Consider the following 115,343-nt stretch of genomic DNA (forward strand, 5'->3'; position numbering starts at 1 on the left):
CTCATCGCGGCCGCCCAGGACGAGGGCGAGCTCAACGTCATCGCGCTGCCCCCGGACTGGGCCAACTACGGCGAGATCATCTCGACGTTCGAGGAGAAGTACGACATCGAGGTCAACTCCGACCAGCCCGACGCCGCCTCGCAGGACGAGATCAACGCCGCCAACGACCTGGCCGGCACCGACCGCGCACCCGACGTGTTCGACCTGGGCCAGTCCGTGGCCCTGGCCAACACCGACATGTTCGCGCCCTACCAGGTCGAGACGTGGGACGACATCCCCGACGAGTTCAAGGACCCGGACGGCGCCTGGGTCAACGACTACGGCGGCTACATGTCGATCGGCTACGACTCCGCCGTCGTGCCGGACGTGACGTCGGTGGCCGACCTCCTCGGGCCGGAGTTCAAGGGCAAGGTCGCGCTCAACGGCGACCCGACCCAGGCCGGTGCGGCGTTCAGCGGCGTGATGATGGCGGCGATCGCCAACGGCGGCTCGGCCGACGACATCGCTCCCGGCGTCGACTTCTTCGCCGACCTCAAGGCCGCCGGCAACTTCCTCACCGTCGACCCCGACTCGACCACGATCGAGCAGGGCACCACGCCCGTCGTCATCGACTGGGACTACCTCGGTGCTGCCGCGGCCGCCAACGTCGACACGTGGAAGACCGTCGTGCCCGAGGAGGCGGTCGTCGCGGGCTACTACTTCCAGGCGATCAACGCCGACGCGCCGCACCCGGCCGCCGCACGCCTGTGGCAGGAGTTCCTCTACAGCGACGAGGGCCAGAACCTCTGGCTCAAGGGCGGCGCCCGCCCGGTCCGCGGTGACGCCATGGCGGAGGCCGGAACGATCGACGAGGAGCTGTGGGGGGCCCTCCCCGAGGTCAGCGGCGAGCCGGTCATCCCGACCGACGAGCAGACCGTGACCGCCGGCGAGTACCTCGCCGAGAACTGGTCCAAGGCCATCCGCTGAGCACGACCACGGCGAAGGGGGGCACGGGCCGGCGGTTCGCCGTCGGCCCGTCCCTTCCGCTGCTCCCGTTCCTGCTCTTCGTCCTGGTCTTCCTCGTGGTCCCGACGCTGACGGTCGTCGTCGGCGCCTTCCAGGACGAGGACGGCCGCCCGACGCTGGGCAACCTCGAGGCGCTCACCAGCGAGGCCGCGCTCACCGCGCTCAGGGGCTCGCTGATCCTGTCCGCATCGACGGCACTGATCGGCGCCGTGCTCGGCGCCCTCCTGGCGTACCTCATCGTCTCGATGCCCCCACAGGCCCTCATGCGTCGAGCGACGCTGGCCGTCAGCGGAGTGCTCGCGCAGTTCGGCGGGGTCGTGCTGGCCTTCGCCTGGATCGCGACGATCGGACCCGTCGGCGTGGTCACCAACGCGGTGCTCGAGCTCACCGGCGCCAACCTCTACGGCACGGGGTGGCTCTTCGGCCTGCCGGGCCTCATCGTCGTCTACTCCTACTTCCAGATCCCCCTAATGGTGATCGTCTTCGCCCCGGCCTTCGAGGGCCTCCGGCCGCAGTGGCGCGAGGCTGCGATCAACCTCGGCGCGAGCACCTGGGACTACTGGCGCCACGTCGCCATCCCACTGCTCCGGCCCGCCTTCCTCGGCGCCGTGCTGCTGCTGTTCGCCAACGCGTTCGCGGCGTACGCCACTGCAGCCGTGCTGGTCAGCCAGGGGCAGCCGATCGTGCCGCTCATGATCCGCCAGGCCATCACCAGCGAGGTGCTGCTCGGCCAGGCCAACGTCGGCTTCGCGCTCGCGCTGGAGATGATCGTGGTGGTGACGCTGGTGATGGTGGGCTACAACGTGCTGCTGAAGCGGACGTCGCGGTGGATGCGATGAGGTGGACGAGGTGAGGCACTCCACCGGCTTCAAGGTGTTCCGGGCCGCCGCGATGGTGGCGTTCGCGGCCTACTTCTTCGTCCCGCTGCTCGCGATGTTCGACTTCTCCATCCAGGTGCGGGGGAGCGCCCCCGGCCGCACGTGGGACAACTGGGCGCTGATGATCACCGACGAGGACCTCCGGTCCTCGATCGTCGCCTCGTTGCTGCTGGCGTTGTTCACCGTCGTGCTCATGGTCGCGCTGCTCGTGCCGACGATGGTCTGGGTGCGCCTGCGGGTCCCCAGGGCCAAGCGACTCATCGAGTTCCTGTGCCTCCTGCCCCTCACCATCCCCGCGCTGGTGATCGTGGTGGGCATCAGCAACGTGTACTCGTGGGTGACCTACCTGCTGGGCGACAGTGCGCTGGTGCTGACCTTCGCCTACGTCGTGCTGGTGCTGCCCTACTCCTACCGCGCCATCGACGCCGCGCTCTCCGCGATCGATGCGGCGACGCTCTCGGAGGCGGCCCGCTCGCTGGGAGCGGGGTGGTTCACCGTGATCGTGCGGATCATCATGCCCAACATCACCAGCGGCATCCTGGGCGCCGCCTTCATCTCCGTGGCGCTGGTTCTCGGCGAGTTCGTCTTCGCCTCGCTGCTCCACTTCGACACCCTCCCGGTGGCGATGGCGGCGCTCTACAAGAGCAACGGCCCCGCGGCCATGGCGGCCGCCCTAGCCTCGATGATCCTCGTGGCCGTGCTGCTCGTCGGCCTCACCTTCCTCAGCCGGGACCGGCACAAGCAAGGAGCCTCCTCATGACCGACCTCAGGACCGAGCGCGGTCTCGCCGTCGAGCTGTCCGATCTCACCCGGATCTACGGACCGGTGCGCGCGCTGGACGGCCTCACCCTCCACATCGAGCCCGGCGAGCTCGTCGCCCTGCTCGGGCCGTCGGGGTGCGGCAAGACGACCGCGCTGCGCATCCTGGCCGGCCTCGACACCGCCACGTCAGGGACGGTGTCGGTCGGGGGCAAGGACCTGACCCGGGTCCCGGCCAGCAAGCGCGACATGGGGATGGTCTTCCAGGCCTACAGCCTCTTCCCGCACATGACCGTGATCGACAACGTCGCCTTCGGGCTCAAGATGCGCGGTCGCGACGGCGCGGCCCGGCGTACGCGCGCCGGCGACATGCTCGACCTCGTCGGGCTCGGTGAGCACGCCGACCGCTACGCCCACCAGCTGTCCGGCGGCCAGCAGCAGCGCGTCGCCCTGGCCCGCGCGCTGGCGATCGAGCCGTCGGTCCTGCTCCTCGACGAGCCGCTCTCGGCCCTCGACGCCAAGGTGCGCGTGCAGCTGCGCGACGAGATCCGCCGCGTCCAGATCGAGGTCGGCACCACGACGCTGTTCGTGACCCACGACCAGGAAGAGGCGCTCGCCGTCGCCGACCGGGTCGGGGTGATGAACGCCGGTCGCCTTGAACAGCTCGCGCCGCCGGCCGAGCTCTACTCCGCCCCGGCGTCCCGCTTCGTCGGGGAGTTCGTCGGCCTCAGCAACCGGTTGCCCGCCGAGGTCCGGGGAGACGTCACCGTCGTGCTCGGCCAGCAGGTGCCGGTGCTGCCCGGCTCGGCCACCGGCTCGGGCCACGCCCTCGTCCGTCCCGAGGCAGTCTCCGTCGTGGCGGACGCCGCGGGCCCGGCGACCGTGGCGACAGTGATGTTCCTCGGACCGCTCTCGCGGGTCACCTGCTCGCTCGCCGACGGCACCCACGTCGTCGCCCAGCTCGCGAGCTCGGACGCGCTGCGCCTCGAGCCGGGAGACCCCGTACGCCTCGAGGTCGCGCCCGAGCCGGTGCTGGTCATCGCCTGAATGCCGTACGCCTCCGCCGGCCGGGGCCGCCCGACGCCGTGCGGTAGTCCAGTGAACAGTGGCTGCTGGCGTGTCCGCAGGCGAGCCGGACCTCACTGGACTACCCCGGCGGCGGGTCTCCCGGGGTAGTCCAGTGGACAGTGGTCGGGTTCTCGGTAGTGAAGCAGCCGTTGCCCACTGGACTACCCCGGCCGGCAGCCGTTGCCCACTGGACTACCCCCCGTACGCCTCACCGCCAGGGAGCGACCAGGGCGGCGAGGTCGGGGGCCAGCTCCCTCTGCAGGAGCGGGCCGAAGGTCACCCGGTGCACCCCCATGACCTGGAGGTCCTCCAGCGAGCCGGCGGCCGAGCCCTTGCGCGGGTGGGCGATGACGTTGACCGGTCCGGCGAGCGCGTCGAGGATCCGCTGGAGCGAGGCGGCGTCGGGTGCGCCGACGGGATAGCTGCAGCGGGAGCCGGCCTCCTCGCAGGCCTGCATCCGAGTGATCGCCTCTGCGGTCGGGTCCTCGAACCGGTCCTTCTTGACGAAGGCGTCGGTGCGCGCGTTGATGACCAGGTCGACCCCGGCCGCGTCGGCGGCGCGGCGCAGGCCGCCGATGTAGTCGGCGTGCTCGGCCACCGACCTCATCCGGCCACCCTCGGAGTGCACGGTGTCCTCGATGTTGAGGCCGACGGCCCCGGCCTCGAGCAGTCGCTCGACCAGCTCGGCGGGCTCCGTGCCGTAGCCGGACTCCATGTCGGCGGTGACCGGCACGCCCGGCACTGCGCCGCAGATGCGACGGATGCCGTCGAGAGCGTCGTCGAGGGTCATGTCCTCGTTGTCGCCCTGTCCGCGGGAGTCGGCGAGCGGGTGGCTGCCGATGCTGAGCGCGGGGAAGCCGGCGTCGGCGACGACGCGTGCCGACCAGGCGTCCCAGACGTTGGGCAGGACCAGCGTGGTGCCGGTGTGGTGGAGCTCGAGGAGGCGGGTGGCCAGGGCGGGGAGGCCCGAGGGCGAGGAGGGTTCCATGCGTCGAGGCTGCCACGCCCGGGCGACCGGGCATAGGTCCGGGAGGGCCTGCGTTGCACCCGACGTGAAGGACGACGACCGGGTTCTCGAGTCACTGGTGATCGGCGCTGGGCAGGCGGGGCTCGCGGCGTCGTACTTCCTCCGCACCCGCGGCGTCGACCACCTCGTCCTCGACGCGAACCCACGGCCCGGCGGCGCCTGGCAGCACCGGTGGGCCTCGCTGAGCATGGACGACGTCCACGGGGTCGCCGACCTCCCCGACTCCACCGCCCCCGACGGGTCGCGGCGGGCGGCGAACCTCGTCGTGCCCGACTACTTCGACGGCTACGAGCGCTGGCACCACCTCCCGGTCGTCCGGCCCGTGCGGGTCGACCGCGTCGACAGCGAGGGCGACCTGCTGGTGGTGCACTCCGCGGACCGCACGTGGCGCACCCGGACCCTGGTCAACGCGACCGGCACGTGGACTCGCCCGTTCGTGCCCTACTACCCCGGGATCGCGTCGTTCGCGGGGAAGCAGGTGCACACCGCGCACTACCCCGGCGCGGAGCACTTCCGCGGCAAGCGGGTGCTGGTGGTCGGCGGTGGCGCCTCCGCGGTGCAGCTCCTCGGCGAGATCGCCCAGCTCACCGACACCCTGTGGGTGACCCGCCGGCCCCCGGTGTGGCGCGAGGAGGAGTTCGACCGCGCGGTCGGGCTCGCCGCGGTCACGGCCGTCGAGGAGCGCGTACGGCGGGGGCTGCCGCCCGCGAGCGTGGTCAGCGTGACCGGCCTCGCCCTCCGCCCGCAGGAGCAGGAGGCGGCCCGGCTCGGGGCGTACGAGCGGCTGCCGATGTTCGAGCGGATCGAGCCCGACGGCGTGCGCTGGACCGACCTCGACGGCGGCCGCCACGAGCGGGTCGACGTGATCCTGTGGGCGACGGGCTTCCGGCCGGCCGTGGACCACCTCGCGCCCCTCGGCCTGCGGTCGCCGGAGGGCGGGATCGCACTCGTGCCCGTGCCGGGCAACGTGCAGGGCGCCACGACCGCTGTGCGCGACCCGCGGGTGCAGCTCGTGGGCTACGGGCCGTCCGCCAGCACCCTGGGGGCCTCCCGCGCCGGCCGGCAGGCCGCCCTCGCCGTGTCGCGGCACCTGGCCGCGGCCGCGGCCTGACGTCGAGTCCAAGCAAGGCTGGACAAACCTTCAACCACCCCTGCGGCACAATCGAGGAATGAAGCGACGGGGGCGTCACCGTGCAGCAGTGGTGGCATGCGCGCTCGTCGCCTCCGCCTGCACCTCCGCGCCTGCCGACGCCCCGGGTGACCGTGTCGAGCCCATCGTGCCGCCGGCGAGCAGCAGCGCCACCACCGAGCCGGCTCGCGAGGGCGAGGTCACCCTGGCCTTCGGCGGCGACGTCCACTTCGAGGGAGGGGTGGCTCGGCTCCTCGAGCGTCCCCGTCAGGGCCTTGGCGCGATCGGACGGACGCTTCGGGCCGCCGACGTCGCGATGGTCAACCTCGAGACGCCAGTGACGCGGCGCGGACGTCAGGACCCCAAGGAGCTCGAGAACGCCGGCGACCGCTACTGGTTCCGTACGGGTCCCCGAGCCCTGGACGTGCTCGGCGCGGCCGGCGTCGACGTCGTCAGCGTCGCCAACAACCATGCCGGTGACTACGGCTCCGTCGGCCTCGAGGACACCCTCGCCGCCGGGCGCGAGCGCGGCATCGCCATGGTCGGCGCCGGTCGCGGTGCCGCGGCGTACGCCCCCCACGTCGTCGGGGTGGGCGACCTCGAGGTCGCGTTCCTGGCCGCCGACGCGGTCCAGCGCGAGGGGGCCAGCGACGTGTGGTCGGCCCGGCCGGGCGTCCTCGGAACTGCGTCCGCGCGCGGGAGCAACGCCGCAGGGCTCGTCGCCGCGGTCGAGGCGGCCGCGGCGCGGGACCAGCTCGTCGTGGTCTACCTCCACTGGGGCAAGGAGTACCAGTCGTGCCCCACCCAGTCGCAGCGCCTGCTCGCCCGCGAGCTGGCCGACGCCGGAGCCGACGTGGTGGTGGGCAGCCACTCCCACGTCCTCGGTGGGGCGGGCTGGGCGGGCGACACGCTCGTGGCCTACGGGCTGGGCAACTTCGTCTGGTACCACGACCGGCAGGCGCAGACCGGCGTCCTGTCGGTCACCCTCGACGCCGAGGGCGTCATCGGCAAGTCGTGGACCCCGGCCCGGATCTCGTGGACCGACGGCCGGCCGGTGCCGGTGACGGGCGCCGACCGGACGCGCGCGGTCGCGGACTTCCGTGCACGCCAGCGCTGCACCGGCCTGGCCGCCGAGCCGGGTCGCGCGCAGGCGGACGACCCGGCGTACGAGTCGTCGGTCCGCCGGATCGACGCCGCCCTCGCCGAGCGGATGCGCCGGAGCCACAGGGCCGGCTGCCCGGTGCCGCTCCGCGACCTGCGCTACCTCCGGATGACGCACCGCGACTTCAGCGGCCGTGCCCGCACCGGCGAGATGGTCGTGCACCGACGCTTCACCGGTGAGGTGCGCGAGCTCTTCGGTCGCCTGTACGCCGCGGGCTGGCCGATCGCGCGGATGCAGCTCGTCGACGACTACCGCGCCGACGACGACCTGTCGATGGCCGCCAACAACACCTCCGGGTTCAACTGCCGGCGCGTCGCGGGTCAGACGAGCTGGTCGCAGCACGCCTACGGCGAGGCGATCGACATCAACCCCGTGCAGAACCCCTACGTCCGGGACGGACGGGTGGACCCGCCGGCCCGCCGACCGTTCGCGGCGATCGACCGGAGGCGCGCGGCCCCCTTCCGGCTGGGCGTGATCAGGAACGAGGACCTGGTGGTGAAGGCGTTCGACCGCATCGGCTGGGCCTGGGGCGGCTACTGGGTGTCGTCGAAGGACTACCAGCACTTCGCGGCGCGCAGGCCCTAGGTGTGGTCGCCGGCAGCGGTCCCGGCGATCGCCTCGGAGAGCGGGACGTGCTCGCGCGCGTCGGCCGCGGCCTGTGCGAGAAGCCGCCGGGCCAGCGTTCCTTGGTTGTCGCTGAGCGCGCACTGCGCTGCCCGCCAGCGGCAGTACGCCGCGTCATGTGGGGCCTCTAGCCTGTCCCATGCGGTCGCAGCAGCCGTCCAGGCGGCGACGGACTCCGATCCCGTCAGCGCCGCGGTGTCCGCGACGAGGGCGGCCCGCTGGGCTGCCAGGTTCGGGTCGTCCCCGACGGCCGCCCCCACGAGTCCGCACCGCTTCGCCAGGTCGCGGAGCCGGGCGACGTGTCCAGAGGCGCCGCGGTGTGAGGCGAGCCTGGCAGCAGCGACCAGGGCGGGCGCCACGAGCCGGAGGGGCGCGGTGCCGGCGACGTCGTCGAGCTGGCCGAGCACGTGGTCCAGCGTCGGCTGCTCGGACCCGGTCCACAGTGCGACGTCGGCGGCCCACGTGAGGAACTCCAGGTCCCGCGGCGCGCTCGTCGACGGCTCTGCACAGATCTGGGCGATCCGGCTCGTGGCCGCCCCAGCGAGTCCGAGCCGTGAGTCGATGACCGCCCGCGCCGCGTGCAGCGGCCAGTGGTCGGCGTCCCACGGCGCGTCGGACGGCGTGGCGACGACCTGCTCGGCCTCGGCGACGCGGCCGCCGCGCAGGAGCGAGAAGGCGACGTTGACGCGGACCAGCATCACCTGGGGGTTGTCGAAGTCGTGCTCGCGCGCGACGGCCAGCGCAGCCCGACCGGCGGCGACGACGGCGTCCGGTGGCGCGCCGGTGGTCAGCAGCATGTCCGTGGCGTAGACGCCGAGCCGTACGTCACCGAGCGGGTCGTCCCGCGCGCCGGAGTCGGGCCCGGCGCTCGCGAGCAGCGCCAGGCCCCGCTCGACGTCGCCGGCGATCCCGGTGTGCCAGGCGACGCGCATCAGTGCGTCGCGCAGCAGGACGGGGTCGCCGAGCTCGCGGGCGGCGACGACCTCCTCGTCCGCCACTGCCCGTGACTCGGCCGACCGACCCATCGCGAAGAGCAGGAGCTGCTTCCGGTCGAGAGCCCGCACCTTCCCCTCACGGACGGGCAGGCGGTCGTGGATGGCCAGGGCCTCGTCGAGGAGCGCCAGACCGCTCTCGAAGCCTTCAGGGTCGCCGCGGTAGATCGAACGGCGGAACAGCAGGTCGGCACGGTCCCCTTCATCGGCCTCGGCCAGGCACGCGTCCGCGACCTCGCTCAGTGCTGCTGCCTCGTTGAACCGGAAGGAGGCGCGAAGCGCGTCCATCGCGCCCACGAGGGCCTGCGCCCGGGTGACGGGTGTGTCCGGCCGGAGCGACGCGTCTGCCGGCCAGATCTCGATGACACGGAGCCAGTGCTCGGCCTCCTGCCGTCTGTCGAACCGTTCGGCGGCGCGCCGGGCCGCCGGGACGCGCCACCGGAGCTCCTCGGCCGGCTCCCCGGCGCGCCGCCAGTGCTCGGCGACCTCGGCGGCCTCGGGGTCCGGACGTGCCCCGAGCGCCCGGGCGAGCGCCCGGTGGATCGGTCGGCTCTCTCCTGCGACCAGACGCCTCTGGACGGCCTCGGCCAGCAGTGGGTGCTCCAGCTCGGCGTGCTCGGCCGTGCTGGTCCGGAGCAGCCGCCGCGCGCGGAGCTCGTGCAGGATCGACGTGAGGTCGTCCCCGGCCAGGCCGCACACGGTCGCGAGCGGCGCCGTCGGCAGCGGACGCTCGGCCAGTCCGAGGGCGCGGACCACGGACCACGCACGCCCGGAGAGCCCGACCAGCCGACGGTCCAGCAGGTCGGCGAGGAGGTCCGGAAGTCCGGCCTCGTCGTCGAGGTGGGCGGCGAGCTGCTCGGTGAAGAGGGGTTGTCCCCGGGAACGCGCGTGGATGACGTCGACCTGCGCCGCGTCGGCACCCATCAGCGCGAGCTGGTGAGCGGTCTCGTCGCGGCTCAGTGCTCCCAGGGCGACGACGGTCGTGTCCTGGAGGCGGCGGACGCGTTCGAACCACTCCTGGGTCGAGCCGGGGGTGCCCGGATCTCCGGAGCGCCACGTGCCCACCAGCGGGACGGACGGCGTACGGCCGACCAGGTGCTCGAGCAGGTCCAGGGTCGCCGTGTCGGACCAGTGGAGGTCGTCGAGGAGAAGGACGGTGCGGCCGGTGGACGACAGGGCCTTCAGGAGCGAGGCGATCGCGCTGAAGAGCAGCACACGGTCGTCGTCCCGCACGCGGTCGCCGCTCGTCGCACCCAGCTCGGGCACGAGCGACGACACCGTCGGAGCGACGAAGGGAGGACAGGCGCCCACCACCTGCACGAAGCCCGGGGGATCCGCCTCGTAGGCAGACCCCAGGCAGTCCGCCACCGCCAGCAGCGGGATCTCGGTGGACAGGGGCAGGCACGCGCCTCGGGCGACACAGACGTCGGTCGTGGCTGCTGCGGCTCGGACGAGCGTGGTCTTGCCGATGCCGGCCTCGCCGGTGACGAGGAGCAGGCCGGTTCCGGTCTCGAGGTGGCGGCGTACGGTCTCGAGCTCGGCGCGGCGGCCGGCGATCCGTGGCGCGGGGGCGGGCGCGCCGTCGTCGGTCGGGGCGGAGGCGGCCAGCCAAAGCTCCCGGAAGTCCTGGACCGGGCCGTGCATCGCCTCGACGAGGAGCTCGAGGGTGCCCCACGACGGGAGCGCGGGCTGGGAGAACGTCTTGGAGACGGTGGTGTGCGAGACCCCGGTCTCCTTGGCGAGGGCGCGGAGGGACGGCCAGCCGGCGCGGTGGTGGAGGTCGTGGAGCCGGGCGACGAGGTCGCGGTGCGGACCGGGGGGCAGGTCGGGGCTCGGGAGGGCGCTCATCGGCGGCCTGCTGCGGTCGCGGCGATGGCGCGGGAGAGCGGGACGTGCTCGCGCGCGTCGGCTGCCGCGCGCTTGAGGAGCCGGGCCGCGATGGTGCCCTGTCCCGAGCGCAGCGCGGACTGCGCGGCCCGCCAGCGGCAGTACGCAGCGTCGTGCGGGCGCGCGAGACGGTCCCACTCGAGCGCGGCGCGGACCCACGGAGACTGGTCGACGGCCTCCATGATCCGGCCCAGCTCGCCCTCCCACTGGTGCCGGACGGCACGGTGGGATGCCTCGACGCCGGCAGCGTCGAACGGCTGGCGGCGGGCGCGGGCGCACCACGCGAGCGCGGCTGCGTGGGCGGTACGCCGCCGGTCGACGTCGTCCGTGGCGCCGAGGGCGTCCGCCGTCGCTCGGGCGAAGCAGGTGAGCAGGTCGCCGTGGTAGCGCGTGTCGTCCGCGGCCACCACGACCCCCAGCCCCTCGTCGAGGAGGCGGACGGCCTCGTCGACATCCCCGGCCCACAACCTGGTCTCGGTCTCCAGGCAGAGGCTCTGTGCCCAGAACAGGTCGTGGGCGGCCTCACGTTGGGCAGCGCGGGACCGAGCGAGGCCGAGGTCGACCTGTCCGCGGCGCACCTCGACGACGGCCATCGCCTGGTGCGGGAGCCACGTGATCGCGCTCGGCGGCCGGCGCGTCACGGGCTCGAGCACGGTGGCGGCCGACGAGACGTCACCGGCGCGCAGGCACGACCAGGCGAGGTTCGTGCGTAGGAGTGACACGACCCACGTGTCGTTGAGTCCCCCCTCCTCCGCCGCGAGGAGCGCGCCGCCGGCGGCGTCCATGGCCTGCACGGGTGCGGCCCCGAGGCCGAGCAGGACGTCGGTGGCGTTGACCGCCACGAGCAGCCGGGACGTCAGGTCGTCGGGGTCACTCGCACGTGCCCGTGCCTCGGTGACGGCCAGTGCGCCCTCGAAGTCGCCCTGACGGACGAGGGCGACGAGGTCGTGCGAGAACCGCAGCGAGCCGAGGCGGGCATCGTCCACCCCGGCGAGGTGGGTGAGCGTGGCCTCGGTGTCGCGGAGGGCGCGTGCCGTGCGCCCCGCCTGCACTAGGGTCCAGAACCGGGACACGGCGGCCTCGACGAGACCGGCTGACGGCGGCAGGCGCAGGAGGAGGTCGTGCGCGTCGTCCAGGAGCCGCATCGCGGTCTCGTGCTCACCAACTTCGTACAGCACGTCGCCGGCCTGCTGGAGCAGGTGCACCCGAGCCTCGTCCGCAACCTCGAGCGCGAGTGCCCGGTCGGCAAGGCGCCGCGCGGCCACGAGGTCGGCGACCTCGACCGCGGCGCGCATGGCGTCGCGGAGCATGATCCAGAGGGGCGGCCCGTCGCCGGGGCCAATGGTGTCGTGCAGCTCCAGCGCGCGCAGCCACGACTCCAGCTCGTCACGCAGGGCCAGCCTCTCGTGCGCGTGGCGGGCTGCGGCGACCCGGCAGTCGAGCTCACGGTCGGGCCGGCCCGCGGCCTGCCAGTGGGCGGCCAGCTCGGCCTCGGGCGCGTCGCCGGACTCCGTCAGCGCCTGCGCCAGTGCGCCGTGAAGGGAGCGCGCCTCCCCGGGGAGCAGGCGACGTCGCACGGCCTCGGCGATCAGCGGGTGGGCGAGCGCGACCTCGTCGGTGGGCGACGTGCTCACCAACTGGGCTGCGCTGAGGTCGCGCAGGCCCCGCCGGAAGGCACGTGTCGCGACGCCTGTGACGCGTTCGAGGACCTCGACCGGCAGCCAACGGTCCGCGACACCCATCACGGCGGCGACCGAGCCGGCACGCCCCGACAGCCGGTCCAGGCGATGGCCCAGGTAGGAAGCGAGCTGCTGTGGGAGCTCATCGGTGTCGTCGGGCAGGAGGGCGAGCTGCTCGGAGAAGAGTGGGTGGCCGCGTGAGCGAGCATGGATGCGGGCAGCGCGGTCGTCGTCCGTGCCGGGGACCAGGAGGCGCACCTGCTCGACCGTCTCGTCGGCCGACAGGGTGCTCAGCCCGATGACCCGGACGTCGCTGGTGCGCCGCACCCGGTCGAGCCACTCCAGGCGCCCGGTGCGGACGTCGGGGTCCGCCGTCCGCCAGGTGCCAACGAGCGGCACCTCGGAGCCGTGGGTCAGGTGGTGCTCGAGCCAGTCCAGCGAGGTGAGGTCTGCCCACTGCAGGTCCTCGACCAGCAGGCGGCATGAGGCGGTGGTCGCGAGTGCCTCCGTCATCTCGGAGAGAGCCACGAGCTGCCGCATGCCGGCGAGCTGGTCGTCGACGGGGATCGCCTCGAGCTCGAGGTCGGGGACCAGGCGAGCCAGGGACGTCTGCAGTGACGACGGCAGCAGGGCGAGGGCGTCGTCGAACCGCTCGCGACCGGCGCGCCTCGCGGCCCGGATCGCGTCGATCACGGGCATCAGGGGAACCTCGCCCGACAAGGGCAGGCAGTTGCCCCGCGCGACCAGCACGGCGCTGCTCGCAGCGGCAGCGCGGACCAAGGTGGTCTTGCCGATGCCGGCCTCGCCGGTGACGAGGAGCAGGCCGGTTCCGGTCTCGAGGTGGCGGCGTACGGTCTCGAGCTCGGCGCGGCGGCCGGCGATCCGTGGCGCGGGGGCGGGCGCGCCGTCGTCGGTCGGGGCGGAGGCGGCCAGCCAAAGGTCCCGGAAGTCTTGGACCGGGCCGTGCATCGCCTCGACGAGGAGCTCGAGGGTGCCCCACGACGGGAGCGCGGGCTGCGAGAACGTCTTAGAGACGGTGGTGTGCGAGACCCCGGTCTCCTTGGCGAGGGCGCGGAGCGACGGCCAGCCGGCGCGGTGGTGGAGGTCGTGGAGCCGGGCGACGAGGTCGCGGTGCGGACCGGGGGGCAGGTCGGGGCTCGGGAGGGCGCTCATCGGCGGCCTGCTGCGGTCGCGGCGATGGCGCGGGAGAGCGGGACGTGCTCGCGCGCGTCGGCTGCCGCGCGCTTGAGGAGCCGGGCCGCGATGGTGCCCTGTCCCGAGCGCAGCGCGGACTGCGCGGCCCGCCAGCGCGCGTAGGCCGCGTCGTGCGGTGAGCACAGGTCGTCCCATGCGCTCGCAGGGCGCGTCCAGTGCTCGACGGTGTCGTCTCCGTCGATGCGGAGCACCTCGGCATCCCACGTGGCCGCCGCCGCGTGTCGCGTGATGGGCGCTGCTGCCGGCGCGAGCGGGTCGACGACGGCGCGCCGTCGCAGTCCGGTGAGGGTGGTACGAAGTTCCCGCCGGCGCTCCGGATGCTCGACCGCGAGGTCGGCAGCCGCGCGGGCGAGGAGGGCGAACGAGAGCCCGGTCTCGCGCACCACGACGTCGTCGAGGACTGCCTCGACTGCGGTCGACAGGCTCGACCAGGCCGGCTCGGGCTGTCCCAGCCACAGGTGTGCGACAGCGATCCAGTGAGTCCTGTTCAGCAGGTTCTCCTCGGAGCCCCCGACGATCTCCAGCCCGGTGAAGATCTCCAGCGAGTCGGCCGGCCTCCCCTCCGCGACGGCGATCTGTCCGGACATCCACCCGACCGGCCAGTGGTCGTACGAGCCGGAGGTCGGGATCCCCTCCAGCGTGCGAGCAGCCTCGTCCACACGACCAGCCTTGTAGAGCGCCTCGACGACGTTGGCGCGGGTGATCGTGAGGAGGTGGAAGTCCATGTCCCACTCCCGCCCCACGGCGACAGCGGTCTCGGCCGCGGCCATGACCTCCTCGGGAGGTCTCCGGTGCTTGATCAGCGCGTCGGTGTGCATCATGCCGACGTACGCCTCCGTGCGCGGGTCGACGGCATCGGGCACCCGCTGGCGTGCCTCGCGCAGGATGCGGAGCGCCCCGTCGAGGTCGCCGGTGCAGGCCGTGTGCCATGCCAACGTCGCCGAGGCGACGAGGACGAGCGTGTCGTTGCTCAGCTCCTCGCAGGCGGTGAGCGCGCGGGTGAGGGCGTCGAGCGCCTCGTCGTCGCGCCCGAGGTCCAGGAGGTGGTTCGCCCGGAGGTCGAGGGTCTTGACCAGCCCCTCGCTCGCCCCGTGCGGCTGGAGCAGCGCCAGGGCCCGGTCGGCCAGTGCCAGGCTGCTCCCGACGTCGTCGCCCAACCAGTCCGCTGACATCGACATCCGCCGGAGCACCTCTGCCGCCCGGTAGGGGTCGAGATGGTCGACCGCCGACATGGCGGGCTCGAGCAGCTCCGCGCCCTCGCGGAGCCGCCCGCCGAGCTCCAGCGCGTCGAAGGCCGCCACACGTGCGTCGACCTCGTCGAGGTCCGCGTCCGGCACGGCCGGGAGGAGCTCCAGGGCACGCCTCCACTGCTCCGCCTCGGCGATCGGGGAGGTGCGCGCATGCGCCTGACGGGCGGCTCGTACGCGCCACTCGATCTCCGCGCGGGCGTCCCCGGACTTTCGCCAGTGCTCCGCCACCTCCGCGGGGTCCGCGTCCGGCCGCCTGGCCATCGATGCAGCAAGGGCGCCGTGCCAGAGCGCTTGCTCGCCCGGCATCATGTGCTCCCGAGCAGCCTCGGCGAGCAAGGGGTGTCGGAGCTGTGCGACGTCGCCGCGCCCGATCAGCAGGTGGTGCTCGGCGAGCTCTCGCATCGTGCCGACGAGCGTCGGGCGATCCAGTCGCGCCACCTCGAGGAGCACGTCCGGCGGGAGACCACGATCCGCCACTGCGAGGGCGTTCGCCACGGCGCTGGCGGTGGGGCCAAGTCCGGTCATGCGGCGCTGGAGCACCTCGGCCAGGCGCCGCGGCACCGCCGTGTCCTCGTCGCCCTGGCTGGCCAGCTGCTCGGTGAACAGCGGGTGGCCCTGCGTCCGCGCGAACAGCCGGGCTCCGCGCGACGGGTCGGGTGTGCGGCCCTCCAACAGTCGCAGCTGCTCGAGCGTCTCGTCGCACGAGAGCTCGGCCAGCTCCACGACCCGGGTGGTCAGCCTGTCGACACGGTCCCTCCACGCACGATGCTCGGACGTCGTGCTCGCGTCCGCCACGCGCCACGTGCCGACGACGGGTGGGCCGCCTCCCCGCGACAGCTGGTGCTCGAGCAGGTCGAGCGTGGTCAGGTCGGACCAGTGCAGGTCCTCGATCAGCAGGGCGACCGGTCGCAGGTCCGCGAGAGCTGCGAAGAGGTGCGTGATCGACGCGAGGAGATGTTGACGCGCGAACTCCCGGTCGTCGACCTCGACACTCTCGCGACTCAGAGCAGGCAGGAGTCGGGCGAGGGACCGGACGACGTGGCGCGGGACCCCGTCGATTGCTGCGGAGACCCACTGCCCGTCGTCGACCTGCTGCACGGCACCGAGCAGGTCGACCACCGGCATGAGGGGCACGTCGGTGGACAACGGCAGGCAGTGACCGATGGCGACGAAGGCGTCGCTCGTGTCGGCTGCGGCTCGGACGAGCGTGGTCTTGCCGATGCCGGCCTCGCCGGTGACGAGGAGCAGGCCGGTTCCGGTCTCGAGGTGGCGGCGTACGGCCTCCAGCTCGGCGTGGCGACCCGCGATCCGAGGGGCCGGGGCGGGCGCGCCGTTGGTGGGGGTGGAAGCGGCCAGCCACAGCTGGTGGAAGAGTGTCGTGTCCCCCTCCATCGCCTCGACGAGGAGCTCGAGGGTGCCCCACGACGGGAGCGCGGGCTGCGAGAACGTCTTGGAGACGGTGGTGTGCGAGACCCCGGTCTCCCTGGCCAGGGCGCGGAGCGACGGCCAGCCGGCGCGGTGGTGGAGGTCGTGGAGCCGGGCGACGAGGTCGCGGTGCGGACCGGGGGGCAGGTCGGGACGGGGGAGCGCGCTCATCGGCCGGTCCTGGCGGTCTCGGCGATCGCTCGGGAGAGTGGCACGTGCTCGCCTGCGTCGGCTGCTGCCTTCTTGAGCAGGCGCGCTGCGAGGGTGCCTTGGCCATGACGCAGGGCGGCCTGGGCTGCGCGCCACCAGCAATATGCTGCGTCGTGGGGTCGGTGTAGGCGGTCCCAGCCGCGTGCCGCCGCCATCCACTGGTCGGCGGTGTCGGCCTGGTCACCTCTCGCCAGTTCCGCGTCGGCTGACCGTCGCCAGGGGCTGACGTCGGGGTCCTTGTTGCGAGCCAGCTGGGATCGCGCATAGAGGTCGCGCACGGTCACACGCGACGGGTCGTTCCTACCTGCGGACTCTGCCGCTGCTCGGGTGGCCGCGACGAGCGCCGACGCGACGACCCGGGCCGGGGCTGTGTCCACGACCGCATCGAGGTCTCGCAGCAGCCGGTCCAGCACGACCTCCGAGGTGCCGTTCAAGAAGTGCACGTGGGCGAGGGCGCTGACCTCCTCGAGGTCGACCTCGCCGTCCGCGACGATGTCGGGCAGCAAGGACTCGATGCGTGCGACTGCGAGCGCGGTCTCTCCGGACACCGCCTCCAGCTCGGCTCGGACGCTGTGCACGGGCCACCGGTCGGGATCCGGGGGCTCGTGGCTCTCGACACCGAGGAGTGCCGACGCGCCGCGGACGTCACCGGCCCTGAGGTGCGCGGTGGCGAGGTTCGCCCGCAGGATCAGGGCGAGGTTGTTGTCGATTCCCCAGGCCTCGGCGATCCCGAGACCCCACCGCCCCGCGCGCTCGACGTCGTCGACCGTGCCGCCGTTGAGGAGATGCAGGTCGGTGAGCATCACGCACTGCCGCACGTCGCCCGGGGGATCGGCGCCTTCCGGCACCAGGTCCCGTCCTCGCGCGAGCAGGGCCGTCGCCTGATCGAGGTGACCGTCCGCGCCCTCGTGCCAGGCGAGGGTGCTGAGGGCATATCGAGCGGACCGGGCGTCACCCAGCTGGGTTGCCGCCGCAGCGCCCTCGCGGGCCAGGTCGTGCGCCTGTCGATAGTCTCCCAGCGACATCAGCAGCCACCGCTTGTGACTGATGGCGTGGACCAGACCGCTGCTGGGCGGCAGGCCGCGGTACAGATCGAGCGCCTGCTCGATCAGCGTCATGCCGACTGTCAGCCCGTCACGATCACTGCGGTACTTGGCGGCCCGACGCACGACCTCCGCCCGTGTCGCGGCGTCGAGGCCGGCGAGCATGCCCTCGGTGACCTCGCTCAGCTCGGCAGCTCGGTGCCACTGGAGTGACTCGTCCAACGCGTCGATGGCGGCGAGGTAGGCATGAGCACGCGTCATCGGCGGATCGCCGACCAGCGTGTCGTCGCTCGGCCAGAGGTCGAGTGCGCGGCACCAGTGCTCGGCCTCCTGCGCCCAGTCAAAGGCCAGGGCCGAGCCCGTCGCGGCCCGCAGTCGCCACTCGAGCTCGCGCTCCCGGTCCCCCGCGCCCTTCCAGTGACTGGCGATCTCTGCCGCCCGCGCGTGGACAGCAGCACCGAGAACTGTGGCCAGACGCTCGTGCTGGTCGGCGGCCTCGCCCGGCACCAGGCGTCGACGCACGGCGTGAGCCAGCAGCGGGTGCCGCAGCTGGGCTGATCCACGAGCCGGATCGACGTCGATCAGCAAGCGGTCCCGGAGCGCGTGGAGAGTGCCAGTGAGGGCTTCGCCATCGAGCCCGGTCGAGGCTGCAAGATCCTCGGGGGCCAGTGACCGGTCCGCTACGCCGAGTGCACGCACCACCCGCCACGCGTCCTGGTCAAGTCCGTCGAGACGCGCGTCGAGGACGTCGTCCAGCAGCGCGGGCGCGTGGGAGTCCTGGGTCGCCAGCTGTTCGGTGAAGAACGGGTGTCCGAGGGTGCGGTCGAAGATCCCGTCCATCGCCGCCTCGTCGGAGTGACCCAGCAGGCGGAGCTGCTCGGCGGTCTCCGCCCTCGTCAGCGGGCCGAGAGCCAGCACGGACACCTCCCCGCTGCGCCGCAGCCGTCGGTGCCACTGCCGTGAGCTCTCGGGCACATCCGGGTCGTCGCGCCGCCACGTGAGCACGGCGGGCAGTGGTGGACGTCGCACCAGCAGGGTCTCAATCAGGTCGAGGGTGGCGCCGTCGGCCCAGTGCAGGTCCTCGAGGACGAACGCGATGCGACCCGTTCCCCCAAGTGACAGCAGTGCCAGACCGACGGCGCTGTAGAGGCGCTGACGGGTCCATGGGTCCTCGTGGCCCGAGGGGTCGGAGACGTCCTCCAGCTCAGGCACGAGGCGAGCCAGGGACGTCGTCACGAAGGCCGGGCACGACGCCAGCGCGCTGGTGATCAGTTCTCGGTCGTGCTCGTGGATCGCCCGCAGCAGGTCGGCGATAGGCAGCAAGGGGACCTCCACCGACAGCGGGAGGCAGGCGCCCACGGCGACGAACGGTGTGCTGGCTGCGGCCGCAGCGTCGACGAGCGTGGTCTTGCCGATGCCGGCCTCGCCGGTGACGAGGAGCAGGCCGGTTCCGGTCTCGAGGTGGCGGCGTACGGCCTCCAGCTCGGCGTGGCGGCCGGCGATCCGTGGCGCAGGAGCGGGTGCACCGCCGTCGGTGGGGGTGGAAGCGGCGAGCCACAGCTGGTGGAAGAGTGTCGTGTCCCCCTCCATCGCCTCGACGAGGAGCTCGAGGGTGCCCCACGACGGGAGCGCGGGCTGGGAGAACGTCTTGGAGACGGTGGTGTGCGAGACCCCGGTCTCCTTGGCGAGGGCGCGGAGCGACGGCCAGCCGGCGCGGTGGTGGAGGTCGTGGAGGGCGTCGTTGAGCACTCGGGTCGGTCCCGTCAGAGCGGGTCGTGGCAGTGCACTCATGGGGTCCTCCATCACCCACGTACAGGTCGAGGATCCTCTCGCTGCGGTGCTCGGGCAACCCGATAAGTGGGCAGCTGTCAACCTTCGTCAACCCTCGTCAACCGCCTGTCCGGCGGGCCGACTGTGGAGCTCCTGACAAGGACGGGCGCACCGCCCGCAGACCGAGGAGACCACCATGAACACGAACACCCGCACCAGGATCGCCCGCACCGCCGCGTTCGCCGTCGCCGCGAGCATCACCGCTGTCACCACGACGGCCGTCGCCCCGCCGACGACCGCCTCCGCCCCCGACGAGGGGCGTCCCTGCTTCATCGTCCAGCCGCGGTGGAACACCGCCGTCGACGGTCCCGTCCCGACCTGCGCCACCCCGGCGTGGCAGGGGACCGGTACCCACCGCGAGGAGGCGCCCGCAGTGGCCACCATCGCCGACTGCGTGGACCCCACCCACCGGCCCGTCGTGAAGACCTGTCCGTACCCCATCAAGTCCGGGGACCGGTTCACGGAGTACTTCGAGACCGAGGACGTCGTGGTCGAGGACGGCCGCGTGCGGATCCGGCCCTGACGCTCGTCATGGTCGTGCGGGCGGCGCGATCGCTAGGCTCCTCCCATGGGGGAGATCGAGAACCGCCCGCATGACCCGTCGCAGATGCGCATCTCCGACGCCGACCGGCAGCGCGTCGCCGACGTGCTGCGCGACGCCGCCGGAGAGGGCCGCCTCGACCTCGACGAGCTCGAGGAGCGGCTCGAGCTGACCTTCCGGGCCAAGACCTACGGCGAGCTGGTGCCCATCACGCTCGACCTCCAGGCGACCGGCCCCGTGCCGCACCCGCACCCGGGTGCGGCGCCGGTGCGACATACGCCGTCGTCTGTGCCCGCGGTCGGCCACAACTCGTCGGTCGCGATCATGAGCGAGTGCAAGCGGCAGGGCGTGTGGTCCGTGCCCGAGCACCACAGCGCGTTCGCGATGATGGGCGGGGTGGTCATCGACCTCCGGCAGGCGCAGCTCTCCGCCCACGAGACGCTCATCAACGCCAGCGCGGTCATGGGCGAGGTCAAGGTGATCGTGCCCGCCGACATGCACGTCGTGATGGACGGCACCCCGATCATGGGCGAGTACAGCCAGGCCAAGGACAAGGTCGCCGCCGACATCGGCCCGGGCTCACCCGTCGTGCGGATCCGCGGGATGGCGCTGATGGGCTCCGTGACCGTGCAGCGACAGCCTGCGCCCGGCACCCCGAAGAAGTACCTCGGGACCTACTGACCCGCTACGGGCTCACCGGGTGCGCCGCAGCACCACCGCCTGCCACGGCTCGAGCCGCCCGGTGCGCGGGTCGTCGCTCCCGCCCCGGACGTTGTCGAGCAGCACCTCGGCCTCCGACCATCCGGTGAGGTCGAGGTCCGCACGGATCGGGTCGGCGCCGAAGTTGGCCAGCACCAGCAGCTCCTCGTCGTCGAGCGCTCGGGTGAAGGCATAGACGCGCTCGTCCTGGGGCAGCAGCATCGTGAAGTCACCGAGCGCGACGACCGGCACCTCGTGGCGCAGCCGCACCAGGCGCCGGTAGTGGTGGAGCACCGAGTCCTCGTCGGTGGTCGCCGCCTCGGCGTTGACCTCCACGTGGTTCGGGTTCACCGCCAGCCACGGGCGTCCGGTGGTGAAACCGCCGTGGGGCGACGCGTCCCACTGCATCGGCGTACGGGCGTTGTCCCGGCCGCGTGAGCGGAGCGACGCCAGGACGTCGTCGGGGTCGGCGCCGAGGCCCACGGCCTGCTCGTGGTGGTTGAGCGACTCGATGTCCTGGAAGTCCTCGATGCCGCCGAACGGGTGGTTCGTCATCCCGAGCTCCTCGCCCTGGTAGACGTACGGCGTGCCGCGGTGCAGGTGCAGGACGGTGCCGAGCAGCTTGGCCGAGCGCTCGCGCCACTGCCCGTCGTCGCCGAAGCGGGAGACCGCGCGCGGCTGGTCGTGGTTGTTCCAGTAGAGCGAGTTCCACCCGACGTCGGCCAACCCGGTCTGCCAGCGGCCGAGCACGGTCTTGAGCGCCACCAGGTCGAAGGGCAGCAGGTCCCACTTGGTGCGGGCGTGGTCGACGCCCATGTGCTCGAAGGTGAAGACCATGTCGACCTCTGCGCGGATGGGGTCGGTGAAGAGCAGCGCCTCCTCCACCGTCACGCCGGGCATCTCGCCGACGGTCAGGACCTTCCGGTCGCGTCCGGCCAGGACCTCGCGGTGCATCTCGGCGAGGAACTCGTGGATGCGCGGGCCGTTCATCACGTGGGGCGTGCCGTCACCCAGGACGCCGGCGTGGACGATGCCGTCGGGGAGGGAGGTGTCCTTGGAGATCAGGTTGATGACGTCCATCCGGAACCCGTCGACACCGCGGTCGAGCCACCAGCGCATCATCGCGTACACCGCCTCGCGGACCTCGGGGTTCTCCCAGTTGAGGTCGGGCTGCTTGCGGGAGAAGAGGTGGAGGTAGTACTCACCGCTCGCCGCGTCGAGCTCCCACGTCGACCCGGAGAAGAAGCTCTCCCAGTTGGTCGGCTCGGCGCCCGGGTCGCCGGCCGCCATGCCTGCGCGGGGCGGGCGCCACCAGTACCAGTCGCGCTTCGGGTCGTCGAGGGAGGACCGCGAGGCGACGAACCAGGGGTGCTCGTCGCTGGTGTGGTTGACGACGAGGTCCATCATCAGCCCCATGCCTCGCTCGTGGAGCGCGGCGACGAGCTCGTCGAGGTCGTCGAGGGTGCCGAAGGCGGGGTCGACGTCCTGGTAGTCGCTGATGTCGTAGCCGGCGTCGTCCTGCGGTGAGGGATAGATCGGCGACAGCCACACCACGTCGACGCCCAGCAGCTCGAGGTGGTCGAGGCGGCCAATGAGCCCGCGCAGGTCGCCGATCCCGTCGCCGTCGGAGTCGGCGAAGCTGCGCGGGTAGACCTGGTAGACGACCGCGGTGCGCCACCAGTCCTCGTCCGTGCGAGTCGCGTCGGTGGGTGAGGTCATGTGCGCTCCAGGTGGACGAGGGTCACGGTCTCGGGCCGTCGGCGCGGGATCCAGTAGCCGCGCGTGCCCAGCACAGCACCCCGCACCCCGGTGCCGTCGGTCGGGCCGGGCTGCGGCAGGGCGACGGACCTGCTGACCGCGCGATGGTCGACGGGACCGACCCAGGCCAGGTCGTACGCCGCGTCGGCGACGAGGCCGGGCACCCGCACCACCGTGCCCCGGTTGCTCGCGGACTCGTCGAGCTGGACGTGCGCGAGCAGGGCCTCGCCGCCGTCGACGGCCACCACGCCGTGGAGCAGCACGGCGGGGTCGGCCGACTCCGGGCGCACCACGCGGCCGGAGTGCAGCAGCGGGCGGAAGCGCTTGTGGAGCCCCACCCAGCCTGCCAGCGCGTCGAGCTCGTCCTCGGCCGCGGTGCTGAGGTCCCACTCGACGCCGAAGGCGCCGAACAGCGCCGTCGCCGAGCGGAAGTCGAGGGTGAAGCGTCGCCCGGACTGGTGCGCGACCGGTGCGCTGACGTGGGCGCCGAGATACTCCGGCGCCACCAGCTGCGTCGTCCAGCGCTGGATGTGCTGGCGCGCCAGGGCGTCGGTCATGTCGGAGGTCCACACGCGCTGGGTGCGCTCGATGACGCCGAGGTCGATGCGGCCGCCGCCGGAGGCGCACGACTCCCAGTCGATGCCGGGGTGCAGCTCGCGCAGCGAGTCGAGGAGGCGGTAGAAGGCGAAGGTCTGCGCGCGCACGGCCGCGGCGCCGCTGCGGACGCCCGAGCCGGCTTCGAGGAGCTCGCGGTTGTGGTCCCACTTGACGTAGTCGACGGGCGCCGACGACAGCACCGCGTGCACCCGGTCGTGCACGTGCTGCCAGACCTCCTCGCGCGACAGGTCGAGGACGAGCTGGTGGCGGTGCAGCTGCGGCACCCGGTCGCCCGTCGAGAGGATCCAGTCGGGGTGGGCGCGATAGAGCTCCGAGTCGGGGTTGACCATCTCGGGCTCGAACCACAACCCGAACTGCATCCCGAGCCCGCGCACGTGGTCGGCGATCGGCGTCAGCCCCTCGGGCCAGACGTCGGGGTCGACCCACCAGTCACCGAGTCCGGCGGTGTCGTCGCGCCGGCCGTGGAACCAGCCGTCGTCGAGCACGAAGCGCTCGATCCCGACCCGCGCGGCCCGGTCGGCGATCTCGTGCAGGCGCGCGAGGTCGTGGTCGAACCACACGGCCTCCCAGACGTTGAGCACGACGGGCTGGTGGTCGGGGTGCGCGGGAAGGGACCGCTCGTAGGTGTGGAACGCCGCCGCCAGTCCGTCGAGGCCGTCGTCCGAGGCGCCGAAGACGACCCACGGGGACGTGTACGCCTCGCCCTGCGCCAGCACGACCTCGCCCGGCTGGAGCAGCTCGCCCCCGCCGAGGGTGGTGCCGAGGTCGGGCGAGCGCTCGACCCGGAAGCAGCTGTTGCCGCTCCACGCGACGTGGACCCCGAGCACCGTGCCGGTGCGGGTGTCGAACCCGCGCGAGCCGAGCACGGCGACCGTCGCGCCGCCCAGGCCCGGTCGTCCCTCCCGGCCCTCGCGCAGCCACAGCCCGTCGGTGACCTCGTGGCGCTGCGGCGTGCGCTCGCCCTCGTGGCGCCCGGTGAAGTCGAGCAGCTCGACCAGGTCGTCGGGGGCCGGGAGCACGACCTCGAGCCCCGTCAGCACGTAGCTGCCCGGGCCCGTGCTGCGTACGGTGTGCCGCCCGCGCAGCAGCCCGCCGGGCAGCGCCTCGAGCTCGGTGGTGAGGCCGAGCCCGGCGGCGTCGTCGGCGGCCGTCACGACCAGTCGCTGGTCGGTCTGCTCCACGTCGTCGAGGAGGAAGCGCGTGGACCATGCCGCGTCGGAGCCCGGGGCGGCCGTACGGTGCCCGCGCAGGTGCGGGCGGGTGAAGAGCTCGTGGGCGTGCTCGCCCAGCAGGGGGACCCCGGGCCCGCGGAAGGTGGACGGATAGCCGCTCGGCCCGACCTCGTCGGGCGCGGCGACGCCGGCCCACAGGATCCGGGGCAGCATCTCGCCCCGTGCGTCGGACGGGAGGTCCAGCTCGAGGGTGAGCCGTGGCTCGGTCGAGGGACCGGGGGCAGGGAAGAGCATGGAGGTGCTGCTGCTCCTGTCGGGCACGGGGTCGGTCACGGGTGCACGACCCAGACGGTGGTGTCGGGCTCGACGACCTGGCCGTCACGGCTGGAGAGGACGACGCCCTCGGGCAGGGGCACGGCCGCGTCGCCGAGGTTGGCCAGGCACTCGAAGCGGTCGCCCCGGCGGAAGCGCAGGACGCCGTCGCGCGCCGGCAGCCAGTGCAGCCCGGGGGCGCGCAGGTCGTGGACCTCGCTCCGCAGGCGCAGCGCCGTGCGGTAGAGGTGGAGCATGGAGTCGGGGTCGCGCTGCTGCGCCTCGACGGTCAGGTCGGCCCAGTGCGCCGGCTGCGGCAACCAGGGATCGGCGGGGCCCGGCGAGAAGCCGAAGGGGGAACGGTCGCCGCTCCACGGCAGTGGCACCCGGCACCCGTCGCGGCCGCGGTGGCGGCCGCCGGACCGGACGAAGACCGGGTCCTGCAGGAGCGCCTCGGGGATGTCCTCGACCTCCTCGAGGCCGAGCTCCTCACCCTGGTAGAGGTAGGCGCCACCGGGGAGGGCGAGGGTGAGCAGCACGGCAGCTCGTGCGCGTCGCCGGCCCAGGTCGAGGTCGCCGGCGCCGAAGCGGGTGAGGTGCCGGGTCTCGTCGTGGCTCGACATCGCCCACGTCGCCGGCGCGCCGATGGGCTGCAGGGCGGCGAGCGTACGGTCGATGACGTCGCGCAGGTGCTCGGCGTCCCAGGGGGCGTGGACCCAGTCGAAGTTGAACGCGGTCTGGATCTCGTCGGGTCCGAGGTAGCGCGCGAGGCGCTCCGGCCCGTTGACCACCGCCTCGGCGACCAGCACCTGCTCGCCGGGGTGCGCGTCGACCACGCGACGCCAGCGGCGGAAGATGTCGTGCACCGTGTCGACGTCCCAGTGCGGGTTGCCCTCCCAGGTGGCGGTCTCGAAGCGCGTGGGGTCGGGGTAGTCGAAGGGCGGATAGCCGGGCACCTTGGCCATAGCCGGTGCGGCATCCAGGCGGAAGCCGTCGACGCCGCGCTCGAGCCAGAACCGCAGCACGTCGTCGAAGGCCTCGCGCACGCCCTCGTCGTCCCAGTTGAGGTCGGGCTGCTCGGGCGCGAAGAGGTGCAGGTACCACTGCCGGGGCGTACGGCCGTCCTCGACCGGCGACCACGCCGACCCCCCGAACGCGCTGATCCAGTTGTTGGGTGGTTCCACGCCGCCCGGGCCGCTGCCGTCGGCGAAGTGGTAGCGCGCCCGCGCCGGTGATCCCGGCCCGGAGGCGAGCGCGGCACGGAACCACTCGTGCTCGGAGGACGAGTGGTTGGCGACGAGGTCGACGATCACCTTCAGGCCCAGCCGATGGGCCTCGGCGATCATCATGTCGGCGTCCTGGAGCGTGCCGAACCGCGGGTGGATGTCGCAGTAGTCGCTGACGTCGTAGCCGCCGTCGGCCATCGGGGAGGGGTACCACGGAGCGACCCACACGGCGTCGACGCCCAGGTCCGCCAGGTAGGGGAGGCGGGCCGTGATGCCGGGGATGTCCCCCTCACCGTCGCCGTCGGCGTCGGCGAAGCTGCGGGGATAGATCTCGTAGATGACGGCGTCGCGCCACCAGGGCGCGCGGGCGGGAGCCTCGGTCACGAGGATCCTTTCCAGTCGAAGGGATGTGCCTCGGCCGGTGGGCGGCCGGGGGCGTCCCGGCCGACCCACCCAGTGCGGGTCAGCCCTTGACCGCGCCCGCCGTCATGCCGCGGACGAAGAACCGCTGCATGAAGAGGAACACCACGATCGGCAGGACCATCGACAGGAATCCGCCGGCGGTGATCAGGTGCTGGCCGGATCCGGCCTGTCCCATCAGGTTGTTGCGCAGCGCGACGGTGATGGGCGCGTTGCCGCCCGGGCCGACGAAGATCAGCGCCACGAGCAGGTCGTTCCAGACCCACAGGAACTGGAAGATCGCGAACGCGGCCAGGGCCGGAACCGACATCGGCAGCACCAGCCGGAAGAAGGTCTGGAAATGGCTGGCACCGTCGATCTTCGCCGACTCGATCACGCTCTTGGGCAGCGTCGCCATGTAGTTGCGGAGGATGTAGATCGCCAGCGACATCCCGAAGCCGATGTGCGCCAGCCACACGGCTGGGAAGGTGCCGGCGATCTGCAGGTCGCCGTAGATCCGCAGGATTGGCACGAAGGCGATGTAGTTGGGCACCACCAGCAGGCTCACGACGGCCAGGAACAGGAAGTTGCGGCCGGGGAACTCCATGAACGCGAAGGCGTACGCCGCGAACGCTGCGACCAGGATCGGGATGAAGGTCGCCGGCAGCGTGATCGCCAGGCTGTTGACGAACGCCTGGCCGAGGCCGCCCTGGTCGATGGCGGTCTGGTAGTTGTCGAAGGACATCCGGCCCCAGGCCGACGGCGTCCAGAACAGCGTCCACCAGCCGGTCTCGTTGGCGTCGTCCCGGGGGCGGAAGGAGGTGAGGAAGAGCCCGATCACGGGCACGATCCAGAGGAAGCAAAGGACGAACACCACGATCCGGGCGAACCATCCGGCCTTCTGTGGCTGTCCCTCTCGCGAGGAGACGCGCTTGCGGGTCTTCGGGGTGGGCGTGGCCGCCCCCATCGTGGTCTGTGTCTGGGTCATGCCATCGACTCCTCACGACGGAAGTTGCGCACCTGGTACACCATGATCGGGATGGTGGCGAGCATCAGCAGCACGACGATGGCTGCGGCTGCGCCGTTGTTGAAGTTGGTGAAGAGCTGGTTGAAGAACTCGTTGCCGATGACGTTGGTGTTGGCCTGGCCGTTGGTCATCACGTAGACGATGTCGAAGATCTTCATCACGCCGATCAGGGTCGTGACGTAGACGGTGATGACGGTGCCCCAGATCTGCGGGACGACCACCCGGAAGAAGATGGCCCGCTCGTTGGCGCCGTCGATGCGCGCCGCCTCGAGGGTGTCCTCGGGGACGCCCTTGACCGCGGCGGAGAGCAGCACCATCGAGAAGCCGGTCTGGGCCCACAGCAGCATCACCATCAGGAAGAAGCTGTTGAGCCTGAAGTCGCTGACCTGCAACCACGCCACGGGGTCGAAGCCGAGTGCGGTGATGATGGCGTTCTGCAGGCCGATCTGCTCGCGCCCCTCGGGGCGGTAGTTGTAGATCAGGCCCCACACGGTGCCGGCGCCCACGAAGCTGATGGCCATCGGCAGGAAGATGATCGTCTTGGAGGTGTTCTCCCACGTGGGGTTGAGCCGGTCGGCCAGGACGGCCATCGCTAGTCCGAGCACCACGGTCATCGCCGGGACGACGGCCATCCAGAGCAGCGTGTTGAAGAGGGTGTCCTGGAAGTTGCTGCTCTGCAGCAGCCTCGTGTAGTTGTCGAGTCCGACCCACGCGGTGCTCTGCGCGTTGGCGAAGCTGAAGACGATGGTCTGCACGGCCGGATAGACGAGGTAGAAGACCAGGGCTGCGTAGGCGGGGAGGATGTAGAAGTACGGCTTGAGCCGGTGCTCCCACCGCCCGGGCAGCACCTCGGCCAGCTTGTTGAGCAGCCAGTAGAGGATGACGGCGGCGCCGACACCCACACCGACGGTGATCAGGGCGTTGAGGATCTTCAACAGCATGTGTCCTGCTCCTGGATCGGGGGCACGTCCGGGGAACTGCTGGTCCGTACGGGGCGGGGACGACCGGGCGGCTGCGCCGACCGTCCCCGTCCCGTCGGGGAGGCGATCAGCTGGCGGGCCAGCTCTCGTCGATGTTGGTCAGCGTGGTGTCGAGGTCCTGTCGTTCCTGGATCCACGCCGTCATCTCCTTCCAGAAACTGCCGGCCCCGACCTCGCCCGGCATCAGGTCCGAGCCGTCGAAGAGGAACTGGTCGGACTGGTAGGCGACGTCGGCGATCTGCCGGGTCAGGTCGCTCGGGTAGAGCGAGGTGTCGAACTCCGTGTGGGGCGAGATGAAGGAGCTGTTCGGAGCCGCCTCGGTGCCGAGCTCGACGTCGGCCAGGATCTGCATCATCGCGCGTGAGTCCTCGTTGTCGAGCAGCAGCGTGGCCAGGTCGCCGCCGCCCAGCACGGGGGCGTCGGTGCCGGCCTCGGCCGGCGGGAACCCGAAGACGCCGACCCGCTCGTCGACGTTGTCGACGACGTCCTGCGGCATGAAGTCCGCGGAGACGACGAAGTTGCCCTGCTTGAACATCCAGCAGCCCGGGTCGTCCTGCCACATGGTGTCCTCTGCCTCACCGAAGGCCACGCTCGCGATGGAGCCGCGCCCACCGGGCACGCTGCCATCGGCCAGGACGGTCTGCTCCATGTAGTCGGCAGCCTGCCGAACCACCTCGGAGTCGAACTTGACCTCGTTGGCGACCCACTGGTTGTACTCCTCGGGACCGCCGAAGCGCATGATCAGGTCCTCGAACCAGTCGGTCACCGGCCAGCCGGTGGCCGCGCCCGACTCGATGCCGAAGCACCAGGGCGTCTCGCCGTCGCTCTTCATCTGGTCGGTCAGCTCGGCGAGCTCGTCGAGGCTCTCGGGAGCCTTGAAGCCGGCCTCGTCCCACGCCTGCTTGTTGTAGAACACCAGGCTCTTGACGTTCATGCTGATCATCAGGCCGTACTGGGTGCCGTCGATCTGGCCGGCCTCCAACGTGCCGGGCGTCATGTCGGAGAGCGCGTCGGCCGGGACGATGTCATCGGTCAGCTCGACGGCCTTGCCGCGGTCGACGATCTGCTTGATGACGCCGGGCTGGGGGATGACGGCGATGTCCGGCGGGTCGTTGGCCTGGATGCGGGTCAGGATCAGCTGGTTGATGTTGTCGACGCGCTCGATGTTGACCTCGATCCCGGCGGCCTCGGCCTCCTCCTCGATCTTGGCCTTCAGCCCCTCGAAGACGAGCGGGTCGGTCGTGGCGAGGATGTCGACGACGCCGTCGTCGCCACCAGCGCTACCGCCGCCACCTCCTCCGCCGTCGTCGCCGAGGCAGCCGGTCGTGGTCAGTGCCAGCGCGGCCGCGGTCGCGGCGAACGCCGTGCGGCGCCGGGTCGAAGTCATTCGCATGAGGGTGCCTCCTCGGATGGCGGGACCTCTGTCCCGCGCGTCCTGATTGTCGTAGTGTGACGTCCACCACTGCTGAATCGAATCAGCCGCATCATGTTCGGCCCGCGGTCCCGGTGTCAAGCGACAGGAAGGACACGAACAGGTCACGGGTCCCGATCGACAGCGGCAGGCTCTGCCGCGCGCTTCTGGGGCGCGCAACGACGAGAAGAGGGAACGCAGTGGAGACCCGACGCGTGATGCTGGCCGACGTCGCGGCCGAGGCCGGGGTGTCCACCACCACCGCCTCGTACATCCTCAACGGCCGGGCTGCGCAGATGCGGATCGCTCCGGAGACGGACCAGCGGGTGCGTGCTGCCGCCGCCCGGTTGGGCTATCGGCCGAACCGCAGTGCGCGCAGCCTGCGCACCCGTCGTACGGCCACGATCGGGCTGGTCTCGGACCAGATCGCGGGGGAGCAGTACGGCAGCAGCATGCTGACGGGCGCGAGCCTGGCCGCCCGCGAGCTCGACCACGTGGTCGTGATGGGTGAGAGCGGCGGCGACCCCGAGCTCGAGCGGCTGCTGCTGGAGGAGATGCGCGAGCGCGACGTGGACGGGGTCGTGTACGCCACCCGCACCGCGCGCACGATCCACCTGCCCGACGCGCTGCGCGGCGTCCGGTCGGTGCTGCTCAACTGCGAGGCCCGCGACGAGCGGTACGCGGCGGTGCTGCCCGACGACGAGGGTGGAGGCCGTGCGGCCGCGGCCACGCTCGTCGCCGCGGGCGTCTCGGACGTCTGGGTCGTGGGGGAGGACCCCACGCCCGAGGCGACGGCCGGCCCGCGACGGATGGCGGGGATCCGGGCGGGGCTCGCCCAGGCGGGCCTCGACCTCGCGGGGGTGGTCGCCTGTGACTGGTCGGTCACCGAGGGTTTCGCCGCCACCAGCCGATGGTTGGCACGAGGCGTGCGCGCCGAGGGGCTGGTCTGCATGAACGACCGGGTCGCGATGGGCGTCTACCAGGCCCTCGCCGAGGCGGGGCTGCGGGTGCCCGACGACGTGAGCGTCGTGTCCTTCGACGGCTCGGCGATCGCGGGGTGGCTGCGGCCGGTGCTCACCTCCGTCCAGCTGCCCTTCACCGAGCTCGGCGCGCTCGCCGTACGCCGTCTCCTCGACCCCGACGACCACGGCGGCACCGACTCGGTGCCGATGGCGGTGCGCCACGGGGGCTCGGTGCGCACCGCTCGAGGTGGCACCGCGTGAGACGGCGGGCCCGCACCATTGCCCCGGTGGGAGCCGGGCCCTACTGTGACCTCGGGGTCTGTGACCCCGGTCACTTCACTACGGATCGTCCGGCACGTACCTGCCGGTGAAGGAGCAGACAATGGCAACAGTGACGTTCGAGAAGGCGCAGCGGTGGTATCCCGGCGCCGACGAGCCGGCCGTGCCCGGCATCGACCTCGAGATCAAGGACGGCGAGTTCATGGTGCTCGTCGGGCCCTCGGGCTGCGGCAAGTCCACCACCCTGCGCATGCTCGCAGGGCTCGAGGAGGTCAACGACGGGAAGATCTACATCGGTGACCGCGACGTGACCAACGTCCCGCCCAAGGACCGCGACATCGCGATGGTGTTCCAGAACTACGCGCTCTATCCGCACATGTCGGTCGAGGAGAACATGGCGTTCTCGCTCAAGATGGCCAAGGTGCCCGCGGCCGAGCGCAAGGAGCGCGTCGCCAAGGCGGCGGAGATCCTGCAGCTCACCGAGTACCTCGAGCGCAAGCCCAAGGCGCTCTCGGGCGGCCAGCGCCAGCGCGTCGCCATGGGTCGCGCGATCGTCCGGGCGCCGCAGGTGTTCTGCATGGACGAGCCGCTGTCCAACCTCGACGCCAAGATGCGCGTCGCGACCCGGACCGACATCGCCCGGCTCCAGCAGGACCTCGGCGTCACCACCGTCTACGTCACCCACGACCAGGTCGAGGCGATGACGATGGGCGACCGGGTGGCCGTGATGAAGCTCGGCGTGCTGCAGCAGGTCGACACGCCGTTGAAGCTCTACGACAAGCCCGCCAACCTCTTCGTCGCCGGGTTCATCGGCTCGCCGCAGATGAACCTGCTCGAGGGCGTGGCTGCCGAGGACGGCACCGTCAAGGTCGGGGGCTACAAGGTTCCCGTCGACCCGACCGCCGAGCGCAAGATGTCGGGCAAGATCACCGTCGGCGTACGTCCCGAGAACTGGCGGCTCGTGACCGCCGAGGAGGGTGGCCTCCCGGTGAAGGTGACGGTGGTGGAGGAGCTCGGTGCCGACAGCTTCGTCTACGGCACCTGCGACGTCGAGGGCGTGCCGTCCAACGTCATCGTGCGCATCTCCGGCCGGCACCACCCGCACAAGGGCGAGACGCTCTACGTCACGACCGACCCCGAGCACGTGCACGTGTTCGACACCGAGTCGGGGGAGCGCCTCTCCGAGTGACCGGCTCGTCCTCGGTGGTCGAGCAGCCGAGCCGGGCTGATCGACCACCGCGGGCGACCGGTGGCTCCGCTTCGCCATACTGGGGCCCGTGACCGCGACCGACACCAGCTTCGAGGACCGCCTCGCCGCCCTCGAGCCAGACCTCCTCGACACCCTGAGGCGGGTCTACGGACCCGAGGCGGCGCCCGTGGTCGCACGTACGCTCACCGGGATCGCACGTGCCGCCCACGACGCGCGGCCCGCCGACCTGCGCGAGCTCGACGCGCGGCGGCTGCGCGAGCCGGACTGGTTCCAGCGGCCCTCGATGGTGGGCTACGCGGCGTACGCCGACCGGTTCGCCGGGACGCTGCGTGGCGTCGGCGAGCGGGCGCCGTACCTCCGTGACCTCGGGGTCGGCTACCTGCACCTGATGCCGTTGCTGACGCCGCGCCCGGCACCCAACGACGGCGGCTACGCCGTGATGGACTACCGCTCCGTCCGCCCCGACCTCGGTACGCTCGAGGACCTGCGCGAGCTGACGACGACGTTGCGCGCCGACGGGATCAGCCTGTGCCTCGACCTGGTGCTCAACCACGTCGCGCGCGAGCACGAGTGGGCCGCCGCGGCCCGGGCCGGCGACCCCGACAAGCGGGCGTACTTCCACGTCCACCCCGACCGGGAGGTGCCGGACGCGTACGAGGCGTCGCTGCCGGAGGTGTTCCCCGACTTCGCGCCCGGCAACTTCACCTGGGACGACGACCTGGCCGGCTGGGTGTGGACGACCTTCAACGACTACCAGTGGGACCTCGACTGGTCGAACCCCGCGGTGCTGTGCGAGTTCGCCGACATCATCCTGTCGCTGGCCAACCTGGGCGTGGAGGTGTTCCGGCTCGACGCGATCGCCTTCATCTGGAAGCGCCTCGGCACCAGCTGCCAGAACCAACCGGAGGTGCACGACCTCACCCGCGCCCTGCGCGCCGTCGCGCGCCTCGCCGCGCCGGCGGTGCTGTTCAAGGCGGAGGCGATCGTCGGTCCGGCCGACCTGCCGGCCTACCTCGGGGTGGGGGAGCACGCCGGTCGGGTCAGCGACCTCGCCTACCACAACGGGCTGATGGTGCAGATCTGGTCGATGCTCGCCTCCGGCGACACCCGGCTGGCCACCCACGCCCTCCAGCAGCTGCCGCAGCCCCCGGCCACCACCGCCTGGATCACCTACGTGCGCTGCCACGACGACATCGGCTGGGCCATCGCGGACGAGGACGCCCGGGCGGTCGGCCTCGACCCCTTCGCGCACCGGCGCTTCCTGTCCGACTGGTACTCCGGTGCGTTCCCGGGGTCGTGGGCGCGGGGCCTGGTCTTCCAGCAGAACGAGCAGACCGGCGACCGGCGCATCTCGGGTTCGCTGGCCTCGCTGGCCGGGCTCGAGGCCGGCGACCCCGGTGCCGTCGGACGCATCCTGCTCGCCCACGCGATCGTCCTGGGCTTCGGCGGCCTGCCGGTGATCTGGATGGGCGACGAGCTCGGCCTGCTCAACGACGCCGGCTGGGCCGACGACCCCGCCCACGCCGCCGACAACCGCTGGGTGCACCGGCCGGCGATGCCGTGGGCCGTGGTCGACTCGGAGACCGGCGCCGACCCGCACGGCCTCACCGCCGGCCTGCGCCACCTCCTCGACGTACGCCGGGCGTTGCCGCACCTGCACGCCGCATCGCCGACCGAGATCTGGGACCCGCGCGACAGCGGGGTGCTGCTCGTCGTGCGGCGGCACCCCGACGGCCCGCTCCTCGGGGCCTACAACGTGACGGGGCGGGAGGCGTGGGTGGCCGCCGACGTCCTGCACTGGCTCGGCCTACACGACGACGGCCTCGTCGACGCGCTCACCGGCAGCGCGCCCGACCTGCACGACGGTGCGGTGCGGCTCGAGCCGTACGCCGCGGCCTGGTTGCACCTCGGCTGAGCGGCGCGGACTTCCCCTGTTGGTGCTGGAGTCCCCGCCCGAGCGGGGAGTCCGCCACCTGGAGGGGCGTACAACCCATCAGGCGTCGGACTACCCCTCCCAGCCCACCCGCTGACTGCCCGCCGAGCTGGTCACGCGCTCGCGGTGTCCGCCCCCGGCTGCACGTCGTCCTGCTCCTTGCCGACCTCCTCGGCCTTGGCCATCGCGTTGCCACCGGGGATGATGCCGGCGTTGTCGCTGTCGATGGTGAGGTTCTCACCGGTGGCCGGGTCGAAGAGGTGGATCTTGCGGGCGTCGACCCAGATCGTGGCCTCGTCACCCTCCGCGATCCGGCTCGCCCCGTCGAGGGAGACCACCAGCTGCGTACGCAGGGACTCGCCGTCGAGGTCCTTCTCGAGCTGGGCGAGCTGCTTGCGCACCTCGTCGGGCGCCTCGAACGGGATGTAGGCGTACGCCTCGTTGCCGAGCCACTCCACGACGTCGACGGTGGCCTTGAACGTCGCCTCGTCGCTGACCTTGTCGCCGTCGACGACGGAGGCGTCCTCGAAGTGGTCGGGCCGGATGCCGGCGATCAGCAGCCCCTTGCCCTGGGCCCGGGCGGCCTTGTCCTCCGGGATGGTCAGCGTGCCGAACGGGAGCTCCACCTTGTCGCCCTCGACCTTGGCCGGCAGGAAGTTCATCGGCGGGGAGCCGATGAAGCCGGCGACGAAGAGGTTGGCCGGGTTCTCGTAGAGCTCGCGCGGGGTCGCGTGCTGCTGCAGGACACCCCGCTTGAGCACGGCGACCCGGTCGCCCAGCGTCATCGCCTCGGTCTGGTCGTGGGTGACGTAGACCGTGGTGATGCCCAGCCGCTTCTGCAGGCGCGAGATCTCCGTCCGCATCTGCCCACGCAGCTTGGCGTCGAGGTTGGACAGCGGCTCGTCGAACAGGAACGCCTCGGCGTCGCGCACGATCGCGCGACCCATCGCCACGCGCTGGCGCTGGCCGCCCGACAGGTTGCCGGGCTTGCGCTCGAGGTGCTCGTCGAGCTCGAGGGTCTTCGAGGCCTCGCGCACCTTCTCGTCGACCTCGGAGTCCGGCTTGTTGGCCAGCCGCAGCGGGAACGCGATGTTCTCGTAGACGGTGAGGTGCGGGTAGAGCGCGTAGTTCTGGAAGACCATCGACAGGTTGCGGTCACGCGGGGCGAGGTCGTTGACCTTCTTCCCCCCGATGACCATGTCGCCGTCGGTGATGTCCTCCAGTCCGACGATCATCCGCAGGAGCGTGGACTTGCCGCACCCCGACGGTCCGACGAGGATCAGGAACTCGCCGTCCTCCACGTCGATGCTCACGTCGTTGACGGCCGGGAAGCCGTCGCCGTACTGCTTGACGATGTTCTTCATCTCGATGGCAGCCATGAGCTGATCACCCCTTCACTGCGCCGGAGGTGAGGCCGGCGACGATCTTGCGCTGGAACAGCAGGACGATGACGATGATCGGGACGGTGACCACCACGGAGGCGGCGGCCAGCGTGCCGTACGGCGGGTTGAACGGGTCGGGCCCGACGAAGAACGAGAGCTGGGCCGGCACGGTGCGCGACCCGGTGGTCGACGTCAGCGAGATGGCCAGCACGAACTCGTTCCAGGCGAAGAAGAAGGTCAGGATCGCCGCCGTGAACACGCCGGGTGCGGCGAGCGGGACGATGACCTTGCGGAACGCCTGCCAGGACGTGGCCCCGTCGACCTGGGCCGCCTGCTCCATCTCCCACGGGATCTCGCGGAAGAACGCGGAGAGCGTCCAGATCGCCAGCGGCAGCGTGAACGTCATGTAGGGGATGATCAGGCCCGGCCAGGTGTTGAACAGGCCGACCGTGCGCCACATGTCGAAGAGCGGTCCGACCAGTGCGACCACCGGGAACATCGCGATCGCGAGCGCCATGGTCAGCACCACCCGCTTGCCCTTGAACTCCAGCCGGGCGATCGCGTAGGCCGCGAGCGTGGCGAAGATGACGGCCAGCACGGTGGCGATCAGCGAGATGAAGAAGGAGTTGCGCAGCGCGTCGATGAAGTCGCCCGCGGTCGCCTCCTGTCCCGGCGTGACCGAGCCGATGCCGAGGATGTCGCGGTAGTTCTGGAACGTCGGGTCCTTCGGCAGGAACTGGGCGCTCCCCGCACCGGTCTCGCCGGGGCCCTTGAAGGACAGCGAGATGATCCATGCCACGGGCAGGAGGCACCACACGAGGATCAGCACGAAGCCGACCCAGGTGCCCGCCGTGGTCTTGTTCGTGTTGCCTGCCATCAGCCCTCACCCCTCGCCTGGGCCAGGTCGACCCGGAAGACCTTCACGATTCCCCACGCCAGCAGCAGCACGCTGAGGAACAGCAGCACGCTGAGCGCCGAGCCGAGGCCCAGCTGCACCTGCTCGATGCTCTGGCGATAGGTCAGGAACGACACCGACTCGGTGTCCTGGGCGCCCTTCGTCATCACGAAGATGTTGTCGAAGATGCGGTAGGCGTCGAGCGCCCGGAAGAGCACCGCGACCATGATCGCCGCCCGCATGTTGGGCAGGATCACCTTGGTCAGGCGCTGCCACCACGTCGCCCCGTCGACCTTGGCCGCCTCGAGCATGTCCTCGGAGACCTGCGAGAGGCCGGCCAGGAGCAGCAGGGCCATGAACGGCGTGGTCTTCCAGATCTCGGAGACCATGATCGCGAACATCGCCGGCCAGTGGTCGCCGAACCAGTTGAAGTTGTCCTCGATGAAGGGCACCCAGCTGTTCACGAAGCCGTTGTTGAGGCTGAACGCGAACTGCCACGCGAAGGCGGAGACCACGGTGATGATGCCGTACGGGATCAGGATCGAGGTCCGGACCACTCCCCGCGCGAACACGACCCGGTGCATCACCATCGCGAACGCGAAGCCGATGACCAGCTCGATCGCCACCGTGACCACCATGATGAGCAGGGTGTTCCACGTGTCCTGCCAGAAGAGCCTGTCGGTGAGGACGGTGGCGTAGTTGGAGAACCAGATGAACTCGCGGTCGTCGGGCGCCGTGAGGCGGTAGCGGAACATCGACAAGTAGAGCGCCTGCAGCATGGGGTAGGCGGTGACCAGGAGCATCAGGACCACGGCGGGGGCGACCAGCTTCTGGCCGAGGCGGTTCTCCGCCTTCGACCGGTCGCTGCCGACCGCGCGCGCCTGTCGCGCCGAGTCCTGCTTCGGAGGTGCTTGGGTGGCGGTCACAGCAGGCTCCTTCCCTGGAGCACGTCCTCGATGAACTGCTTGGCCTGCCCCGGCGTCTGCTCGTCCACCCCGGACGGCGGGTGCCACGTGCTCTGGATGCCGCCGGAGATGTCGCTCCAGTACGGGGACGCGGTGCGCGGCGCGGCGGCCTCCAGGCTCTCCTGGAACAGCTCGAGCAGGTCGCCCGGGAACAGCTCCTGCACCTTCTGCTCGTCGTAGCCGGCCTCGCTGGACGGCATGTTGCCGGTCAGCTCGGCGTTGAGCGCCTGGTTCTCGGGACTGGTGAGGCACTCCAGTGCACCCACCGCGAGCTCCTTGTCGTCGGAGAACTCACTGACCCCGATGCCGATCCCGCCGTACGGAGGCCGGGACTCCTCGCCCTCGACCGTCTGGGGGTAGCGGGCCCAGCCGAGGTCGTCGACGACCTCGTCGGAGTAGCCGGCGCCGTTGAGGATGTAGGTCCAGTTGACCATGAACGCGCCACGGTCACCGCCGAACGTGGCGGCTGCCTGTCCCTCCTGGGCGATCGACAGGTCGGCGGGTGCGGCCTCGGAGGAGGCGAGCTCGGCGATCACCTTTGCGGCCTCGCGGCCCGCGTCGGAGTCGATGTCGACCTGGGCGTCGGCCCCGCGCTCGGTCTCGGAGGCGATGTCGCCGCCCGCGCCGGAGATCAGGGCGTTGATCCACACCGAGTAGCCCTCGTACTTGTTCGCCTGGACGGCGACCGTCGCGTCGTTGGCCGACGCGGCCTCGATGATCTGCTGCCAGGTGACCGGCTGCTCCATGTCGAGGTCGGTCTGCTCGACGAGGGACTTGCGGTACCAGAGGACCTGGGTGTTCGACCAGAACGGCGCCACGACGAGCTGGTCCTCCCACGTCGCCGCCGTCGCGGCGCTCTCGAACGCCTGGTCGCGGAAGGTCTGCTGGAGGTCCTCGGGGATCTCGGCGAGGTAGCCGGCCTCTGCGAACTCCGCGGTGAACGGCGGGTCGATGCTCATGATGTCGATCCCGGAGTCACCGGCGGCGAGCCGCCTGGCCAGCTGGATGCGCTGCTGGTTCGCGTCCTGCGGGAGGACCTGGGTGGTGATCGTGTACTCGTCCGTGGAGCATGCCTCGGCGACCGCGGCCTGGCCGCCGCTGTCGGGGTTGATGTACCAGACGAGCTCGGGCGTGCCGCTGTCGCCACCACAGGCGGCCAGCAGAGAGCTCGCGAGGGCGAGCGCGGCCAGCGGTGCCACCCTCCGTCTTCCCCCTGGCCGGCCCCGTTGCCGGATCGACGGTGCTCGTGACATCCGCGCCCTCCTCGTGTCTAGTTGAGCCTCTGGTCTAGTGGCCCTCGACACGGTTTGGCAACATTCATCCCATTCCAACGGGTATACGCGAAAAGGGGTTCGATGACGGTGTGGCGTGCCCCCGGGCGCATCAACCTGGTCGGTGAGCACACCGACTACAACGACGGCTTCGTGCTGCCGTTCGCCCTCGAGGTGGGATGCACCGCCGCCGTGGCGCCCGGTCCGGCGGGCTCGGACGGCTGGTCGGTGCGTTCCGCGCAGCAGCCCGAGCCGGTCGTCGTACGCCGCTCCGGACTGGCCGCGGCACCCGACGTGCCCGAGTGGTCGCGCTACGTCCTCGGCGCGCTGTGGCTGCTGACGGACCGTGGCGTCGAGGTCCCGGCGCTCGACCTCGAGGTCGACTCCGACGTGCCCTCAGGCGCGGGGCTGTCGTCCTCGGCCGCGCTCGTGTGCTCGGTCGCGCGGGCCGTCGACGACCACCTCGGCCTCGACCTCGACGACGCGGCGCTGTTCGCGCTGACCCGCGACGTCGAGAACGACGCGGTCGGGGCGCCGACCGGCGGGATGGACCAGCTCGTCAGCCTGCGGGGCCGGGCCGGCCACGCCCTGTTCTGCGACATGCGCAGCCACGAGACGCGCGCCGTGCCCCTCGACCTCGCCGGTAGCGGCCTTGCCGTGCTCGTCGCCGACACCCGCGCGCCCCACCAGCACTCCGACGGCGAGTACGGCAACCGGCGCAGCGGCTGCGAGGAGGCAGCGCGTCGGCTCGGCGTACCCGCCCTCCGCGACGTGGCGGCCGCCGACCTCGACCACGCGCTGGCCCGGCTCGACGACGACGAGCTGCGGCGCTACGTCCGCCACGTGGTCACCGAGGACGACCGGGTGCTCTCGGTGGTGCGCCTGCTCGACGAGGGCCGGCTGCCCGAGATCGGGCCGCTGCTCACTGCCTCGCACGTCTCGATGCGCGACGACTTCCGGATCACCGTCCCGGAGGTCGACACGGCAGTCAACGCGCTGCACGGGGCCGGCGCGCTGGGGGCGCGGATGACCGGCGGCGGGTTCGGCGGCTGCGTGATCGGGCTGGTGCCGGAGAGCGCGGTCGAGCCGGCGGGCGAGGCGGTACGCGCCGCCTTCGCCGACGCGGGCTTCGGCGAGCCGTCGCTCTTCACCGCGACCCCGGCGGCGGGGGCGCACCCCATCGCTGGTTGAGGAGGTCGCGCAGCGACCGTCACGAAACCCCCTGGGTCTCGTGACAGGACTGCGTCCTTCCTCGACCAGCGGGGGCTACGCCCGGTCGGCCGTGCGCGCGATCGCCTCGACGAACGTGTCGAAGAGCTCGGGTGGCAGGTCGTGGCCCATCCCGTCGACGGTGAGCAGCTCGGCGCCGGGGATCGCGGCCGCCGTCGACCGGCCGCCGCTGAGGTGCACCATCTTGTCGGCCGTCCCGTGCACGACGAGGGCGGGCACGCGCAGGCTGCGCAACCGCTGCGTGCGGTCCGGCTGCTCGAGGACGGCCAGCATGTGCCGCATGGTCCCGTTCGCGCTGTAGCCGCGGTCGAAGGTCTCGCCGGCGCGCTCGGCCAGGCGCTCGGGGGACGCGGGCCAGGCGGGCGACCCGATGACTGCCCAGAACGCCACGCTGGTCGCGACGTACGACTCGCGTCCTGCCTTGCGGGGTGCGAGCAGCGCCGGGATGATCCGGGGGTCCTGCCAGCCGACGGTGCGCCGACCGGTCGTCGACATGATGCTGGTCAACGACCGGACCCGCGTGGGGTGCTCGATGGCGACCGTCTGCACGATCATGCCGCCCATCGAGATGCCGGCGACGTGCGCGGAGTCCCAGCCGAGGTGGTCCATCAGGGCGACCGCGTCGCCGGCCAGGTCCGACATCGAGTACGGCGCACGGGTCCTGCGTCCGCCGAACGCGCGGACCAGCTGACCGCGCGTCACCCGCGCCCGGATCCGCGTCGAGCGGCCGGTGTCGCGGTTGTCGTAGCGGACGACGTGGAAGCCGGCCGAGGCGAGCCTCAGGCAGAGCTCGGTGTCCCACCAGTTCATCGGGCCGCCGAGGCCCATCACGAGCAGCAGGGGCTCGCCGTCGGGGTCGCCGAAGGTCTGGTAGCAGAGCTCCACCTCGTTGCCGACCGGTGCGAAGAGCTCGTCGGAGACGACGGGCGCCTCGGTGGAGGTACGACGTGGGGACATGACCCCAGTGAACACGACGACCGTCCCCACAAGTTGGCAACGTGGGCGACATCCCGCATTCCACGCGGCCTCTGGGCTATGTTCGATGATTGTGACCCAGCGCACAGTGGCGGCATTCCTGACGCCGGAGGGCTTCTCGCAGCCCTCCGTGGCGGCCGTGCTGCGCGAGGGATCGCTGGTCACCGAGGTCGGCCGCTACGCCGCCCACGCCTTCGCCTCGCGCGGCGAGCGCCGACGTACGCCCCTGGGCTCACAGCCCGTACGGGTGGGCGAGCCAGTGCTGCTGGTGCCGGGATTCCTGGCGGGGGACTCCTCGCTCGGGCCGATGAGCCGGTCGCTGCGCCACCAGGGCTTCCGGACCTATCGCGCCGACGTACGCGCCAACGTCGGCTGCACGCTCGGTGCGGCAGCCCAGCTCGAGGAGCGGCTCGAGGAGATCGCGCAGCGCCGCGGAGCACGGGTGCGGATCGTGGGCCACAGTCTCGGCGGGATGCTGGCCCGGGGTGTCGCGGCGCGCCGTCCCGACCTCGTCGCCGGCATCGTCACGATGGGGAGCCCGATGCTCGCGCCGGGTGCGCACCACGCGTCGCTGGCGCGCAGCGTCGACCTGCTGGTGCGGCTCAACCGTGCCGGGATGCGGCGCCTGATGGCCGAGGACTGCGTCGCGGGCCGGTGCGCCCAGGAGAGCTTCGACCAGGCGCGCGCGCCGCTGCCGGACGACGTCGACTTCACTGCGATCTTCTCCCGCCGCGACGGCATCGTCGACTGGCGCGCGTGCATCGACCCCGCCGCGACCGCGGTCGAGGTGCGCTCGTCCCACGTGGGGATGGCGTTCGACCCGGCCGTCATCACCGCCGTGTCGGCGGCGCTGCGCCCGCGCCCGGTTGTCTCAGCTGTCGAAGTCGATCGAGGACAGAGCGCGTAGCTTCGAGAGCCGGTGCTCGGCGGTGATCGAGCGCACCGTGCCGCTGCGCGAGCGCATCACGAGCGAGTGCGTCGTGACGCCCTCGCCGCGGTAGCGGACGCCGCGCATCAGCTCGCCGTCGGTGATGCCGGTGGCGACGAAGAAGGCGTCGTCCCCAGTCACCAGGTCGTCGGTGCCGAGCACGACGTCGGGGTCGAGGTCGTGGCCGGCGTCGAGCGCGCGCTGGCGCTCGTCGTCGTCCTGGGGCCACAGCTGGCCCTGGATCGTGCCCCCGATGCACTTCATCGCGCAGGCGGTGATGATCCCCTCGGGCGTGCCGCCGATGCCGAGCATCAGGTCGACGCCGGTGTCGGGGCGCGCGGCCATGATCGCGCCGGCGACGTCGCCGTCGGTGATGTACTTGATGCGCGCGCCGGTCTCGCGGATGTCCTCGACGAGCTTCGCGTGGCGCGGCCGGTCGAGCAGCACCACGGTGACGTCGTGGACCGACAGGCCCTTGGCCCTGGCGACGCGGGTGACGTTCTCCTTGACCGGCAGCCTGATGTCGACGACGTCGGCGGCCTCCGGCCCAGTGGCCAGCTTGTCCATGTAGAACACCGCGCTCGGGTCGTACATCGAGCCGCGCGGCGACACCGCCAGCACCGAGATGGCGTTGCTCATGCCCTTGGCGGTGAGGGTGGTGCCGTCGATCGGATCGACCGCGACGTCGCACTCGGCGCCCGTGCCGTCGCCGACCTCCTCGCCGTTGAAGAGCATCGGGGCGTTGTCCTTCTCGCCCTCGCCGATGACCACGGTGCCGCGCATCTCGACCGTGGAGATCATGTGGCGCATCGCCTCGACGGCCACGCCGTCGGCGTCGTTCTTGTCGCCGCGGCCGACCCAGCGGCCGGCGGCCATGGCGGCCGCCTCGGTGACGCGCACCAGCTCGAGGGCGAGGTTGCGTTCGGGCATCGGGACGAGCTGGGGGGAGGGGGCGCTCATGGCGCGCATGCTATCGACGCGCCGGGTAGCGGCTCACCGCGGTCGCCTTGGCCGACAGCCACACCTCGCGCCCCGGCACCAGGCCGAGCTCGGTCGCGGCGGCGGGGGTGAGGTCGGCGAGCAGGTCGGGGGAGGCGTGGACCAGCAGGCGTACGGCGTCGCCGTGCGGCGCGAGGGACGCGATCGGGCCGTGCCACCGCAGCCGGGTCGAGCCCTCCGGCTCGTGGAGCGAGACCACCACCGAGTCCGGGGTGAAGGCGATCATCTCCTCACCGCCGGTGACGAGGTTGAGCCCGACGAGGCGCGCCACGTGGGGCGTACGGGGCTCCGCGGCGACCTCCGCCGGAGGTCCGGCCTGGGCCACCTCCCCGTCGTCGAGCACGAGCACCCGGTCGGCCAGGGTCAGCGCGTCGATCGCGTCGTGGGTGACGAGCAGCGCGACGCCCGCGAAGTCGCGCAGGTGCCGGCTGAGCTCGATCCGCAGCGCCATCTGGACCGAGACGTCGAGACCGGAGAACGGCTCGTCGAGCAGCAGCACGTCGGGCTCGGTGGCGAGCGCGCGGGCGATCGCGACGCGCTGGGCCTGCCCGCCGGAGAGCTCGCGGGGTCGGCGGTCCGCGAGGTCGGCGATCCCGAAGCGCTCGAGCCAGGCGCGGGCGGCGCGATCGGCGTCCGCGCGGTCCCGGCCCCGTGCCCGCGGCCCGAACGCGACGTTGTCGAGGGCGGACAGGTGCGGGAACAGGCTCTGGTCCTGGAAGACGTAGCCGACCCGGCGCTGCGGCACGTCGAGGTCGGTCCAGTCGGCGTCGCCGACCTGCACCCGGCCCGGCTCGAGACCCGCGATCGCCCGCAGCAGGGTGGACTTGCCGGCGCCGTTGGGACCGATCACGACCAGGACCTCGCCCTCCTCGGCCGTCACGTCGGCGCGCACCCGACCGGGGAGGTCCACCGCCACGCGCATCATCGCGCCACCGCCCAGCGCTCGCGGAGCAGGACGAGCACCCCCACCGAGAGCACGAGCAGGATCAGGCTCAGGGTCCGCGCGACGGCGGGGTCGCTGTTGAGGGCGACGTAGATCAGGCTCGGCATGGTCTGGGTGGTGCCGGGGTAGTTGCCGGCGAACGTGATGGTCGCGCCGAACTCGCCCAGGCTGCGGGCCCATGCCAGCGCGCTCCCCGCCAGCACCCCGGGTGCGGCCAGCGGGAGGGTCACCCGGCGGAAGGTCGTCCACCGGTCGGCGCCCAGCGTCGCGGCCACCACGTCGTACGACGCCCCGTGCGTGCGGAGCGCACCCTCGACGGCCAGGACGTAGAACGGCAGCGACACGAACGTGTGCGCCAGCACGACGCCCGACAGCGTGTACGGGATCGAGAAGGGGAGGTGCTGGCCGACCAGGCCACTGCGTCCCAGCGCGGTGACGAGGGCGACGCCCGCCACGACAGGGGGCAGGACGAGCGGCACCAGCACGAGCGCGCGCACGACCCGGCGACCCCGGAAGTCGACGCGGGCCAGGAGCCACGCGAGGGGAGTGCCGAGGACGACGCACCCGACGACGGTCAGCAGGCTGCTGAGGGCGGTGATGCCGAGCGCCTCGCGCACGACCTCCGACCCGAGGTGCTCGGGGAGGGTACGCCACGGGGTGTCGAGGACCAGGGTCGCCAGGGGCACCACCAGCAGTGCGACGCCGACCGCGGCGGGCACGAGCAGCACCGCGGGCGCCCGGCCCAGGCGGGGGCCGGTCACTCGCGCACGATCCCGCCGAAGCCGGCCTCGGTGAGGACCTCGAAGGCCTGGTTGCTGCGCACGAGCGTCACGAACTCGGCGGCCAGGTCGGCGCGCTCGGGGTCGTCACCGGCGAGGCGGGCGACGTAGTAGGTGGTGGCGTACGCCGACGCGTCCTCCTCCGCGAGGGGGATCTGCTCGACGGTGTCGCCCGCCGCGACGGCGTCGGTGCGGTAGACGAGGCCCGCGTCGGCCTCGCCCTGGACGACGCGGGCCAGCACGGCCTTGACGTCGACCTCCTCGCTCGCCGGGGTGGCGGTGACGCCCTCCTCGGCGAGCACGGCGGCGGCGACCGCGCCGCAGGGGGCGCTCGACGCGCACACGACGTAGTCGACCTCGGGGTCGTCGAGGTCCGCCCAGGACTCCAGCCCAGCGGGGTTCTCGGGCGGCGTGACGAGGGTGATCTGGTTGCTGGCGAAGGCGTCCGCGGACCCCGCCAGGGCGTTGCCGTCCTCGGCGAGCGCCATCGACGTCTCGTCGGCGGTCGCCAGCACGTCGCCCGGCGCCCCGTCGACCGCCTGCCCGGCGAGGGTGGTCGACGAGCCGAAGACCAGCTCGACCTCGACGCCCGGGTGCTCGTCCTCGAAGGTCGCCGCGAGCTCGGTGAAGGTCTCGGTGAGGCTCGCGGCGGCGAGCACGGTGAGGGTCTCGTCGTCGCCGCCGCACGCCGAGAGGGGCAGCAGGAGGACGAGTGCGGCCAGACCCCTCACCGGGGCACCTCCACCACCACGTTGGTGGACTTCACGCTGGCGATGGCGCGTACGCCGGGCTCGAGGCCGAGCTCGTCGGCGGCGTCGCCGCTCATGAGCGACACGACGCGGTACGGGCCGCAGATCATCTCCACCTGCGCCATCACGTGGTCGCGCTTGACCCGCGTGACGATCCCGCTCATCCGGTTGCGCGCGCTGACGGTGCCGGCACGCGTGCGGTCGCGCTCGGCGACCTCGCCGGACTCGACGAGCTGCTCGGCGAAGTCCGCGAGGTCGGGACCGGTCACCGTCGCCCGCCCCTCTGTACGGCTCGAGGGGAGCCGGCCCGCGTCGACCCACCGGCGTACGGTGTCGTCGCTGACCGCGAGAATCTCGGCGGCCTCCGCCAGTCGGTAGGTGATCACGGCGCAAGTATGCCGCACCTGCGGGCATTTTGCGGCGTGATGTTCCGCGTCTGCGGTTTCCCGGGTGTCGCCGTCACAGGGCTACGGGCGGGCTGGGAGGATGGCAGCGTGAGTGGGCAGGGACAGCCGAGTCGGTACACGCGCTCCTTCGGGGGCATGACCGGCGCCCTCATCGTCACGGTGATCGCGGTGCTGGCCTTCGTGGCCTGGCGCGGGCTGTTCCGCACCGATGTCGACGACACGCCGGTGGCGGTCGACTGGCAGGAGAGCGTCGAGCTCGCCCAGCACGCGGACCTCGACGTCGTCCACCCGCGTGACCTCCCGGCGGGCTGGATCGCCACGAGCGTGGACCTGTCCGCCGGCGACGACCCGCGCTGGGGGATGGGCGTGCTCACCGACGAGGGTCGCTTCGTCGGCATCCGCCAGCAGGACGCGTCGGTGGACGCGCTCGTCGAGCTCTACGTCGACGAGGAGGCCGAGTCCGGCGAGGACGCGAGGATCGACTCGGAGATCACCGACACCTGGCAGACGTGGAGCGACGAGGGCGGCGACCGCGGGTACTCGACCGAGATCGGCGACGAGGCCCTGTTGGTCTACGGCTCGGCGCCGGTCGAGGACATCGAGGCCTACCTGGGGCTGCTGACCCGCTAGCTCTCCGGCTCGGTGCCCATGGCCTCGTCGAGCCGCTCGCGCGCGCCGTCGAGCCACTGCTGGCAGACCTTGGCCAGCGCCTCGCCGCGCTCCCAGAGGGCGAGCGACTCCTCGAGGGTCGTCCCGCCGGCCTCGAGGGTGCGCACCACCTCGATGAGCTCCTCGCGGGCCTCCTCGTAGCTGGGCTGACCAGGTGTGGCGTCACTCATCGGGGTCCTCCTCGACCAGGGTGGCTGTCTCGACACGATCGGTGGTGGCGTGGATCCGGCCGTCGGCGACCCGCACGGACACCGCGGCGCCGGCGGCGGCCCCCGTGACCGAGGTGATGACGTGTCCGTCGGCGTCCTGGAGCACGGCGTACCCGCGTCGCAGCGTGGCGAGCGGCGACAGCGCCTGGGCGCGGGCGCGCTGGTGACCGATGTCGTCGGCGGCCCGGTCCAGGCGGTGCGAGAGCGTACGCCGGGCGCGGGCGAGCAGGTCGCCGAGCTCGTCGGACCGGACGGTCAGCAGGTTGCGGGGGTCGGCCATGGCCGGACGGGAGCGGACCTGGGCCAGCCACTCCTGCTCGCCGGCCACCCGCTGGGTGATGACCTGGCGCAGCCGGTCACGCGCCCAGGTGACGCCATTGAGCTCCTCGGCCATGTCGGGCACCACCAGCTTGGCGGCATCGGTAGGGGTCGAGGCGCGCACGTCGGCGACGAGGTCGAGCAGTGGTTGGTCGGGCTCGTGGCCGATCGCGGACACCACGGGAGTGCGCATGGCGTGCACCGCACGGACCAGCGCCTCGTCGGAGAACGGCAGCAGGTCCTCGATCGAGCCGCCGCCCCGGGCGACGACCACGACGTCGACGTCGGGGTTGCGCTCGAGCCGGTCGAGCGCCTCCATCACCTCCGCCGCCGACCGGGTGCCCTGCATCGCGGCGTAGGCGACCTCGAAGCGCACCGCGGGCCAGCGGCGGCGGGCGTTCTCGAGGACGTCGCGCTCGGCGGCGCTGTTGGGCGCGGTGACCAGCCCGACCCGCCCGGGCAGGAACGGCAGGTCACGCTTCAGCTCGGCGGCGAAGAGACCCTCGGCAGCGAGCAGCTGGCGGCGGCGCTCGAGGCGCGCGAGGAGCTCTCCGAGACCCACCATGCGGATCTCGCGGGCGGCGAGGGAGAACGAGCCGCGGTTGGCGTAGAAGCTGGGCCGGGCGTGCACGACGACGCTCGCACCCTCGACGAGGGGCGGGTTCATCGAGTCGACGAGGGAGCGGGGGCAGGTGAGGGTCACCGAGATGTCGGCGACCGTGTCGCGCAACGTCATGAAGACCGTCTGCATGCCGGGGCGGCGGTTGACCTGCGCGATCTGCCCCTCGACCCACACGGCTCCGAGCTTGTCGATCCACTGCGAGACGGCGTTGGCGACGGCCCGCACCGGGGCCGGCGACTCGACCGTGGCGTCGCGGAGTGAGGGCACGCCGCGAGGATAGGGGAGGGGTCGGACACGGCGGCGCAGGCAGGCTGGCGCGGCCCGTAGACTCGGGCCCATGACCCTTCGACACGACGCCGCTGGCGCGTCGTCTGCTCAGGACGGCGCCACCGACCTCGGCCTTCCGCCCGTCCTCGACCCGGAGACCGCGAAGAACGTGCTGCTCGCGGCTCCCCGCGGCTACTGCGCCGGCGTGGACCGGGCCGTGATCACGGTGGAGAAGGCCCTCGACCTCTACGGCGCGCCCGTCTACGTCCGCAAGCAGATCGTGCACAACAAGCACGTCGTGGCCAACCTCGAGTCGCGCGGCGCGATCTTCGTCGAGGAGCTCGACGAGGTCCCCGAGGGCCGGACCGTGGTGTTCTCCGCCCACGGCGTCTCGCCCGCGGTCCACGCGCAGGCCGCCGAGCGGGGCCTCAAGACCATCGACGCCACGTGCCCGCTGGTGACCAAGGTGCACCACGAGGCGCGTCGCTTCGCCTCCGACGACTACGACATCCTGCTCATCGGCCACGAGGGTCACGAGGAGGTCGAGGGCACCGCGGGCGAGGCGCCCGAGCACATCCAGCTGGTGCAGAGCCCTGACGACGTCGCCGGCATCGTCGTACGCGACCCGGCCAAGGTCGCCTGGCTCTCGCAGACCACGCTGAGCGTCGACGAGACCCTCGAGACCGTGGCCGCGATCCGGGAGAAGTTCCCCCTGCTGCTCGACCCGCCGAGCGACGACATCTGCTACGCCACGCAGAACCGGCAGCTCGCGGTCAAGGAGATCTCGCTGGCCGCGGACCTGGTGATCGTCGTCGGCTCGCGCAACTCGTCCAACTCCGTACGCCTCGTGGAGGTCGCGCTCGAGGCCGGCGCCAAGGCGTCGTACCTCGTCGACGACCACACCGAGATCGACGAGGCCTGGCTAGACGGCGTCGAGACCGTGTCCGTGACCTCGGGCGCCTCCGTGCCGGAGGATCTCGTCGAGGGCGTGCTCGCGTTCCTGTCCGAGCGCGGGTTCCCCGACGCCCGTGCCGTGCACTCGGCGGAGGAGTCCCTGATCTTCGCGCTGCCGCCCGAGCTGCGCCGCGACCTGCGCGCCGCGCAGAAGGCCTGACCGGGCATGGCGCGCTACCTCGACATCCACCCCGACAACCCGCAGCCGCGGCTCGTCACCCAGGTCGTCGAGGCGCTCCGCGACGATGCGCTGATCGCCTATCCCACCGACTCCGGCTACGCCCTGGGCGCGCAGCTCGGCAACCGTGACGGCCGCGACCGGATCCTGCGGATCCGCGAGCTCGACGACCGCCACCACTTCACGCTGATGTGCAAGGACTTCTCCCAGCTCGGGCAGTTCGTCCACGTCGACAACCACGCGTTCCGGGCGATCAAGGCCGCGACGCCGGGGCCGTACACGTTCATCCTGCCCGCGACGGGCGAGGTGCCGAAGCGGCTGATGCACGCCAAGAAGCGCACCGTCGGCGTCCGCATTCCCGACCACACCCTCGTCTGCGCCCTCCTCGAGGAGCTCGGCGAGCCGATCCTCACCAGCACGCTGATCCTCCCCGGCGAGACCGAGGCGCGGACGATGGGATGGGAGATCAAGGAGGACCTCGACCACGTCGTCGACGTCGTGGTCGAGTCGGGCGAGGTCACGGCCGAGCCCACGTCGGTGATCGACTGGTCCGAGGCGGAGCCCGTCGTCGTACGCCACGGGGCGGGCGACGTGTCGCGCTTCGAGGAGTGACTCACCCGAGCCGGGCCACCTTCCAGACGACGTCGTAGGCGTCCTGGCTGTCCCGGGGTCCGGGTGTGTTCCACAGCAGCAGGCCAGCAGCGAGCGCGGCCTGGGTGTCGTGGAGTCCGCCGCCGATGCGGGCGACGGTGAGCTCGGTGAGGTCGAGGACGTAGGTCGAGGAGACCCCGGGGTGGTCGACGCCGTCGGACGGTCCCGCCAGGACGACGTGGGAGTCGTCCGCGGCGACCACTGTCGCGTCGGCGACCTCGACTGCGCGTCCGCCCTGTCGGTCGTGGACGACTGTCGTCGAGCCCGGCACGTCCGACCCGCTGTCGCAGAGGTACGTCACCACCGGACTGTCCCCGGCCCACAGCACGGTGGGAGCCGCCTCGGGGAACGAGGCCGGCGCGTTGCACCCGTCCGGCCGACGGTCGGAGAGCTCTGTCTCGCCGTCCGGTGCGACGACGACGACCCGGCCGTCGGCCGCGGCACGCACGACGGCTCCACCAGCCCACGCGACCGCGACGCCTTCCAGGCCCTCTTCCACGCGCGCACGACCGCCCTCGTCCAGTGGCGCCGACCACCAGTGCAGAGGAGCGGACTCGCCCTCCATGGTGCTGCCGACGTAGACGCGGTCGTCCGGGCCCATCCGTACCAGGGGCGGCACGTGCCGCTCCCACGCTCCGCTCACGTGCACGACGCTGCTCTGCCAGGTGCGCGTCCCACGGTCGTAGAGGTGGAAGGTCCGACCCTGGTGCATCCACTCGGCCAGGACAAGTCGACCCTCGCCCAGCTCGACCGGTGTGACCTCTGGAGGGCGTCCGGGCAGGGGCGGCAGCCAGTCCGTCACGCCGGTGGCCGGATCGAGCAACCCGACCTCCACGTGACCGCGGTCGTCGGTGTACCGGGTGTGAAGCACGAGGCCGTCGGCCGTGATCCCCGCGAGCCGGTCGTACGCGAGCGAGTCGCGGTCGTTGTCCCAGCTGGTGCGGGTCGACGCGACGACGTCCAGGTCGACCGCCGCGCTGTCCTCGAGGTCGAGCCGGACGATCTCGGCGGGTGCCGGGGCGGGGTCGGGGCGTTCGTGTCCCGCGAGCACGACCGTGACGACCACCGCGGCCGCCGCGAGCGCGGACACGCCCACCACCGCTCCGGCGTGCCGTCTCCTCCGACGTCCACCTGCGCGGATGACGTCGTCCGGGTCGACGTCGTACGCCGGCGCGTCCGCGACTGCCTCGCGCAACGCGGTGCGCAGGTCGGTGCTCACGGCAGCACCTCCTGGGCCTGTGCGGGTACGTCCGGCGCGGGGGTGCGCAGCTCGCCGCCGTGCCGGGCGTAGGCAGCGCGCAGGGCCTCCAGCCCGCGAGCGGTCTGGCTCTTCACGGTGCCCGGTCGGCAGCCGAGCGTCCGGGCGACCGTCTCGACGCTCAGGTCCTCGTAGTAGCGGAGCACGACGCACGCCCGCTGCCGTGCAGGGAGCTCCGCGAGGGCAGTCAGCAGCAGTGCCCGGTCGAGCACCTGGCTGCTCACGTCTGGGACCGGCGCGTCGACGAGCTCGACAGTGGGCCGCTCGGACGTGGAACGCTTCCGGACCTGGTCGATCGCGACGTTCACGGCGGCGCGACGCGCGTACGCGTGTCGGCCGTGGCCCCGGTCGAGGCGGGGCCAGGCGACGTAGACGCGGATGAGGGCTTCCTGCGTGATGTCGGCGGCGCGGTCCCAGTCGCCGCACATGAGGTACGCCGTGCGTCGCAGGCCCGGGGCGGACGCGCGCGCGAAGGTGGCGAACTCCTCGTCGTCGGTCCTGGCCATGTCACCTCCCGCGCACCTCTCATGGTGAGATACGAGGTGGCGGTACGAACAGGTTGCAGGTGTGTTCGCGCCTCAGCCGGCGGACTGTCCGAGCTCGCGCTCGATCTCCTCGACCACCCCGGCCTCGCCCTCGCGGTGCAGGCGCCAGGCCAGCCAGCCGAGGCAGATCGCGTAGCCGACGAACAGGGCGACGCCGTGGGTGGCGACGCCCGACACGACCGCTTGCAGCAGGCTGTCGCGCGGGTCGGCCACCGCGGGGCGGGCGACGAGGGCGACGAAGCCGAAGACGGTCGTCATCAGCAGTGGCGGGAGCACGGCCACCAGGTAGAAGTCCCGCCGGCGCACCAGCGCGGCGAGGCCCAGGCACGTCACCACGAAGCAGAGGTCGAAGAACAACGTCAGTCTGCCGACCAGTGCGACATCGATGCTGACGGCGGTGAGGGTGACGGCCACCCCGAGGGACACCACCTGGCGGCCCGGCTCGTGCCGGACCTCCCAGAACGCCTCGGCGTGTCTCACGGCCCTCAACCTAGGGCGGCGCTCGGGCGCCCCGGGCGCGGCGCGCCGCAGGGGACGACTGCTCCCGGTCGAGCAGGTCGTCGAGGGTCGGCTCCCCTGTGCGGTCCGGGAGGTGGTCGAGGACGGCCAGCTCGGGTGCGGCGAGCGAGCGGGCGACGGCCTCGACCTGGCGTGGCTCCTCGAGCGCCTCGGTCGTCACGCCGAGCTCGGCGAAGCGCCGGGCGGACACCAGCACGCGCCCCTCGAGGGAGCCCATCGCCTGGTTCCAGGCGACGACGCTGGCGTTGAGCGAGCGGCCGACCCGGTCGAGGTGGCCGGCCATCGAGCCGAGCCGGGCGTGGAGGTCCTGGCCGAGGCGCTGCACGGCTTGGGCCTGCTCGTTGAGGACCTCGTGCTGCCAGCCCTGGGCGACGGTGCGCAGCAGCGCGATGAGCGTGGAGGGGGTGGCGAGCACGACGTTGCGTGCGGCGGCCTGCTCGACGAGGTCGGGCACCGCCTGCAGGGCGGCCTGGAGGATCGCCTCGCCGGGCAGGAACAGCACGACGAACTCCGGAGTCCCGGACAGCGCCTCCCAGTAGCGCCGCGAGCCGAGGTCGGCGACGTGCTTGCGGACGTGCTCGCCCAGCCGGGCCAGCGCCCGGTCGTGCTCCGCGGGGTCGTCGGTGCCGGTGAGGTCGAGGAACGCCGCGAGGGGTGCCTTGGCGTCGACCGCGATCGTCCGCCCGCCGGCCAGGGACACCACCAGGTCGGGCCGCAGCCGACCGTCGTCGAGGCGGGTCTGCTCGGCGAAGTCGCAGTGGTCGACGAGCCCGGCGAGCTCGACGGTGCGCCGCAGGTGCAGCTCGCCCCACTGGCCGCGCACCTGCGGCTTGCGCAGCGCGGTCGCCAGCGTCGTGGTCTCACGGCGCAGGGACTCGGTCGAGTGGCGCATGTCGGCCACCTGCTGGTTGAGCTGGGCCTGCCACGCGGTCCGGTCGTGGGCCAGGTCGCTGAGCTGGTCCTGGAGCCGGTCGAGGCCGTCCTGCACCACGGCGTGCTCCGCGACGCGCTGCTGCAGCGCGGCGAGCGCGGGGTCGTCGGCGGGACGGCTGCGCGACCACAGCACGCCGATCACGGCGCCGAGCGCCAGGCCGACGGCGAGGACCAGCGCCAGGGTGAGCAGCAGGGGGAAGGTGTCCATGGGGCCAGCATGGACGTGACCACCGACAGCCCGTGGGACCTCGGACGCCGACCGCGGACCGCTGGGTCCGTCGCCCGCCGCCGGCCGACCGCGGACCGGGCGGGGTAGTCCAGTGGGTACTGGTCGTCCCACGCCGCAGATCGCAGCCAGTTGTCACTGGACCAGCCACGACGACAGCCAGAACTCACTGGACTACCCCGGGTGAGGTCAGGCGCCCCGGGTGAGGTCAGGTGCCCGGGTGAGGTCAGGTGCCCGGGTGGGGTCGGGCGCCCCGGGTGAGGTCAGGCCCGCCGGAACGTCCGCCGGTAGGCCGACGGCGAGACCCCCACGCTCGCGTGCAGGTGCTGCCGCAGGGAGGCTGCCGTACCCATCCCGGCGCGGGTCGCGACCTGGTCGACGGGGAGGTCGGTGGCCTCGAGGAGGTGCTGGGCGTGGCGGATCCGCTGCTGGGTGACCCAGGCGCCGGGGGACTGGCCGGTCTCCTCGCGGAAGCGCCGGGTGAAGGTGCGCACGCTCATCGACGCCCGCGCGGCGAGGGTGGCCACGTCGAGCCGGTGGTGCAGGTGGGCCTGCGCCCACGCGCGTACGTCGCCGGTGGCCTCGTCGGGACGGCGCGGCACGTGCCGCTCGATGAACTGCGCCTGCCCGCCGTCGCGCCAGGGAGGTACGACCATGTGGCGGGCGACGGCGTTGGCGACCGCCGTGCCGTGGTCACTGCGGACCAGGTGCAGGCACAGGTCGATGCCGGCGCTCAGGCCCGCGGAGGTGAGCACGGAACCGTCGTCGGTGAACAGGACGTCCTCGTCGACGGCCACGGCCGGGTGCAGGCGGCGGAAGTCGTCGGCGTACTTCCAGTGCGTGGTGGCCCGGTGGCCGTCGAGGATGCCGGCGGCCGCGAGCACGAACGCGCCGGTGCAGATCGAGACCCAGCGCGCGTCGGACGGGACGGTCGCGAGGGCGGCGCGCAGGTCGTCGGGGAGTGTGCCGTCGCGTCGCGGGCCGGCGACCTGCGTGCCCGGGACGATGACGGTCTGCGCCGTGGCGAGGGCCTCGATCCCGGCCGAGGGGGCGATGGCGTACCCCCTCGTCGCCCGCACCGGCCCGCCGTCGAGCGACACGACCGCGACGTCGTAGAGCGGGTGGCCGTCCGCGTCGAACGCCTCACCCAGCACCTGCGGAGGGATGGTGAGGTCGTAGCCGATGACGGGCGGGATCGCGAGCACGACCACCCGGTGCGGAGTCGGGGAGGAGGACGCCATGGCCGGATTCTTTCACATGTTGGCATTCGTGCCACTCGTGGGCGTACACCCTCGGACGGGAGACTCGTCCCCGTGACGACGACGACGCCACCCGCTCCTGCCCCCTCGGGACCCACCGCCCCGCCCCGCCTCCACTGGGCGTGGGTCGTCGCGGCCGTCGCCTTCGTGACCCTCGTCGGCGCCGCGGCCTTCCGCTCGGTGCCCGGCGTCCTCATCGAGCCCCTGCACGACGAGTTCGGCTGGTCGCACGGACTCATCGGCTCCGCGGTCTCGCTCAACCTCATGCTCTTCGGGCTCATCTCGCCCTTCGCCGCCGCGCTGATGGACCGCTTCGGCGTACGCCCGGTCGTCACGTTCGCCCTCGTCATGGTGGCCGTCGGCAGCGGACTCACCGTCTTCATGTCCGAGCCCTGGCAGCTCGTCCTGTGCTGGGGCCTGCTCGTCGGCATCGGCACCGGCTCGATGTCGATGGCCTTCGTCGCGACCATCACCAGCCGATGGTTCGTCGCCCGCCGCGGACTCGTCAGCGGCATCCTCACCGCCGGCAACGCGACCGGCCAGCTCATCTTCCTGCCGGTGGTCGCCTGGTTCGCGACGCACCACGGGTGGCGCACGGCGGCCGTGCTGGCGTCCCTCGCCGCCCTGGCGGTCGTGCCGCTGGTGCTGCTGTTCCTCCGCAACCACCCCGCCGACCTCGGCCTGCGGGCCTACGGTGCGACCGACGCGGACCCCGGGCCGCCTCCGCACCAGCACGTCGGCTCGAGTGCCGGCCGGGCTCTCTCGGTGCTGCGCGACGCCGCGCGCAGCCGTACGTTCTGGCTGTTGTCGGGCGGGTTCGCGATCTGCGGCATGACGACCAACGGCCTCATCGCCACCCACTTCGTCCCCGCCGCGCACGACCACGGCATGCCCGCCACGACCGCCGCCTCGCTGCTCGCCGTCGTCGGGATCTTCGACGTCGTCGGCACCATCGCCTCGGGCTGGCTCACCGACAAGGTCGACCCGCGGCTGCTGCTCGTCGGCTACTACGCCCTGCGCGGTGTCGGACTGATGGCGCTGCCGGCGCTGATGTCGCCGCACGTCGAGCCCAGCATGTGGGTCTTCATCATCGTCTACGGCCTCGACTGGGTCGCGACCGTGCCGCCGACGGTGGCGCTGTGCCGCGAGTGGTTCGGAGCGGCCGCCGGTCCCATCGTGTTCGGCTGGGTCTTTGCCAGCCACCAGGTCGGCGCGGCCGTCGCCGCGACCGGTGCCGGGGTCGTCCGCGACGTCACCGGCGGCTACGACCCGGCGTTCTACGCCGCGGCGGGTCTCTGCGCGATCGCCGCGGTCATGTCCTGGGCGATCAGGCGCACTCCGCAACCGGTCGCGGTCGGCTGAGGATCAGTCGAGGTCGACGACCACCGGCGCGTGGTCGGACGGCGCGCCGGCGAAACGGGCCGGGTCGCGCTCCTCGCGGTCGACGAACGCCCCGGTCACGCGCGAGGCGAGCGCGGGCGAGGCGAGGACGAAGTCGATCTTGAGCCCGCGGTCGCGCTCGAATCGCTGGCGGTAGTAGTCCCAGTAGGTGTAGCCCGCGTCGTGCGCGCGGGTCACCTCGGCGTACCCGTCGTCGAGGAAGCCCTGGAACGCCGCGCGCTCCGGAGGCGTGACATGGGTCGACTTCGCGAACTGCGTGACGTCGAAGACGTCGTCGTCGGTGGGGCAGATGTTCCAGTCCCCGACCAGCGCGGTCTCCCCGCCGAGCCATCCGCTCGCGGTCGCGCGCAGCCGGGCGAGCCAGTCGAGCTTGTAGACGTAGTGGGGGTCGTCGGGCTTGCGACCGTTGGGGACGTAGAGCGACCAGACCCGTACGCCGCCGCAGGTCGCGCCGATCGCGCGCGCCTCCACGGCGGCCGGGTCGCCGAAGTGCGGCATGTCCGAGAAGCCGACCTCGACGTCCTCGAGCCCGACCCGCGAGAGCAGCGCGACCCCGTTCCACTGGTTGAGCCCGGCGACGGCGATGTCGTAGCCCAGCGCCTGCAGACCCATCAGCGGCAGCTGGTCCTCACGAGCCTTGGTCTCCTGCAGGGCCAGCACGTCGACCTCGTGGCGCTGCACGAAGGCCTCGACGCGGTCGATGCGGGAGCGGAGCGAGTTGACGTTCCAGGTGGCGATGCGCACGCGTCCACCCTAAGGAATGGACCTCGAGCCGTACGCCGTGGGGCGGGGAACTCTTTACGCAGGAAACCCTTTACAGATCGGGGGCCGATGGGGGAAGTTCATCGGCACGCACCTGTCTCGGGAACTCGTGCCAACCTGCAGGACCCTTGGTCGGACCACGTCCGACCCGTGCTCGACTCTCCGAGGCGGCGGTGCACTCCACCCCCCATCGAGAGAGAAGAACGAGCATGAAGCGCAGTCGACTCGGGGCGATCGCCCTCTCCAGCGCAGCACTCCTCGGCGCCGCCCTCGCCTCACCGGCACTGGCGTCCACGGACTCGGAGATCCCGACGTTCCAGCAGTTCCACGCTGACACCTTCAAGGACAGCGACAACCAGTACATCGTCAACGGCGACGAGCCGATCTCCGGCACCGGCGACCTCAAGGCCTACTACGACCGGATGATCCACGGCGCCGAGGAGGCAGCCGAGGAGGGCATGACCGCCAACCTCGTGGTCAACACCGTCGGCGGCGCCGACGACAAGTGGACGACCAGCCAGGTCGGCAACCTGACCTACTGCGTCAGCACCAAGTTCGGCTCGCGCTACGGCGACGTCGTCAACGCGATGGCGGCCGGCGCCCAGCTGTGGGAGGACGCCTCCTCCGCGATCGACTACGTCCACGTCTCGTCGCAGGACGCCAGCTGCACCACCCGCAACAAGAGCGTGGTGTTCTCCGTCGAGCCGGTGCAGACCTCCCAGTACATCGCCCGCGCGTTCTTCCCGAGCTCGCCCAAGCGCTCGCGCAACGTGCTGGTCGACGACTCGATCTGGACCGCCGGCTCCTGGACCCCGGCCAACATCATGGGCCACGAGCTCGGCCACACGCTGGGCTTCCGCCACGAGCACACGCGGCCCGAGGCCGGGACCTGCTTCGAGGACAACAACTGGCGTGCGCTGACGCCCTACGACTCCTCGTCGATCATGCACTACCCCCAGTGCAACGGCACGTCGAGCAACCTCAGCATGACCGCCACCGACCGTCAGGGAGCGGCCGCTCTCTACGGCGCCTGATCCCCACCCGGATCACCAGACGACAGTGGACCCGGACGCCCCCTCCGTCCCGAGCGGAGGGGGCGTCCGTCATTGCCTCGTCGGTGTCGCCCGGTAGCGTCGGCGCGTGTCCACCCCGACCTCTCGCCCGACCTCTCGCCCGACCTCTCGCCCGGCCTCCACGATCCTCTCCGCGCGCGACCTCGAGTTCCTGCTCTTCGAGTGGCTCGACGTCGAGTCGCTGGGAGAGCGGCCGCGGTTCGCCGAGCACGACCGGGAGTCCTACGAGGCCCTGCTGGAGCTGTGCGCGCAGCTCGCCACGGACCACTTCGCACCCCACTACCGAAAGAGCGACGTCGAGGAGCCGGTCTTCGACGGGGAGCGCGTACGCCTGATCCCCGAGGTCGCCACCGCGCTCGAGGCGCTCGCGCGAGCCGACCTGCTCGCGCTCACCCTCGACGAGGAGCACGGCGGCCACCAGGTGCCGCACGTCGTCGCGTCGGCCTGCATGGCGTGGTTCACCGCGGCCAACATCGGCACCGCGGCGTACTCGTTCCTCACCATGGCCAACGCGAGCCTGCTGCTCGAGCACGGCACCCCCGACCAGGTCGAGCGCTTCGTGGGGCCCATGCTGGAGGGACGCTTCTTCGGGACGATGACCCTCTCGGAGCCGCACGCCGGCTCGAGCCTCGGCGACGTCCTCACCCGCGCCGTCCCCGCCGACGACGGCACCTATCGGATCTTCGGCAGCAAGATGTGGATCTCCGGCGGCGACCACGAGATGGGCGACAACATCGTCCACCTGGTGCTCGCCAAGCTGCCCGACGCCCCGGCCGGCACGCGCGGCATCTCCCTCTTCGTGGTGCCCAAGCACCTCGTGGCCGACGACGGCTCGATCGGCGAGCGCAACGACGTCGCGCTCGCCGGCATCAACCACAAGCTCGGCAGCCGCGGCACGGTCAACACCGCGCCCGTCTTCGGCGGCGGCGCCTTCACGCCGGGCGGGGCCGCGGGCGCCGTGGGCTACCTCGTCGGTGAGCCCGACAAGGGCCTGTCCTACATGTTCCACATGATGAACGCGGCCCGGCTCGGGGTCGGGATGTCCGCGACCACGACTGCCTACACCGCCTACCTCAAGTCGCTCGAGTACGCCCGCTCCCGCCCGCAGGGTCGTCGGCTGACCGCGGCCGACCCGACCGCGCCCCAGGTGCCGATCATCGAGCACGCCGACGTGCGCCGGATGCTGCTGGCCCAGAAGGCGTACGTCGAGGGCGCCCTCGCGCTCAACCTCTGGTGCTCGCGCCTGCTCGACGTGCAGGAGAGCCCGCGCGACGACGCCGAGCGCGCGGAGGCCGGCCTGCTGCTCGACCTGCTGACGCCGATCGCGAAGTCGTGGCCCTCGCAGTGGGGCCAGGAGAGCAACAGCCTCGCCATCCAGGTGCTCGGCGGCGCGGCCTACACCCGCGACTACGACGTCGAGGCGCACTGGCGCGACCAGCGGCTCAACCCGATCCACGAGGGCACCCACGGCATCCAGGCGCTCGACCTCCTCGGCCGCAAGGTCCTCGGCGGAGGCGGCGCCTCGCTGGCCGCGCTGGCCGGCAAGGTCCAGGAGACCGTGGCCCGGGCGCGCGACCTCGGCGGCGAGCCCGCGGCCCACGGGGTTGCGCTGACGTCGATGGTCGACCGCCTCGGAGAGGTCACCCTCGCGCTCGCCGGGCTGGGCGACGCCGAGCGCACGATGGCCAACGCCACCGTCTACCTCGAGGCGGCCGGTCACGTCGTGGTCGCGTGGATGTGGCTCGAGCAGCTCGTCGCGGTGGGGGAGAAGGAGGGCGACTTCTACGACGGCAAGCGCGCCGCCGCGCGCTACTTCTTCCGCTGGGAGCTGCCCAAGGTCGCCCCCATGCTCGACCTGCTCGCCTCGGGCGACACCACGACGCTGGACATGAGAGAAGCCTGGTTCTAGGCCGGTTCCCGGGCGACGAAGTCGCTGAGCAGGCCCGGCGTCGCGGCGTCGGCCAGCGCCACCGCGACCTCGAGGCGTACGTCTCGCACCACCACCCGCTCGGTGCCGGCCGCGGTGGTCGCGGTCAGGTCGGCGAGGCCGATGCGGCGCTGCCACCACGACTGGCTCACCACCCAGCCGATGATGCCGTCGGTCTCGAGGGCGGTGCGCACGCGCGCCAGCGTGCCGCTGCCGGCGACGAGGTGGTCGTCGGCGAGGGCGTGGCCGAGGTGGCGGTAGGACGCCTCGCCCACCGCGGCCGCCGCGGCGAGCAGGGCAGCGCCGAGCGCCACCAGCCACCACCAGGTCAGGTCGAACCACCACCAGCCGACGGCGAGCAGCACGATGACGTCGAGGGCGTTGCGCAGCTGGCGGAACCACGCCCGGCGGTGGGCCTTGGTCCCGTGCTCGACGAGGGGGTCGGACAGCGGGCCGCGGCGATCGAGCACGGCCTCGCCGACCCCGACTGCCACGCTGCGTGGGCAGGGCGGCAGCACCTGGGCGACGCCGCTCTCGACGCCGGTCGCCAGGGTCGACAGCTCGGCTCCGCCGACCATCCGCAGGAGCACCGGCTCGGTCATCTCGACGCCGCGGACCTTCGTCTCCTCGACGGTGATGGAGCGGGTGGTGAGCAGTCCCGAGGTGAGGTGGAGCGACCCGTGCTCGCGCACCAGCCGGAAGCCCCACCACTGCAGGACGTAGCCCGCGACCGAGACCACGAGCCACACGACCAGGGCGCCGACGGCGAGCGTCGGCACGACGACCACGAGCGCGAACTGGGTCAGCCACTGCCACACCGAGGTCGCGGTCTCCTCGTTCCAGATGGGGAGCTCGTCGGCGAACTGCGACAGCACGCCGAGGCCGCCGACCAGGAGCACCAGCCGGCTCAGGCTGAAGGGCGCGAAGCGCAGCCAGGACCAGTCGATCGTCGCCAGGGGCACAGCGGGAGCGGGCGCCGCCGGGACGTGGGCGGGCACGGTCCCTGCCGCGGGGTCGGCGTCCTCGGCCTCGGTGGCGTACGGCCGCTCGACGACCGGCGGCTCCGCGATGATCCGGCGTCCGAGCAGGGACGTACGCAGGGTGTGGGCGTCGGCGACCGCGAGCGCGTCGAGGGTGATCCGGTCGTCATCGACGCCGGTGCCGACCTGGACCTTCTGCAGGCCGAGGATCCGGTGCAGCAACGACGCCTCGAGGTCGACGCTGCGGACCCGGTCGAGCGGTGCTGTCGACGTGGTCCTGTTGAGGATCCCGCTGCGCACCTGGATCTGGCTGTCGGTGAGCCGGTAGTGGGTGGTCAGCCACGGGAGGGCGCCGAGGACCAGCGGCGCGACGACCAGCAGGGGGAAGACCAGGGGCCAGAAGCGCATGTCGCTCTGGCTGATGCCGACCAGGGCGACGACGACGGGTACGACCGCCTGGCCCACGGCCTTCACCGGGTCGAGCAGGAGCTTGCGCGGGCTGAGCCGGACCCAGCCGTTGCCGGGGGCGGGGATCACGTCGCGTCGCCCTCCGTCGCCGCGGTGATGGCGGTCAGCTGCGCGACCACGTGGGCCGCGGTGTCGGTGTCGAGGCAGTCCACCGTGATCGGACCGGCTGCCGACGCAGTGGTGACGGTGATCGAGGCGAGCCCGAACATCCGCATCAGGGCACCCTGGCGGGAGTCGACGGTCTGCACGCGGCTGATCGGTGCGATCCGCGTCTCGCGGCCGATCCACCCCTCGCGGGTGTGGACCGCGGTGTCGGTGACCTCCCACCGGTGCACCCGGAAGCGGATGCGCGGCATCAGCACCACGTGGGCGACCGCGGCCACGGCGAGGAGCAGGACGAGCAGGCCGACCCACGCCGGAGCCCCCGGGACCACCAGCCAGGCGACCAGGGCGCCGGCCACGAGGACGGCGTCACCGAGCAGCGCCGACACCGTCCAGAAACCGATCGCCCGCGGCGAGACACGGTGGGCCGGCACGCGCAGCACCGGTCCTTCCACGACCGCTCCGACCCCCACGTCACTCATGCCCCGAGTCTGTCAGGTCGGACCGCGGGAGTTCCCCCGGCACAAACGTGCAATTGGGATCGTACGCCTCGCCGGACCCCTTGGTTCTGCAAGTTCATGCAGTGCACAGACCTGGTGCTGGCGGTCACTTCCGCGTCCCCGTCCGGTGCTGGTCAGGTGAGCAGGCGTTACCTCACATTGCGACCACCAGAAGGACAACAACCATGTTGCACCGCACCATGCTGCGAGCCGCCACCGCGGTCGCCGCAGCAGCCGCCCTCGCCCTCTCCCTCGCCCCGACCGCCACCGCGGTCCCGGCGCAGGACCGGGTCCCCACCTTCGGCGAGTTCCAGGCCTCGACGTTCCGCGACGTCGCCGGCCAGTACGTCGTCAACGGCGACGAGACGATCGGCAGCACCAAGATGCTGCGCGACTACTACGACGAGATGATCGCGTCCTACCAGGCAGGCGACGGGCCCTCCGCCGAGCTGATCATCAACCGGGTCTACGGCGTCGACGACAAGTGGTCGGCCACGACGGCGCGCAACCTCACCTACTGCGTGTCCAACAACTTCGGCACCCAGAAGGCCAACATCGTCAACGCGATGGCCAACGGCGCCTACCAGTGGGAGGCCGCCTCGTCCGGGGTCAACTTCACCTACGTCCCGTCGGCCGACTCCAACTGCCGCACCACCAACAACGCGGTGCTGTTCTCCGTGGAGCCGACCTACACCAACCAGTACATCGCCCGGGCGTTCTTCCCCAGCTCCTCGGACAACCAGCGCAACGTGCTGGTCAACGCGTCGTCCCTGATGAGCTCGGGCTCCTGGTCGCCGGGCAACATCATGGCGCACGAGCTCGGGCACACCCTCGGCTTCCGCCACGAGCACACGCGGCCCGAGGCCGGCACCTGCTTCGAGGACAACAACTGGCGCCCGCTGACGCCGTACGACTCGTCCTCGATCATGCACTACCCCCAGTGCAACGGGACGTCGAGCAACCTGTCGATGACCAGCACGGACCGTGCCGGCATCCGGGCGGTCTACGGCTCCTGAGGTCCGACTGACACCTTGCGGGAGGGAGGGCCCGGCCGGTCGGCCGGGCCCTCTGTCATGTCCGGGCAGCGGCCGGGCCGCGCCCCGGCTCGCGTTTCGTCGCCCCGCGCCCCGCAGCCGTAGACTCCCCGCCCGTGGCTCTCACCATCGGCATCGTCGGTCTCCCCAACGCGGGCAAGTCGACGCTCTTCAACGCACTGACCAAGAACGACGTGCTCGCGGCGAACTACCCGTTCGCGACGATCGAGCCCAACGTCGGCGTCGTGGGGGTTCCCGACGAGCGGCTGCCGCAGCTCGCGGCCGTCTTCGAGTCCGCCAAGGTCCTGCCCGCCACCGTCGAGTTCGTCGACATCGCCGGCATCGTGCGCGGCGCCTCGCAGGGTGAGGGACTGGGCAACAAGTTCCTCTCCCACATCCGTGAGTCCGCAGCGATCTGCCAGGTGACCCGCGTCTTCCGCGACGAGGACGTGACCCACGTCGACGGCGAGGTCAACCCCGCCAACGACATCTCGACCATCCAGACCGAGCTGATCTTCGCCGACCTCGAGACGGTCGACCGGGCGATCCAGCGGCTGGAGAAGGAGTCGCGCAAGGTCAAGGACCTCGTCGCCAACCTCGAGGCCGCCAAGGCCGCCAAGGAGGCGCTCGAGTCGGGCACCCCGATCATCGCCACCGACATCGACCGCTCCCTGCTGCGCGAGCTGTCGCTGCTGACGGCCAAGCCGTTCATCTACGTCTTCAACTGCGACGCCGACGAGCTCGGCGACGAAGCGCTGAAGGACCGGATGCGCGAGATCGTCGCGCCGGCCGAGGCCATCTTCCTCGACGCCAAGTTCGAGGCGGAGCTCGCCGAGATGGATGACGACGAGATGGCGCACGAGATGCTCGCCGAGATGGGCATCACCGAGTCCGGCCTCGACCAGCTCGCGCGCGTCGGCTTCGACACCCTCGGCCTCCAGACCTACCTCACCGCCGGCCCCAAGGAGACGCGGGCCTGGACCATCAGGAAGGGCGCCACCGCGCCCGAGGCCGCCGGTGTCATCCACACCGACTTCCAGAAGGGCTTCATCAAGGCCGAGGTCGTCTCATTCGCCGACCTGATGGCCGCCGGCTCCATGCTCAAGGCCAAGGAGGCCGGCAAGGTGCGCATGGAGGGCAAGGACTACGTCATGGCCGACGGCGACGTCGTGGAGTTCCGCTTCAACGTCTGAGGACTCACTGGCTGCGCAGGTCGGCGACGGTCGAAGCCTGACAGCGCCGGATTCAGGCCCCACGACCAGACCGACCCACGCGCCGCGGCCCCTCGACCCCGGGTGCGGTCGAGGAGCCACGGGTGGGGCCGCGCCGGTGGCTAGACGCTGGAGCTGGGCGACAGCTGCCACGCGCGGACGCGTGGGTCACCACCGTGCCACCGGGTCGTGGGCTCGACAGCTCCGCCCAGCAGACCCTGCGGGGAGGAGATCTCCACGACGGGTCCGTCGACGATGATCCGCAGCTCCTCGCCGGCCCACGGCATGGACCACGTGTCCTGGCCGGGGCGCTCGAGCGACACGGCACCGTCCAGCACCCCGACCCGGGCGGTCTTGGCGCCCGAGTCGTTGCTCAGCACCAGGTGGTCGTCGGGCCCGGCAGGAGACCACTCGAGGTCGAAGGTGACCGCTGACTCGCCTGCGGCCAGCGGGCCACCACGCGCAGCAGCCAGCTCGGGGTGCGGGGCGGCGACAAGGCGCCCGTCCTTCGCCGTCATCAGGTACGGGACGCTCAAGCAGCTCGACCAGGCCTCGTCGGCGTCGCCGACCCCGCGCATCCAGAACATCACGCACGGCCGACCGTCGCGGTCCCGGAAGAAGGACGGCGCGTAGTAGGAGCCGCCGTGGCTCAGCCGCCCCCAGTCCGCGGGCGTGAACCGTCCCTCGCCGTACGAGTCGCCGTCGCCGATGCCGTACCCGGCGTAGTGCAGCACGTCGTCGTCCCACACCGAGCTCAGCATCACCCAGTGGTCGTCGACGTCGAAGACCTGTGGGCACTCCCAGAGCGCACCCATCCAGACCGGCTCGGTCTCGTACGTCGAACGGCTGGCGGCGACGCCGTCGTAGACCCACTCGGTCAGATCGGGGGAGGTGTACGTGAGGGCGAGTGCGTCGCCGCTGCGTGTTCCGGCACCGACGAACATCCGCCACAGGTCGCCCTCGCGGACGACGAACGGGTCCCGGTAGGCGATCAGGTCGAGGTCCTCCGGAGGGACGATGACGACCTCGCCCTTGGTCCACTCGTCCCACGTGCTGTCGGTCGGTGCGGCGAGCCGGACGCGCCCGAGCCCGATGTCGGGCTGCACCACCGACGTGTAGAGGATGCGTGCGTCGTCGCCGTCGCGCACCAGGCTCCCGGTCCAGATGCCGTCGTCGCCGTCCCCCGGCGCCAGGGCGATGCCGCGACGGGTCCAGGAGAGCAGGTCGGGACTGGTCGCGTGGCCCCAGTGGCAGTTCGGCGCCCACACCAGGCTGCCGGGCACGTACTGGTGGAACAGGTGATAGGCCCCGTCGTGGAAGGTGAGGCCGTGCGGGTCGTTGATCCAGCCTGTCTCAGCGGTGAAGTGGAGCAGGGGTCGCATCGGGCTCACCCCTGTCCGGCATCGTAGGACCGACGGATCGCGCGAGCCTGTTCGACGTTCCCGCGTTCCCACTCGTCGATCTGCCGCCGGCGCTCCTCGCGCAGGGTGTCGCGCGCGGCGACGAACCGCTCCATGCGCTCACTCGCCTGCTGGCGGGCGGATCGCTGTTCGACGGTGAGCTCGGGGAGAGGCGCCTCGATGACCCGGTCGACCGGTCGGAGGGGGAGGCGCTGGTCGACGTCGGGCACGGCGAGGACTGGCGAGGGCAGGGTCTGGTACCAGTACGCGGTCGAGGACCAGTCGTCGGACAGGTGGTTGCCGTGGCCGTGCTCGAAGGTGACCTTGATCCGCTTCTCGAATCGGATCGGGTCGACCATGTGGAAGCGGTAGCTGTGGTGGAAGCCCGGGACGTCCTCCTCGTGCACGATGGTGCCGTTGAACTGGTAGGCGTTGCGTTGCATGCCCCACGCGTGGCCGAAGTAGTCCTCCATGCCGGTGCCGTGCAGGCTGGGGGGCCAGGTGTCGTCGTCGATGAAGATCATGTCGTCGCCCTCGCCCCACCACGATCCCTGGAAGTGGCGCACTGCGAGGGTGCAGCCGACGTAGTGGCCGCGGCCCTCGGTCTCGAGAGCCACGTAGTTCGCGGCGCCGTCGAGGTTGGCGACCGTCGTCTCGATGCTGTTCGACTGCAGGTCGGGCCCCCAGCCGGCGTTGGGGAGCGCGCGGCGCCAGTGGGCGTGGAAGTAGACCGTGTCCTCGGGCAGGGGGGTGGGGGAGAGCTCGTAGTCGATGTAGAAGTACTGGAGGTAGGGGATGTCGTTCTGGTTCTCCACCACGACCCGCGCGCGCGTGCCGAAAGGCATCCGGAAGTAGCTGTTGAACGCGGCGCTGCCCCCGAAGGTGTGCAGCTCGGGCTCCTTCGCGGACACCGACAGGGGCAGCGAGTCGTAGCTGCCGGAGAGCGAGTTCATCAGTCCGAAGAAGTCACCCAGTGGCGCGACGACGCTCGGGGTCTCCTGGTCGTCCCAGTAGATCTTGAGCAGGACCTTGCGGTAGTAGTCCGGATCCACCACCTCCCAGCTGACGCCGAGCGCGTTGTGGATCTCGAGCATCGGCACGCCCACGACCTCGGGGTCGATCTGGCCCGGACCTGGCTGGATCCGACAGGACTGGGTCATCCAGATGTGGGTGATGAATCCGGGTCCTTCGAGGTCCGCCAGCACACGCTCCTCCCCGGGCATCACGATCCAGTTGTCCCGGTTGCGGCCGGTCTGGTCGAAGCTCGAGGCCCGGGCCGTTCGGCCGGGTCGCGCCCGGGTGAGATCACCCAGGAGGCCGCCGGGGGTGGTGTCTGCAGTCATTGGTCATCCTCTCATCGAGACATGTCTGGCCCGATGCGTCATCGAAACGTTTGCGTAGTCGCGGCATCGTAGTCACGGGTCGCCACGGTCCGCAATGGCGCGCCGATCCGACTGCTACGCGTTACGGTTGGCGCAATGACGTCTCTTGCGGACGTAGCCGGAGCAGCACGAAAACGTTTGAACGGAGTTCGATGGCCACCATCGTGGAGGTCGCCCAGCTGGCGCGGGTGTCTACCTCAACTGTCTCGCACGTGCTCAACGGCACGAGGAAGGTCGAGCCCAAGACCCGCAAGAGGGTGCTGGACGCCATCGAGAAGACGGGCTACCGCCAGGACGCCGTGGCTCGCGCCATGCGGCGCTCACGCACCGACAGCATCGGCCTCGTCGTCTCCGACGCCGGGGAGCCGGCCTTCGCCGAGATGGTGCACGGGGTCGAGCACGCGGCCACGGAGCAGGGCCTCACCCTGCTCCTGGCCAACTCGGCCGAGGACGCCGACCGCGAGGCGCGGGCCGTGCGAACACTGCTCACGCGCCGTGTCGACGGGCTGATACTGGCGCGATGCCCCCTGTCGACCGTGGAGGTCGAACAGCAGGTAGCGAGCGGGTCGCCGCCGGTGGTGCTCCTCGACCGCGTGTACGACGGGGCGCCCTGCGATCAGGTCGGCGCCGACAACCGGGAGAGCATGCGGCGCCTGGCTGAGCACCTGCTCGCGGCCGGCCACCGGGACTTCCTCGTGGTCGCCGGTGACACGAGGGTGCCCACCCTGACCGAGCGTCTGGCCGGCTTCCGCGACGTGGCGCCGCGGGACGGCGACGATGCCACGACGGTCCTCGAGGGCACCGACCCCGTGCAGCTCAGGGCCGACCTGGCGCGCGTCCTCGCTCGCCGCGAGCACACCTGCGTGATCGCCGCGAGCAGCCCGTTGGCCGTGGTCGCGCTCGAGTGCCTGCGCGAGGAAGGGATGCAGGTACCGCGCGACATCGCCTTCGCCACGTTCGACGGGTTCGACCACTCGGACCTGTTCCAACCGCCCATCACGACCGTCCGCCAGCCGGCCTTCGACATGGGAGTCGCAGCGGTGGGGATGCTCCTGGAGCGGCTCCAGTCGTCTCGCAGCGAGCGTCCCTCGAGCCCGCGTACGACCCGGCTCCAGCAACGGCTGGAGCTCCGCGCGTCGAGCGAGGACTTCGACTTCGCCGTGGCGCGCGACTGACGCGGACCGGTGCTTGACACCTGTGACGGGTGCCACGTAAATTCGCGCAAACGATTCGCGCAAACGTTTCGATACACTAGCGGTCGTGCTCGGGTCCATCCCCTCTGACGAAGGAAACGCTCATGTCTGCTCGCAGCCTCGCCGGTCGCCGGCGGCGCCGGCTCGCCGGCTCGCTCCTGTCCGTCTCGTCCCTGGTGGTCCTCGCTGCGTGCAGCAACGCCAGCGACGCCCAGACGGAGGACGGCAAGACGACCATCACCCTGTCGATGCAGAGCGCGGACGTCGAGACCGCCGACCCCGCGACCTGGGCGATCGTGGAGGCCTTCGAGAAGGCCCACCCCGACGTCGACGTCGAGGTCGGCGGCCAGCCGGTGGCCGAGCACCTGCAGAGCCTGTCGATCGCGGCGCAGAGCGACACGCTTCCCGACATCTTCTGGGTCTACAAGGCGACCGCCGAGGACATGCTCGAGGCAGGCAAGCTGATGAACCTCGAGCCCACCCTCGAGGAGCTCGGTGTCCTCGAGAGGCTGCCGGAGAGCACGGTCAGCAACTTCACCGTGGACGACACGGTTTACGGCGTGCCCTACCAGGCACTGCTGACCGGCCTCTGGGTCAACACGAAGATCCTGGCTGACAACGGCCTCGAGCAGCCCACCACCTTCGACGAGCTCGTCGAGGTGGCGCGGGCGCTCGACGAGAACGGCATCGTCACGATCTCCAACGGCGCGAGTCAGTCGGCCTTCAGCGTCTGGTCCTTCCTGGTGTGGCTCAACCGGTTCGGCTACGAGGACAAGATCGAAGGCATCCTCGACGGCTCGGAGAGCTTCGACAACCCCGACTTCGTGCGGATGTACGAGCGCATCGCCGAGCTGCGCGACGCCGGCGCCTTCGCCTCGAACGTCTCGACGCAGACCTATCCGCAGGCCGTGGACCAGTTCCTCAACGGGAAGGCGGCGATGCTCGACGCAGGCGTCTGGGCCGCCGGGCAGATCCAGGACTCGGAGGTGGCTGACGACACCACCTTCTGGAACGGGCCCACCTTCGACGACGGTGTGGGCGAGCAGGACATCGTCATGAATGTCGCCTCCGCACCGCTGGTGGTCGACCACAAGGTCGAGGACGACGAGCAGAAGCTGGACGCAGTCACCAAGTTCCTCGACTTCTACTACAGCGACGAGGCGCAGCAGCTCCTCGTGGACAACGCCCAGCCCCCGGTCACCGACTACGAGCCCGAGATCGACCCCGCCGAGCAGGCCGTGCTGAAGTCGGCCCTCGACGTCGCCGCCGACCCGGAGCTGAGCAGCCCCGAGTCGCAGCCCGACCTGCTGGTGTCCACCGCAGTCGCCACGGCGATGTACGACAGCATCTACGGCGTGATCCAGGACCAGCTCTCCCCGGAGGAGGCCGTGGCCCTGGTGCAGAAGGCGATCGACGCCGAATGACCGCCCCGGGGTGCGCCCGCCTCCGTGGCGGGCGCACCCCGAGCCACAGAGCCGCCCGGCGGCTCCCGAGATGGAATGAGCTCGACCATGGTCTGGGTCAGCAACCGCTGGAAGATCGCCGTGATGCTGGCACCCGCGCTGGTGCTCTTCACCGCATTCTTCGTCTACCCCGTGGGCTACGCGATCGCCTACAGCTTCACCAACTCCGCCGGGTTCGGTGCCGCTGAGTTCGTCGGCCTCGACAACTACGTCGCCCTCCTGGACGACCCGTTCTTCTGGCAGTCGCTGAGGAACACCGTCGTGATCCTGGTGGTCAGCCTGGCCATCCTGGTCCCCGCCTCCTTCGCCCTTGCTCTCCTGCTGAGGCACAAGGTCCGCGGCGCCGGCGGTCTGCGGGCCCTGGTCTTCGGGCCGGCGATCATCGCGCCGATCCTCGTCGGCCTGATCTGGGTCTTCATCCTCGACCCCAAGATCGGACTGCTCAACCGGCTGCTGCTACCGCTCGGCGTCGAGCCGGTGCAGTGGATCGGGGGCAACACGCTCACGCCGTACGCCGTGTCGCTGGTCTTCGTCTGGAGCAGCATCGGATTCGCGATGACCATCTTCTACGCGGGGCTGCAGCTGCTGCCCGGGGACGTCATGGAGGCCTCGGAGCTCGACGGGGCCTCGCACTGGCAGCAGCTGCGCCACGTCACCATCCCGATGATGCGCGAGACCTTCGCCATCGTGGCGATCCTGCTGATCACCAACGTGTTCAAGATCTTCGAGCTGGTCTACATGCTCACTGGCGGTGGTCCCGTGCATCGCTCGGAGACCCTCGTGAGCTACATGTACTTCGTCACCTTCACCAACCAGCGCTACGGCTCGGGCATGGCGATCGCCGTGATCGTCTTCGTGCTGGGTGCCCTGACGACCCTCGCCTACCTGGCCGTGAGCCGCCGACGGAGCCTGGCATGACACAGACGTCCAGCACCGAGGTGCCCACCGGCGTGACCCCGACAGCGGTGAGGGCCACCCGCCCGAGCCCGCCACGTCCGCGTCCGCGCCGGCGCCGGGGCCTGGTCGCCGTCGGGGCGGCCGCCTACCTGGTGACCTTCCTGATCGTCTTCCCGATCCTGTGGATCGCGCTCCTGTCACTCCAGCCGAGCGACAAGATCCTGTCCGACCCGTTCTCCTTCGACGCGCTGACGTTCGACAACTACCGCAACGCCATCGAGTCGCTCCCGCTCGTGCAGATGTACAAGAACACCCTCATCGTCGCGGTCGCCTCGGTGACCCTGGGCGCGGTGGTGTCGTTCATGGCCGCGTTCGCGCTGACCCGGATGGTGTTCCGGCGGCGTGCCGCCCAGTCGTCGCTGCGGTTCTACCTGCTCGCCGGGCTCGCGGTGCCGGTCTACGTCCTGCTCTTCCCGATCTACCGCCTCGACCTCGCGCTGGGGATCTTCGGCACCTACGCCGCGCTGATCCTCCCGTACATCGCGGTCTCGATCCCCTTCAACACGTTGCTGTTGACCGGCTTCCTCCGCGACTTCCCGGCAGAGCTGGAGGAGGCGGCGATCATGGACGGCGCCGGTCTGTTCCGCATCTGCTGGTCGGTGGTCCTGCCGGCGATGAAGCCGGTGATCGCCACCATCTTGATCTTCAACGTCGTCTACGTGTTCAACGAGTTCCCGTTCGTCTCCATCCTGATCAATGACCCGGACATGGCGACGGTCTCGCTGGCAGTGTCGAAGTTCCAGGGTCAGTACACCGTCGACTACGGCGGGATGATGGCCGCTGCCACACTCGTGCTAGTCCCGCAGCTCGCGATCTACGCGGTGTTCCAACGTCACGTGATCGCCGGCCTGACCGCCGGGGCGGTCAAGGGGTGACCGTGGCCGAAGAGCACGTCGCGGCCGCTGACGCGCGGCCGGCGCGCTAGCCTCCAGCAACCGACCCCCGGGCGCCGTACGGGGCAGGTGTCATCGGCGCGACAAGCGTCGGGCCCGCCGCTGAGGCGGCGGGCCCAACTGTGCCCGAGCGGGCGCGACCCAGCCCTCAGGGGGTCGGCACGACGGACGCGTTGCCGCCGGTCAGGTCCTGAACCTGCGCCGCGGTGCCGGACCACAGGACCTTCGTGGCGGTGCTGCTGGCGTCCAGCACGTGGCGGACCGGGACGTTGGACACCAGCTTGTTGGTGGCCAGCTGATTGCGCGTGCCCCCGCGGACGAGCACCACGGTGGGTGTCGCCCCCGACGGGACGATGCTGCCAGCGGGCACATCGAAGGAGAACATGTTGGCGGTGACCGAGTTGTCGTTGCCGTTCAGGTGCACCATGCCGTACAGGTCGTCGTTCCTGGCCGGCCCGCCGTCGCCGAAGATGCGCCGGAAGTGGTTGCCGGAGACGAGCTGCTCGTGGCACGGAGTCTCGTGGACGATCATCCCGGAGAAGTTCGAGACGAACTTGTTGCCGGTGATGACTGCGCGGTTCACGTTCTTCATCTGGATCCGGGCTCCCCACAGCAGGCTGTTGCCGCTGATGAGGCAGTTCTCGTTGTTCTCGATGAAGATCGAGTTCCCCGCCCAGGCACTGATCAGGTAGTTGTTCGTGATCTTGCCGACGATCGAGCTGTCGGTCATCAGGATCGAGCTTCCGCACTCGCCGATGAAGTTGTTCGTGATGTTGAACGCGTCGGCGTTCCTGATGGAGAGCGCGGTCGACAGGTAGACGAAGCCCATGCCCTCGACGCGGACGGCGTCGGTGTCGTACTGGACGCGGATGCCGGTCTTGCCGTTGCCGGGGAGGTAGGGCTTGGAGCTGGCCACTCCGTCGATGCAGAAATCCTGGAAGACGATGGAGTTGAGCCGGCCGTTGGTGCCCGGGTCGGCGGACCGGTTGACGAGGAAGCCGACCTGGTTGTTGTTGACCACCTGCACGTGGCTGGAGCCGGGCAGCGTCTCGATCCAGGCTGTGGTGTTGGCCTCGTCCCGGATCGCCTCGGACAGGAATCCGTGTCCCGATCCCTTGATCGTCAGGAACCCGACGTCGATCGTTGCCGTCGTGCGGAGGTCGTAGTGGCCCGGCGGGATGTAGATGACGGCGCCGGGCCGCGTGGTCTTCGTGCTCTGCTGGGACTTGATGTCGGCGATGATCTGATTGATCACCAGGCCGATGTCGTAGTACGGGGACACGGTCGCGCCGGGCCAGGTCGTGACGTCGTAGACGGTGGGTGCCATGGGGCGTCTCCTTCGGACTAGATGAGACCGACGATGCCGGCGTAGGTGGGCGGCGACTGCCAGGCGGCTGCGGCCCCCGCGGGACTCACAGCAGAGCTGGCCAGCCCGGTCGCGTGACCGACGACGGCTGCGGCAGCGAGTCCCTGCAGGGCACGACGGCGCGACAGGGGTAGTTGTCCGAGAGAGACAAACGTTTCGATAGGTGTCATGGCGGAAATCTAGGCTCAAAGTGGTGCATCTCACAAGGGTGTGGGAGTCGCTGAGCATCAAGGTCGGGCAAACGTCTCGATGGGCAGTGGGGCCGCAGTGGCCGCCAGCGGGGCTACCGTGGGGTAACCAGCCCTCCGACCCCCCGCGAGGAACGATGATCCCCCTGGCTCCGCAGACGGTCGTTCTCCACGGCCACGAGCTGTCCTACGTCGACAGTGGCTCAGGGCCGGTCGTCCTGTTCATCCACGGCATCCTGGGCTCGCAGCGCCAGTGGTCCCACCTCGTCGACCAGGTCGACGACGACCACCGCGTGGTGGTGCCCGACCTGTTCGGGCACGGCGACTCGGCGAAGCCGACCGGCGACTACTCGCTGAGCTCGCACGCCGCGACCCTGCGCGACCTGCTCGACCACCTCGGCATCGAGCGGGTCACGCTCGTCGGGCACTCGCTGGGCGGCGGCATCGCGATGCAGTTCTACTACCTCTTCCCCGAGCGGGTGGACCGGCTCGTGCTCGTCGCGAGCGGCGGCCTCGGGCGGGAGGTCAACCTCGTGCTGCGCTCGGCCACCCTGCCGGGCGCCGAGCAGGTCCTCGGCGTCATCGCCTCCGCGCCCGTCCTCGAGAAGGTGGAGGCGCTCGGCCGGGGCGCGCAGCGGGTCGGCTGGAAGCCCGGGGCCGACATCGGTGCCATCTGGCGCGGCTTCACCTCGCTCGGCGACCAGGAGAGCCGGCGCGCGTTCCTCGCGACCACGCGGGCGGTGATCGACTTCGGCGGCCAGAGCATCAGCGCGCACGACCACCTCGAGTCGGTGACGCCGCCGCCGACGATGGTCGTGTGGGGATCGAAGGACCGGATGATCCCGGCGTGGCACGCGCTGAGCGCGCAGCGCGCGCTGCCCGAGTGCCGGGTGGAGCTGTTCGAGGGCGCCGGCCACTTCCCGCACCTCGACGACCCGGACCGCTTCGCGCGGGTGCTGCGAGAGTTCATGACCGAGGCCTGAGGTCCGGCACTACCCGACCGACGAAGACGCCGAGACCAGCACTCAGCCACTCCTCGATGCCGAGGATCCAGAGCGCCAGCACAAGGACGAGCGCCACCGGCAGCTGCCAGGCCAGGCTGCGGCCGTACGACGCGAGGAGCTCGCCGGCAGTGCGGCTCACAGCGAGAAGTGGCCCGGCGCGAGGCTGCGCAGCACGCAGAACTCGTTGCCCTCGGGGTCGGCCATGACGACCCACGACTCCTCGCCGGTCTGACCGACGTCGGCCCGCGTCGCCCCGAGCGCGAGCAGTCGCTCGACCTCCTCGTCGCGGGAGCGGTCGACGGGGGAGAGGTCGAGGTGCATCCGGTTCTTGACGACCTTGCCCTCCTCGACCGCGGCCAGGAACATCGTCGGCGGCACGGGCCCGGACCGTACGGCGTCCAGCAGCGCCTGGTCGGTGGCGCGGGCCGGCCCCACCTCGACCAGCCCGGGCTCGCGCTCGAGCACGACCCAGTCCAGGGCAGCCGTCCAGAAGTCCGCCAGCCGGTCGGGGTCGTGGCAGTCGAGGGAGATCTCGGTGAGTCGGGAGGCCATGCGTCGATCCAAGCACGGCCAATACTGGTCGCCATGTTCGACCGGAAGCCCGACTCCGTCTCTGCCGCCGAGGGTGCCCGCGCGGCCGAGGAGGGCCGCGTGGTCGTCTACTGGCGCAAGGGCTGCCCGTTCTGCAGGCGCCTCCAGCTGACCCTGGGCAAGAAGGCCAGGGACGTCGTGTGGGTCGACGTCTGGGCCGATGCCGACGCGTCGGCGTACGTCAGGAGCGTCAACGACGGCGACGAGGTCGTGCCGACCGTCGTGATCGGCGGCGTCCCGCACACGAACCCGCCGCCCGGCGACGTCCGCGCCGCCGTCTGAGATCGGCGCGAGCCGGGCGGATTGCGCCAAACCCGCCACACCACCCTTCCGGGCGTGCCAGTGTGGGCGCGGCCCGAGTCGGTCGGACCCTCCCGTCGCGAGACGGGGGCGCAGCGAGCAGAGAGCACCCTCCGTGGCTTCGAGCACCATGACCCGGTCGCGCCCGACCTGGCCGGCAGTCGTCGTCCTCGCACTTCTCGGAGCGGTGCTCCCAGCGGTGCTCCCCGTGCCCCTCGCCGGGGCCGCCGACACCTCCGACACCTCCGACGCCGCCGATCGCGCCGCAGCCGAGCTGGCCTGCACGATCACCGGCACGAGTGGCGACGACGTCCTGGTGGGCGGGCCCGGTGACGACGTCATCTGCGGCGGCACCGGCGACGACGTGCTGCGCGGTGGAGGCGGGGACGACGTGCTGCGCGGTGGCGCCGGTGAGGACCGCCTCGTCGGCGGCGCCGGCGACGACTACCTCCAGGGCGGTCGCCACGACGACCGGCTCCGCGCCGGCACGGGGGACGACGTCCTGCGCGGCGGCCGCGGCAACGACCGGCTGCACGCCCGCGATGCCACCCGCTTCGAGGACGACCTGCGCTGCGACGAAGGCAGGAAGGACCGGGCGTACGCCGACGCCGGCGACAAGCTGTCCCGGACCTGCGAGCTCCCGCGCCGCAACGCGGCGCCCACCGACCTGGTGCTGGCGCCCGCCACCGTCGTCGAGAACGCACCGGTCGGCACCCAGGTGGGCGTGCTGACGGTCACCGACCCCGACGAGGAGGACACCCACCGCTTCACGCTCGCCACGGGCACGGGCGACGCGGACAACGCGTCCTTCTCGGTCGACGGCCGGCGCCTGCTCACCGCCGCGGTGCTCGACTTCGAGCGCGACGCCACGCTCTCGCTGCGCGTCCGGGTGACCGACCGCGCCGGCGCGACGTACGACGAGGTGGTCGCGGTGTCGGTCCTCGACGTCGACGAGAACGCCTCCCCGACCGCCGTCGACGACACCTTCTCCACCGACGAGGACACCTCGCTCGTCCTGCCCGTCAGTGGCCCCGGCAGCCCGGCGGCCAACGACGTGGACTCCGACCCGCTCACCGTCACCGACGTGTCCGCCCCGTCGGGCGGCACGGTGGCACTCGCCGGCAGCACCATCCGCTTCACCCCCGACGCCGACCTCTGCGGCACCGCGGCCGGTCGATTCGACTACACCGTGTCCGACGGTCGCGGCGGCACCGACGTCGGCCGGGTCACCGTCGACGTCACGTGCGTGCCCGACGACCCGCAGGCGGTCGACGACTCCGCCACGGTCGACGAGGACGACCCGGCGCGCGCGATCCCCGTGCTCGCCAACGACACCGACGCCGACGGTGACGACCTGGTCATCGGCAGCGTCACCCAGCCCGACCACGGCACCGTCGTCATCACCGGTGGCGGCACGGGCCTCACGTACGCCCCGGACGCGAACTACTGCAGCTCCGCCGGGGGAGGTCCAGACACCTTCACCTACAGCCTGGTCCCCGGAGGCTCGACGGCCGACGTCTCCGTGACCGTCACCTGCGTCGACGACGCTCCCGTGGCGGTCGACGACGCGGCGACGGTCCTCGAGGACTCCGGCGCGAGCGCGATCGACGTGCTGGGCAACGACACCGACGTGGACGGCGGCGCGAGGACGGTCGCCTCGGTGACGCAGCCCGACGACGGCGCCGTGGTCGTCACCGGTGGCGGCACCGGCCTCACCTACGCCCCCGACGCGAACTACTGCAACGCCCCGCCCGGCACCGTCGCGGACACCTTCACCTACACGCTGAACGGCGGCGACACGGCGACGGTCTCGATGACCGTGACCTGCGTCGACGACGCTCCCGTGGCGGTCGACGACGCGGCGACGGTCCTCGAGGACTCCGGCGCGAGCGCGGTCGACGTGCTGGCCAACGACACCGACGTGGACGCCGGCGCGAAGGCGGTCGCCTCGGTGACGCAGCCCGACAACGGCACCGTGGTCGTCACCGGTGGCGGCACCGGCCTCACCTACGCCCCCGACGCGAACTACTGCAACGCTCCCGGCGGTGGCGTCCCCGACGCCGCGGCCGACAGCTTCACCTACCAGCTCGGCGGCGGTTCCACGGCCACGGTGAGCGTCGCCGTCACGTGCGTGGACGACAGCCCCGTGGCGGTGGACGACGCGGTCACCACCGGCGAGGACGAGCCCGCCGACGTGGACGTCCTGGCCAACGACACCGACGTCGACGGCGGCGCGAAGTCGGTCGCCTCGGTGACCCAGCCGGCCGACGGTGCGGTGACGATCACGGGCGGCGGCAGCGGTGTCCGCTACGTCCCGGATGCGAACTCCTGCGGCCCTGACGCCTTCACCTACACCCTCGCGGGCGGGTCGTCCGCGACGGTGTCGGTGACGGTGACCTGCGTCGACGACGCCCCGGTGGCGATGGCGGACGCGGCGAGCCTCCTGGTCGACGCGGACGCGACGGCGATCGACGTGCTCGGCAACGACACCGACGTCGACGGCGGCCCGAAGGCGATCGGGTCTGTCACCCAGCCCGACAACGGCACCGTGGCCATCACCGGCGGCGGCACGGGCCTGACGTACGCCCCGGACGCGGGCTACTGCAACACCGACCCGGGCGGGACCCCGGACACGTTCACCTACACGCTCAACGGCGGCAGCACGGCGACGGTGTCGGTCACCGTCACCTGCGACGTCGCGCCGACGGCAGTCGCCGACGCGGCGACCGTCCTCGAGGACGCAGCCGCCACGGGGATCGACGTCCTGGCCAACGACACCGACACCGACGGCGGTCCCAAGGAGGTCGGGTCGGTCACCCAGCCCGACAACGGCACCGTGGTCATCACCGGCGGCGGCACCGGCGTCACGTACGCCCCGGACGCCGACTACTGCAACTCCACCGGCGGCGGGACCCCGGACACCTTCACCTACACGCTCAACGGCGGCTTCACGGCGACGGTGTCGGTGACCGTGACGTGCGTCGACGACGCCCCGGTGGCGGTCGACGACGCGGCGACGGTCGTCGAGGACTCCGGCGCGGGCGCGGTCGACGTGCTCGCCAACGACACCGACGTCGACGCGGGACCGAAGGTGATCGCCTCGGCGACCCAGCCGGCCGACGGCACCGTGGTCATCACCGGCGGCGGCACCGGCCTCACGTACGCCCCCGACGCCGACCACTGCACCTCGGGCGCCGGCGGCGCGCCGGACACCTTCACCTACACCCTCGACGGGGGATCGACCGCCACCGTGTCGATGAGCGTGACCTGCGTCAACGACGCGCCCGTCGCCGACGACGAGACCGTGGCCGGCGCGATCGGCAACACGACCCTCATCGGCGACGACCCGAGCGACGCCGCACCCACCGTGGCCCACGCGAGCCGTACGGTGAGCGCCGACCTGCTCGACGGGGACGTCGACGTGGACGGTCCCGGACCCCTCGTCGTCACGGCCGGCACGTTCGCCACCAACGACGGGGGCCAGGTCGTCCTCGAGGCCGACGGCGACTTCACCTACACGCCTGCCGCCGGCACGAGCTGCACGGACACCAGCGACTTCTTCGACTACACCGTCGCCGACGCCGCGGCCACCCCGGCCACCGACACCGGCCGGGTGACGATCACGCTCAGCGAGTGCGTCTGGTACGTCTCGAACAGCGCGGCCGGCAACGCCGGGACCGCCGCTGCGCCGTTCGACACGCTCGCGCAGGCGCAGAGCGCCTCCGCGGCGAACCACACGATCTATCTCCTCGACGGCGACGACACCTCGACCGGCTACGCCGCGGGCGTCGACCTCAAGGCCGGGCAGCGCCTGGTGGGCGAGGTCGCGGAGCTCCGGGTGGGCGGCGTCCTGCTGCGCAGCGCCGTCCCCGCGGCCCGTCCGACGATCACCGACACCGACGCCGACGTGGTCACGCTGGCCGCCGGCAACACCGTGCGCGGCGTCGCGATCGACCCGCAGGGCACCGGTGGCGGCATCTTCGGCGGTGCCTCCGCCAGCAACGGCACGATCCACGACGTGCGGGTCGTCGACACCGGCACAGCCGGCACCCAGCCCGGCTTGGAGCTCGACGCGACCACCGGCACGTGGGACGTCAGCGGCCTCGTCGTGCAGACCGGCGGCTCGACCGGCGCCACCGGCATCCGGCTCGCCAACGCCGGGACGGTCACGCTCGGCACCTCCGTCGGGGCCAACACCGTCACCACGAGCGGCGCCAAGGCGCTCGACCTCACGGGCACCGCCCTCGGCGCCGGCAGCGTCCTCGCCGAGGTCCGGTCCACCGGGTCGAGCGTCGGCGGCGTCTCCCTCGTCAACACCACCGGCACCCTGGCGCTGGGCGACGGCTCCCTGGACGACCTGGTCCTGACCGGCGTCACCGGCTCCACGGCCGCCTTCCGCCTGTCCAACGCCGGCGCCGTCACCGTGCCCGGCGCGGGGACCTCGGACGTGTCCATCGACGGCGGCCCCGCCATCGACGTCACCGGTACGCCCGGTGCGAGCCTGTCCTTCGACGACGTCGACTCGGCCAACAGCACCACCGACGGCATCAACCTCGCCGGCCTCGGCACCGGAACGTTCAGTGCCGGATCGGGCAGCACGATCACCAACGTCGGCGCCGGCGGCGTCGCCTTCGACCTCGACGGCGGCAGCGGCGCGGTCACCTACGGCGGCACCATCACCAGCGACGTCGGTCGGCTCCTCCGGGTGACCGGCACCACCGGTGGGGTGAAGGACTTCAACGGCGCCATCACGGACAACGGTGACGGCGACGGCGGCGAGCTCGGCGTCCTGCTGACCGCCAACTCAGGTGCGACGGTGCGGCTCGACGGAGGCCTCGTCGTCCGTACGACCACCCAGCCGGCCTTCACCGCCACCGGCGGGGGCACGGTGGCGGTCCTCGACCCGATGGGCACCAACGCCCTGCAGGCGACCACCGGCACCCCGCTCACAGTCACCTCCACCACGATCCACGACGACGACCTCACGTTCCGCCGCGTCGCGTCCAACGGCGCCGCGAACGGCATCGTGCTCAACGGCACGACCAACGCCAACGGCAGGCTCGTCGTGACCGGCACCGGCGGGTCGTGCACCGTGGCGATTCCGACCTGCACCGGCGGCGCCGTCCTGGGCTCCACGGGTGCCGGGGTCTCGCTGACCAACGTCCCCGGCGGCGTCGCCCTCACCGCCATGCGCATCGCCAACGGCGGCGACGACGGCATCCGCGCCACCACCGTCAACGACCTCGACCTCGTCGACTCGCTCGTCACTTCCAACGGCAACAGCCACGTGGGCGGCGCCGAGGAGCGCGGCCTGGACTACCTCGACGTGACCGGGACGCCGCAGATCGTGCGTACGGTCGTGTCCGGCTCGGACGACTCCAACGCCCACATCCGCAGCACCACGGGCACGACCACGCTCGACGTCGACGGGTCGACCTTCACGGACTCGAAGAACAACGCCGGCCTGCGCCTGCGCGGCGAGCAGGGCTCGACGATGACCGCGACGGTGCAGCGCAGCGTCTTCTCGCTCAACGCCGATCCGGGCTTCTCGATGCAGACCGACTCGGCCAACTCGGCGACCCAGACCCTGACCTTCAACGACAACGACCTCTCCGGAGGCAGCGCGAACGCCGCCCCGGGACGCCCGCAGGTGTCCATCAACGCCGGTGGCGGGGCGGTCGTGCGGGCCAGCGTGACCAACAACGACATCAAGAGCGCCTCCGGTGCGGAGATCATCCTGAACACGCTCGCCAGCCACACCGGCACCCTCGACGCGCGGGTCGTCGGCAACGACATCGACGACGCCCAGCCCGGCGCGCTCGACCCCCAGGTCGACAGCGGGTCGAGCATCTGGGGCTGGGCGCACGGCAGCGGCACGACCCGCGTCGAGATCCGCAACAACACGATCGCCAACTGGGGCGGGCGGGCGCTCGAGCTGTCCCACAACGACGGCACGGGCGACGCGGACTACACGGTGGCCGGGAACACCTTCGGCGCCTCCGACGCGACGCCCAACGTCTTCGAGGGCGTGTACGTCTTCGCCGGCGGCCTCGGCACCGACACGAGCGACGTGTGCGTCGACCTCGAGAACAACTCGGGCCTCGAGCAGCTCGGCAACCAGGGATTGCCGGACGTCGCCATGGACCGCTTCGGCAGCGCGGTCCTGAGGTTCGCCGACGTCAACGTCGCCACGGTCGCGGCGGTGCAGGCGAGCCTGCTCGCGAAGAACCCTGGGAGCCCAGGGCTCTACTTCGACACCTACGGCAACCCGCCGACCGCGACCACCGCCACCACCTGTGCCCAGGCGGTCGGCACCCCATGACGTACGAGACCACTGGAGGAAGCCGTGGCTGAGCCGTTCCTGTCGGAGATCAGGCTGATGAGCTTCGTCTTCGCCCCCAAGGGCTGGGCGCCGTGCAACGGCCAGCTCCTGCCGATCAACCAGAACCAGGCGTTGTTCAGCCTGCTGGGCACCACGTTCGGCGGCGACGGCCGGGTCAACTTCGCGCTGCCCGACCTGCGGGCCAGGGTGCCGATCCACGTGGGCAACGGCCACACCCTCGGCGAGCGCGGCGGCGAGCAGGCCCACACCCTGTCGATCGCCGAGCTCCCGACCCACACCCACCAGCTGACCGGGTCCGCGAGCGACGCCGACGTCGTCCTGCCCACCGACAACGTCGTGGGGCGCTCCAGCCAGGTCTACGGTCCGCCCGCGCAGCTGACTGCCCTGGACCCGTCCACCAGCGGTGTCGTGGGCGGGTCGCAGGCCCACCTCAACATGCAGCCGTTCCTGACCCTGTCGTTCTGCATCGCCCTGCAGGGCATCTTCCCGAGCCCGAACTGAGGACGTGACATGGCACAGCCCTACGTGGGAGAGATCCGGATGTTCGCCGGCAACTTCGCACCCGCCGGGTGGATGTTCTGCGAGGGCCAGCTGCTGCCCATCTCCGAGAACGAGACCCTCTTCCAGCTCATCGGCACCACCTACGGCGGCGACGGCGAGTCCACCTTCGCCCTCCCCGACCTGAGGGGCCGCATCCCGGTCCACCAGGGCAACGGCTTCATCCTCGCCGAGACCGGCGGCGTCGAGGAGGTGACGCTGACGACGCAGCAGATCCCCGCGCACGCGCACGCCCTGCTCGCCAGCACGGCCGTCGGGTCGGCCGCGAGCCCCGTGGGCAGCGTCCTGGCCGCGAGCGGCTCGTCCAACGTCTACCGACCCGGGCCCGCCTCGGCGGCGATGGCCGCGCAGTCCGTGGGGCCGGTCGGCGGCTCCCAGCCGCACACCAACATGCAGCCCTACCTCTGCATCAGCCACATCATCTCGCTCTTCGGCATCTTCCCCTCCCCGACGTAAGGAACCACCCATGGCAGACCCGTTCGTGGCGGAGATCCGGATCTTCCCGTTCAACTTCGCGCCCAAGGGCTGGGCGTGGTGCGACGGCCAGCTCATGCCGCTGTCGCAGAACACGGCCCTCTTCTCGCTGCTCGGCACGACGTACGGCGGCGACGGCAAGTCGAACTTCGCCCTGCCCGACCTGCAGGGGCGCGCTCCGATGCACCCCGGCCAGGGCCCCGGGCTCAGCCTCCACGACCTCGGTGAGTCCGCCGGCACCGAGACGGTGGCGCTGCTGCAGAGCGAGATCCCGTCCCACACCCACGCCGTCAACGCCAGCGCTGGTCCGGCCGTCCTGCAGGCGCCGGGTCCCGACCGCGTGCTCGGTCGTGCCAACAACGTCGTCTACCGCGACACCCCGGACAACCCCGTACCGCTGGCGGCGGACTCGCTCGCCCCGGTCGGTGGGGACCAGCCGCACAACAACATGCAGCCCTACCTGACCTTCTACTTCAACATCGCCCTCCAGGGCGTGTTCCCCCCGAGGCAGTGACCGGCATGGCCACCGTCACCCCCGACAGCCGCGTCGACGTCACGCTCCGCCCCTCGACCGACGCCGACCGCGAGTTCCTCGTCGGCCTCTACGGCTCGACCCGCGAGGAGGAGCTGGCCCAGGTGCCGTGGGCGCCCGGTCAGCTCGAGGCGTTCGTCCGGATGCAGTTCACCGCTCAGGACACCGAGTACCGCCGGCACAACCCGCACGGCTCCTTCGACGTCGTCGAGGTAGGGGGACACCCGGTCGGCCGGCTGATCGTCGACCGTCGTCCCGGGGACATCCGCGTCGTCGACGTCTCGCTGGTGCCGCACGCCCGCGGCGCCGGGATCGGCACCCGGCTCCTCGGCGACCTCATCGAGGAGGCGCGGGCCACGGGACGGATCGTGAGCATCCACGTCGAGGCGCACAACCGCGCCGCCGAGCTGTACGCCCGGCTGGGCCTCGCCGTCGTGGCCGACCTCGGCGTCTACCGCCGGATGGAGTGGACCGGATGAGGGCCGGGGCGACGGGGACGGTGCTCGCCTCAGGCGAAGGCCGCCTCGTAGCGCACGCCCGCGTCGTCGCGACCCAGCGGCACCAGGAACAGGTGCTGCTCGCCCACCGCCTCGTGCGTCACGGCGTACGTGCCCTGGGGCAGGACCTGCCCGCCCGGCCCGAGGAGGACCAGCGAGAACTGCAGCCGCTGCTGGCCCTCCGGGCCCGGACCGCCCGGCTGCGTGCCGACCGTCGCCTCGACCAGCCGCATCGTCACGGTCCCGCGCGCCCCGGCGTCCACCGCCATGTCCTGGCCGACCAGAGGAGCGAAGTGCTCGTGGGTGAGCCACTCGATTCTCGTCACGCACCGATGCTAGTCCCGCCCTCCACCGACCCCCGGAGCACGTCATGACCGAGATGTCCCGCCGAGCCGTGCTGGGCGCGAGCGCCGCCGGCGCCGCCACCCTGGCCGTCGGCCTTCCCGCCGGAGCCGCCGGGGCGGCCGGCGTCCGCGACCTCTACACCCGCCGGCGGTTCACCCGCCTGCGCGGACGGAAGTTCCGGCTGACCGACGGCACGCGGAGCTGGTCGGTCAAGCTGACCCACGTCAAGGACCTCGAGCACGCCGCCCGCGGCGAGCAGCGCTCGTTCGCCCTGACGTTCCGCCGTGCGACCCCCGGACCGCCGCAGGGCACCTACACCCTGCGCCGTCCCGGGTTCCGCCCGACGGTGATCTTCGTGGTGCCCAGCGACCGCCGCCGGCGCACCTACGAGGTCGTCGTCAACTAACGGCGTACGCCATCGCGATCGCGGCACCGAGGCGCGCGTTGTGCTCGACGAGCGCGATGTTGGCCTTGAGGGACTCACCGTCGGTGATCTCCACGATGCGCCCCAGCAGGTAGGGGGTCGCGTCCTTGCCGCGGATGCCGAGGCGGTCCATGTCGCCGAGGGCCCGGTCGATGATCGCGCCGATCTCGTCGGCGGGGATCTCCGACTCCGCCGGGATCGGGTTGGCGACGACGACTCCGCCGGCGAGCCCGAGGTCCCACTTCGCCCGCATCAGGGCGGCGACCTCGACGGGGGAGTCGACGCGCATCGGGGCGCCGAATCCCGAGGACCGCGAGAAGAACGACGGGAACTCGTCCGTGCCGTAGCCGAGCACCGGCACGCCCAGCGTCTCCAGCTTCTCCAGGGTCAGGCCGATGTCGAGGATGCTCTTCACGCCGGCGCATACGACCGCGACCGAGGTGGTCGAGAGCTCGGTGAGGTCGGCCGACACGTCGTACGACGTCTCCGCGCCGCGGTGGACGCCGCCAAGCCCGCCGGTCACGAACACGCCGATCCCGGCGAGGGCGGCCAGCCGCATCGTCGAGGCGACCGTCGTCGCGCCGTGCAGGCCGCGGGAGACGACGTACGGCAGGTCGCGGATGGAGACCTTGATGACCGACTCGTCCGAGGCGAGCAGCTCGAGGTCGTCGGCGGACAGCCCGATCGTCGGGCGACCGTGCAGCACCGCGATCGTCGCGGGCACCGCACCGCCGTCGCGGACGATGCCCTCGACCGTGCGTGCCATCTCGACGTTCTGCGGGTAGGGCATGCCGTGACTGATGATCGTGCTCTCCAGCGCGACGACGGGCCGGCCGGACGCGAGCGCGTCGCGGACCCCGTCGGTGACGGTCAGGTTCAACGGTGCTCCCTCGTGAGGTCGTGCATGGCTTCGGCCAGGTCCGGCCGGACGGTGTGCGGGCTCTCGATGGTGGCGGCTGCGGCGAGGTGCCCGTCGCGGGCCGCGGCGACGGGGTCGGCGCCGCGCAGCCAGGCCGCGACCCAGGCGGCGAGCATCGCGTCGCCGGCCCCGGTGACGTCGACGACGGTCGCAGGGGCGGCGGGCAGGTGGACGGGCTCGGCCTCGCGGGTGCACATCCACGACCCCTCGGCGCCGTGGCGCAGCCAGACGTGCTCGACGCCGCGGGCGTGCAGGTCGTCGACGGACGCCCGCCAGTCCCCGGCCGGCCGGCCCGTCAGGGCGGCGAGCTCATCGGCGTTGGGGGTGACGAGGAACAGGTCGCGCACCAGGTCCGAGAGCCGGGCCGCCTTGGCGACCGACACCGGCTCGAAGGCGACCGGGACGTCGGCCGCAGAGGCCGCGGCCACGACCCGGGCCGCCTGGTCGTGGGCCAGGTTGCCGTCGACGACCACCAGCGCGGCGTCGGTCAGGTGGACGGTGTCGAGCTCGAGCGCGTCGACGACCGCCATGTCGGAGACCGCGGCCACCAGCTCACCGCGGTCGTCGAGGACGGCGGTGTAGGTGCCGGTCGCGCCCGGCACCCGGCGTACGGCCCCCACGTCGGCGCCGCACGCGGCGGTGACCCGCAGCGCCTCCTCGCCGAAGGCGTCGTCACCGACCGCCGACACCAGGCGTACCGGGGCGCCCAGCAGGCCGAGGCAGGCGGCGATGTTGCGGCCGACCCCTCCCGGCGAGATGCGGGTGTGGCCGGGGTTGCTGGTCGCGGGGACCAGGGGGGCGGAGGTGCGCGCGACGACGTCCATGTTGGTCCCGCCGACGACCACCACCCAGTGCTTCACGTCGCAGATCCTGACAGACGCGGGCGCAGCAGCATCGCTCAGATCTCGTCGTCGACGTACGTCGGGCGCGCCACCCGTACGCCCGCGACGGTCAGCGGGACGGCGGTGAGCGCGAGCAGCGCGAGGACGAGGCTCCAGCCCCCGGTCGCGTCGTGCAGGAGGCCCACGGCGAACGGGCCGATCGCGGCGAGGGCGTAGCCCACCGGCTGGACGAAGCCGGAGAGCTGGGCGGTGACCGAGGGGTGCCGGGTGCGGGCGGCGATCAGCGCGATCGCGGTGGGGAACGCGAGGCCGGCGTGGCCGAGGAGCAGCGCCCACACCCAGGGGACCGTGGCAGGCGCGAGCAGGAGCCCGACGTAGCCGAGGGCGAGGGCCGCGCCGAAGGACACCGCCAGGGCGCGCAGGCCGCGCCCGCGCGCGATGACGGTGGGCATCACGAGCGCGCCGAGGATGCCGATGCTGGAGAGCAGGCCCTGGAGGGCGCCGGCGGAGGAGGCCGAGATGCCGGCGTCGCGGTAGACCTGCGGAAGCCAGCCGAACTGGACGTAGGCGTGCATCGACTGCACGCCGAACAGGACCGTCAGCGCGACCGCGGTGGGCGAGTGGGCGACCCGCCCGCTCGGTGGGGCGTCCCCGGCGACGCGGTGCTCGGCGGGGGAGCGCCGCTCGCGGGCGGCGAGCCAGGTCCACAACGGCAGCGCGAGCACCGCGAGCAGCCCCCACACGCCGAGGCCGACCCGCCACGAGCCGCCGACCTCGCTGGCGGGAGCGGTGAGCAGCGGCCCGATCGTGCCGCCGACGACCAGGCCGGTGCCATAGATCGTCATCAACGCCACCGTGTGCCCGTGCGCCTTGATCCACGCCGGGACGAGCACGTTGCCCACCGCCATGCCCGCGAGCGCGACGACGGTCAGCAGCAGGAAGACGGGCACGCTCCCCGTGGTCACCCGCAGGAGCAGCCCGGCGGTCGCGGCCACGAGGCCGACCGCGATCCCGGCGGTCATGCCGACCTTGCGGGCGAAGGCGACGGAGACGGCGCCGACGAGGCCGAAGACGAGGCCGGGCAGGCCGGTCACGGCGCCGGCGACACCGGCGTCCATGCCCAGCCCGAGGCGTACCTCCTCGAGCACGGGGCCGATCGACGACGCCCCTGGCCGCAGGTTGACCGAGACGAGCGCGACGGCTGCGAGGAGCACGCCGAAGGCGAGGGTGGGCGTACGGGCGGCGCTGTCCGTGCGCGCGTCGGCGTCAGGCACGGGCACTGAGCCTGGCGCCGACCCGGGGCAGCACGAGCAGCGCACCGAGGACGAGGGTCGCGACGACGACGAACGGTGTCGCCGTGCCCTGGCTGTCGACCTGGCGCAGCGCCATCCCGCCGACGAGGGCGCCGAGCCACACGACGACGCCGGAGGAGACAGCTGCCGGCTCGCGCCCGGCGGCCATGAGCACGGCCCACGCCGCCAGCGTCCCGGCGAGGAACGGCCACGCCGTCGTCCACCACCCGCCAACGGTGAGCGTCCCGTAGTGGCTGAGCCGCCCGACCACCGCGAAGACACCGACGAGCAGGAGGTCGACCACGAGCCACATGCCGCCCAGCCTAGGCAGCGCTGCCGCCCGGCTAGTCTCGGGACCATGTCGGCGACCACTGTCCTGGGCCCCGTGGGCAGGGAGGTACGGGCCGGCGTCCACTGGGGCGTGGCCCACGGGCTGCCGACGCTGCTGCTGCGCCGCGCCGCCGGGCGCGGCGACCTGCAGGCGCGACTGATCCGGGTCGGGTCGCTCGGCACCGACGAGGTCTTCGAGCTGGTCGAGGAGATCCGGGCGCACGGTCCGCTCTACCGCTCGCGCATCGGCTACGTCGCCACCAGCCACGCCGTCGTGCGTGAGCTGCTCACGAGCGACGACTTCCGCACCGGCTTCCCGACCGACGCCGGGCCGGTCGGGCGGATCGCCCGGTGGGCCGCGCCGACGACGCTGCACCCGGTCGAGCCGCCGTCCCTGCTGGTGACCGAGCCGCCCGACCACACCCGCTACCGCAAGCTCGTGACCCGCGTGTTCACCATGCGGGCCGTGGAGCGGCTGCGCGAGCGGACCGAGGAGATCGCTGACGGGTTGCTCGACGACCTCGAGCGGCGGGCGGACGGACCCGTCGACCTCGTCGAGGCCTACTGCGCGGTGCTGCCGGTGACGGTCATCGCCGAGGTCCTCGGGGTGCCGGAGGAGGAGCGGGGCCGGGTGCTCGACTTCGGGTCGGCGGCTGCGCCGAGCCTCGACCTGGGGCTGGGGTTCCGTCGCTACCGCTCGGTCGCCCGGGCCCTCGCCCGCTTCGACGAGTGGCTCGGCGACCACCTCGACCGGCTGCGCCGGGACCCTGGCGACCACCTCCTCAGCCAGCTGGTCGCCGCACGCGAGGACGGACAGGGCCTCAGCGAGACCGAGCTCAAGGCGACCGCCGGCCTCGTTCTCGCCGCCGGCTTCGAGACGACCGTCAACCTCCTCGGCAACGGCATCGCGCTGCTCCACGATCACCCCGAGGAGCGCGCCCGCGTCGTCGCCGAGCCGGCGTTGTGGCCCACCGTCGTCGAGGAGGCGCTGCGCCTCGACCCGCCGGTGCTGCTGACGGCGCGGATGGCGGTGCGCGACACCGAGCTCGCCGGCCGGCCGGTGCGCGCCGGTTCGATGGTGAGCGCGATCCTCGGCGGCGCCAACCGCGACCCCGAGGTCTTCGAGGACCCGCTGCGCTTCGACGTCGCCCGCGCCAACGCGCGCGAGCACATCGCGTTCTCCGCCGGTCGGCACCACTGCCTCGGCGCCCAGCTCGCCCGGATGGAGGGCGAGGTCGGCCTCCGCGCGATCTGGGACCGGTTCCCCGACCTGCGGCTCGAGCCCGGCGCGCGGCGTCGCGAGACCCGCATCCTGCGAGGGTTCGCGACACTTCCCGCAACCCTGCGTCCCTGAGGCCGCGCAGCAGGTACGGTCCACCGGTGCCGAACCGGGGAGCAGCGCGCCTGCTCGTGCTGCTGACCATCGCCGGGCTCCTGTCCGTCGCCGCCCCGGCGTCCGCGGACGAGCGGGTGCCGCGCCCGTTGCTCAACGTCGACTTCCCGGACCCGGCGGTCGTCGCCACGCCAGGTGGCCTGGTCGCGTACGCCACGGGTGACCGGGTGCCGCACGCCTGGTCGCGCGGCGCCGACGGACCGTGGCGGCGCGGGCCGAGCCTGCTCACCCACCGGCCGTCGTGGTCGCGCGAGGGCGGCGTGTGGGCCGTCGACGTGGCGCGGGTGCGCGGGCGCTGGCTGCTCTACTACGCCACCCCGGTGCACGGCATCGGCGAGACGGGCCGCTGCATCGGCGTGGCCCGCGCGTCCTCGGCCCGCGGCCCGTTCCGCCCGGTCGGCCGTGCTCCGCTGGTCTGCCCGTCCTACGCCCGTACGCCGGCCGCGCAGGACCCGATGTTGCCGCGCGACCGTACGCTCCCTCGCGCCGGTGTGATCGACCCGTCGTGGTTCCGCGACGAGGACGGAGCGACGTACCTGCTCTACAAGACCGACCGGATCCCCTCCACCGTGCGGATCGTGCCGCTGGCGCGCGACGGGCAGGCGGTGAAGCCCGGCGCGACGAGCGTGGAGCTGTTCCGCTCCCCGGGCGTGCTGGAGAACCCGGTGCTCGTCCGGCGTCCCGAGGGCTACGTGATGCTGGCGTCGGAGGGCGACTGGACGCGCTGCGGCTACCGCACCCGCTGGCTGCGCTCGGCCTCCCTGCTCGACTGGACGGCCGCCGACGGCGGCATGCTGCTCGACAAGGACACCACCGGGTTGTGCGGCCCCGGCGGTGCCGACCTCGTCGAGGGACGCGGGGGACGGTTGCTGGCGTTCCTCCACGGCTGGACCTGCCGCGGCACGACCCTGCCGTGCGCCGGCAGCGGCAAGTGGGACCACAAGCCCCGGCAGCGCGGCCGCCGAGCGATGTACGCCGCCCGGCTCGACTGGGTGGACGGGGTGCCGCAGGTCGCCGGCTGGCTCCGGCCCCGCTGACGTGGGGGAGCCCTAGGCTCTCGGCATGGCTTCCGAGTGGGACACCCACACCGCCCTGACCGCGGCCGGCGACGGCCTCTTCGGCGCCGAGATCGACCCGGGCTGGGTCGTGGGAGGCGGTGTCAACGGCGGCTACCTCCTCGGTGTGGTCGGCACGGCGATCGCCGAGGCCGTGCCCGCCAAGCCGCACCCGCTCTCGGTGAGCGCCTACTACCTGTCCGCGGCCCGGCCGGGTGGCGCGCAGGTCTCGACGCGGGTGCTGCGCGAGGGCGGCGCGGTCGCGACCGTCTCGGCCGAGCTCGGCCAGGAGGGCGTCACCCGGATCAGCGCGCTGGCGACGTACGGCGACCTGCGCGCGCTGCCGGACGACGTCGCCACCACCGCCGAGCCGCCGGCCCTGCCCCCGGTCGAGGAGTGCGTGCCCGGCTCGCTCGCACCCGAGGAGACACGCCGCGTCGCGCCGATGATGGAGCGCTTCGACCTGCGCTTCGACCCCGACTGCGTCGGCTGGGCGACGGGTGCGCCGAGCGGTCGCGGGCACATCCAGGCCTGGCTCCGGATGGTCGACGGCCACGACATCGACCCGGTCGGGCTGCTCATGGTGTGCGACGCCCTGCCTCCGGTCACCTTCGACCTCGGCCGCCCGGGCTGGGCGCCGACGCTCGAGCTCACCGTCCACGTCCGCGCGGTGCCCGCTCCCGGGTGGCTGCAGGTCTCCCACCGCACCCGCAACGTGGCCGGCGGGATGTTCGAGGAGGACTGCGAGGTCTGGGACTCGGCCGGCCGGCTGGTCGCCCAGCGCCGGCAGCTGGCGATGCAGCCGCGCGGCTGAGCTGCGCCATTGCCGCTGAGTCTCCCAGAGACTCAACGTGCAGCCCGGGCGTGTCGCGGCCGGGGGAGCGCGCTCCGGGATCCCGCGAATGGGGCTTGCCGCCCTCCGCGCGGGCGGAGCACACTCGAGGTGCGGGGGCGGGCTTGGAGTGGTGCGATGGACAGTGGCCCACTGGGCGAGACCGACAGCGGTTCGGACACCGACCGGGTGCTGCTCGACGTCCAGCACCAGGCGGCGGCCACCCGCGAGATCCTCGAGGCCCTGGGACGGGCCGGGGCCGACCCGAGCGGGGTGCTCGACACCATCATCGACCGCGCGGTCCACCTCTGCCGGGCCCAGGTCGCGCAGCTCTACCTCCTCGACGGCGACACCTTCCGGCTGTCCCGCATCTCCGGGGACGCTCCCGAGGAGTTCATCCGCTACGTGGAGGACCACCCGGTGGGTCGCTCACGCGACAGCCTCCTGGGGCGGGTCGCCGAGGACCGCGTCACCCAGCAGATCGGTGACGTCCTGCGGGACCCCGACTACGGCCGGCACGACCTGCAGAGCCTGGCCGGCTTCCGCACGCTGATGTCGGCGCCCATGCTGCTGCACGACGAGGTCATCGGCATCCTCTCCGTGTGGCGCACCGAGGCGCAGCCGTTCGACGCGGGCGAGGTCGACGTGCTGAGCGCCTTCGCCGTCCAAGCCGCGATCGTGCTGCGCCAGGTAGAGCTCGTGGCTGCGCTGGAGGCGCGCAGCGGTGAGCTCGCCGCCAAGGTCACCCAGCTGGAGGTCCTGCGTGAGATCGGCGAGGCGATCAGCTCGACCCTCGACCTCGACGAGGTCCTGGGCCGCATCGTCAGCGGGGCCGTACGCCTCTGCTGGGCGGACGGCGGCTCGATCATGGAGTACGACGCGGCGGCCGACTGCTTCCGGGTGCGGGCCACCGCCGGTGGGAGCCCGGTGCTGACCGACCGGCTGCGCGCCCTCACCATCCGGCGCAGCACCTCGCCGGTCGGCCGGGCCGCCGCCGAACGGTCGACGCTGGTGGTGCCCGACCTGGCATCGGCAGCCCGCGACGATCACCTCGACATCCTGCTGGCCGACGGCTGGCGGTCGCTCCTCGCCGTTCCCCTGGTCCGGCAGGACCAGCTCGTGGGCGCGCTGGTGATCCGCCGGCGCCGCCCGGGCGACTTCGGTGCCGACACCCCGGAGCTGCTGCGGACCTTCGCCAACCAGTCCGGGCTGGCGATCGTCAACGCGCGCCTCTTCGGCGAGCTCGACACCAAGCGGGCCGAGCTCGAGGTCGCGAGCCGCCACAAGTCGGAGTTCCTCGCGAGCATGTCCCACGAGCTGCGGACGCCCCTCAACGCGGTGATCGGGTTCTCCGAGGTGCTGCTGGACCGGATGTTCGGCGAGCTCAACCCGCGGCAGGAGGAGTACCTCCGCGACATCTGGACCTCGGGCAAGCACCTGCTGGAGCTGCTCAACGAGATCCTCGACCTCTCCAAGGTCGAGGCCGGGCGGATGGTCCTCGAGCCCAGCCTGGTGTCGGTCCGGGCCTGCCTCGACTACGTCCTGTCGCTCGTGCGCGACCGCGCCGCGGCGCACGCCATCGACGTCGGCCTCGAGGTGTCCGAGGACGTCGGGATCGTGTGGGCCGACGAGCTGAGGCTCAAGCAGGTGGTGCTCAACCTCGTGTCGAACGCGGTGAAGTTCACCCCGGACGGCGGGACGGTCCGGGTCTTCGCCACGCGCGAGGGCGAGGACGTCGTCGTCCGCGTGAGCGACACCGGGGTGGGAGTGCCGCCGGAGGACCGCGAGCGGATCTTCGAGTCGTTCCAGCAGGGGCACCGCGCGGCGCCCAACGAGGAGGGCACCGGGCTCGGGCTGACGCTGTCGCGCCGCATCGTGGCGCTCTTCGGCGGGACCCTGTGGCTGGAGCCGCAGGCAGGCGTGGGCAGCGTCTTCGCCTTCCGGGTGCCGCTGCCGGCGGTCGAGCCCGTGGGCAAGGCCGACGACGACGGGCTGAGCACCGTCCTCCTCGTCGACGACGACCGGGCCTCCCTCGACCTCATGACCGCCTACCTGTCGGCCTCGCCCGTGCGGGTGCTCCACGCGCGCGACGGGTTCGAGGCGCTGTCCCTCAGCCGTACGGCGGCCCCGGACGCGGTCGTGCTCGACATCCGGCTGCCCCGCATGGACGGGTGGGAGGTGCTGGCCCGGATGAAGGCGGACCCCGCGACGCGTGCCATCCCGGTGGTTGTCGCCTCCATCATCGACGAGCGGCAGCGCGGCCTGCAGCTCGGCGCAGTGGCGTACCTGCTCAAGCCGGTGCGCCGCGACGACCTGCTCGACGCCCTCCGCGGCCATGGGCTCGAGCTCGAGGAGTCGGAGGTGGGGTCGCCGTGAGCCCACGCATCCTGGTCATCGAGGACAACGCGCTCAACCTCAAGCTGGTGCGCGACGTGCTGGAGCACGCCGGCTACGTGGTCGGGTCGGCAGCGACCGGCGAGCTCGGCGTCCGCGCGGCCGCCAGCGAGCCCCCGGACCTCGTCCTGCTGGACCTGCAGCTGCCGGGCATCGACGGTCACGAGACCCTGCGCCGCCTGCGCGAGGAGGTCCTCGACGACGGCGTGCCCGTCGTCGCGGTGACCGCGCTCGCGATGGAGGAGGACCGCGATCGGGCACGACGATCGGGCTTCGACGGCTACCTGGAGAAGCCGATCAGCCCGCGCGCCCTCCCGGGGCAGGTCGAGGAGTTCCTGGCTGGAGGCCCCGCATGAGCGTCACGGAGGGACGGGCGACGTCCCGCCGCCCCACCGTCCTGGCCGTCGACGACCAGCCGGCCAACCTGCGCCTGCTCGACGCGATCCTCTCGCCGCGTGGCTACGACGTCCTGACCGCGGCCGGGGGACAGGAGGCGCTGGACGTCCTCCGCGACCGGTCCGTCGACGTGGTGCTGCTCGACGTGCAGATGCCGGTCATGGACGGCTGCGAGGTGTGCCGCAGGATCCGCAGTGATCCGACCACCTCCTTCCTGCCGGTCGTGATGATCACGGCCGGGGGCGCGGCGCAGCGGCTCGACGGGCTCGAGGCGGGCGCCGACGACTTCATCACCAAGCCGTTCGACCAGGCCGAGCTCCTGGCGCGGGTGCGCTCGCTCGCCCGGATCAAGGGCTACCAGGACACGATCCGGCGGCAGGCGGAGGAGATCTCCGCCTGGAACCTCGAGCTCGAGGCGCGGGTGGCCGAGCAGGTGGACGAGCTGGAGCGGGTCGGCAGGCTGCGACGGTTCCTGTCCCCGCAGCTGGCCGACCTGGTCGTCAACGACGAGGACATGCTGGCCAGTCACCGCCGCGAGATCGTGGTGGTGTTCGTGGACTTCCGGGGGTTCACGTCGTTCGCCGAGGCGTCGGAGCCGGAGGAGGTGATGCACGTCCTCGCCGAGTACCACCGCGCCTTGGGCGCCCGCATCGACGAGCACCGGGGCACCCTGGAGCGGTTCACCGGCGACGGTGTGATGGTGTTCTTCGGCGATCCCGTCCCCACCGATGACCCTGCGGGCGCGGCGGTCGCGATGGCACTCGACGTGCGGGAGGACGTACGCCGCCTGGCGAGCGGCTGGCACCGGCGCGGGCACGACCTCTCCCTGGGCGCCGGTGTGGCCCAGGGCTACGCGACCCTGGGCCGGATCGGCTATCCCGGGAGGTCCGACTACGCCGCCATCGGCAGCGTGACCAACCTGGCTGCACGCCTGTGTGCGGATGCGGGACCGTGGCAGGTCCTGGTCACCGACCGCGTGCTGGCGCACGTGGAGGAGCGCGTCGCCGCCGAGCTCGTCGGCGACGTCCAGCCGCGGGGGTTCAGCCGACCGGTGCGGATCCACGACGTCACCGCCGCGACCACGGGGCGGGACCAGGAGGAGGTGACCCGATGACCCAGCAGCTCACGCTGCCCGACCTCGACGAGCAGCAGCGCTACGAGGCGTACGACCGGCTGCAGCAGCGGCTGCCCGGGATCTGGCAGGCGATGCGGACCGACCACGCAGGCGAGTCGGCGGTCGTGGTGCCCTCGATCAGCCTCGAGCGCACCACGGCGGGCAGCGGCACCCTCATGCAGGCCATGGAAGAGCGCGCCCTCTTCCTGCTCCTGCTGCTGCGGCAGCCCATGCTGAGGCTGATCTACGTCACCTCCGGCCCGATCGACGAGGAGATCGTCGAGTACTACCTCGGGCTCCTGCCCGGCATCATCCCCAGCCACGCCCGCCGGCGCCTGCACCTCGTCTCGGTCGGGGACGCCTCCCCCCGTCCGCTCAGCGCCAAGCTGCTCGAGCGCCCCCGGCTGCTCCGCCACGTCCGCGACCTCATCCCCGACCGCACCGTCAGCCACCTGATCCCCTACAACACCACCGAGCTGGAGCGGGACGTCGCGCTGAGCCTCGGCATCCCGGTCTACGGCTCGGACCCGCGGCTCGCGCCACTCGGCAGCAAGTCGGGCTGCCGCCGGCTGTTCGACGAGGTCGGCGTACGGGCTCCGGTCGGGGCCGAGGACCTCACCACGCTCGACGACCTCGTCACCGCGGTGGCCGGGATGCGGGCCCGCCGACCCGACCTCGCCGAGGTGATCGTCAAGATCAACGAGGGCGTGTCGGGGTCGGGCAACGCGCTGGTCGAGCTGGGGGAGCTGCCGCCGCAGGGCTCCGAGGGGGAGCGCGCCGTCCTGAGGGAGCGCATCGAGGCCTTGCAGCCCGAGGCGGTCGACCTCGCCCCGAGCGACTTCCTGGTCGCCTTCGAGCGGCTCGGCGGCATCGTCGAGGAACGCATCACCGGTGCGGCGCTGACCAGCCCGAGCGTGCAGATGCGGGTCCTGCCCGACGGCACGGTCGAGCTGCTCTCGACCCACGACCAGCTCCTCGGCGGTGCCAGCGGGCAGAAGTACCTCGGGTGCGTCTTCCCCGCCGACCCGGCGTACTCGCGCAAGATCACCGAGCCCGCCATGGCGATCGGGCGCCACCTCGCGGGCAAGGGCGTCCTGGGTCGCTTCGCCGTCGACTTCGTGACAGTGCAGGACGACGCGGGGGACTGGGAGGCGCACGCGATCGAGCTCAACCTCCGCAAGGGCGGGACCACCCACCCGTTCCTGACGCTGCAGTTCCTCGCCGGCGGGGAGTACGACGGCGACCTCGGCACCTATCGCACCGCCTCCGGTGCGACGAGGTACCTCGTGGCCACCGACCACCTCGAGGACGACCGGCTCCGGGCGCTCACGACCCGGGACGTGCTCGACGTCGTCGCCCGGCGCCGCCTGCACTTCGACCAGTCCCGCGAGACCGGCGTGGTCCTCCACATGATCAGCTGCGTCACCGAGTGCGGGCGGCTCGGCATGACCGCGGTGGGGGAGAGCCCCGAGCAGGCCTGGCAGCTCTACCAGGAGGCCTGTGCCGTGCTGCTCGAGGAGGCGGACAGGGCCGGCGAGCCGGGGGCGCTGCCGGAGTGAGCGACGACCCCCTGGTCTGGTACGCCGCCTTCGGCTCCAACCTGTCGAGGGAGAGGCTCGGCTGCTACATCGCCGGCGGCACGCCGACCGGGGCGCGGCGCGCGTACGAGGGCTGCCGCGACCGCACGCCGCCGCGCGAGCACCGGACGCTCGCCCTCTCCGGGCACCTGCGCTTCGCCGGGGAGTCGTCGGTGTGGGGAGGGGGCATGGCGTTCTACTCGCCGGCCGGCGGGGGCACGGTGCACGCCCGCGCCTACCTCCTGCGCCTCGAGCAGCTCGTCGACCTGGTGGCGCAGGAGTCACGCCACCCCGTGGGCACGGCGCTGGTCCTCGCCGACGCCGGACCCACGCGGCACGGCCTGTCGTCGGTCTACGACGTGCTGATGGACCTCGGCGAGCTCGACGGCCACCGGCTGCTCACGCTCAGCGCGTCCCGGCACCACCCCCTCAACCCGCCCTCGGGCGCGTACGTCCGTACCATGGCCGACGGGCTCTCGGACGGCTTCGACCTCGACGTGGACGCCCGGGTCGCCTACCTCGCCTCGGCCGTGGGCATGCTGCCGACGTGGACGCCCGCGGCCGTGCGGGAGCTGCTCGCGCCGGCCGGCTAGTCGAACCAGGCGCGGTCCATCGCGACGACCCAGCGTCGCCGCGGGTGCTCGGTGAGCGACCAGATGCGGTCGGTCGACGGCCAGTAGGACAGGTCCTCCGGGCCCATCGGCAGCGCCCAGCGGTGCTGCCGCATCGACCCCGGCTGCCCGGCGTACACGCTGCCCGGCATCCACGGTCCGTGCGAGACCGTGACGTGGTAGCGGCCGGATGCGATCACGGCCCCCTGCATCTGCTGCACGCCGCCCTCGTCGACCGCGAGGGGACGGGAGAACCCGTCCTCGCCGGTGGCGAGCTGCGAGGTCCGCGGGTCCAGCTCGTAGCGGGCCAGCCTGGTCGTCGCGTCGGGGTCCAGCGCGTACTCGCCGGCGACCAGCGCGGGCGGGTCGGAGCGCCGGTCGAGCGAGACGAACGAGTAGCGGAGCTTCTGGTGGCCCTCGTCGGCGTGGGCGCGGTAGGTGAACCGCACGGGCAGCACGTAGCGGTGGCCGTAGGCGTGGAGCCGCGTGCCGTCGACTCCGAACCGGTCCGGCTGGTCGTCGTCGCCGGCGACCCGCATGATGTCCTCGACCCGGGCAGTGACGAACCCGCGGCTCGTCGCCGCGACGTGCAGGTAGGGCCCGGCCCACACGACGCCGCCGGCGTGGATGGCCATCGGTCGCAGGGTGAGCGCGCCGGTCTCGTCGAGGACGGGGGAGACGAGCAGGACGTGGCGGTACCTCCCCGAGTCGAGGTCGACGAACGTGACCCGCGACCCGCGCTTGGTGCCATCGCGCCCGGTCGAGTACCACGTCGTCACCACGACGCGGCGCCCGTCGATGTCGCCGGTGTCGGAGGCGTCGGCGCTGGTCGAGATGCCCTGGGGGTACCACTGCTCGTCCCGCTCGTCGTGGTCGTCCCACCTGTACGCCTCGCGCACCGCGCGACCCAGCAGCCGCGGGGCGCGCGAGCGGCGCAGGTCCCACCTGAGGTCGTCGAGCAGGCCCCCCAGGCCGGCCGGTTCGCCGAGGAGCCCCGCGAGCGCGTCGATCTCGCGGACGTTCTCGTCCGTGCGTTGCAGGTGCACGCCCCGGACGTACGGCGACTCCGACGCGGTGGACATGGGGTGACCCTAGCCAGCCGGGGGAGGGGCACAATCACCCCCGTGAGGGCGATCTTCTTCGAGGAGGACGACGCGCGGGCCGTGGTCGCGCGACTGCGCGCCGACGGGTTCGAGGCGCAGATGCAGCGCGAGCGGCTCGCCGGCGAGGATGATGACGAGGACCACCCGTGGGCGGTGCTCAGCGATGCCCCGGCGTTCATGCTCGAGGTGCTCGTGGACACCCACGACGGCTGGCTCGACGAGGACCCCGGCACCGGCGACGTCGGGGAGCGCGGTGGGGAACACGGCGACCCCCTGCCGCCGTTGCACCTCCCGACCGCGCCCAGGCGTATCAAGCGCCCCGACCTAGGCTGAGGAACATGACCGACCGCCGCATGCTGCTCGTCCACGCCCACCCCGACGACGAGTGCATCAACAACGGCGCCACGATGGCGCGCTACGTCGACGACGGTGTCGGCGTCACCCTCGTCACCTGCACCGCCGGCGAGATGGGCGAGGTGCTCGTCCCGGACCTCTCCCACCTCGCCTACGAGGAGCAGGGCGGCCTCGGCGACCGCCGCCGCGACGAGCTCGAGCAGGCGATGAAGGTCCTCGGTGTCACCGACCACCGCTTCCTCGGCGGCTTCGGCCGCTTCCACGACTCCGGCATGGCCTGGCACGAGGACGGCCACGCCGTCGCGGCCGAGACCATCCCCGACAACGCGTTCTGGCACGCCGACCTCACCGAGGCCGCCGACGAGCTCGTGAAGGTGATCCGCGAGGTACGCCCGCAGGTGCTCGTCACCTACGACCAGTTCGGCGGCTACGGCCACCCCGACCACATCCAGGCCCACCGCGTGGCGATGTACGCCGCCCAGCTGGCCGCGGTCCCGTCCTACCGCCTCGACCTCGGCGAGCCGCACGACGTCGCGAAGATCTACTGGACCGCGATGAGCGAGTCGCGGATGCGGGCGAGCCTGCGCGCCCTGCGCGAGGCCGGCGACACCGAGACGTTCGCCGGGATGGAGCCGGACGGCAAGCTGCCGCCCTTCGTGACCCCCGACGAGCTCATCAGCGCGCGGGTGGACGGAGCCGCGACGGTGCAGCGCAAGATGGAGGCGCTGGCCAAGCACGAGACCCAGGTGCGGACCGACGGCCACTTCTTCGCCGGCGCCGAGAGCGGTCACTCGTGGTGGTCGGAGGAGTTCTACCGCCTCGTCAAGGGCACCGCCGGTCCTGCCGACGCCGACGGGTTCGAGGACGACCTCTTCGCCGGCCTGTGAGGCTGCTGCTCGCCCTCCTCGGCGGCGGCGCCGCAGCCGCGGTCGGCGTCGTCTCCGGTGCGGCGGGCACCGTCCTCCACCTGCGCTGGTGGGGCCTGGTCCTGGCCCTCGGCACGGCCGTCGTGGTGCTCGGCTGGCTGCCCGCGGGTGGCGTACGGGTGGCGTTCGCGCTCGGCTGGTGCGTCCCGGTCCTGCGCGGCGCGCTGGAGGGTCCCGGGGGCGGGTTCCTGGTGCGGGCAGATGCTGCCGGCTGGTCGCTCCTGGCGGCCTCGGCGGTGCTGCTCGTGGCGGCGGTGACGACCGTACGCGGTCCCCGTCGGGCGTCCGCGGGGCACGCCGCCGATCCGGGACTTCGAGGGTCGGGCACCTAAACTCGCCGCGTGCCGAAGAACCAGACCAGTGCCGCGCAGCCCCGCGAGAAGGCGGGCGCCAAGGTAGTGCTGTGGCTGCTCCTCGCGCTCGGCGTGCTGTTCGGCGGTCTCTACGTCGCCGCGCACTACGTCGCCGGGGACAAGGTCCCGCGCAACACGACGGTGTCCGGCGTCCGCATCGGCGGGCACCCGCAGAGCGAGGCCGCCGAGCGGTTGCGCGCCGGGCTCGCCGACCGCGTCGCCCGCGACATCGCGACGACCATCGGGGGTCAGCAGGTGGCGATCGACCCCGCCCGGGCGGGTCTGTCGGTCGACCACGACGCCTCCGTCGCCGAGGCCGGCGGCGAGCGGAGCTGGGACCCGGTCCGGCTCTGGAACTACTTCACCGGCGGCGACACCTTCGAGGCGGAGGTGGAGGTCGACGAGACCACCTACAACGCGTTCCTCGCTGGGCTCGACGAGCAGTACGGCGCCACGGCCCGCGACGGCGCGATCAGGTTCGACGGTGCCAAGATCAGGACGAGGCAGGCCCGCACGGGTCAGGCCCTCGACCCCAGCGACACCCTCGACGCGCTCGAGGGCGCGTTCCTCGAGGAGAGCCCCGACCCGGTCGCCCTCGAGATGGTGAAGGTCGAGCCGGCCATCGACGCGGCCGACGTGCAGGAGGCGCTCGACGAGTTCGCCTCCCCGGCGGTCGCCGCACCGGTGACCCTCGCCTTCGAGGGGTCCCAGGTCAAGCTGTTCCCCGCCGACTACACCGCGGCCATCACGCTCGCACCTACCGACGGCGAGCTCGTCGCGACGCTGGACGCCGCGAAGCTGACCGAGGTCGTCGGCGGCAAGGTCACGCAGGGCGCCCCGGTCGACGCGAGCGTGGCCCTCGTCGACGGCACCCCGCAGGTCGTGCCCGCCAAGCCGGGTGTCACCTTCGACGCGGCCGAGCTCGAGTCCGGCTTCCTCGGCGCTGTCGCCGCGCCGCAGGGTGAGCGTACGCTCGCGCTCTCCGCCCAGGTCGCCAAGCCGGCCTTCACGACCAAGGACGCCCGCGCGCTCCAGGTCCGCGAGCGCGTCTCGACCTTCACGACCTACTTCCCCTACGCCGAGTACCGCAACGTCAACATCGGCCGGGCGGCGGAGATCATCGACGGCACGCTGCTCAAGCCGGGGGAGACCTTCTCGCTCAACGACACCGTCGGCGAGCGCACCGAGGCCAACGGCTTCACCAAGGGCTACGTCATCAACGACGGCATCCTCGTGCAGGACCTCGGCGGCGGCGTCTCCCAGATGGCCACCACCCTGTTCAACGCGATGTTCTTCGCCGGTCTCGAGGACGTCGAGCACAAGCCGCACTCGTTCTACATCGACCGCTACCCCGTCGGCCGCGAGGCCACCGTGGCCTGGGGCGCGGTCGACCTGCGCTTCACCAACGACACCCCGTACGGCGTTCTCATCGACACCTCCTTCACGAGCTCGACGCCGTCGTCGTCGGGGGCGGTGACCGTCACGATGTACTCCACCAAGTACTGGGACATCACGACCAGCACGGGCGAGCGCTACAACATCACCAAGCCCAGGACCCGGCGCATCGACGACCTCACCTGCCACCCCAACGAGGGCTACGGCGGCTTCGACATCGACGTCGTGCGCTACTTCCGGCCGGTCGGCGAGAACACCGAGACCCGGGAGGACGAGGTCTTCAGCACCACCTACACCCCCAGCGACACGGTCATCTGCACCAACCCCGACGCCGTCGACGAATAGCCCTCCGGCGTCAGCGCGCCACGAGGTAGCGGTTGGTGTGGTGCGTGACGAAGCCCAGGCGTCCGTACGTCGCGAGCGCGGCCGCGTTGTCGACCTCGACGTGCAGCCACGCGGTCGTCGCGCCGAGTGACGCTCCCCAGTCGAGCAGGTCGGCGATGACGGCCGTGCCGAGTCCCTGACGCCTGCGGGCGGGGTCGACCTCCACGGTGTGCAGCCCGACCCAGTCCCCGTCGACGTACGCCTCGCCGCGCGCCACGACCGTCTGGTCGACCAGCTCGACGACGCACGAGGAGCCGGTCTCGGTGAGCTCGGTCCCGTCGACGCCCGGGCCGGCCGCGCGCAGCGCCTGCGACGTCGGCGCGACCTGGAAGTGCGCATCGCCGCCAGCCACGGGTGTCCAGCCCAGGGAGCGGAACCACCGCTCGTGGTTCGAGCGCTGCTCCACCTGCACCATCGGCACCTGGCCGCGCGCGTCGTAGAACTTGTGCACCTCGTCGGTCGCGTGGGTCAGCGGGATGCCGGCGTCACCCATCGCGAGGGCCGAGTTGGCGCGCTTGCGGGGGCGGTCACCGGGTGCTGCCGGGCGTGCGCGGAGCACCCAGGCGCCGAGGTCCACGCGCTCCATGTCCGGCCACAGTCCGAGCCCGTGGTCCTCGGCAGCACGCGCGGGCACCCGGGCCCGCACGGACGCCCGCGGCGGCACGGGCTTGCCGGTGACCACCTCGGCCAACGGGATCCGCACCGGCCCGTGTCCCTCCCGGTCGACGGTGAGCGAGTCCGTGCCCCACGCCGTGCAGGTGCCCAGGACGTCGGTGGCCCGGCCGTCGGGCAGCAGATGGCGTACGACGACGCGCTGGCCGACGACGTGCGGTCCGAGCGCGTGGCGGCCGGTCGTCTCGCCGGGGTGGGGTTCTGACGTGTCGGGCACCCGCCGGATACTAGAGTGAAGCGACACGTTCCCCCATCCGTGCCCACCCGCCTTCAGGAGGACCTGGTGACCTACGTCATCGCCCAGCCGTGCGTCGACCTCAAGGACCGCGCGTGCGTCGACGAGTGCCCCGTCGACTGCATCTACGAGGGCAAGCGGATGCTCTACATCCACCCCGACGAGTGCGTCGACTGCGGCGCCTGCGAGCCCGTCTGCCCGGTCGAGGCGATCTTCTACGAGGACGACACCCCGGAGGAGTGGAAGGGCTACTACGACGCCAACGTTCACTTCTTCGACGACCTCGGTTCGCCCGGCGGTGCCGCCAAGATGGGCGTCATCGACAAGGACCACGAGCTCGTCGCCGCGCTGCCCCCGCAGGAGCACGACGAGTGACCGACCTTCCGCTGGTCGAGGAGGTCGCGCGGCGACCGTCACGAGACCACCGGAAGGTCTCGCACCGGCTCCCCGACTTCCCCTGGGACAAGCTGACGACGTACGCCGCGACGGCGCGTGCCCACCCCGGCGGGGTCTGCGACCTCTCGGTCGGCACGCCCGTCGACCCCACGCCCGCCGTCGTCCAGGACGCGCTGCGGGCGGCGGCCGACGCGCCGGGCTACCCGACCACCATCGGGCTCGAGGCCACCCGCCAGGCGGCGATCGACTGGCTCGGCCGCCGCCACGGCGTGGCCGGGCTGGGGCTCGACGGCGTGCTCCCGGTGACCGGGTCCAAGGAGCTCATCGCCTCCATGGCGTTGCACCTGGGCATCGGTCCGGGTGACCTCGTCGGCTACCCCGCGCTGGCCTACCCGACCTACGAAGTCGGTGCCGCGCTCGCAGGCGCCGACAGCCTCGCCACCGACTCGCTCACCGCGTTCGGTCCGCGCACCCCGCGGCTGCTCTGGCTCAACAGCCCGGCCAACCCGACCGGTCGCGTGCTGCCGCTCGACCACCTGCGCAAGGTGGTCGACTGGTGCCGCGAGCGCGGCACGATCCTCGTCTCCGACGAGTGCTACATCGAGTGCGCGTGGGAGGGCGACGCGCCGCTCTCGATCCTCGACCCAGAGGTCAACGGCGGCTCACTCGACGGCCTCCTCGCGGTCCACTCGCTCTCCAAGCGCTCCAACCTCGCTGGCTACCGGTGTGCCTTCCTGGCGGGCGACCCCGCCCTCGTCGGCGAGCTGCTCGCCGTCCGCAAGAACCTCGGCCTCCAGATGCCCGGCCCGCAGCAGCGGGCGATGATCGCCGCGCTCGACGACGACGCCCACGTCGAGGAGCAGCACGCCCGCTACGCCGCCCGCCGTACGCTCCTGCGCGGCGCGCTCGAGGCCGCGGGCTTCCGCATCGACCACTCCGAGGCCTCGCTCTACCTCTGGGCGACCAGAGGAGAGGACTGCTGGCAGACCGTCGCCGACCTCGCCCAGCAGGGGATCCTCGTCGCGCCCGGCGAGTTCTACGGGCCCACGGGGCGCCAGCACGTACGCGTCGCCTTCACCGCGACCGACGAGCGCGTCGCCGCCGCCGTCGCGCGCCTCTCCGCCTGACGTCGCTCGCGGCGACCTGCGGGCCGGACGTCAGTCGAAGACGTCGACGTGCACGTGGTCGCGGTGCTCCAGGATCGCCCGGTCGCCGCCCGCCGAGGACGGGACGCGGTAGTCGCGCCACCCGTCGCCCGCCCAGGACCCGGCGCGCCAGATCCGGTCGTCGAAGATGATCGTCCTGACGGCGAGCCGGTCGGCGTTGGCGACGAGGTAGGACGCCATCGCCCAGCCGCGCTTCTTGCTCTCGGCGCTGACCGGCCGGAAGAACACGTCGACCGCCCGGCCCTCGTAGTGCGCCGAACCCGCCATGTGGCCGCTGGACACGCCGCCGGGCTCGAAGCCGCCGAGGGACAGAGTGCCGAAGCGCGCCTCGAGGTCCTCGCGCACCCTGGCGGCGCGCTCGACGAGCCCGGTCGCGTCGATCTCGTCGCTGGCCTCGTCGGCGTCGCCCGGCACGTCGCACCACAGCGCACCGGGTGAGTTGCCCGTCAGCGCGGAGGCCAGCACGCGGCCGTCCTGCTCGTGGTCGGCGTACGCGTCGGGGTAGGCCGAGCGCTGCACCTCCTGGGCAGCGACGGTGATCTCCATCGAGTCGTAGCCGTCCACCTTCTGGAGCGCGTCGAAGAACGCGTTGGTCGAGTAGGCCGGGTCCATCAGCTGCTCGACGCTGCCCCAGCCCTGCGACGGACGCTGCTGGAACAGCCCGACGGAGTCGCGGTCGCCGTAGTCGATGTTGTAGAGCTTCGACTCCTGGTAGGCCGTGGCGAGGGCGATGCTCGCCGCCCGCGCCGGCATCCCGCGCTCGATCGAGATCGCCGTGATGAGTGCGGCGTTCTCGGCCTGCTCGAGGTCCACCTCGACGGTGTGGCCGTCGACCTCGGCGGTGCACCCGCTGGTGTCGAGGATCCGCGGCACGCCGCCGCGGTCGACGAGCACCAGCGCGGTCGCCGCCGCGCCGAGGGCGACCACCGCGCCGACCCCGGCCGTACGCAGGGACGGCACGGCTAGTTGGCGTGCAGCGCCGCGTTGAGGGCGATGCCATCGCCCTTCCACGGCACTGCCTGGATGGCGCCCGTGACCGAGTTGCGGCGGAACAGGATGTTGTCGACGCCCGAGAGCGTGGCGGCCTTCACCACGCGCGGCTTGCCGTCCATGTCGGACACGGTCACCTTCGTGCCGGCGGTGACGTAGCAGCCGGCCTCGACGACGCAGTCGTCACCGAGGGAGATGCCGATGCCGGCGTTGGCGCCGAGCAGGCAACGCTCACCGATGGAGATGACCTCCTTGCCGCCGCCCGACAGGGTGCCCATGATCGAGGCGCCGCCTCCGACGTCGGAACCGTCGCCGACGACGACGCCGCCGGAGATGCGCCCCTCGACCATCGAGGTGCCGAGCGTGCCGGCGTTGAAGTTCACGAAGCCCTCGTGCATGACCGTCGTGCCCTCGGCGAGGTGCGCGCCGAGCCTTACGCGGTCGGCATCGCCGATGCGTACGCCGGTGGGCAGGACGTAGTCGACCATCCGGGGGAACTTGTCGACGCCGAAGACGGTCACCTGCTGCCCGCTCGCGCGGAGCCGGGCGCGGGTCGCCTCGAAGCCCTCGACGGCGCACGGCCCGGCGGAGGTCCACACGACGTTGGTGAGCAGGCCGAAGACCCCGTCGAGGTTCTGCCCGTGCGGCCTGACCAGCCGGGTGGAGAGCAGGTGCAGCCGCAGCCACACGTCCTCCGTGGTGGCCGGGGCGTCGTCGAGGTCGGCGATCTCGACCAGGCGCACCTCACGGCGTACGCCGCGCACCTCGTCGTCGCCCTCCAGCGCGGTCAGCTCCGCCGGGGCGTCGCCCTCGGTCGCGCCGAGGACGGGGGAGGGGAACCACGCGTCGAGGACGGTGTCGCCGGAAGAGCCGGCGTGGATGGTCAGCAGGGCGTAGCCAGAAGCAGCGGTCACGGGGACAGCCTACGGAGGCCGCCCCACCCACCCGGGTGGTGGCTACTGACCGGCGCGGCCGTCGATGCACTCACGCACCAGGTCGGCGTGACCGCAGTGGCGGGCGTACTCCTCGATCATGTGCACCACGATGTCGCGCACCTCGGTCGGCTCGCCGTGCACGTCGACGATCGCGTCGAGGTCGGTGCGGTCCAGCACCTCGCGGGCGTACGCGATCTCCGACTGCCACAGCGCGTGGCTGGCACGCACCAGGTCGTCGTCGGCGTCGGGGAACGTGAAGCCCGCGTCCTCGGCCTCGTCCTGGAACAGCCGCGGAAGGTCCATCCGCGCCTCGATCACCCGGCGGAACCAGCTCTGCTCCACCCGCGCCATGTGCCGGACCAGGCCGAGCAGCGAGATGTTGGACGGCGGCACGGCCTTGGTCGCCAGCTGAGCGGCGTCGAGGCCGTCACACTTGAGGGCCAGCGTCTGGCGGTAGTGCTCGAGGTAGCCGAGGAGGCACTCCCGCTCGCCGCGCGTCGGCCCCATCTGCATCCGCGGGTCCTGGTCGGTCGGGAGCCACATGCCGTCATAACCGGGGTGCGCCATGGGATCACCCAACCGTCCGCCACCGGGGACAGTCCAGTGGATTCTGGCTCCTCGCCGAGGTAGTCCAGTGAGTATTGGCTCCTCACCGAGGTAGTCCAGTGGACAACGGTCGCGTCGGGGACCAGAAGCCAGCCACTTTCCACTGGACTATCCGGCGGACCGCGGCGCCACACGTCAACCACTTCCCACTGGACTATCCCGCGGACCGCGGCGGCGCCCGCCCGTCGGCGACCTGCCCTGTGGACGACCACCACGAGGGCCGCTCCGCGGGGAAGCGTATTCCCGTGTACTCGTCGACCTCCTTCCACCCACGCCGCCCGGGGTTGGTCCTTCCTGTGGCCGTCGACCCGTCCGGCCGGGCGGGGCCGACGCGTGGCCAGGCCCGCGGGAGGAAGTGGCGTACGTCGAGTCGTGGGCTGGTGGTCCCGGCCGACGTGACCGTCACCTCTCAGCAGCGAGCCCTCGAGGCGAGCGCGGTCCTTGGCGACGACGAGGCGGTCACGGGATGGGCCGCGCTGGACTGGTTGGGGGCGCGGTGGTTCGACGGCACGTCCAACGGCGTCGAACCTCGTGACGTGCCGCTGGTTGCCAGGCGGCACCTGCTGACGCAACCGGGATTCTCGGTGAGCCAGGAGTTCCTCAGCCCGGAGGAGATCGAGGTCGTCGACGGCCTGCCCATCACCCGCGCGGTCAGGTCGGTGGCCTTCGAGATGCGCCGCGCGGCCACCCTGGGCGACGCCGTCGTGGCCCTCGACATGGCCTGCTACTCGGACCTGGTGAGCATCGCCGAGGTGTCCGCGTACGTCGCGCAGCTCGGTCCGGTGACGGGCATCCAGCAGGCGCGTGACGCATTGGCCGAGGCCGACGAGAACTCGTGGTCGCCGCGCGAGTCGCAGATGCGAGGTGTCTGGACGCGCCGGGCAGGTCTGGCCAGGCCGCGATGCAACGCACCCGTCTTCACCTCCGACGGCCGGCACATCGGCACCCCCGACCTGGTCGATCCGCGGCTCGGGCTCATCGGGCTCTACAACGGGCGCGACCACCTGACGCTCGTCGGCGCGTCGTTCGACCGCGACCAGGAGGCGGCGTACCGCGACCTCGGGCTCGAACCGGTGACGATGCTCGCCACTGACTGGTCCGACCTCGATGCATTCGTTCGGAGGGTGCACCAGGCTGCGAGGCGGGCTCGTGATCGGCACGACGTCCGAAGGTGGACGCTCACCCCTCCGCGGGGATGGACCTCGACCGCGACAGTCGAGCAACGCCGTGCCCTCACCGCGGACCAGCGTCGGCGCTACCTGCGGTATCGGTTGGCTGGCTGACTCCTGACGTCACGCACTCGTACGGCGTCGCTCTCGCGGTAGTCCAGTTGGCAATGGCTCATCGATTGGATAGTCCAGTGGAGAATGGTCCGGAATGAGGCGGAAGGGCAGCCACTTCCCACTGGACTACCCCAGCTGAGGCGGAAGGGCAGCCACTTCCCACTGGACTACCACGCGAACCCGCGGCCGTCCTTCAGACCCCGACACCCAATGGATTGGCGCGCCCTCGCGCGCGAGCCGTACGATCGCCGCAGGCGCTCGAGCCGTCATCAGCGGCGAGCCTCGGGAAGAACGGGTACGGCGAACCGGCCGCCACCTCACTAGACCCCGACGGGTACGGCCCGACACAGCCGAACGAAGCGGTTCGCAGCACGTTGGTTTCGACACGGGACTTCGTCCCTGCTCGACCAGCGGTGAGGCGGGCAAGCGAGGTGGTACCGCGGCATCCTCCGTCGGAGGTGGTCGTCCTCGCGGGTTTCGAGACAGGACTTCGTCCTTCATCGACCAGCGAGAGAGAGCCATGACGTACCCCAAGGTCAGCAACACCGACGCCACGACCGTGGCCAGCAGCCCCCGATTCCCCGAGATCGAGGAGGCGGTGCTCGCGTACTGGGAGAAGGACGACACCTTCCGCGCGAGCGTCGAGCAGCGCGACGCGGGTGAGGACGGGGCCAACGAGTTCGTCTTCTACGACGGCCCGCCCTTCGCCAACGGCCTGCCCCACTACGGGCACCTGCTGACCGGCTACGTCAAGGACCTCATCCCTCGCTACCAGACGATGCGCGGCAAGCGCGTCGAGCGCCGCTTCGGCTGGGACACCCACGGCCTGCCCGCCGAGCTCGAGGCGATGCGCCTCAACGGGATCAAGACCACCGACGAGATCGTTGAGCTGGGCATCGAGAAGTTCAACGAGGCCTGCCGCCAGTCGGTCCTGAAGTACACCGGGGAGTGGCGCGACTACGTCACCCGCCAGGCGCGCTGGGTCGACTTCGACAACGACTACCGCACGATGAACCCGGAGTTCATGGAGTCGGTCATCTGGGCCTTCAAGCAGCTCCACGACAAGGGCCTCGTGTACGAGGGCTTCCGCGTCCTGCCCTACTGCTGGCAGGACGAGACGCCGCTGTCCAACCACGAGCTGCGGATGGACGACGACGTCTACCAGATGCGGCAGGACCCGGCCGTGACCGTCGGCTACGACGTCACCACCGACGGTCCGTTCAAGGGCGTCAAGGTCCTCGTCTGGACGACGACGCCGTGGACCCTGCCCTCCAACCTCGCCGTCATGGTCGGCGAGGACATCGACTACGTCGTGGTCACCTCCGACGGCCCGACCGGCAGCCCGGAGCGCTACCTCATCGCCGAGGCCCGGCTGGCGTCGTACGCCCGCGATCTCGGCGAGACCCCCGAGGTCACCTGGCGCGGGACGGGCGCCGACCTCGTCGGCCTCGAGTACGCCCCGCCGTTCTCCTACTACGCCGGCCACGCGCGCGCCTTCCGCCTCGTGCCCGCCGAGTTCGTCACGACCACGGACGGCACCGGGCTGGTGCACACCGCCGGCGCCTTCGGTGAGGACGACAAGGTCGTCACCGACCGCGAGGGCATCGAGGCCGTCATGCCGGTCGGCAAGGACGGCCGCTTCACGTTCCCGGTCACCGACTACGAGGGCATGCAGGTCTTCGACTCCAACCTGCAGATCATCGACCACCTCAAGGCCGCCACGAAGGGCGACGGTGACGTCGGCTCGGTGACCCCCGGCACCGTCCTCGTGCGCCGCGAGACCTACGACCACTCCTACCCGCACTGCTGGCGCTGCCGGCAGCCGCTGATCTACAAGGGCGTCTCGTCGTGGTTCGTCGAGGTGACCAAGGTCAAGGAGCGCCTGATGGCGCTCAACCAGGAGATCCGCTGGGTCCCCGACCACATCAAGGACGGCCAGTTCGGCAAGTGGCTGGAGAACGCCCGCGACTGGTCGATCACCCGCAACCGCTTCTGGGGCTCGCCCGTCCCGGTGTGGAAGTCCGACGACGAGCACTACCCGCGCGTCGACGTGTACGGCTCCTTCGAGGAGATCGAGCGCGACTTCGGCACCCTGCCCCGCGACAAGGACGGCAACCCCGACCTCCACCGTCCGTTCGTCGACGAGCTGACCCGGCCGAACCCCGACGACCCCACCGGGAAGTCCACGATGCGCCGCGTCACCGACGTCCTCGACGTCTGGTTCGACTCCGGCTCGATGAGCTTCGCGCAGGTGCACTACCCGTTCGACAACAAGGACTGGTTCGAGCACCACTTCCCGGGTGACTTCATCGTCGAGTACATCGGCCAGACGCGCGGCTGGTTCTACACGATGCACGTGCTGGCGGGCGCGATCTTCGACCGCCCGGCGTTCTCGACCTGCCTGAGCCACGGCATCGTGCTCGGCAACGACGGCCAGAAGATGTCGAAGTCCCTGCGCAACTACCCCGACGTGCGCGAGGTCTTCGACCGCGACGGCGCCGACGCGATGCGCTGGTTCCTCATGTCGAGCCCGATCCTGCGTGGCGGCAACCTCGTCGTGACCGAGCAGGGCATCCGCGACTCGGTGCGGCAGGTGCTGATCCCGTTGTGGAACAGCTGGTCCTTCTTCAGCCTCTACGCCAACGCCGCCAAGGACGGTCAGGGCCACGACGCCGACTGGCGCACCGACAGCGCCCACCCGATGGACCGCTACATCCTGGCCAAGCTGCGCGACTACGTCGCCGCGATGACCGACCAGCTCGACAACTACGAGGTCGCCGCCGCGTGCGACTCGACGCGCGGCTTCCTCGACGTGCTGACCAACTGGTACATCCGGCGCTCGCGCGAGCGGTTCTGGGGCGAGGACGCCGACGCGTTCGACACGCTGCACACCGTGCTGGAGGTGGTCTGCCGCGTCACCGCACCGCTGATGCCGCTGACGACCGAGGAGGTCTGGCGCGGCCTGACCGGCGAGCGCTCGGTGCACCTCACCGACTGGCCGTCCGCCGACGACCTCCCTGCGGACGACGCGCTGGTGGCAGCGATGGACACCGTCCGCGACGTCTGCTCGGCGGGCTCCGCGCTGCGCAAGGCCGCCAACCTCCGCAACCGCCTGCCGCTGTCCGGGCTGACGGTCGTGAGCGACGCCGACCTCAGCGGCTTCGAGTCGCTGGTCGCCGACGAGCTCAACCTCAAGGCCGTCACCCTCCTCGCGGCCGACGCGCCCGAGGCGGAGTCGTACGGCGTCTCGCAGCGCCTCACCGTCAACGCCCGCGCCGCAGGACCGCGGCTCGGCAAGGACGTCCAGCTCGCGATCAAGGGCTCGAAGTCGGGTGACTGGTCGGTCGCCGAGGACGGCACCGTCACCGCGGGCGGCCTCGCGCTGGTCGAGGGGGAGTACGCCCTCGAGACCGTCGCCGGCACCTCCGACGACGACACGGCGATCGGCATGCTCCCGCGCGGCGGCTTCGTCGTGCTCGACACCGCCGTGACGCCCGAGCTCGAGGCCGAGGGCACCGCCCGCGACTTCGTGCGCGCGGTCCAGCAGGCGCGCAAGGACGCGGGGCTCCAGGTCAGCGACCGCATCTCGCTGACGATCGACGGACCCGAGGAGACGCTCGTCGCCGCACGGACCCACGAGGCCCTGATCGCCGAGGAGACGCTCGCCACCGCGGTGTCGTACGCCGACGCGGCCGAGGTCGGCGTACGTGTGAGCCGCGCCTGATCGCAGGTGACTGGTCGGCGGGCTGGTTGGATGGGGCCATGGCCCACCTCGACCTGTCCGCCGACGTCGTCACCCTCACCCAGCAGCTCGTCGACACCTTCTCCGTCAGCCACGAGGAGCAGGAGATCGCCGACGCGGTCGAGGCCGCGCTGGGCGCCCTGCCCCACCTCACCGTCACCCGCCGGGGTCACACGGTCGTCGCACGTACGGACCTGGGGCGCGGCGAGCGGGTCGTGATCGCCGGGCACCTCGACACCGTGCCGCTCAACGACAACCTGCCCTCCCGCCTCGAGGGCGGCATCCTGCACGGCCTCGGCAGCTGCGACATGAAGGGCGGCGACGCGGTCATGCTCAAGCTCGCCGCCGACCTCTCCGCTCCCAACCGTGACCTGACCTTCGTCTTCTACGAGGCCGAGGAGGTCGACTCGGTCCACAACGGGCTGCGCAAGCTCACCGTCAGCGACCCCGACCTCCTGCGGGCCGACTTCGCGATCCTGATGGAGCCCAGCAACGCGTCGGTCGAGGCCGGCTGCCAGGGCACGATGCGCGTCGACGTACGCACCACGGGCGAGCGCTCGCACAGCGCCCGCAGCTGGAAGGGCGTCAACGCCATCCACCTCGCCGGGCCGGTGCTCGACCGCCTCAACGACTACGTCGCGCGCCAGCCCGAGATCGACGGCCTGACCTACCACGAGGGGCTCAACGCCACCGGCATCCGCGGCGGCGTCGCCGGCAACGTGATCCCCGACGAGTGCGTCGTCGAGGTCAACTTCCGCTTCGCCCCCGACCGCAGCGAGACCGACGCCGAGGCGTACGTCCGCGAGTTCTTCGACGGCTACGACGTGACGGTGACCGACATGGCCGCCGGCGCACTGCCCGGCCTCGACCGGCCAGCCGCCAAGGCGTTCGTCCAGGCCGTCGGGGGAGAGGTCGCGCCGAAGTTCGGCTGGACCGACGTCGCGCAGTTCACCAAGCTGGGGATCCCCGCGGTCAACTTCGGCCCCGGTGACCCGATGTTCGCCCACAAGCAGGACGAGCACGTCCCCACCGAGCACATCGAGCGCTGCGAGCGCCTCCTGAAGGACTGGCTCGCATGAAGGACCGCTACAAGGGGCCGATCCTCGAGCGGCGCGGCCAGGTCGAGCCGGGCACGACGGACCAGCGCCTGCTCGACTCCCGAGGGCCCACCGACTGGGTGCACGAGGACCCGTGGCGCGTGATGCGCATCCAGGCCGAGTTCGTCGAGGGTTTCGGCGCGCTCGCCGAGCTGGGACCCGCGATCGCGGTCTTCGGCTCCGCGCGCACCCCCGCCGACCACCCGTTCTACGCGATCGGTGAGCAGGCCGGCCGCAAGCTGGCCGAGGCCGGCTTCGCGGTCATCACCGGCGGCGGCCCGGGCGCGATGGAGGCCGCCAACAAGGGCGCCTGCGAGGCCGGGGGAGTGAGCGTCGGGCTGGGCATCGAGCTGCCCTTCGAGTCCGGCCTCAACCAGTGGGTCGACAAGGGCATCAACTTCCGCTACTTCTTCGCCCGCAAGACCATGTTCGTCAAGTACTCCCAGGGCTTCGTCGTGCTGCCCGGCGGCCTGGGCACCTTCGACGAGCTCTTCGAGGCCCTGACGCTGGTGCAGACGCAGAAGGTCACCTCGTTCCCGATCGTGCTCATCGGCACCGCCTACTGGCAGGGGCTGCTCGACTGGTTGCGCGGCACCGTGCTCGCCGAGGGCAAGATCAACGCCGCCGACCTCGACATGATGGTGCTCACCGACGACCTCGACGAGGCCGTGGCGCTGATGGTCGCCGCCCGCGAGGACCGCTGGCCCACCCCGCGCCCGGAGCGTCCCGAATGATGTGGCTGTTCGCCGTCCTCGTCGTCCTCGCGATGGGCGGGGTCGCGATGATCGCCTCCGGTCGCGGCGGCTCGATGCCCCCGGCCTACGACGACCGTCCCGACGTCGTGCTCCCCACGGACCGCCCGATCGGGGCGCAGGACCTGCGCACCGTACGGTTCCCGCTGGCGCTGCGCGGCTATCGGATGTCCGACGTCGACGCCCTGCTCGCGCGGCTGGCCACCGAGCTCGAGGACCGCGGCGACCCGCCCGCCCCTCCCGGCCCGCCCGCCCCTCCCGGCACGCACGTGCAGCCCGGCTCGTCTGGCGAGCCCCCGCGCGACTAGGGCAGACTGCCGCGTCATGTCGTTCCCTGTCGTCGTCTGGATCCTCACGGCCCTCGCCGCCGTGGCGATCGTGCTGACCCGGCTGCGCCTCAGCGGCGACGGTGCGGCCGGCCGGTTCTCGATCAGCCGCCGGCTCCCCCTCACCCACTTCGTGGCAGGGATGATCGCCCTCGTCCTGTGGCTCGGTGTGCTGCTGTTCCCAGAGGACACCCTCATCGGCGGTCCGGTGGTCGGCATCGCGGCCGTCGCCTTCTGGTGGCTGACCGCCATCTGCGGGCTGCTGATCCTGGCCCGCTGGCTGCCGGCCAAGGGGCGCCACGTCCCCGAGGCGGCCGGCGACAGCTGGAGCGACGGCCCCGGCCTGTCCCTGCTCGCCCACCTCGGCATGGTCGTCGGCGTGCTCGTGTTCACGTACGCCTACCTCACCGCCGCCGTCTGATGACGCGCGTCCTCGGCGCGTGCGCCGTCGTGCTCGCCCTGCTCGCGGGCACGTGGGCGGCGGCCCCCGCGACGGCGACGGCCGGTGCCGCGGCGTCCCCCGACCGGCCCGCAGTCGTCGAGGTCCGCACGATCGGCCACTCCGTCAAGGGCCGCCCGATCCGCGCCTGGCGCCTCGGCGAGCCGGGCAAGCGGCGGATCGTGCTCATCTCCACCATGCACGGCGACGAGCCGCACACCCGCCGGATCCTGGAGACCCTCCGCGACGGCCGGGTGATCCGCGGCGTCGACCTCTGGGTGATGCCTACCTACAACCCCGACGGTCTCGCCCGCGGCACCCGTCGCAACGCGCGCGGCGTCGACCTCAACCGCAACTTCCCGCACCGCTGGAAGGACCTCGACGGCCGCTACGAGTCGGGCCCCCGGCCCGCCAGCGAGCCCGAGACGCGCGCCGTCATGCGCTTCCTCGAGGAGATCGACCCGCGCCGGGTGCTGAGCTTCCACCAGCCGCTGCACGGCATCGACACCGACACCAAGGAGCCGGGCTTCGCGCGGCGCCTCGCACGAGCCCTCCGGCTGCCGCGCACCAGGCTGGACTGCGGCGGGCTGTGCCACGGCACGATGACGATGTGGTTCAACCACCGCTTCGACGGGTCGGCGCTGACGATCGAGTACGGCGCGCGCCCCTCGCGCCACCGGATGACGGTCCAGGCGCCCCGCCAGCTCCTCGGCGTGCTGGGCGCGCACCGCACGCGCGGCGGCTGACCGGAGGCGGTCAGCGGCCGGTGAAGACCGGCTTCTCCTTGGCCATGAAGGCGTCGACCGCGGCGAGGTGGTCGGCGGTGCCGCCGGTGAGCGCCATCTTGTCGGCCTCGAAGGCCAGCGACTCCTCGAGCGGGTGCGCGGAGGCGTACGCCACCGCCTGTCGGATCGAGCCGAACGCGACGGTCGGCCCGGCCGCGAGCCGCGCGGCGAGCGTCCCGACCGCCTGCGGGAGCTCCTCGGCCGTCACGACCTGCGTGGCCAGCCCCAGCTCGAGCGCCTCCGCGGCGTCGATGGTGCGCGGGAAGTAGAGCAGCTCCATCGCCTTCGCGCGGCCCACGAGGCGCGGCAGGGTCCAGCTCGAGCCGGTGTCGCACGAGAGGGCCACCCCGGCGAAGGAGGTGTTGTAGCCCGCCGAGTCGACCAGGATCCGGAAGTCCGCAGCGAAGGCGAGGCTCGCGCCGGCGCCGGCCGCGATCCCGTTGACGGCGGCGATGACCGGCTTCGCCATGGTGGCGAGGGCCAGCACGGTCGGGTTGTAGTGCAGCTCGACGGTCTCGGACAGCGGCACGTCCACCTCGCCCTTCAGCCCGGCCAGGTGCTCCTTGAGGTCCTGGCCCACGCAGAACGCGCGACCGCTGCCGGTCAGAACGACGCACCGTACGTCCGGGTCGTCGGCCACCTGGTGCACCGTGTCGCGCAGCAGCTCCTTGGTGGCCACGTCGAGGCCGTTCATCGCCTCGGGACGGTTGAGGGTGATCGTCGCGACGGCGTCCTCGACGTGGAGCAGGACGGGGCTGGACTCGGGGCTGGACTCGGCATGCGGGGTGGTCATGGCGGCAGTCTGCCCGACGAACATCCGCGTCAGTCCGCCCTGTGGTGCCGATCACGCGGGTCATGGGGGATAATGGACGTCGTACGACGCCGATCGAGGTGGCCAGCACGACTCCGCCGCCTCGTTTCGCATGTGAAGAGCCACATCCAGTGATGGCTGAACAGGAAGAGGTGCGCCGATGGCCGCCATGAAGCCCCGCACGGGCGACGGACCCCTCGAGGTCACCAAGGAGGGACGCGGCATCGTCATGCGCGTCCCGCTCGAGGGCGGTGGCCGGCTGGTCGTCGAGCTCAACGCCGAGGAGGCCACGGCCCTCGGTGACGCCCTCAAGGGTGTCACCGGCTGATCGTGCCCACCACTGCCGCGCTGCCGACACAGGTCTCTCCACCCGAGTTCGCCCTCAGTCCCGCGCTGCCGCACCAGATCGGTGGTGCGGAGGTGTGGGCGTTCCCCGTCCTCCCCGACGAGGACGGGCCGCTCCTGGGCCCCGGTGCCGATGAGGCCGCCGAGTCACTCGAGGTCGACCTGCTGGCCGCTCTCGAGGCAGCCCGCGCGACCGGTCGTACGGGTGAGGTGACCACGGTCCCCGTGGGCACCGCGTCCGACGGGCCGGGGCTCGTGCTCCTCGTCGGCGTGGGCGAGGCGGC

103 protein-coding genes (2 of these 103 cut by a window edge) are annotated in these 115,343 nt (G+C 71.9%); 56 read left to right on the forward strand and 47 right to left on the reverse strand.

The features are described 5' to 3' along the window. From EXE59_RS09040 to EXE59_RS09055, 4 genes are all read left to right on the forward strand, one after another. Positions 1-966: the 3' portion of an ABC transporter substrate-binding protein gene (locus EXE59_RS09040; protein ID WP_135838607.1), read on the forward strand. The gene continues 159 nt to the left of window position 1, outside the view; 966 of the gene's 1,125 nt are visible here — the last part of the coding sequence; the start codon falls outside the window, past its left edge; it ends in the stop codon at positions 964-966. A 95-nt stretch (positions 967-1,061) separates the two neighbouring features. Continuing rightward, a complete protein-coding gene (locus EXE59_RS09045) occupies positions 1,062-1,844 on the forward strand; it encodes an ABC transporter permease (RefSeq protein ID WP_246056652.1) in 783 nt (260 codons plus the stop codon). Between the two features lie 10 nt (positions 1,845-1,854). Beyond that, positions 1,855-2,643: an ABC transporter permease gene (locus EXE59_RS09050; RefSeq protein ID WP_246056653.1), complete on the forward strand. Its 789-nt coding sequence runs from the start codon at positions 1,855-1,857 to the stop codon at positions 2,641-2,643. After that, positions 2,640-3,689 (forward strand): ABC transporter ATP-binding protein, encoded by a 1,050-nt coding sequence (locus EXE59_RS09055; RefSeq protein ID WP_135838608.1) that lies wholly within the window; start codon positions 2,640-2,642, stop codon positions 3,687-3,689. The genes EXE59_RS09050 and EXE59_RS09055 overlap by 4 nt, the downstream gene beginning before the upstream one ends. Positions 3,690-3,918: 229 nt before the next feature. Here the strand turns inward: EXE59_RS09055 and EXE59_RS09060 are convergent, their stop codons facing one another. Beyond that, positions 3,919-4,698, reverse strand: coding sequence for an isocitrate lyase/PEP mutase family protein (locus EXE59_RS09060; protein ID WP_135838609.1), 780 nt, complete (start codon positions 4,696-4,698; stop codon positions 3,919-3,921). Between the two features lie 64 nt (positions 4,699-4,762). Between EXE59_RS09060 and EXE59_RS09065 the strand changes: the two genes are divergently transcribed. Next, positions 4,763-5,848 (forward strand): flavin-containing monooxygenase, encoded by a 1,086-nt coding sequence (locus tag EXE59_RS09065; RefSeq protein ID WP_246056654.1) that lies wholly within the window; start codon positions 4,763-4,765, stop codon positions 5,846-5,848. 58 nt (positions 5,849-5,906) lie between these two features. Further along, entirely contained in the window at positions 5,907-7,613 is a 1,707-nt protein-coding gene (locus tag EXE59_RS09070; RefSeq protein WP_135838611.1) for a CapA family protein, read from the forward strand. Here the strand turns inward: EXE59_RS09070 and EXE59_RS09075 are convergent. The 4 genes from EXE59_RS09075 to EXE59_RS09090 are packed head-to-tail and all read right to left on the reverse strand — an operon-like array spanning position 7,610 to position 19,144. Then, entirely contained in the window at positions 7,610-10,492 is a 2,883-nt protein-coding gene (locus EXE59_RS09075) for an ATP-binding protein (RefSeq protein ID WP_135838612.1), read from the reverse strand. The two genes, EXE59_RS09070 and EXE59_RS09075, sit on opposite strands and share 4 nt — an antisense overlap. Further along, entirely contained in the window at positions 10,489-13,383 is a 2,895-nt protein-coding gene (locus EXE59_RS09080) for an ATP-binding protein (RefSeq protein ID WP_135838613.1), read from the reverse strand. Before EXE59_RS09080 ends, EXE59_RS09075 begins: the two co-directional genes overlap by 4 nt. Then, positions 13,380-16,271, reverse strand: a complete 2,892-nt coding sequence (locus tag EXE59_RS09085; RefSeq protein WP_135838614.1) for an ATP-binding protein — start codon at positions 16,269-16,271, stop codon at positions 13,380-13,382. Before EXE59_RS09085 ends, EXE59_RS09080 begins: the two co-directional genes overlap by 4 nt. Next, on the reverse strand, positions 16,268-19,144 hold the full coding sequence (locus tag EXE59_RS09090) for an ATP-binding protein (RefSeq protein ID WP_168218462.1): 2,877 nt from the start codon (positions 19,142-19,144) through the stop codon (positions 16,268-16,270). The genes EXE59_RS09085 and EXE59_RS09090 overlap by 4 nt, the downstream gene beginning before the upstream one ends. Positions 19,145-19,319: 175 nt before the next feature. Between EXE59_RS09090 and EXE59_RS09095 the strand changes: the two genes are divergently transcribed. Beyond that, a complete protein-coding gene (locus EXE59_RS09095) occupies positions 19,320-19,706 on the forward strand; it encodes a hypothetical protein (RefSeq protein ID WP_135838616.1) in 387 nt (128 codons plus the stop codon). Between the two features lie 45 nt (positions 19,707-19,751). After that, positions 19,752-20,405 carry a DUF1707 SHOCT-like domain-containing protein gene (locus EXE59_RS09100; protein ID WP_135838617.1) on the forward strand — a complete coding sequence of 218 codons (654 nt, stop codon included), beginning with the start codon at positions 19,752-19,754 and terminating at the stop codon, positions 20,403-20,405. Positions 20,406-20,417: 12 nt separating this feature from the next. On the opposite strand, the gene EXE59_RS09105 is transcribed toward EXE59_RS09100, so the two are convergent. The 6 genes from EXE59_RS09105 to EXE59_RS09130 all read right to left on the reverse strand — a co-directional run bounded on the left by EXE59_RS09105 (position 20,418) and on the right by EXE59_RS09130 (position 29,302). Further along, positions 20,418-22,142: an alpha-glucosidase gene (locus EXE59_RS09105; protein ID WP_135838618.1), complete on the reverse strand. Its 1,725-nt coding sequence runs from the start codon at positions 22,140-22,142 to the stop codon at positions 20,418-20,420. Further along, the gene (locus tag EXE59_RS09110) at positions 22,139-24,265 is read right to left on the reverse strand and encodes an alpha-galactosidase (protein ID WP_135838619.1); all 2,127 of its coding nucleotides are present in this window, start codon (positions 24,263-24,265) and stop codon (positions 22,139-22,141) included. The genes EXE59_RS09105 and EXE59_RS09110 overlap by 4 nt, the downstream gene beginning before the upstream one ends. Positions 24,266-24,300: 35 nt before the next feature. Then, positions 24,301-25,893: a glycoside hydrolase family 13 protein gene (locus tag EXE59_RS09115; RefSeq protein ID WP_246056655.1), complete on the reverse strand. Its 1,593-nt coding sequence runs from the start codon at positions 25,891-25,893 to the stop codon at positions 24,301-24,303. 79 nt (positions 25,894-25,972) lie between these two features. Then, positions 25,973-26,896, reverse strand: coding sequence for a carbohydrate ABC transporter permease (locus tag EXE59_RS09120; protein WP_246056657.1), 924 nt, complete (start codon positions 26,894-26,896; stop codon positions 25,973-25,975). Continuing rightward, complete coding sequence (locus EXE59_RS09125; RefSeq protein ID WP_135838620.1) at positions 26,893-27,876, reverse strand: carbohydrate ABC transporter permease; 984 nt, start codon at positions 27,874-27,876, stop codon at positions 26,893-26,895. The genes EXE59_RS09120 and EXE59_RS09125 overlap by 4 nt, the downstream gene beginning before the upstream one ends. Before the next feature lie 106 nt (positions 27,877-27,982). Next, positions 27,983-29,302, reverse strand: coding sequence for an ABC transporter substrate-binding protein (locus EXE59_RS09130; protein ID WP_168218463.1), 1,320 nt, complete (start codon positions 29,300-29,302; stop codon positions 27,983-27,985). 224 nt (positions 29,303-29,526) lie between these two features. On the opposite strand from EXE59_RS09130, the gene EXE59_RS09135 reads away from it, so the two are divergent. The 3 genes from EXE59_RS09135 (at position 29,527) to EXE59_RS09145 (ending at position 33,692) form a co-directional block, all read left to right on the forward strand. After that, positions 29,527-30,549 (forward strand): LacI family DNA-binding transcriptional regulator, encoded by a 1,023-nt coding sequence (locus tag EXE59_RS09135; protein WP_210428940.1) that lies wholly within the window; start codon positions 29,527-29,529, stop codon positions 30,547-30,549. A 121-nt stretch (positions 30,550-30,670) separates the two neighbouring features. After that, entirely contained in the window at positions 30,671-31,756 is a 1,086-nt protein-coding gene (locus EXE59_RS09140) for an ABC transporter ATP-binding protein (protein WP_135838622.1), read from the forward strand. A 304-nt stretch (positions 31,757-32,060) separates the two neighbouring features. Further along, positions 32,061-33,692 carry an alpha-amylase family protein gene (locus EXE59_RS09145; RefSeq protein ID WP_425464532.1) on the forward strand — a complete coding sequence of 544 codons (1,632 nt, stop codon included), beginning with the start codon at positions 32,061-32,063 and terminating at the stop codon, positions 33,690-33,692. 131 nt (positions 33,693-33,823) lie between these two features. Here EXE59_RS09145 and EXE59_RS09150 read toward each other — a convergent pair whose 3' ends face one another. From EXE59_RS09150 to EXE59_RS09165, 4 genes are read right to left on the reverse strand one after another with little or no spacing between them, the layout of a single operon-like run. Then, on the reverse strand, positions 33,824-35,089 hold the full coding sequence (locus EXE59_RS09150) for an ABC transporter ATP-binding protein (RefSeq protein WP_135838624.1): 1,266 nt from the start codon (positions 35,087-35,089) through the stop codon (positions 33,824-33,826). 7 nt (positions 35,090-35,096) lie between these two features. Next, entirely contained in the window at positions 35,097-35,969 is an 873-nt protein-coding gene (locus tag EXE59_RS09155; RefSeq protein ID WP_135838625.1) for a carbohydrate ABC transporter permease, read from the reverse strand. Continuing rightward, on the reverse strand, positions 35,969-36,913 hold the full coding sequence (locus EXE59_RS09160) for a carbohydrate ABC transporter permease (RefSeq protein ID WP_135838626.1): 945 nt from the start codon (positions 36,911-36,913) through the stop codon (positions 35,969-35,971). Before EXE59_RS09160 ends, EXE59_RS09155 begins: the two co-directional genes overlap by 1 nt. Next, the gene (locus tag EXE59_RS09165; RefSeq protein WP_210428941.1) at positions 36,910-38,151 is read right to left on the reverse strand and encodes an extracellular solute-binding protein; all 1,242 of its coding nucleotides are present in this window, start codon (positions 38,149-38,151) and stop codon (positions 36,910-36,912) included. The genes EXE59_RS09160 and EXE59_RS09165 overlap by 4 nt, the downstream gene beginning before the upstream one ends. 108 nt (positions 38,152-38,259) lie before the next feature. On the opposite strand from EXE59_RS09165, the gene galK reads away from it, so the two are divergent. Further along, positions 38,260-39,414, forward strand: a complete 1,155-nt coding sequence (gene galK, locus EXE59_RS09170) for a galactokinase (RefSeq protein ID WP_281280302.1) — start codon at positions 38,260-38,262, stop codon at positions 39,412-39,414. Positions 39,415-39,489: 75 nt separating this feature from the next. On the opposite strand, the gene EXE59_RS09175 is transcribed toward galK, so the two are convergent. Beyond that, positions 39,490-40,410: an alpha/beta fold hydrolase gene (locus EXE59_RS09175; RefSeq protein ID WP_135838629.1), complete on the reverse strand. Its 921-nt coding sequence runs from the start codon at positions 40,408-40,410 to the stop codon at positions 39,490-39,492. 91 nt (positions 40,411-40,501) lie between these two features. Here EXE59_RS09175 and EXE59_RS09180 point away from each other — a divergent pair, with 91 nt between their 5' ends. Next, positions 40,502-41,335: an alpha/beta hydrolase gene (locus tag EXE59_RS09180; RefSeq protein ID WP_168218464.1), complete on the forward strand. Its 834-nt coding sequence runs from the start codon at positions 40,502-40,504 to the stop codon at positions 41,333-41,335. Here EXE59_RS09180 and glpX read toward each other — a convergent pair. From glpX to EXE59_RS09205, 5 genes are read right to left on the reverse strand one after another with little or no spacing between them, the layout of a single operon-like run. Then, the gene (gene glpX, locus EXE59_RS09185; protein ID WP_210428942.1) at positions 41,300-42,316 is read right to left on the reverse strand and encodes a class II fructose-bisphosphatase; all 1,017 of its coding nucleotides are present in this window, start codon (positions 42,314-42,316) and stop codon (positions 41,300-41,302) included. The two genes, EXE59_RS09180 and glpX, sit on opposite strands and share 36 nt — an antisense overlap. Before the next feature lie 10 nt (positions 42,317-42,326). Further along, entirely contained in the window at positions 42,327-43,271 is a 945-nt protein-coding gene (locus EXE59_RS09190) for a sulfate/molybdate ABC transporter ATP-binding protein (protein WP_246056660.1), read from the reverse strand. 5 nt (positions 43,272-43,276) lie between these two features. Then, positions 43,277-44,059, reverse strand: coding sequence for a molybdate ABC transporter permease subunit (modB, locus tag EXE59_RS09195; RefSeq protein WP_135838633.1), 783 nt, complete (start codon positions 44,057-44,059; stop codon positions 43,277-43,279). Then, the gene (modA, locus tag EXE59_RS09200; RefSeq protein WP_135838634.1) at positions 44,056-44,808 is read right to left on the reverse strand and encodes a molybdate ABC transporter substrate-binding protein; all 753 of its coding nucleotides are present in this window, start codon (positions 44,806-44,808) and stop codon (positions 44,056-44,058) included. Before modA ends, modB begins: the two co-directional genes overlap by 4 nt. Further along, positions 44,805-45,212: a TOBE domain-containing protein gene (locus EXE59_RS09205; protein ID WP_135838635.1), complete on the reverse strand. Its 408-nt coding sequence runs from the start codon at positions 45,210-45,212 to the stop codon at positions 44,805-44,807. Before EXE59_RS09205 ends, modA begins: the two co-directional genes overlap by 4 nt. A 108-nt stretch (positions 45,213-45,320) precedes the next feature. Between EXE59_RS09205 and EXE59_RS09210 the strand changes: the two genes are divergently transcribed. Then, complete coding sequence (locus EXE59_RS09210) at positions 45,321-45,863, forward strand: DUF4245 domain-containing protein (protein WP_168218465.1); 543 nt, start codon at positions 45,321-45,323, stop codon at positions 45,861-45,863. Here EXE59_RS09210 and EXE59_RS09215 read toward each other — a convergent pair. After that, positions 45,860-46,072: an exodeoxyribonuclease VII small subunit gene (locus EXE59_RS09215; protein ID WP_135838637.1), complete on the reverse strand. Its 213-nt coding sequence runs from the start codon at positions 46,070-46,072 to the stop codon at positions 45,860-45,862. The two genes, EXE59_RS09210 and EXE59_RS09215, sit on opposite strands and share 4 nt — an antisense overlap. Further along, complete coding sequence (gene xseA / locus EXE59_RS09220; RefSeq protein ID WP_246056663.1) at positions 46,065-47,318, reverse strand: exodeoxyribonuclease VII large subunit; 1,254 nt, start codon at positions 47,316-47,318, stop codon at positions 46,065-46,067. Before xseA ends, EXE59_RS09215 begins: the two co-directional genes overlap by 8 nt. A gap of 70 nt (positions 47,319-47,388) precedes the next feature. On the opposite strand from xseA, the gene EXE59_RS09225 reads away from it, so the two are divergent. Beyond that, positions 47,389-48,432 carry a 4-hydroxy-3-methylbut-2-enyl diphosphate reductase gene (locus EXE59_RS09225; protein WP_135838639.1) on the forward strand — a complete coding sequence of 348 codons (1,044 nt, stop codon included), beginning with the start codon at positions 47,389-47,391 and terminating at the stop codon, positions 48,430-48,432. Between the two features lie 6 nt (positions 48,433-48,438). Continuing rightward, positions 48,439-49,062: an L-threonylcarbamoyladenylate synthase gene (locus EXE59_RS09230; RefSeq protein ID WP_135838640.1), complete on the forward strand. Its 624-nt coding sequence runs from the start codon at positions 48,439-48,441 to the stop codon at positions 49,060-49,062. A 1-nt stretch (position 49,063) separates the two neighbouring features. Here EXE59_RS09230 and EXE59_RS09235 read toward each other — a convergent pair whose 3' ends face one another. From EXE59_RS09235 to EXE59_RS09255, 5 genes are all read right to left on the reverse strand, one after another. After that, positions 49,064-50,320 carry a hypothetical protein gene (locus tag EXE59_RS09235; protein WP_135838641.1) on the reverse strand — a complete coding sequence of 419 codons (1,257 nt, stop codon included), beginning with the start codon at positions 50,318-50,320 and terminating at the stop codon, positions 49,064-49,066. Continuing rightward, positions 50,317-50,865 (reverse strand): SigE family RNA polymerase sigma factor, encoded by a 549-nt coding sequence (locus EXE59_RS09240; RefSeq protein WP_135838642.1) that lies wholly within the window; start codon positions 50,863-50,865, stop codon positions 50,317-50,319. The genes EXE59_RS09235 and EXE59_RS09240 overlap by 4 nt, the downstream gene beginning before the upstream one ends. Before the next feature lie 72 nt (positions 50,866-50,937). Then, positions 50,938-51,384, reverse strand: a complete 447-nt coding sequence (locus EXE59_RS09245; protein WP_135838643.1) for a DUF6542 domain-containing protein — start codon at positions 51,382-51,384, stop codon at positions 50,938-50,940. A gap of 10 nt (positions 51,385-51,394) precedes the next feature. Next, positions 51,395-52,564, reverse strand: coding sequence for a DNA recombination protein RmuC (locus EXE59_RS09250; protein WP_135838644.1), 1,170 nt, complete (start codon positions 52,562-52,564; stop codon positions 51,395-51,397). 281 nt (positions 52,565-52,845) lie between these two features. Beyond that, entirely contained in the window at positions 52,846-53,823 is a 978-nt protein-coding gene (locus EXE59_RS09255) for a GlxA family transcriptional regulator (RefSeq protein WP_135838645.1), read from the reverse strand. Between the two features lie 72 nt (positions 53,824-53,895). Here EXE59_RS09255 and EXE59_RS09260 point away from each other — a divergent pair, with 72 nt between their 5' ends. Continuing rightward, entirely contained in the window at positions 53,896-55,203 is a 1,308-nt protein-coding gene (locus tag EXE59_RS09260; protein ID WP_135838646.1) for an MFS transporter, read from the forward strand. 3 nt (positions 55,204-55,206) lie between these two features. Here EXE59_RS09260 and EXE59_RS09265 read toward each other — a convergent pair whose 3' ends face one another. Next, positions 55,207-55,986 carry an exodeoxyribonuclease III gene (locus EXE59_RS09265; RefSeq protein ID WP_135838647.1) on the reverse strand — a complete coding sequence of 260 codons (780 nt, stop codon included), beginning with the start codon at positions 55,984-55,986 and terminating at the stop codon, positions 55,207-55,209. Positions 55,987-56,213: 227 nt separating this feature from the next. Between EXE59_RS09265 and EXE59_RS09270 the strand changes: the two genes are divergently transcribed. Together EXE59_RS09270 and EXE59_RS09275 are read left to right on the forward strand one after the other, a co-directional pair. Further along, positions 56,214-57,038, forward strand: coding sequence for a matrixin family metalloprotease (locus tag EXE59_RS09270; protein ID WP_135838648.1), 825 nt, complete (start codon positions 56,214-56,216; stop codon positions 57,036-57,038). A gap of 106 nt (positions 57,039-57,144) precedes the next feature. Beyond that, positions 57,145-58,986, forward strand: a complete 1,842-nt coding sequence (locus tag EXE59_RS09275; RefSeq protein WP_135838649.1) for an acyl-CoA dehydrogenase — start codon at positions 57,145-57,147, stop codon at positions 58,984-58,986. Here EXE59_RS09275 and EXE59_RS09280 read toward each other — a convergent pair. Together EXE59_RS09280 and EXE59_RS09285 are read right to left on the reverse strand one after the other, a co-directional pair. Beyond that, on the reverse strand, positions 58,983-60,521 hold the full coding sequence (locus EXE59_RS09280; protein ID WP_135838650.1) for a PH domain-containing protein: 1,539 nt from the start codon (positions 60,519-60,521) through the stop codon (positions 58,983-58,985). The genes EXE59_RS09275 and EXE59_RS09280 overlap by 4 nt on opposite strands. After that, positions 60,518-61,036, reverse strand: coding sequence for a PH domain-containing protein (locus EXE59_RS09285; protein WP_135838651.1), 519 nt, complete (start codon positions 61,034-61,036; stop codon positions 60,518-60,520). Before EXE59_RS09285 ends, EXE59_RS09280 begins: the two co-directional genes overlap by 4 nt. A gap of 203 nt (positions 61,037-61,239) precedes the next feature. On the opposite strand from EXE59_RS09285, the gene EXE59_RS09290 reads away from it, so the two are divergent. Beyond that, the gene (locus tag EXE59_RS09290; RefSeq protein WP_210428943.1) at positions 61,240-62,070 is read left to right on the forward strand and encodes a zinc metalloprotease; all 831 of its coding nucleotides are present in this window, start codon (positions 61,240-61,242) and stop codon (positions 62,068-62,070) included. Between the two features lie 134 nt (positions 62,071-62,204). Then, positions 62,205-63,281 carry a redox-regulated ATPase YchF gene (gene ychF / locus EXE59_RS09295; RefSeq protein WP_135838652.1) on the forward strand — a complete coding sequence of 359 codons (1,077 nt, stop codon included), beginning with the start codon at positions 62,205-62,207 and terminating at the stop codon, positions 63,279-63,281. Between the two features lie 140 nt (positions 63,282-63,421). Here the strand turns inward: ychF and EXE59_RS09300 are convergent, their stop codons facing one another. Further along, the gene (locus EXE59_RS09300) at positions 63,422-64,681 is read right to left on the reverse strand and encodes a glycoside hydrolase family 32 protein (protein WP_135838653.1); all 1,260 of its coding nucleotides are present in this window, start codon (positions 64,679-64,681) and stop codon (positions 63,422-63,424) included. 5 nt (positions 64,682-64,686) lie between these two features. Further along, complete coding sequence (locus EXE59_RS09305) at positions 64,687-66,042, reverse strand: glycoside hydrolase family 172 protein (protein WP_135838654.1); 1,356 nt, start codon at positions 66,040-66,042, stop codon at positions 64,687-64,689. Between the two features lie 191 nt (positions 66,043-66,233). On the opposite strand from EXE59_RS09305, the gene EXE59_RS09310 reads away from it, so the two are divergent. From EXE59_RS09310 to EXE59_RS09325, 4 genes are all read left to right on the forward strand, one after another. Next, complete coding sequence (locus EXE59_RS09310) at positions 66,234-67,256, forward strand: LacI family DNA-binding transcriptional regulator (RefSeq protein WP_135838655.1); 1,023 nt, start codon at positions 66,234-66,236, stop codon at positions 67,254-67,256. A gap of 122 nt (positions 67,257-67,378) precedes the next feature. Further along, the gene (locus tag EXE59_RS09315; RefSeq protein ID WP_135838656.1) at positions 67,379-68,698 is read left to right on the forward strand and encodes an ABC transporter substrate-binding protein; all 1,320 of its coding nucleotides are present in this window, start codon (positions 67,379-67,381) and stop codon (positions 68,696-68,698) included. Positions 68,699-68,773: 75 nt separating this feature from the next. Further along, the gene (locus tag EXE59_RS09320; protein ID WP_246056665.1) at positions 68,774-69,655 is read left to right on the forward strand and encodes a carbohydrate ABC transporter permease; all 882 of its coding nucleotides are present in this window, start codon (positions 68,774-68,776) and stop codon (positions 69,653-69,655) included. Continuing rightward, entirely contained in the window at positions 69,652-70,569 is a 918-nt protein-coding gene (locus tag EXE59_RS09325; RefSeq protein ID WP_135838657.1) for a carbohydrate ABC transporter permease, read from the forward strand. The genes EXE59_RS09320 and EXE59_RS09325 overlap by 4 nt, the downstream gene beginning before the upstream one ends. 166 nt (positions 70,570-70,735) lie before the next feature. Here EXE59_RS09325 and EXE59_RS09330 read toward each other — a convergent pair whose 3' ends face one another. Continuing rightward, complete coding sequence (locus tag EXE59_RS09330; RefSeq protein WP_135838658.1) at positions 70,736-71,914, reverse strand: NosD domain-containing protein; 1,179 nt, start codon at positions 71,912-71,914, stop codon at positions 70,736-70,738. 364 nt (positions 71,915-72,278) lie between these two features. Here EXE59_RS09330 and EXE59_RS09335 point away from each other — a divergent pair, with 364 nt between their 5' ends. Further along, positions 72,279-73,124, forward strand: a complete 846-nt coding sequence (locus EXE59_RS09335; protein WP_135838659.1) for an alpha/beta fold hydrolase — start codon at positions 72,279-72,281, stop codon at positions 73,122-73,124. Here EXE59_RS09335 and EXE59_RS23725 read toward each other — a convergent pair. Together EXE59_RS23725 and EXE59_RS09340 are read right to left on the reverse strand one after the other, a co-directional pair. Continuing rightward, on the reverse strand, positions 73,108-73,284 hold the full coding sequence (locus tag EXE59_RS23725; RefSeq protein WP_168218466.1) for a hypothetical protein: 177 nt from the start codon (positions 73,282-73,284) through the stop codon (positions 73,108-73,110). The genes EXE59_RS09335 and EXE59_RS23725 overlap by 17 nt on opposite strands. After that, a complete protein-coding gene (locus EXE59_RS09340; protein ID WP_135838660.1) occupies positions 73,281-73,697 on the reverse strand; it encodes a VOC family protein in 417 nt (138 codons plus the stop codon). Before EXE59_RS09340 ends, EXE59_RS23725 begins: the two co-directional genes overlap by 4 nt. 33 nt (positions 73,698-73,730) lie before the next feature. Here EXE59_RS09340 and EXE59_RS09345 point away from each other — a divergent pair, with 33 nt between their 5' ends. The 6 genes from EXE59_RS09345 to EXE59_RS09370 all read left to right on the forward strand — a co-directional run bounded on the left by EXE59_RS09345 (position 73,731) and on the right by EXE59_RS09370 (position 82,422). Next, positions 73,731-74,018, forward strand: coding sequence for a glutaredoxin domain-containing protein (locus EXE59_RS09345; protein WP_135838661.1), 288 nt, complete (start codon positions 73,731-73,733; stop codon positions 74,016-74,018). 133 nt (positions 74,019-74,151) lie between these two features. Then, positions 74,152-80,358 (forward strand): Ig-like domain-containing protein, encoded by a 6,207-nt coding sequence (locus tag EXE59_RS09350; RefSeq protein WP_135838662.1) that lies wholly within the window; start codon positions 74,152-74,154, stop codon positions 80,356-80,358. A gap of 24 nt (positions 80,359-80,382) precedes the next feature. Next, positions 80,383-80,880, forward strand: coding sequence for a phage tail protein (locus EXE59_RS09355; RefSeq protein ID WP_135838663.1), 498 nt, complete (start codon positions 80,383-80,385; stop codon positions 80,878-80,880). A 9-nt stretch (positions 80,881-80,889) separates the two neighbouring features. Next, a complete protein-coding gene (locus EXE59_RS09360) occupies positions 80,890-81,393 on the forward strand; it encodes a phage tail protein (RefSeq protein WP_135838664.1) in 504 nt (167 codons plus the stop codon). A gap of 10 nt (positions 81,394-81,403) precedes the next feature. Then, entirely contained in the window at positions 81,404-81,925 is a 522-nt protein-coding gene (locus tag EXE59_RS09365; RefSeq protein WP_135838665.1) for a phage tail protein, read from the forward strand. A gap of 5 nt (positions 81,926-81,930) precedes the next feature. Next, entirely contained in the window at positions 81,931-82,422 is a 492-nt protein-coding gene (locus EXE59_RS09370; protein ID WP_135838666.1) for a GNAT family N-acetyltransferase, read from the forward strand. Positions 82,423-82,451: 29 nt separating this feature from the next. Here the strand turns inward: EXE59_RS09370 and EXE59_RS09375 are convergent, their stop codons facing one another. Further along, the gene (locus EXE59_RS09375) at positions 82,452-82,766 is read right to left on the reverse strand and encodes a DUF6916 family protein (RefSeq protein WP_135838667.1); all 315 of its coding nucleotides are present in this window, start codon (positions 82,764-82,766) and stop codon (positions 82,452-82,454) included. 44 nt (positions 82,767-82,810) lie between these two features. On the opposite strand from EXE59_RS09375, the gene EXE59_RS09380 reads away from it, so the two are divergent. Continuing rightward, on the forward strand, positions 82,811-83,191 hold the full coding sequence (locus EXE59_RS09380) for a DUF6916 family protein (protein WP_135838668.1): 381 nt from the start codon (positions 82,811-82,813) through the stop codon (positions 83,189-83,191). Here EXE59_RS09380 and EXE59_RS09385 read toward each other — a convergent pair. From EXE59_RS09385 to EXE59_RS09400, 4 genes are read right to left on the reverse strand one after another with little or no spacing between them, the layout of a single operon-like run. Continuing rightward, positions 83,184-84,089 carry a pseudouridine-5'-phosphate glycosidase gene (locus EXE59_RS09385; RefSeq protein WP_135838669.1) on the reverse strand — a complete coding sequence of 302 codons (906 nt, stop codon included), beginning with the start codon at positions 84,087-84,089 and terminating at the stop codon, positions 83,184-83,186. The genes EXE59_RS09380 and EXE59_RS09385 overlap by 8 nt on opposite strands. After that, the gene (locus EXE59_RS09390) at positions 84,086-84,988 is read right to left on the reverse strand and encodes a carbohydrate kinase family protein (RefSeq protein WP_246056666.1); all 903 of its coding nucleotides are present in this window, start codon (positions 84,986-84,988) and stop codon (positions 84,086-84,088) included. Before EXE59_RS09390 ends, EXE59_RS09385 begins: the two co-directional genes overlap by 4 nt. A gap of 38 nt (positions 84,989-85,026) precedes the next feature. After that, positions 85,027-86,244 carry an MFS transporter gene (locus tag EXE59_RS09395; RefSeq protein WP_135838670.1) on the reverse strand — a complete coding sequence of 406 codons (1,218 nt, stop codon included), beginning with the start codon at positions 86,242-86,244 and terminating at the stop codon, positions 85,027-85,029. After that, the gene (locus EXE59_RS09400) at positions 86,237-86,575 is read right to left on the reverse strand and encodes a DUF3054 domain-containing protein (protein WP_135838671.1); all 339 of its coding nucleotides are present in this window, start codon (positions 86,573-86,575) and stop codon (positions 86,237-86,239) included. The genes EXE59_RS09395 and EXE59_RS09400 overlap by 8 nt, the downstream gene beginning before the upstream one ends. A 45-nt stretch (positions 86,576-86,620) precedes the next feature. On the opposite strand from EXE59_RS09400, the gene EXE59_RS09405 reads away from it, so the two are divergent. From EXE59_RS09405 to EXE59_RS09440, 8 genes are all read left to right on the forward strand, one after another. Beyond that, positions 86,621-87,946, forward strand: coding sequence for a cytochrome P450 (locus EXE59_RS09405; RefSeq protein ID WP_135838672.1), 1,326 nt, complete (start codon positions 86,621-86,623; stop codon positions 87,944-87,946). A 26-nt stretch (positions 87,947-87,972) separates the two neighbouring features. Continuing rightward, positions 87,973-89,022, forward strand: coding sequence for a glycoside hydrolase family 43 protein (locus EXE59_RS09410; protein ID WP_168218467.1), 1,050 nt, complete (start codon positions 87,973-87,975; stop codon positions 89,020-89,022). 25 nt (positions 89,023-89,047) lie between these two features. Beyond that, a complete protein-coding gene (locus tag EXE59_RS09415) occupies positions 89,048-89,854 on the forward strand; it encodes an acyl-CoA thioesterase (protein ID WP_135838674.1) in 807 nt (268 codons plus the stop codon). A 156-nt stretch (positions 89,855-90,010) separates the two neighbouring features. Next, positions 90,011-92,248, forward strand: coding sequence for a hybrid sensor histidine kinase/response regulator (locus EXE59_RS09420; RefSeq protein WP_135838675.1), 2,238 nt, complete (start codon positions 90,011-90,013; stop codon positions 92,246-92,248). Next, positions 92,245-92,622: a response regulator gene (locus tag EXE59_RS09425; protein ID WP_135838676.1), complete on the forward strand. Its 378-nt coding sequence runs from the start codon at positions 92,245-92,247 to the stop codon at positions 92,620-92,622. The genes EXE59_RS09420 and EXE59_RS09425 overlap by 4 nt, the downstream gene beginning before the upstream one ends. Next, positions 92,619-93,776, forward strand: a complete 1,158-nt coding sequence (locus EXE59_RS09430; protein ID WP_135838677.1) for an adenylate/guanylate cyclase domain-containing protein — start codon at positions 92,619-92,621, stop codon at positions 93,774-93,776. The genes EXE59_RS09425 and EXE59_RS09430 overlap by 4 nt, the downstream gene beginning before the upstream one ends. After that, positions 93,773-95,335, forward strand: coding sequence for a peptide ligase PGM1-related protein (locus EXE59_RS09435; RefSeq protein ID WP_135838678.1), 1,563 nt, complete (start codon positions 93,773-93,775; stop codon positions 95,333-95,335). Before EXE59_RS09430 ends, EXE59_RS09435 begins: the two co-directional genes overlap by 4 nt. Beyond that, positions 95,332-95,946, forward strand: a complete 615-nt coding sequence (locus tag EXE59_RS09440; RefSeq protein WP_135838679.1) for a histone deacetylase — start codon at positions 95,332-95,334, stop codon at positions 95,944-95,946. Before EXE59_RS09435 ends, EXE59_RS09440 begins: the two co-directional genes overlap by 4 nt. Here the strand turns inward: EXE59_RS09440 and EXE59_RS09445 are convergent. Next, entirely contained in the window at positions 95,943-97,046 is a 1,104-nt protein-coding gene (locus tag EXE59_RS09445; protein ID WP_135838680.1) for a hypothetical protein, read from the reverse strand. The two genes, EXE59_RS09440 and EXE59_RS09445, sit on opposite strands and share 4 nt — an antisense overlap. Before the next feature lie 42 nt (positions 97,047-97,088). Between EXE59_RS09445 and EXE59_RS09450 the strand changes: the two genes are divergently transcribed. Genes EXE59_RS09450 through EXE59_RS09465 form a run of 4 tightly spaced genes read left to right on the forward strand, consistent with a single transcriptional unit; the run spans position 97,089 to position 100,440 of the window. Then, on the forward strand, positions 97,089-97,400 hold the full coding sequence (locus tag EXE59_RS09450; protein WP_135838681.1) for a hypothetical protein: 312 nt from the start codon (positions 97,089-97,091) through the stop codon (positions 97,398-97,400). Between the two features lie 5 nt (positions 97,401-97,405). Beyond that, positions 97,406-98,308: an N-acetyl-1-D-myo-inositol-2-amino-2-deoxy-alpha-D-glucopyranoside deacetylase gene (mshB, locus tag EXE59_RS09455; protein ID WP_210428944.1), complete on the forward strand. Its 903-nt coding sequence runs from the start codon at positions 97,406-97,408 to the stop codon at positions 98,306-98,308. After that, entirely contained in the window at positions 98,305-98,679 is a 375-nt protein-coding gene (locus tag EXE59_RS09460; protein ID WP_135838682.1) for a hypothetical protein, read from the forward strand. The genes mshB and EXE59_RS09460 overlap by 4 nt, the downstream gene beginning before the upstream one ends. A gap of 9 nt (positions 98,680-98,688) precedes the next feature. Continuing rightward, positions 98,689-100,440, forward strand: coding sequence for a VanW family protein (locus tag EXE59_RS09465; protein WP_135838683.1), 1,752 nt, complete (start codon positions 98,689-98,691; stop codon positions 100,438-100,440). A gap of 10 nt (positions 100,441-100,450) precedes the next feature. Here EXE59_RS09465 and EXE59_RS09470 read toward each other — a convergent pair whose 3' ends face one another. Beyond that, positions 100,451-101,368, reverse strand: coding sequence for a GNAT family N-acetyltransferase (locus tag EXE59_RS09470; RefSeq protein WP_135838684.1), 918 nt, complete (start codon positions 101,366-101,368; stop codon positions 100,451-100,453). Positions 101,369-101,434: 66 nt separating this feature from the next. Here EXE59_RS09470 and fdxA point away from each other — a divergent pair, with 66 nt between their 5' ends. Then, the gene (fdxA, locus tag EXE59_RS09475; RefSeq protein WP_056604759.1) at positions 101,435-101,761 is read left to right on the forward strand and encodes a ferredoxin; all 327 of its coding nucleotides are present in this window, start codon (positions 101,435-101,437) and stop codon (positions 101,759-101,761) included. Beyond that, complete coding sequence (dapC, locus tag EXE59_RS09480; RefSeq protein WP_281280303.1) at positions 101,758-102,909, forward strand: succinyldiaminopimelate transaminase; 1,152 nt, start codon at positions 101,758-101,760, stop codon at positions 102,907-102,909. Before fdxA ends, dapC begins: the two co-directional genes overlap by 4 nt. Before the next feature lie 30 nt (positions 102,910-102,939). Here the strand turns inward: dapC and EXE59_RS25000 are convergent, their stop codons facing one another. From EXE59_RS25000 to EXE59_RS09495, 3 genes are read right to left on the reverse strand one after another with little or no spacing between them, the layout of a single operon-like run. Then, positions 102,940-103,908: a VldE C-terminal domain-containing protein gene (locus tag EXE59_RS25000; RefSeq protein ID WP_135838685.1), complete on the reverse strand. Its 969-nt coding sequence runs from the start codon at positions 103,906-103,908 to the stop codon at positions 102,940-102,942. 2 nt (positions 103,909-103,910) lie between these two features. Continuing rightward, positions 103,911-104,852, reverse strand: a complete 942-nt coding sequence (dapD, locus tag EXE59_RS09490; protein WP_135838686.1) for a 2,3,4,5-tetrahydropyridine-2,6-dicarboxylate N-succinyltransferase — start codon at positions 104,850-104,852, stop codon at positions 103,911-103,913. 42 nt (positions 104,853-104,894) lie between these two features. Next, a complete protein-coding gene (locus EXE59_RS09495; protein ID WP_168218468.1) occupies positions 104,895-105,440 on the reverse strand; it encodes a DinB family protein in 546 nt (181 codons plus the stop codon). Between the two features lie 284 nt (positions 105,441-105,724). On the opposite strand from EXE59_RS09495, the gene EXE59_RS09500 reads away from it, so the two are divergent. From EXE59_RS09500 to EXE59_RS09530, 7 genes are all read left to right on the forward strand, one after another. Continuing rightward, on the forward strand, positions 105,725-106,762 hold the full coding sequence (locus EXE59_RS09500; RefSeq protein WP_135838687.1) for a hypothetical protein: 1,038 nt from the start codon (positions 105,725-105,727) through the stop codon (positions 106,760-106,762). Between the two features lie 520 nt (positions 106,763-107,282). Further along, positions 107,283-110,486, forward strand: coding sequence for an isoleucine--tRNA ligase (ileS, locus tag EXE59_RS09505; protein WP_135838688.1), 3,204 nt, complete (start codon positions 107,283-107,285; stop codon positions 110,484-110,486). Positions 110,487-110,524: 38 nt separating this feature from the next. Then, positions 110,525-111,583 carry a succinyl-diaminopimelate desuccinylase gene (dapE, locus tag EXE59_RS09510; protein WP_135838689.1) on the forward strand — a complete coding sequence of 353 codons (1,059 nt, stop codon included), beginning with the start codon at positions 110,525-110,527 and terminating at the stop codon, positions 111,581-111,583. Then, positions 111,580-112,335, forward strand: coding sequence for an LOG family protein (locus EXE59_RS09515; protein ID WP_135838690.1), 756 nt, complete (start codon positions 111,580-111,582; stop codon positions 112,333-112,335). The genes dapE and EXE59_RS09515 overlap by 4 nt, the downstream gene beginning before the upstream one ends. Beyond that, positions 112,332-112,661: a DivIVA domain-containing protein gene (locus tag EXE59_RS09520; protein ID WP_246056668.1), complete on the forward strand. Its 330-nt coding sequence runs from the start codon at positions 112,332-112,334 to the stop codon at positions 112,659-112,661. Before EXE59_RS09515 ends, EXE59_RS09520 begins: the two co-directional genes overlap by 4 nt. 16 nt (positions 112,662-112,677) lie before the next feature. Next, positions 112,678-113,100, forward strand: a complete 423-nt coding sequence (locus EXE59_RS09525; RefSeq protein WP_135838691.1) for a hypothetical protein — start codon at positions 112,678-112,680, stop codon at positions 113,098-113,100. Then, on the forward strand, positions 113,100-113,864 hold the full coding sequence (locus tag EXE59_RS09530; protein WP_135838692.1) for a M14 family zinc carboxypeptidase: 765 nt from the start codon (positions 113,100-113,102) through the stop codon (positions 113,862-113,864). Before EXE59_RS09525 ends, EXE59_RS09530 begins: the two co-directional genes overlap by 1 nt. Before the next feature lie 10 nt (positions 113,865-113,874). Here the strand turns inward: EXE59_RS09530 and EXE59_RS09535 are convergent, their stop codons facing one another. After that, complete coding sequence (locus EXE59_RS09535) at positions 113,875-114,696, reverse strand: enoyl-CoA hydratase/isomerase family protein (RefSeq protein WP_135838693.1); 822 nt, start codon at positions 114,694-114,696, stop codon at positions 113,875-113,877. Between the two features lie 178 nt (positions 114,697-114,874). Here EXE59_RS09535 and EXE59_RS09540 point away from each other — a divergent pair, with 178 nt between their 5' ends. Then, positions 114,875-115,042, forward strand: coding sequence for a DUF3117 domain-containing protein (locus EXE59_RS09540; protein WP_129456930.1), 168 nt, complete (start codon positions 114,875-114,877; stop codon positions 115,040-115,042). A gap of 2 nt (positions 115,043-115,044) precedes the next feature. Continuing rightward, a protein-coding gene (locus tag EXE59_RS09545; RefSeq protein WP_246056670.1) for a leucyl aminopeptidase family protein crosses the window boundary here: on the forward strand, positions 115,045-115,343 show its 5' end (the start). 1,243 nt of this gene lie beyond the right edge of the window; 299 of the gene's 1,542 nt are visible here — the first part of the coding sequence; the start codon lies at positions 115,045-115,047; its stop codon lies beyond the right edge, outside the window.

The sequence above is a fragment of the Nocardioides eburneiflavus genome (assembly GCF_004785795.1).
Taxonomy (GTDB): Bacteria; Actinomycetota; Actinomycetes; order Propionibacteriales; family Nocardioidaceae; genus Nocardioides; species Nocardioides eburneiflavus.

Bases quoted from the DNA above. Each gene is read 5' to 3' on its own strand.
- EXE59_RS09055 (WP_135838608.1), top strand. From the start codon at position 2,640: ATGACCGACCTCAGGACCGAGCGCGGTCTCGCCGTCGAGCTGTCCGAT.
- EXE59_RS09060 (WP_135838609.1), bottom strand. From the start codon at position 4,698: ATGGAACCCTCCTCGCCCTCGGGCCTCCCCGCCCTGGCCACCCGCCTC.
- EXE59_RS09070 (WP_135838611.1), top strand. From the start codon at position 5,907: ATGAAGCGACGGGGGCGTCACCGTGCAGCAGTGGTGGCATGCGCGCTC.
- EXE59_RS09075 (WP_135838612.1), bottom strand. From the start codon at position 10,492: ATGAGCGCCCTCCCGAGCCCCGACCTGCCCCCCGGTCCGCACCGCGAC.
- EXE59_RS09080 (WP_135838613.1), bottom strand. From the start codon at position 13,383: ATGAGCGCCCTCCCGAGCCCCGACCTGCCCCCCGGTCCGCACCGCGAC.
- EXE59_RS09085 (WP_135838614.1), bottom strand. From the start codon at position 16,271: ATGAGCGCGCTCCCCCGTCCCGACCTGCCCCCCGGTCCGCACCGCGAC.
- EXE59_RS09090 (WP_168218462.1), bottom strand. From the start codon at position 19,144: ATGAGTGCACTGCCACGACCCGCTCTGACGGGACCGACCCGAGTGCTC.
- EXE59_RS09095 (WP_135838616.1), top strand. From the start codon at position 19,320: ATGAACACGAACACCCGCACCAGGATCGCCCGCACCGCCGCGTTCGCC.
- EXE59_RS09100 (WP_135838617.1), top strand. From the start codon at position 19,752: ATGGGGGAGATCGAGAACCGCCCGCATGACCCGTCGCAGATGCGCATC.
- EXE59_RS09105 (WP_135838618.1), bottom strand. From the start codon at position 22,142: ATGACCTCACCCACCGACGCGACTCGCACGGACGAGGACTGGTGGCGC.
- EXE59_RS09110 (WP_135838619.1), bottom strand. From the start codon at position 24,265: ATGCTCTTCCCTGCCCCCGGTCCCTCGACCGAGCCACGGCTCACCCTC.
- EXE59_RS09120 (WP_246056657.1), bottom strand. From the start codon at position 26,896: ATGACCCAGACACAGACCACGATGGGGGCGGCCACGCCCACCCCGAAG.
- EXE59_RS09125 (WP_135838620.1), bottom strand. From the start codon at position 27,876: ATGCTGTTGAAGATCCTCAACGCCCTGATCACCGTCGGTGTGGGTGTC.
- EXE59_RS09130 (WP_168218463.1), bottom strand. From the start codon at position 29,302: ATGACTTCGACCCGGCGCCGCACGGCGTTCGCCGCGACCGCGGCCGCG.
- EXE59_RS09140 (WP_135838622.1), top strand. From the start codon at position 30,671: ATGGCAACAGTGACGTTCGAGAAGGCGCAGCGGTGGTATCCCGGCGCC.
- EXE59_RS09145 (WP_425464532.1), top strand. From the start codon at position 32,061: ATGGTGGGCTACGCGGCGTACGCCGACCGGTTCGCCGGGACGCTGCGT.
- EXE59_RS09150 (WP_135838624.1), bottom strand. From the start codon at position 35,089: ATGGCTGCCATCGAGATGAAGAACATCGTCAAGCAGTACGGCGACGGC.
- EXE59_RS09155 (WP_135838625.1), bottom strand. From the start codon at position 35,969: ATGGCAGGCAACACGAACAAGACCACGGCGGGCACCTGGGTCGGCTTC.
- EXE59_RS09175 (WP_135838629.1), bottom strand. From the start codon at position 40,410: ATGTCCCCACGTCGTACCTCCACCGAGGCGCCCGTCGTCTCCGACGAG.
- glpX (WP_210428942.1), bottom strand. From the start codon at position 42,316: ATGAGCGCCCCCTCCCCCCAGCTCGTCCCGATGCCCGAACGCAACCTC.
- EXE59_RS09215 (WP_135838637.1), bottom strand. From the start codon at position 46,072: ATGAGTGACGCCACACCTGGTCAGCCCAGCTACGAGGAGGCCCGCGAG.
- EXE59_RS09225 (WP_135838639.1), top strand. From the start codon at position 47,389: ATGACCCTTCGACACGACGCCGCTGGCGCGTCGTCTGCTCAGGACGGC.
- EXE59_RS09230 (WP_135838640.1), top strand. From the start codon at position 48,439: ATGGCGCGCTACCTCGACATCCACCCCGACAACCCGCAGCCGCGGCTC.
- EXE59_RS09240 (WP_135838642.1), bottom strand. From the start codon at position 50,865: ATGGCCAGGACCGACGACGAGGAGTTCGCCACCTTCGCGCGCGCGTCC.
- EXE59_RS09250 (WP_135838644.1), bottom strand. From the start codon at position 52,564: ATGGACACCTTCCCCCTGCTGCTCACCCTGGCGCTGGTCCTCGCCGTC.
- EXE59_RS09255 (WP_135838645.1), bottom strand. From the start codon at position 53,823: ATGGCGTCCTCCTCCCCGACTCCGCACCGGGTGGTCGTGCTCGCGATC.
- EXE59_RS09270 (WP_135838648.1), top strand. From the start codon at position 56,214: ATGAAGCGCAGTCGACTCGGGGCGATCGCCCTCTCCAGCGCAGCACTC.
- EXE59_RS09285 (WP_135838651.1), bottom strand. From the start codon at position 61,036: ATGAGTGACGTGGGGGTCGGAGCGGTCGTGGAAGGACCGGTGCTGCGC.
- EXE59_RS09290 (WP_210428943.1), top strand. From the start codon at position 61,240: ATGTTGCACCGCACCATGCTGCGAGCCGCCACCGCGGTCGCCGCAGCA.
- EXE59_RS09300 (WP_135838653.1), bottom strand. From the start codon at position 64,681: ATGCGACCCCTGCTCCACTTCACCGCTGAGACAGGCTGGATCAACGAC.
- EXE59_RS09305 (WP_135838654.1), bottom strand. From the start codon at position 66,042: ATGACTGCAGACACCACCCCCGGCGGCCTCCTGGGTGATCTCACCCGG.
- EXE59_RS09310 (WP_135838655.1), top strand. From the start codon at position 66,234: ATGGCCACCATCGTGGAGGTCGCCCAGCTGGCGCGGGTGTCTACCTCA.
- EXE59_RS09315 (WP_135838656.1), top strand. From the start codon at position 67,379: ATGTCTGCTCGCAGCCTCGCCGGTCGCCGGCGGCGCCGGCTCGCCGGC.
- EXE59_RS09320 (WP_246056665.1), top strand. From the start codon at position 68,774: ATGAGCTCGACCATGGTCTGGGTCAGCAACCGCTGGAAGATCGCCGTG.
- EXE59_RS09325 (WP_135838657.1), top strand. From the start codon at position 69,652: ATGACACAGACGTCCAGCACCGAGGTGCCCACCGGCGTGACCCCGACA.
- EXE59_RS09330 (WP_135838658.1), bottom strand. From the start codon at position 71,914: ATGGCACCCACCGTCTACGACGTCACGACCTGGCCCGGCGCGACCGTG.
- EXE59_RS09335 (WP_135838659.1), top strand. From the start codon at position 72,279: ATGATCCCCCTGGCTCCGCAGACGGTCGTTCTCCACGGCCACGAGCTG.
- EXE59_RS09340 (WP_135838660.1), bottom strand. From the start codon at position 73,697: ATGGCCTCCCGACTCACCGAGATCTCCCTCGACTGCCACGACCCCGAC.
- EXE59_RS09345 (WP_135838661.1), top strand. From the start codon at position 73,731: ATGTTCGACCGGAAGCCCGACTCCGTCTCTGCCGCCGAGGGTGCCCGC.
- EXE59_RS09360 (WP_135838664.1), top strand. From the start codon at position 80,890: ATGGCACAGCCCTACGTGGGAGAGATCCGGATGTTCGCCGGCAACTTC.
- EXE59_RS09365 (WP_135838665.1), top strand. From the start codon at position 81,404: ATGGCAGACCCGTTCGTGGCGGAGATCCGGATCTTCCCGTTCAACTTC.
- EXE59_RS09370 (WP_135838666.1), top strand. From the start codon at position 81,931: ATGGCCACCGTCACCCCCGACAGCCGCGTCGACGTCACGCTCCGCCCC.
- EXE59_RS09380 (WP_135838668.1), top strand. From the start codon at position 82,811: ATGACCGAGATGTCCCGCCGAGCCGTGCTGGGCGCGAGCGCCGCCGGC.
- EXE59_RS09400 (WP_135838671.1), bottom strand. From the start codon at position 86,575: ATGTGGCTCGTGGTCGACCTCCTGCTCGTCGGTGTCTTCGCGGTGGTC.
- EXE59_RS09405 (WP_135838672.1), top strand. From the start codon at position 86,621: ATGTCGGCGACCACTGTCCTGGGCCCCGTGGGCAGGGAGGTACGGGCC.
- EXE59_RS09415 (WP_135838674.1), top strand. From the start codon at position 89,048: ATGGCTTCCGAGTGGGACACCCACACCGCCCTGACCGCGGCCGGCGAC.
- EXE59_RS09420 (WP_135838675.1), top strand. From the start codon at position 90,011: ATGGACAGTGGCCCACTGGGCGAGACCGACAGCGGTTCGGACACCGAC.
- EXE59_RS09430 (WP_135838677.1), top strand. From the start codon at position 92,619: ATGAGCGTCACGGAGGGACGGGCGACGTCCCGCCGCCCCACCGTCCTG.
- EXE59_RS09435 (WP_135838678.1), top strand. From the start codon at position 93,773: ATGACCCAGCAGCTCACGCTGCCCGACCTCGACGAGCAGCAGCGCTAC.
- EXE59_RS09445 (WP_135838680.1), bottom strand. From the start codon at position 97,046: ATGTCCACCGCGTCGGAGTCGCCGTACGTCCGGGGCGTGCACCTGCAA.
- mshB (WP_210428944.1), top strand. From the start codon at position 97,406: ATGACCGACCGCCGCATGCTGCTCGTCCACGCCCACCCCGACGACGAG.
- EXE59_RS09495 (WP_168218468.1), bottom strand. From the start codon at position 105,440: ATGGCGCACCCCGGTTATGACGGCATGTGGCTCCCGACCGACCAGGAC.
- ileS (WP_135838688.1), top strand. From the start codon at position 107,283: ATGACGTACCCCAAGGTCAGCAACACCGACGCCACGACCGTGGCCAGC.
- dapE (WP_135838689.1), top strand. From the start codon at position 110,525: ATGGCCCACCTCGACCTGTCCGCCGACGTCGTCACCCTCACCCAGCAG.
- EXE59_RS09515 (WP_135838690.1), top strand. From the start codon at position 111,580: ATGAAGGACCGCTACAAGGGGCCGATCCTCGAGCGGCGCGGCCAGGTC.
- EXE59_RS09520 (WP_246056668.1), top strand. From the start codon at position 112,332: ATGATGTGGCTGTTCGCCGTCCTCGTCGTCCTCGCGATGGGCGGGGTC.
- EXE59_RS09525 (WP_135838691.1), top strand. From the start codon at position 112,678: ATGTCGTTCCCTGTCGTCGTCTGGATCCTCACGGCCCTCGCCGCCGTG.
- EXE59_RS09530 (WP_135838692.1), top strand. From the start codon at position 113,100: ATGACGCGCGTCCTCGGCGCGTGCGCCGTCGTGCTCGCCCTGCTCGCG.
- EXE59_RS09535 (WP_135838693.1), bottom strand. From the start codon at position 114,696: ATGACCACCCCGCATGCCGAGTCCAGCCCCGAGTCCAGCCCCGTCCTG.
- EXE59_RS09540 (WP_129456930.1), top strand. From the start codon at position 114,875: ATGGCCGCCATGAAGCCCCGCACGGGCGACGGACCCCTCGAGGTCACC.